At 70.2% G+C, this 111,454-nt stretch carries 109 protein-coding genes, 1 rRNA gene and 1 pseudogene (1 of these 111 running past the window's edge); 61 read left to right on the top strand and 50 right to left on the bottom strand.

The features are described from left to right. Positions 1-153 precede the first annotated feature (153 nt). A 5S ribosomal RNA gene (rrf, locus tag AB0M67_RS22170) occupies positions 154-270 on the top strand. Between the two features lie 140 nt (positions 271-410). Next, complete coding sequence (locus AB0M67_RS22165) at positions 411-974, top strand: GNAT family N-acetyltransferase (protein ID WP_365747862.1); 564 nt, start codon at positions 411-413, stop codon at positions 972-974. A 43-nt stretch (positions 975-1,017) separates the two neighbouring features. On the opposite strand, the gene AB0M67_RS22160 is transcribed toward AB0M67_RS22165, so the two are convergent. Then, positions 1,018-1,611 (bottom strand): NAD(P)H-dependent oxidoreductase, encoded by a 594-nt coding sequence (locus AB0M67_RS22160; protein WP_365747860.1) that lies wholly within the window; start codon positions 1,609-1,611, stop codon positions 1,018-1,020. Positions 1,612-1,720: 109 nt separating this feature from the next. Between AB0M67_RS22160 and AB0M67_RS22155 the strand changes: the two genes are divergently transcribed. Continuing rightward, positions 1,721-2,404, top strand: a complete 684-nt coding sequence (locus AB0M67_RS22155; protein ID WP_365747858.1) for a TetR/AcrR family transcriptional regulator — start codon at positions 1,721-1,723, stop codon at positions 2,402-2,404. A gap of 77 nt (positions 2,405-2,481) precedes the next feature. On the opposite strand, the gene AB0M67_RS22150 is transcribed toward AB0M67_RS22155, so the two are convergent. The 6 genes from AB0M67_RS22150 to AB0M67_RS22125 all read right to left on the bottom strand — a co-directional run bounded on the left by AB0M67_RS22150 (position 2,482) and on the right by AB0M67_RS22125 (position 10,021). Continuing rightward, complete coding sequence (locus AB0M67_RS22150; RefSeq protein ID WP_365747857.1) at positions 2,482-4,086, bottom strand: type VI secretion protein; 1,605 nt, start codon at positions 4,084-4,086, stop codon at positions 2,482-2,484. 2 nt (positions 4,087-4,088) lie between these two features. Further along, positions 4,089-5,537, bottom strand: coding sequence for an ATP-binding protein (locus tag AB0M67_RS22145; RefSeq protein WP_365747855.1), 1,449 nt, complete (start codon positions 5,535-5,537; stop codon positions 4,089-4,091). A gap of 82 nt (positions 5,538-5,619) precedes the next feature. Next, positions 5,620-7,173 (bottom strand): SCO6880 family protein, encoded by a 1,554-nt coding sequence (locus AB0M67_RS22140; protein ID WP_365747853.1) that lies wholly within the window; start codon positions 7,171-7,173, stop codon positions 5,620-5,622. Continuing rightward, entirely contained in the window at positions 7,170-8,435 is a 1,266-nt protein-coding gene (locus tag AB0M67_RS22135) for a hypothetical protein (protein WP_365747890.1), read from the bottom strand. Before AB0M67_RS22135 ends, AB0M67_RS22140 begins: the two co-directional genes overlap by 4 nt. A 100-nt stretch (positions 8,436-8,535) precedes the next feature. Next, positions 8,536-9,390, bottom strand: a complete 855-nt coding sequence (locus tag AB0M67_RS22130; RefSeq protein ID WP_365747851.1) for a hypothetical protein — start codon at positions 9,388-9,390, stop codon at positions 8,536-8,538. Between the two features lie 322 nt (positions 9,391-9,712). Continuing rightward, a complete protein-coding gene (locus AB0M67_RS22125; RefSeq protein WP_030353484.1) occupies positions 9,713-10,021 on the bottom strand; it encodes a hypothetical protein in 309 nt (102 codons plus the stop codon). A gap of 714 nt (positions 10,022-10,735) precedes the next feature. Here AB0M67_RS22125 and AB0M67_RS22120 point away from each other — a divergent pair. From AB0M67_RS22120 to AB0M67_RS22100, 5 genes are all read left to right on the top strand, one after another. Beyond that, positions 10,736-10,978 carry a hypothetical protein gene (locus tag AB0M67_RS22120; protein ID WP_365747850.1) on the top strand — a complete coding sequence of 81 codons (243 nt, stop codon included), beginning with the start codon at positions 10,736-10,738 and terminating at the stop codon, positions 10,976-10,978. Beyond that, positions 10,975-12,888: an alpha/beta hydrolase gene (locus tag AB0M67_RS22115; RefSeq protein ID WP_365747848.1), complete on the top strand. Its 1,914-nt coding sequence runs from the start codon at positions 10,975-10,977 to the stop codon at positions 12,886-12,888. The genes AB0M67_RS22120 and AB0M67_RS22115 overlap by 4 nt, the downstream gene beginning before the upstream one ends. After that, complete coding sequence (locus AB0M67_RS22110) at positions 12,885-13,499, top strand: hypothetical protein (RefSeq protein ID WP_365747846.1); 615 nt, start codon at positions 12,885-12,887, stop codon at positions 13,497-13,499. The genes AB0M67_RS22115 and AB0M67_RS22110 overlap by 4 nt, the downstream gene beginning before the upstream one ends. Before the next feature lie 62 nt (positions 13,500-13,561). Continuing rightward, positions 13,562-14,590, top strand: coding sequence for a bifunctional lytic transglycosylase/C40 family peptidase (locus AB0M67_RS22105; protein WP_365747888.1), 1,029 nt, complete (start codon positions 13,562-13,564; stop codon positions 14,588-14,590). 265 nt (positions 14,591-14,855) lie between these two features. After that, the gene (locus AB0M67_RS22100; RefSeq protein ID WP_365747844.1) at positions 14,856-15,596 is read left to right on the top strand and encodes a phosphatase PAP2 family protein; all 741 of its coding nucleotides are present in this window, start codon (positions 14,856-14,858) and stop codon (positions 15,594-15,596) included. Positions 15,597-15,668: 72 nt separating this feature from the next. Here AB0M67_RS22100 and AB0M67_RS22095 read toward each other — a convergent pair whose 3' ends face one another. The 4 genes from AB0M67_RS22095 to AB0M67_RS22080 all read right to left on the bottom strand — a co-directional run bounded on the left by AB0M67_RS22095 (position 15,669) and on the right by AB0M67_RS22080 (position 19,648). Then, on the bottom strand, positions 15,669-16,268 hold the full coding sequence (locus AB0M67_RS22095) for a sortase (RefSeq protein ID WP_365747842.1): 600 nt from the start codon (positions 16,266-16,268) through the stop codon (positions 15,669-15,671). A 110-nt stretch (positions 16,269-16,378) separates the two neighbouring features. Then, on the bottom strand, positions 16,379-17,473 hold the full coding sequence (locus AB0M67_RS22090; protein WP_365747841.1) for a hypothetical protein: 1,095 nt from the start codon (positions 17,471-17,473) through the stop codon (positions 16,379-16,381). 234 nt (positions 17,474-17,707) lie between these two features. Next, a complete protein-coding gene (locus AB0M67_RS22085; RefSeq protein ID WP_365747839.1) occupies positions 17,708-19,315 on the bottom strand; it encodes an FAD-binding oxidoreductase in 1,608 nt (535 codons plus the stop codon). A 78-nt stretch (positions 19,316-19,393) separates the two neighbouring features. Then, entirely contained in the window at positions 19,394-19,648 is a 255-nt protein-coding gene (locus tag AB0M67_RS22080) for a hypothetical protein (RefSeq protein ID WP_365747837.1), read from the bottom strand. 127 nt (positions 19,649-19,775) lie between these two features. Here AB0M67_RS22080 and AB0M67_RS22075 point away from each other — a divergent pair, with 127 nt between their 5' ends. Further along, positions 19,776-20,603 (top strand): hypothetical protein, encoded by an 828-nt coding sequence (locus AB0M67_RS22075; RefSeq protein ID WP_365747835.1) that lies wholly within the window; start codon positions 19,776-19,778, stop codon positions 20,601-20,603. A gap of 256 nt (positions 20,604-20,859) precedes the next feature. Next, positions 20,860-21,084 (top strand): hypothetical protein, encoded by a 225-nt coding sequence (locus AB0M67_RS22070; RefSeq protein WP_365747833.1) that lies wholly within the window; start codon positions 20,860-20,862, stop codon positions 21,082-21,084. A gap of 201 nt (positions 21,085-21,285) precedes the next feature. Here AB0M67_RS22070 and AB0M67_RS22065 read toward each other — a convergent pair whose 3' ends face one another. Continuing rightward, positions 21,286-21,666, bottom strand: a complete 381-nt coding sequence (locus AB0M67_RS22065; protein ID WP_365747831.1) for a metal-sensitive transcriptional regulator — start codon at positions 21,664-21,666, stop codon at positions 21,286-21,288. Between the two features lie 223 nt (positions 21,667-21,889). Here AB0M67_RS22065 and AB0M67_RS22060 point away from each other — a divergent pair, with 223 nt between their 5' ends. Next, entirely contained in the window at positions 21,890-22,510 is a 621-nt protein-coding gene (locus AB0M67_RS22060; RefSeq protein ID WP_129767944.1) for a DUF47 family protein, read from the top strand. A gap of 5 nt (positions 22,511-22,515) precedes the next feature. Continuing rightward, positions 22,516-23,514: an inorganic phosphate transporter gene (locus AB0M67_RS22055; RefSeq protein WP_365747829.1), complete on the top strand. Its 999-nt coding sequence runs from the start codon at positions 22,516-22,518 to the stop codon at positions 23,512-23,514. 201 nt (positions 23,515-23,715) lie between these two features. On the opposite strand, the gene pstB is transcribed toward AB0M67_RS22055, so the two are convergent. The 4 genes from pstB to pstS form a co-directional block, all read right to left on the bottom strand. Further along, entirely contained in the window at positions 23,716-24,492 is a 777-nt protein-coding gene (pstB, locus tag AB0M67_RS22050) for a phosphate ABC transporter ATP-binding protein PstB (RefSeq protein ID WP_249954241.1), read from the bottom strand. Positions 24,493-24,544: 52 nt separating this feature from the next. Continuing rightward, positions 24,545-25,624 carry a phosphate ABC transporter permease PstA gene (pstA, locus tag AB0M67_RS22045; protein WP_365747827.1) on the bottom strand — a complete coding sequence of 360 codons (1,080 nt, stop codon included), beginning with the start codon at positions 25,622-25,624 and terminating at the stop codon, positions 24,545-24,547. Further along, the gene (gene pstC, locus AB0M67_RS22040; protein WP_365747825.1) at positions 25,621-26,616 is read right to left on the bottom strand and encodes a phosphate ABC transporter permease subunit PstC; all 996 of its coding nucleotides are present in this window, start codon (positions 26,614-26,616) and stop codon (positions 25,621-25,623) included. Before pstC ends, pstA begins: the two co-directional genes overlap by 4 nt. Before the next feature lie 216 nt (positions 26,617-26,832). Beyond that, positions 26,833-27,960, bottom strand: coding sequence for a phosphate ABC transporter substrate-binding protein PstS (gene pstS, locus AB0M67_RS22035; RefSeq protein WP_365747823.1), 1,128 nt, complete (start codon positions 27,958-27,960; stop codon positions 26,833-26,835). 550 nt (positions 27,961-28,510) lie between these two features. On the opposite strand from pstS, the gene AB0M67_RS22030 reads away from it, so the two are divergent. The 6 genes from AB0M67_RS22030 to AB0M67_RS22005 all read left to right on the top strand — a co-directional run bounded on the left by AB0M67_RS22030 (position 28,511) and on the right by AB0M67_RS22005 (position 31,959). Beyond that, positions 28,511-28,735, top strand: a complete 225-nt coding sequence (locus tag AB0M67_RS22030) for a hypothetical protein (RefSeq protein ID WP_365747822.1) — start codon at positions 28,511-28,513, stop codon at positions 28,733-28,735. Positions 28,736-28,778: 43 nt separating this feature from the next. Then, positions 28,779-29,240, top strand: coding sequence for a DUF6879 family protein (locus tag AB0M67_RS22025; protein ID WP_365747886.1), 462 nt, complete (start codon positions 28,779-28,781; stop codon positions 29,238-29,240). A 29-nt stretch (positions 29,241-29,269) separates the two neighbouring features. Further along, positions 29,270-30,124 (top strand): helix-turn-helix transcriptional regulator, encoded by an 855-nt coding sequence (locus tag AB0M67_RS22020; RefSeq protein ID WP_365747820.1) that lies wholly within the window; start codon positions 29,270-29,272, stop codon positions 30,122-30,124. A 98-nt stretch (positions 30,125-30,222) separates the two neighbouring features. Then, positions 30,223-30,492, top strand: a complete 270-nt coding sequence (locus tag AB0M67_RS22015) for a DUF397 domain-containing protein (protein ID WP_365747818.1) — start codon at positions 30,223-30,225, stop codon at positions 30,490-30,492. A 229-nt stretch (positions 30,493-30,721) separates the two neighbouring features. Continuing rightward, entirely contained in the window at positions 30,722-31,030 is a 309-nt protein-coding gene (locus tag AB0M67_RS22010) for a hypothetical protein (RefSeq protein WP_365747816.1), read from the top strand. Between the two features lie 26 nt (positions 31,031-31,056). Next, positions 31,057-31,959, top strand: a complete 903-nt coding sequence (locus AB0M67_RS22005) for a cupin domain-containing protein (RefSeq protein ID WP_365747814.1) — start codon at positions 31,057-31,059, stop codon at positions 31,957-31,959. A 57-nt stretch (positions 31,960-32,016) separates the two neighbouring features. Here AB0M67_RS22005 and AB0M67_RS22000 read toward each other — a convergent pair whose 3' ends face one another. The 7 genes from AB0M67_RS22000 to mshD form a co-directional block, all read right to left on the bottom strand. Next, positions 32,017-32,472: an NUDIX hydrolase gene (locus AB0M67_RS22000; RefSeq protein ID WP_365747812.1), complete on the bottom strand. Its 456-nt coding sequence runs from the start codon at positions 32,470-32,472 to the stop codon at positions 32,017-32,019. After that, entirely contained in the window at positions 32,469-33,521 is a 1,053-nt protein-coding gene (locus tag AB0M67_RS21995) for a CHAD domain-containing protein (RefSeq protein WP_365747884.1), read from the bottom strand. The genes AB0M67_RS22000 and AB0M67_RS21995 overlap by 4 nt, the downstream gene beginning before the upstream one ends. A gap of 1 nt (position 33,522) precedes the next feature. Continuing rightward, entirely contained in the window at positions 33,523-35,751 is a 2,229-nt protein-coding gene (locus AB0M67_RS21990) for an RNA degradosome polyphosphate kinase (protein WP_365747810.1), read from the bottom strand. 286 nt (positions 35,752-36,037) lie between these two features. Next, positions 36,038-37,000: an ABC transporter permease gene (locus tag AB0M67_RS21985; protein WP_365747808.1), complete on the bottom strand. Its 963-nt coding sequence runs from the start codon at positions 36,998-37,000 to the stop codon at positions 36,038-36,040. Further along, positions 36,997-37,956, bottom strand: a complete 960-nt coding sequence (locus AB0M67_RS21980; RefSeq protein ID WP_365747806.1) for an ABC transporter ATP-binding protein — start codon at positions 37,954-37,956, stop codon at positions 36,997-36,999. The genes AB0M67_RS21985 and AB0M67_RS21980 overlap by 4 nt, the downstream gene beginning before the upstream one ends. Beyond that, a complete protein-coding gene (locus AB0M67_RS21975; protein WP_365747804.1) occupies positions 37,953-38,417 on the bottom strand; it encodes a GntR family transcriptional regulator in 465 nt (154 codons plus the stop codon). Before AB0M67_RS21975 ends, AB0M67_RS21980 begins: the two co-directional genes overlap by 4 nt. 156 nt (positions 38,418-38,573) lie before the next feature. Then, complete coding sequence (gene mshD, locus AB0M67_RS21970) at positions 38,574-39,494, bottom strand: mycothiol synthase (protein WP_365747802.1); 921 nt, start codon at positions 39,492-39,494, stop codon at positions 38,574-38,576. A 269-nt stretch (positions 39,495-39,763) separates the two neighbouring features. Here mshD and AB0M67_RS21965 point away from each other — a divergent pair, with 269 nt between their 5' ends. Then, positions 39,764-41,596, top strand: coding sequence for a bifunctional metallophosphatase/5'-nucleotidase (locus AB0M67_RS21965; protein WP_365747800.1), 1,833 nt, complete (start codon positions 39,764-39,766; stop codon positions 41,594-41,596). Positions 41,597-42,482: 886 nt separating this feature from the next. On the opposite strand, the gene AB0M67_RS21960 is transcribed toward AB0M67_RS21965, so the two are convergent. Next, on the bottom strand, positions 42,483-43,250 hold the full coding sequence (locus tag AB0M67_RS21960) for a hypothetical protein (RefSeq protein ID WP_365747798.1): 768 nt from the start codon (positions 43,248-43,250) through the stop codon (positions 42,483-42,485). Between the two features lie 144 nt (positions 43,251-43,394). On the opposite strand from AB0M67_RS21960, the gene AB0M67_RS21955 reads away from it, so the two are divergent. Then, entirely contained in the window at positions 43,395-44,318 is a 924-nt protein-coding gene (locus AB0M67_RS21955) for a phosphatidylinositol-specific phospholipase C (protein ID WP_365747882.1), read from the top strand. Positions 44,319-44,421: 103 nt separating this feature from the next. Here the strand turns inward: AB0M67_RS21955 and AB0M67_RS21950 are convergent, their stop codons facing one another. From AB0M67_RS21950 to AB0M67_RS21935, 4 genes are all read right to left on the bottom strand, one after another. Beyond that, complete coding sequence (locus AB0M67_RS21950) at positions 44,422-45,867, bottom strand: HAMP domain-containing sensor histidine kinase (protein ID WP_365747796.1); 1,446 nt, start codon at positions 45,865-45,867, stop codon at positions 44,422-44,424. Further along, positions 45,864-46,631 (bottom strand): response regulator transcription factor, encoded by a 768-nt coding sequence (locus AB0M67_RS21945; protein ID WP_365747794.1) that lies wholly within the window; start codon positions 46,629-46,631, stop codon positions 45,864-45,866. Before AB0M67_RS21945 ends, AB0M67_RS21950 begins: the two co-directional genes overlap by 4 nt. 167 nt (positions 46,632-46,798) lie before the next feature. After that, entirely contained in the window at positions 46,799-47,836 is a 1,038-nt protein-coding gene (locus AB0M67_RS21940; RefSeq protein WP_365747793.1) for a trypsin-like peptidase domain-containing protein, read from the bottom strand. A 144-nt stretch (positions 47,837-47,980) separates the two neighbouring features. Continuing rightward, positions 47,981-48,403, bottom strand: a complete 423-nt coding sequence (locus AB0M67_RS21935; protein ID WP_365747792.1) for an ATP-binding protein — start codon at positions 48,401-48,403, stop codon at positions 47,981-47,983. Between the two features lie 301 nt (positions 48,404-48,704). On the opposite strand from AB0M67_RS21935, the gene AB0M67_RS21930 reads away from it, so the two are divergent. Together AB0M67_RS21930 and AB0M67_RS21925 are read left to right on the top strand one after the other, a co-directional pair. Next, the gene (locus tag AB0M67_RS21930; RefSeq protein WP_365747790.1) at positions 48,705-49,247 is read left to right on the top strand and encodes a UTRA domain-containing protein; all 543 of its coding nucleotides are present in this window, start codon (positions 48,705-48,707) and stop codon (positions 49,245-49,247) included. Then, positions 49,244-50,038 (top strand): GntR family transcriptional regulator, encoded by a 795-nt coding sequence (locus AB0M67_RS21925; RefSeq protein WP_365747788.1) that lies wholly within the window; start codon positions 49,244-49,246, stop codon positions 50,036-50,038. Before AB0M67_RS21930 ends, AB0M67_RS21925 begins: the two co-directional genes overlap by 4 nt. 68 nt (positions 50,039-50,106) lie before the next feature. Here the strand turns inward: AB0M67_RS21925 and AB0M67_RS21920 are convergent, their stop codons facing one another. Next, the gene (locus AB0M67_RS21920; RefSeq protein ID WP_365747786.1) at positions 50,107-51,129 is read right to left on the bottom strand and encodes a LacI family DNA-binding transcriptional regulator; all 1,023 of its coding nucleotides are present in this window, start codon (positions 51,127-51,129) and stop codon (positions 50,107-50,109) included. 23 nt (positions 51,130-51,152) lie between these two features. Further along, the gene (locus AB0M67_RS21915) at positions 51,153-52,037 is read right to left on the bottom strand and encodes a response regulator transcription factor (RefSeq protein WP_365747784.1); all 885 of its coding nucleotides are present in this window, start codon (positions 52,035-52,037) and stop codon (positions 51,153-51,155) included. Positions 52,038-52,295: 258 nt separating this feature from the next. Between AB0M67_RS21915 and AB0M67_RS21910 the strand changes: the two are divergent. The 7 genes and pseudogenes from AB0M67_RS21910 to AB0M67_RS21880 all read left to right on the top strand — a co-directional run. Next, positions 52,296-53,123, top strand: a pseudogene (locus tag AB0M67_RS21910) (alpha/beta fold hydrolase); the annotation flags it as partial. Between the two features lie 24 nt (positions 53,124-53,147). Continuing rightward, entirely contained in the window at positions 53,148-53,429 is a 282-nt protein-coding gene (locus AB0M67_RS21905) for a MoaD/ThiS family protein (RefSeq protein ID WP_308404906.1), read from the top strand. A gap of 10 nt (positions 53,430-53,439) precedes the next feature. After that, positions 53,440-54,849, top strand: a complete 1,410-nt coding sequence (locus AB0M67_RS21900) for a hypothetical protein (RefSeq protein WP_365747782.1) — start codon at positions 53,440-53,442, stop codon at positions 54,847-54,849. A 166-nt stretch (positions 54,850-55,015) separates the two neighbouring features. Continuing rightward, a complete protein-coding gene (locus AB0M67_RS21895) occupies positions 55,016-55,765 on the top strand; it encodes a DUF2993 domain-containing protein (protein ID WP_365747780.1) in 750 nt (249 codons plus the stop codon). Between the two features lie 499 nt (positions 55,766-56,264). Further along, positions 56,265-57,104 (top strand): sulfurtransferase, encoded by an 840-nt coding sequence (locus tag AB0M67_RS21890; protein WP_356514804.1) that lies wholly within the window; start codon positions 56,265-56,267, stop codon positions 57,102-57,104. Between the two features lie 29 nt (positions 57,105-57,133). Beyond that, the gene (locus tag AB0M67_RS21885; protein WP_030353448.1) at positions 57,134-57,421 is read left to right on the top strand and encodes a DUF1416 domain-containing protein; all 288 of its coding nucleotides are present in this window, start codon (positions 57,134-57,136) and stop codon (positions 57,419-57,421) included. A 176-nt stretch (positions 57,422-57,597) separates the two neighbouring features. After that, the gene (locus AB0M67_RS21880; RefSeq protein ID WP_365747777.1) at positions 57,598-57,936 is read left to right on the top strand and encodes a DUF3099 domain-containing protein; all 339 of its coding nucleotides are present in this window, start codon (positions 57,598-57,600) and stop codon (positions 57,934-57,936) included. Here AB0M67_RS21880 and AB0M67_RS21875 read toward each other — a convergent pair. Next, on the bottom strand, positions 57,930-58,298 hold the full coding sequence (locus AB0M67_RS21875; protein WP_365747776.1) for a DsrE family protein: 369 nt from the start codon (positions 58,296-58,298) through the stop codon (positions 57,930-57,932). The genes AB0M67_RS21880 and AB0M67_RS21875 overlap by 7 nt on opposite strands. Positions 58,299-58,667: 369 nt before the next feature. Between AB0M67_RS21875 and AB0M67_RS21870 the strand changes: the two genes are divergently transcribed. The 3 genes from AB0M67_RS21870 to AB0M67_RS21860 all read left to right on the top strand — a co-directional run bounded on the left by AB0M67_RS21870 (position 58,668) and on the right by AB0M67_RS21860 (position 60,800). After that, entirely contained in the window at positions 58,668-59,240 is a 573-nt protein-coding gene (locus AB0M67_RS21870) for an FABP family protein (protein ID WP_249952245.1), read from the top strand. 146 nt (positions 59,241-59,386) lie between these two features. Further along, the gene (locus AB0M67_RS21865) at positions 59,387-59,824 is read left to right on the top strand and encodes a transcriptional repressor (protein WP_365747774.1); all 438 of its coding nucleotides are present in this window, start codon (positions 59,387-59,389) and stop codon (positions 59,822-59,824) included. A 10-nt stretch (positions 59,825-59,834) separates the two neighbouring features. Next, complete coding sequence (locus AB0M67_RS21860) at positions 59,835-60,800, top strand: folate-binding protein (protein WP_365747772.1); 966 nt, start codon at positions 59,835-59,837, stop codon at positions 60,798-60,800. 101 nt (positions 60,801-60,901) lie between these two features. Here AB0M67_RS21860 and dtd read toward each other — a convergent pair whose 3' ends face one another. Then, positions 60,902-61,339, bottom strand: a complete 438-nt coding sequence (dtd, locus tag AB0M67_RS21855) for a D-aminoacyl-tRNA deacylase (RefSeq protein ID WP_365747770.1) — start codon at positions 61,337-61,339, stop codon at positions 60,902-60,904. A gap of 166 nt (positions 61,340-61,505) precedes the next feature. Between dtd and AB0M67_RS21850 the strand changes: the two genes are divergently transcribed. The 3 genes from AB0M67_RS21850 (at position 61,506) to AB0M67_RS21840 (ending at position 64,773) form a co-directional block, all read left to right on the top strand. Continuing rightward, positions 61,506-62,201, top strand: a complete 696-nt coding sequence (locus tag AB0M67_RS21850) for an ABC transporter substrate-binding protein (RefSeq protein ID WP_365747768.1) — start codon at positions 61,506-61,508, stop codon at positions 62,199-62,201. Between the two features lie 147 nt (positions 62,202-62,348). After that, positions 62,349-63,323, top strand: coding sequence for an asparaginase (locus AB0M67_RS21845; protein ID WP_365747766.1), 975 nt, complete (start codon positions 62,349-62,351; stop codon positions 63,321-63,323). 205 nt (positions 63,324-63,528) lie between these two features. Next, positions 63,529-64,773 carry a GNAT family N-acetyltransferase gene (locus tag AB0M67_RS21840; RefSeq protein WP_365747764.1) on the top strand — a complete coding sequence of 415 codons (1,245 nt, stop codon included), beginning with the start codon at positions 63,529-63,531 and terminating at the stop codon, positions 64,771-64,773. A 108-nt stretch (positions 64,774-64,881) separates the two neighbouring features. On the opposite strand, the gene AB0M67_RS21835 is transcribed toward AB0M67_RS21840, so the two are convergent. Next, positions 64,882-65,649 (bottom strand): ABC transporter permease, encoded by a 768-nt coding sequence (locus tag AB0M67_RS21835; RefSeq protein ID WP_365747762.1) that lies wholly within the window; start codon positions 65,647-65,649, stop codon positions 64,882-64,884. Beyond that, positions 65,642-66,700, bottom strand: a complete 1,059-nt coding sequence (locus tag AB0M67_RS21830; RefSeq protein WP_365747760.1) for an ATP-binding cassette domain-containing protein — start codon at positions 66,698-66,700, stop codon at positions 65,642-65,644. The genes AB0M67_RS21835 and AB0M67_RS21830 overlap by 8 nt, the downstream gene beginning before the upstream one ends. A 126-nt stretch (positions 66,701-66,826) precedes the next feature. Between AB0M67_RS21830 and AB0M67_RS21825 the strand changes: the two genes are divergently transcribed. Further along, positions 66,827-67,693 carry a TetR/AcrR family transcriptional regulator gene (locus tag AB0M67_RS21825; RefSeq protein ID WP_365747758.1) on the top strand — a complete coding sequence of 289 codons (867 nt, stop codon included), beginning with the start codon at positions 66,827-66,829 and terminating at the stop codon, positions 67,691-67,693. 53 nt (positions 67,694-67,746) lie between these two features. On the opposite strand, the gene AB0M67_RS21820 is transcribed toward AB0M67_RS21825, so the two are convergent. Further along, complete coding sequence (locus tag AB0M67_RS21820; RefSeq protein WP_365747756.1) at positions 67,747-68,718, bottom strand: zinc-binding dehydrogenase; 972 nt, start codon at positions 68,716-68,718, stop codon at positions 67,747-67,749. 143 nt (positions 68,719-68,861) lie between these two features. On the opposite strand from AB0M67_RS21820, the gene AB0M67_RS21815 reads away from it, so the two are divergent. The 3 genes from AB0M67_RS21815 to AB0M67_RS21805 all read left to right on the top strand — a co-directional run bounded on the left by AB0M67_RS21815 (position 68,862) and on the right by AB0M67_RS21805 (position 72,351). Then, entirely contained in the window at positions 68,862-69,479 is a 618-nt protein-coding gene (locus AB0M67_RS21815; protein ID WP_365747754.1) for a TetR family transcriptional regulator, read from the top strand. Positions 69,480-69,551: 72 nt separating this feature from the next. Continuing rightward, a complete protein-coding gene (locus tag AB0M67_RS21810; RefSeq protein ID WP_365747752.1) occupies positions 69,552-71,708 on the top strand; it encodes an ATP-binding domain-containing protein in 2,157 nt (718 codons plus the stop codon). Between the two features lie 328 nt (positions 71,709-72,036). After that, positions 72,037-72,351, top strand: a complete 315-nt coding sequence (locus AB0M67_RS21805; protein ID WP_365747750.1) for a hypothetical protein — start codon at positions 72,037-72,039, stop codon at positions 72,349-72,351. A 38-nt stretch (positions 72,352-72,389) separates the two neighbouring features. On the opposite strand, the gene AB0M67_RS21800 is transcribed toward AB0M67_RS21805, so the two are convergent. After that, a complete protein-coding gene (locus AB0M67_RS21800) occupies positions 72,390-73,088 on the bottom strand; it encodes a TetR/AcrR family transcriptional regulator (RefSeq protein WP_365747749.1) in 699 nt (232 codons plus the stop codon). Between the two features lie 284 nt (positions 73,089-73,372). On the opposite strand from AB0M67_RS21800, the gene helR reads away from it, so the two are divergent. Continuing rightward, entirely contained in the window at positions 73,373-75,526 is a 2,154-nt protein-coding gene (gene helR, locus AB0M67_RS21795; RefSeq protein WP_365747747.1) for an RNA polymerase recycling motor ATPase HelR, read from the top strand. A gap of 101 nt (positions 75,527-75,627) precedes the next feature. On the opposite strand, the gene AB0M67_RS21790 is transcribed toward helR, so the two are convergent. The 3 genes from AB0M67_RS21790 to AB0M67_RS21780 all read right to left on the bottom strand — a co-directional run bounded on the left by AB0M67_RS21790 (position 75,628) and on the right by AB0M67_RS21780 (position 77,887). Continuing rightward, positions 75,628-76,488 carry a GNAT family N-acetyltransferase gene (locus AB0M67_RS21790; RefSeq protein ID WP_365747746.1) on the bottom strand — a complete coding sequence of 287 codons (861 nt, stop codon included), beginning with the start codon at positions 76,486-76,488 and terminating at the stop codon, positions 75,628-75,630. Positions 76,489-76,666: 178 nt separating this feature from the next. Continuing rightward, a complete protein-coding gene (locus AB0M67_RS21785) occupies positions 76,667-76,831 on the bottom strand; it encodes a hypothetical protein (RefSeq protein ID WP_365747744.1) in 165 nt (54 codons plus the stop codon). Between the two features lie 75 nt (positions 76,832-76,906). After that, complete coding sequence (locus tag AB0M67_RS21780; RefSeq protein ID WP_365747742.1) at positions 76,907-77,887, bottom strand: winged helix-turn-helix domain-containing protein; 981 nt, start codon at positions 77,885-77,887, stop codon at positions 76,907-76,909. Positions 77,888-77,976: 89 nt separating this feature from the next. Between AB0M67_RS21780 and AB0M67_RS21775 the strand changes: the two genes are divergently transcribed. Together AB0M67_RS21775 and AB0M67_RS21770 are read left to right on the top strand one after the other, a co-directional pair. Beyond that, a complete protein-coding gene (locus tag AB0M67_RS21775; RefSeq protein WP_365747740.1) occupies positions 77,977-79,272 on the top strand; it encodes an MFS transporter in 1,296 nt (431 codons plus the stop codon). A 119-nt stretch (positions 79,273-79,391) separates the two neighbouring features. Then, complete coding sequence (locus AB0M67_RS21770) at positions 79,392-80,006, top strand: DinB family protein (protein WP_365747739.1); 615 nt, start codon at positions 79,392-79,394, stop codon at positions 80,004-80,006. An 87-nt stretch (positions 80,007-80,093) separates the two neighbouring features. Here AB0M67_RS21770 and AB0M67_RS21765 read toward each other — a convergent pair whose 3' ends face one another. Further along, on the bottom strand, positions 80,094-80,786 hold the full coding sequence (locus tag AB0M67_RS21765; RefSeq protein WP_365747737.1) for a TetR/AcrR family transcriptional regulator C-terminal domain-containing protein: 693 nt from the start codon (positions 80,784-80,786) through the stop codon (positions 80,094-80,096). A 53-nt stretch (positions 80,787-80,839) separates the two neighbouring features. Here AB0M67_RS21765 and AB0M67_RS21760 point away from each other — a divergent pair, with 53 nt between their 5' ends. After that, entirely contained in the window at positions 80,840-81,958 is a 1,119-nt protein-coding gene (locus AB0M67_RS21760; RefSeq protein WP_365747735.1) for an NAD(P)/FAD-dependent oxidoreductase, read from the top strand. A 134-nt stretch (positions 81,959-82,092) separates the two neighbouring features. Here the strand turns inward: AB0M67_RS21760 and AB0M67_RS21755 are convergent, their stop codons facing one another. Next, positions 82,093-82,446 (bottom strand): transcriptional regulator, encoded by a 354-nt coding sequence (locus AB0M67_RS21755; protein WP_365747733.1) that lies wholly within the window; start codon positions 82,444-82,446, stop codon positions 82,093-82,095. A gap of 86 nt (positions 82,447-82,532) precedes the next feature. Here AB0M67_RS21755 and AB0M67_RS21750 point away from each other — a divergent pair, with 86 nt between their 5' ends. From AB0M67_RS21750 to AB0M67_RS21735, 4 genes are all read left to right on the top strand, one after another. Beyond that, positions 82,533-83,396: an SDR family NAD(P)-dependent oxidoreductase gene (locus AB0M67_RS21750; protein ID WP_365747732.1), complete on the top strand. Its 864-nt coding sequence runs from the start codon at positions 82,533-82,535 to the stop codon at positions 83,394-83,396. Between the two features lie 309 nt (positions 83,397-83,705). Beyond that, a complete protein-coding gene (locus tag AB0M67_RS21745) occupies positions 83,706-84,251 on the top strand; it encodes a helix-turn-helix transcriptional regulator (protein ID WP_365747730.1) in 546 nt (181 codons plus the stop codon). An 18-nt stretch (positions 84,252-84,269) separates the two neighbouring features. Then, a complete protein-coding gene (locus AB0M67_RS21740) occupies positions 84,270-84,926 on the top strand; it encodes a hypothetical protein (protein WP_365747728.1) in 657 nt (218 codons plus the stop codon). Positions 84,927-85,050: 124 nt separating this feature from the next. After that, a complete protein-coding gene (locus AB0M67_RS21735) occupies positions 85,051-85,392 on the top strand; it encodes a DUF2516 family protein (RefSeq protein WP_365747726.1) in 342 nt (113 codons plus the stop codon). Between the two features lie 123 nt (positions 85,393-85,515). Here AB0M67_RS21735 and AB0M67_RS21730 read toward each other — a convergent pair whose 3' ends face one another. From AB0M67_RS21730 to AB0M67_RS21720, 3 genes are all read right to left on the bottom strand, one after another. Next, positions 85,516-86,769, bottom strand: coding sequence for a SpoIIE family protein phosphatase (locus tag AB0M67_RS21730; RefSeq protein ID WP_365747725.1), 1,254 nt, complete (start codon positions 86,767-86,769; stop codon positions 85,516-85,518). 263 nt (positions 86,770-87,032) lie between these two features. Next, entirely contained in the window at positions 87,033-88,145 is a 1,113-nt protein-coding gene (locus tag AB0M67_RS21725) for an NlpC/P60 family protein (RefSeq protein ID WP_365747723.1), read from the bottom strand. 216 nt (positions 88,146-88,361) lie between these two features. Further along, a complete protein-coding gene (locus AB0M67_RS21720; protein ID WP_365747721.1) occupies positions 88,362-89,180 on the bottom strand; it encodes a class I SAM-dependent methyltransferase in 819 nt (272 codons plus the stop codon). A 191-nt stretch (positions 89,181-89,371) separates the two neighbouring features. Between AB0M67_RS21720 and mshA the strand changes: the two genes are divergently transcribed. From mshA to AB0M67_RS21700, 4 genes are all read left to right on the top strand, one after another. Beyond that, complete coding sequence (gene mshA, locus AB0M67_RS21715) at positions 89,372-90,715, top strand: D-inositol-3-phosphate glycosyltransferase (protein WP_365747719.1); 1,344 nt, start codon at positions 89,372-89,374, stop codon at positions 90,713-90,715. A 128-nt stretch (positions 90,716-90,843) separates the two neighbouring features. Further along, complete coding sequence (locus AB0M67_RS21710) at positions 90,844-91,392, top strand: YbjN domain-containing protein (protein WP_365747717.1); 549 nt, start codon at positions 90,844-90,846, stop codon at positions 91,390-91,392. 136 nt (positions 91,393-91,528) lie between these two features. Then, a complete protein-coding gene (locus AB0M67_RS21705) occupies positions 91,529-93,223 on the top strand; it encodes a glycosyl hydrolase family 28-related protein (RefSeq protein WP_365747716.1) in 1,695 nt (564 codons plus the stop codon). An 87-nt stretch (positions 93,224-93,310) separates the two neighbouring features. Continuing rightward, positions 93,311-94,945 carry a N,N-dimethylformamidase beta subunit family domain-containing protein gene (locus AB0M67_RS21700; protein ID WP_365747714.1) on the top strand — a complete coding sequence of 545 codons (1,635 nt, stop codon included), beginning with the start codon at positions 93,311-93,313 and terminating at the stop codon, positions 94,943-94,945. Between the two features lie 28 nt (positions 94,946-94,973). On the opposite strand, the gene AB0M67_RS21695 is transcribed toward AB0M67_RS21700, so the two are convergent. Beyond that, entirely contained in the window at positions 94,974-96,392 is a 1,419-nt protein-coding gene (locus AB0M67_RS21695) for an MFS transporter (RefSeq protein WP_365747712.1), read from the bottom strand. A gap of 165 nt (positions 96,393-96,557) precedes the next feature. Between AB0M67_RS21695 and AB0M67_RS21690 the strand changes: the two genes are divergently transcribed. Next, the gene (locus AB0M67_RS21690) at positions 96,558-97,319 is read left to right on the top strand and encodes a phosphoglyceromutase (RefSeq protein ID WP_365747710.1); all 762 of its coding nucleotides are present in this window, start codon (positions 96,558-96,560) and stop codon (positions 97,317-97,319) included. A 457-nt stretch (positions 97,320-97,776) separates the two neighbouring features. Here the strand turns inward: AB0M67_RS21690 and phoU are convergent, their stop codons facing one another. After that, positions 97,777-98,457 carry a phosphate signaling complex protein PhoU gene (gene phoU / locus AB0M67_RS21685; RefSeq protein ID WP_030353390.1) on the bottom strand — a complete coding sequence of 227 codons (681 nt, stop codon included), beginning with the start codon at positions 98,455-98,457 and terminating at the stop codon, positions 97,777-97,779. A gap of 215 nt (positions 98,458-98,672) precedes the next feature. On the opposite strand from phoU, the gene AB0M67_RS21680 reads away from it, so the two are divergent. Both AB0M67_RS21680 and AB0M67_RS21675 read left to right on the top strand, forming a co-directional pair. Further along, positions 98,673-99,935, top strand: coding sequence for an ATP-binding protein (locus tag AB0M67_RS21680; protein ID WP_365747708.1), 1,263 nt, complete (start codon positions 98,673-98,675; stop codon positions 99,933-99,935). Then, on the top strand, positions 99,932-100,612 hold the full coding sequence (locus AB0M67_RS21675; RefSeq protein WP_189110519.1) for a response regulator transcription factor: 681 nt from the start codon (positions 99,932-99,934) through the stop codon (positions 100,610-100,612). The genes AB0M67_RS21680 and AB0M67_RS21675 overlap by 4 nt, the downstream gene beginning before the upstream one ends. Positions 100,613-100,749: 137 nt before the next feature. On the opposite strand, the gene AB0M67_RS21670 is transcribed toward AB0M67_RS21675, so the two are convergent. Continuing rightward, positions 100,750-101,439 carry a DUF461 domain-containing protein gene (locus tag AB0M67_RS21670; protein WP_365747706.1) on the bottom strand — a complete coding sequence of 230 codons (690 nt, stop codon included), beginning with the start codon at positions 101,437-101,439 and terminating at the stop codon, positions 100,750-100,752. 667 nt (positions 101,440-102,106) lie between these two features. On the opposite strand from AB0M67_RS21670, the gene AB0M67_RS21665 reads away from it, so the two are divergent. From AB0M67_RS21665 to AB0M67_RS21635, 7 genes are all read left to right on the top strand, one after another. Continuing rightward, the gene (locus AB0M67_RS21665) at positions 102,107-102,589 is read left to right on the top strand and encodes a CarD family transcriptional regulator (RefSeq protein WP_003953493.1); all 483 of its coding nucleotides are present in this window, start codon (positions 102,107-102,109) and stop codon (positions 102,587-102,589) included. A 320-nt stretch (positions 102,590-102,909) separates the two neighbouring features. Then, the gene (gene ispD, locus AB0M67_RS21660; RefSeq protein ID WP_365747704.1) at positions 102,910-103,656 is read left to right on the top strand and encodes a 2-C-methyl-D-erythritol 4-phosphate cytidylyltransferase; all 747 of its coding nucleotides are present in this window, start codon (positions 102,910-102,912) and stop codon (positions 103,654-103,656) included. Beyond that, the gene (ispF, locus tag AB0M67_RS21655) at positions 103,646-104,155 is read left to right on the top strand and encodes a 2-C-methyl-D-erythritol 2,4-cyclodiphosphate synthase (protein WP_365747702.1); all 510 of its coding nucleotides are present in this window, start codon (positions 103,646-103,648) and stop codon (positions 104,153-104,155) included. The genes ispD and ispF overlap by 11 nt, the downstream gene beginning before the upstream one ends. 227 nt (positions 104,156-104,382) lie before the next feature. Beyond that, positions 104,383-104,787, top strand: a complete 405-nt coding sequence (locus tag AB0M67_RS21650; protein WP_365747700.1) for a PPOX class F420-dependent oxidoreductase — start codon at positions 104,383-104,385, stop codon at positions 104,785-104,787. A gap of 93 nt (positions 104,788-104,880) precedes the next feature. Next, entirely contained in the window at positions 104,881-106,281 is a 1,401-nt protein-coding gene (gene cysS, locus AB0M67_RS21645) for a cysteine--tRNA ligase (RefSeq protein WP_365747698.1), read from the top strand. A 117-nt stretch (positions 106,282-106,398) separates the two neighbouring features. Beyond that, positions 106,399-107,349 (top strand): 23S rRNA (guanosine(2251)-2'-O)-methyltransferase RlmB, encoded by a 951-nt coding sequence (rlmB, locus tag AB0M67_RS21640; RefSeq protein WP_365747696.1) that lies wholly within the window; start codon positions 106,399-106,401, stop codon positions 107,347-107,349. A gap of 104 nt (positions 107,350-107,453) precedes the next feature. Then, on the top strand, positions 107,454-109,268 hold the full coding sequence (locus AB0M67_RS21635) for a DoxX family protein (protein WP_365747694.1): 1,815 nt from the start codon (positions 107,454-107,456) through the stop codon (positions 109,266-109,268). Positions 109,269-109,408: 140 nt separating this feature from the next. Here the strand turns inward: AB0M67_RS21635 and AB0M67_RS21630 are convergent, their stop codons facing one another. The 3 genes from AB0M67_RS21630 to ugpC all read right to left on the bottom strand — a co-directional run. Next, entirely contained in the window at positions 109,409-110,203 is a 795-nt protein-coding gene (locus AB0M67_RS21630; RefSeq protein ID WP_365747692.1) for a nucleotidyltransferase family protein, read from the bottom strand. 51 nt (positions 110,204-110,254) lie between these two features. Further along, positions 110,255-110,677: a hypothetical protein gene (locus tag AB0M67_RS21625; RefSeq protein ID WP_365747690.1), complete on the bottom strand. Its 423-nt coding sequence runs from the start codon at positions 110,675-110,677 to the stop codon at positions 110,255-110,257. Positions 110,678-110,954: 277 nt separating this feature from the next. After that, on the bottom strand, positions 110,955-111,454 hold the 3' end of the coding sequence (gene ugpC, locus AB0M67_RS21620) for a sn-glycerol-3-phosphate ABC transporter ATP-binding protein UgpC (RefSeq protein ID WP_249952196.1). Its footprint extends 625 nt past the window's final position; only the last 500 of its 1,125 coding nucleotides appear in the window; its start codon lies off the right edge, out of view — the gene reads right to left on this strand; its stop codon occupies positions 110,955-110,957.

The raw sequence follows: 111,454 nt of genomic DNA, 5'->3' as shown, positions 1-111,454 counted from the left end.
GGTTGATAGGCCGGATATGGAAGCCAGGTGACTGGTGGAGTTGACCGGTACTAATAGGCCGAGGGCTTGTCCTCAGTTGCTCGCGTCCACTGTGTTAGTTCTGAAGTAACGAACAGTCGTGTTGGTTTCCGCTGGTCGATATCTTCATAGTGTTTCGGTGGTCATTGCGTGAGGGAAACGCCCGGTTACATTCCGAACCCGGAAGCTAAGCCTCACAGCGCCGATGGTACTGCAGGGGGGACCCTGTGGGAGAGTAGGACGCCGCCGAACAATTATTGTGGGAATGCCTCGTGCCTTTTGGTACGGGGCATTCCTGCGTTCAGGGCCCATTTACGCGGTTTCCGGTTCTACGACGCCCTACGGGTGATATCTCGTTGCGAGTGAGGGCTCCGGGCGCGGAGTATCGGTGCATGAACCATGTGATTCGCGCCGTACGGCCCGACGAATGGGCCAAGGCCAAGGAGATCCGCCTCTCGTCACTCCAGGATCCGGCCGCGCCGGTGGCCTTTCTGGAGACATACGAAGAGGCCCTGGAGCGGCCCGACTCCTTCTGGCAGGAGCGGACGGCCAGGGCCCTGGCCCGGCATGGGGCCCGAGCGGGGCAGTTCATCGCCGAGGCGCCGGACGGGACATGGTCGGGGACCGTGACGCTGCTGATCGAGGAAGCCGGCACGGACTTTCTGGGGGCCACGTCCGTGATGCCGCAAGGACATCTCGTCGGGGTGTTCGTACGCCCCGAACAGCGCGGTACCGGGCTGCTCGGGGCACTGGTCGACGCCGCGCTCGACTGGGCGTGGTCGCTGGAGGAGCCACGGCTCGCCCGGGTGCGGCTCCATGTCCACGAGGGGAATCCGCGGGCACAGGCCGCCTACCGCAAGTTGGGATTCGTATCGACCGGCAAGTCCCTGCCGTTGGACGACAATTCCTCGGTGGCCCCCGGCAGGGAGCTGGAGCTGGCGATCGATCGCCCCTGAGGCGCCCGGCGACGCCCGACACGCACGCCCTGGGACTCCACCGTCAGGCGCTGTACGGATGCTCCGCTCGCGCCGTTCGCAGTGCGCGTGCCCACCAGTCGAGCTGGTCGAGCATCGCCTTGGCGGCTCCGGCGGCGCCCTCCGGGTCGTGGGCCGTGCCGTCAGGCGCGAAGACATCGCTCGTGACCTTGTGGAAGCTGACGGTCTCGCGCACCGTCGTGCTGTGCAACTCGGCGAAGACCAGCCGTAGTTGTTCGACGCTGCGCAGCCCGCCGCCCACGCCCCCGTACGAGACGAAGCCGACCGGCTTGGCCTGCCATTCCTCGCGGTGGAGATCGATGAAGTGCTTCAGGATCGCCGGGAAGCTGTGGTTGTACTCGGGTGTCACGACGACGAACGCGTCGGCCGCGCCGAGACGGGCCGACAGCTCGGCCAGGGCCGGGGTCGGTGCCGTACCCCAGTCGGGGTGGACGGCGGGGAGTTCGGTGTCGGCGAGGTCGATGAGGTCGACCTCGGTGCTGCCGTGGCCGGCGGCCAGGGCGGCGAACCAGTGGCCGACGGTGGGTCCGAGACGGCCTTCGCGGGTGCTGCCGATGATGACGACGAGTCTTAACGGGGCGGTCTGCTGGGTGGACATGGCGTTGCTCCTCAGAAGTCCTCGTCCTGCGCACGGGATATGAAGGTAAAGTACAACGTGTATGGCAATCGGTGCAACGAGCGTTGTACCTTCTGAGGAGGGCGGCACCATGGCGAGCCGGGAGCGGGAGGCAGGGGCGGCACGGGAGTCAGGTGCCGGAAAGCCTCCGCGCAAGGGGCTGCTGGAGAAGCGGCGGGCCATCGAGCGGGGCGCGCGTATGGTCTTCGGGCGCGAGGGATATACGCGGGCGAGCATCGACGCGATCGCCGCCGAAGCGGGTGTCTCCACGCGCACCATCTACAACCACTTCGCCGACAAGGAAGAGCTGTTCCGTTCGGTCTTCCTGGCGAGCGCCGCCTCCGTGACGGAGGACTCCACGGACCTCTTCGAGCGGCACTTCCGGCACTTCGGGAAGTCGGCCGACGTCGAGACCGACCTGCTGGCCCTCGCTCGCGACTGGGTCGGCCAGAGCTCCAAGCACCCCGAACACTTCGCGCTCGTACGCCAGATCATCACCGAGGGGCCGCGCATGCCGGCCGATGTGATCGAGGAGTGGCAGCGCGTCGGGCCACGGGCGGTGCGCGCCGAACTCGCCGAGCGGCTGCGCGGGCTCGCGGATCAGGGGCTGTTCGACATCGACGACGCCGACGCGGCGGCACGGCATCTGAGCCTGCTCATCGGCGGCAGCACGCTGGAGTCGTTCTTCGGCGCGGTACGGGTGCGCGCGGACGAGGTGGAGAGGTCCGTGGCGAGCGGGGTGTGGGCCTTCCTGAAGCTGTACGGGCCTTCCTGAGGCCGTACGGGCGGGGCTTGGGGCCTCCCTCGCTTCCCAACCACCCGGTGGACGGCGTCGCGTCGGCGCCGTACGCCTCAGACGCTGTCGGGGACCGGTAGTTCGTAGTGCGGCCAGCGGTCCAGGCCCTGCTGTCGCGACCGCAGCAGGGCCAGCGTCGGCAGCCCGCGGTCGTGGCCGGTGGAGAGCAGCTCAGGAAGCAGGGGCAGTGGAGCGACGGCGGCGACATCGTCCAGGACGCAGGTCATTGGTGGGTCGAGCCGACCGTCAGATGACCGTGCGGCCATGCGGCGGCCGTGCTCGACCACGTTCGAGGCGAGTGCGGTGAGCAGAGGCATCGCACCCGGGCGGGAGCGCGGATCCTCGATCGGCTCGCCCACCACATACAGAGTGCCCCCCTCGTTCACAAAAGAATCCAGCGCGAGCGAATCGGCTCGGTTGGGTGTGCAGGCGTCGCGGATATGGATCGAGGAGAGGGCGGACAGCGCGCGGGCCGTCAACTGCTGTGAGACCTCGCGCCGTTCGGGATGCGCGGTGAGCGCGGACTCCAGCAGACCCGCGAGACCGGAGGCGGCCTTGGGGTGGGTACGGAGGATCCGGACGGCCTCGTGGGCGTTTCCGCCCTGCGCCCAGCGGTGCACCTGCTTGAACGGTCGTGACTCCACCGCCGCGGCGTGCAGCCAGCAGCGCAGCAGGGTCTCCGCCGTGTCGGCCATGGCGGCGTCGAGCAGGGCGTGCGGGCGTACGGGGGAGAGCAGCGCGGTGGCACGGGCGGCGGCGGTGGTGGCGTCCTCGCAGCCGGTGGTGGGGGACCAGTGGAGCCGGGCAGGGGTGTCGCAGAGGTGGCCGGGGTCGTAGACGAGAACGGGGCCGAGCTTGGCCCGCGCGTCCTTGGTTCCGGACCACACCGTCGGGTCGGAGGTGACGACGAGGGCGGGGCCCTCGGCGTCCAGGACGGCCTGGACGGCCGCGGGGCGGCGGGCGAGAGGGTTGCCGTATCGCACGCGAGGGGCGGCGCCGGGGGCGGCGCTGGCAGGTGCGGGAGCAGGGGTGGGGGCGGGTGTGGGGGTGGGAGCCGCGGTCTCGACGGGGGCAGGCGCTGGGACGCGCGTCGGCTCTGGTGCCGGTGCCGGTGCCGGTGACGGCTGGGGGGCGGGTACGGCCGTCGTCGCGGCGCCCGGTGGGTACTGCTCCATGCCGAGCGGCGGAGCCGGTTCCGGAGCGGGAGCGGGAGCGGGTGACTGGGCCTGGTTCGGTACGCCGAGTACGCCCGTCCGTCGTCGTGCGCGTACCACCCGATAGCGGGCCGTCACGCCCATGACGAACACCGTGAGTACGACCAGGACCATCATCTGACTGATCAGCAGGCCCCAGAACAGGCCGTACCCGGACAGTTCGCCGGGCGGGGTGTCCGGCCAGGCGCCCGTGATGTCGTGCGGTGCCTGGACGAGCTGACGTATCGCCAGCGGCGTCCGCGGAAAGGTCACCCCCTGCGGCCAGGCGCCATGGGTGAACAGCCCCGCCAGTCCGGTGGCCGTCCATACCAGCACCGCCAGCCCCAGCAGGAAGCCGAGCAGGCCCACCAGCAGTCCGTCGGGGATACCGCCACCACCGCTGCCCCGGGCGCCCCCTTGGCCGCCCCGACCCCCCTGGTAGTGCTGACCGTCGTGGTGGCGCGACATGGTCACGCCACCGTCGACTCGGAGGACTCGTTCAACCGCCGTTGCCTCTCCAGGAGCGCCGCCCGCTGCTCCGCCTCCCACTCCGCGGCCCGCATATCGTCCGGCAGTCTGCCTTCCAGTTCCAGGGCGTCCGCGGCGTCCGATTCCTGGGAGTTCTCGGTCATCGCCCGGTCGGTGAAGACCAGGGGCCGTTCCGCTTCCGTCACCAGATGCTTGACGACCTGGACGTTGCCGTTGACGTCCCAGACCGCGATACCGGGTGTGAGGGTCGGAATGATCTCCACCGCCCACCGGGGCAGGCCGAGCACCCGGCCCGTCGCTCTCGCCTCGTCCGCCTTCTGGGCGTAGATCGTCCGGGTCGACGCCATCTTGAGGATGGCCGCGGCCTCCCGGGCCGCCGCCCCGTCGACCACGTCGGAGAGATGGTGGACCACCGCCACGAACGACAGACCGAGCCGCCGGCCGAACTTCAGCAGCCGCTGGAAGAGCTGGGCGACGAACGGGGAGTTGATGATGTGCCAGGCCTCCTCGACCAGGAAGATGCGCTTCCTGCGGTCGGGACGGATCCAGGTGTGCTCCAGCCAGACGCCCACGATCGCCATGAGGATCGGCATCGCGATCGAGTTGCGGTCGATGTGCGAGAGGTCGAAGACGATCAGAGGGGCGTCGAGATCGATCCCGACGGTCGTCGGTCCGTCGAACATGCCCCGCAGGTCACCGTCGACCAGCCGGTCGAGGACCAGCGCGACGTCCAGGCCCCAGGCCCGTACATCGTCCAGATCGACATTCATGGCCTCGGCCGACTCGGGCTCGGGGTGGCGCAGTTGCTCGACGATGTCCATCAGCACGGGCTGGCGGTCGGTGATCGTCTCGTTCACATAGGCGTGCGCGACCTTGAGCGCGAAGCCGGAGCGTTCGTCCAGGCCATGTCCCATGGCGACTTCGATGATCGTACGGAGCAGGGCGAGCTGCCCGGTCGTGGTGATCGCCGGGTCGAGGGGGTTGAGCCGGATGCCGTCGTCCAGGGCCGCCATCGCGTCGAGCCGGATGGGGGTTATACCCAGCTCCTGGGCGATCAGGTTCCACTCGCCCGCGCCGTCCTCGCCCTGGGCGTCCAGGACGACGACCTGGCGGTCGCGGAAACGCAGTTGGCGCAGGACGTAGGTCTTCTCCAGCGCCGACTTCCCGTTGCCGGACTCGCCGAGGACGAGCCAGTGCGGGGCGGGGAGCTGCTGCCCGTACAGCTGGAACGGGTCGTAGATGTACCCCTTGCCGCTGTAGACCTCGCGGCCGATGATCACACCGGAGTCACCGAGGCCGGGGGCCGCGGTCGGCAGATAGACGGCCTGGGCCTGGCCCGTTGACGTACGGACGGGCAGCCGGGTCGTCTCCACCTTCCCGAAGAGGAAGCTGGTGAAGGCATCCGTGAGGACGGACAGCGGATCTCGCACCACAGGCCCCTTTCGGCTCGTCGGCTATCGGCGGTGTCGGTAACGGTGTTGGGTATGGGTCGGTCGGAGGCGATGGGCCGCGCTAACGGCGGATGCCGGTCGCGAAGGGCAGCGTGTTCACAAAGGCGCGGTGGTGCTCGCGGTCGCACCACTCCAGTTTCAGATACGACTTGCCGGCCGACGCCCTGATCGTCCGCTTGTCCCTGGCCAGGGCCTCGGGAGACCTGGACGACACTGTGATGTACCCGACGAGGTTGACCCCGGCCGCCCCGCTGGCGAGATCTTCACCCCGCTGGTCCAGCCGGCCGTGCGCGGCGATGTCGCGCGGGTCGACGGTCCGGTTCATCTTCGCGGCGCGGCTGGCGTCCGCGTCGTCGTTCGTCTTCTCCGTCAGCATCCGCTCGATGGCGATCTCCGTCGGTTCGAGGTCCATGGTGACCGAGACCGTACGGATCACATCGGGGGTGTGGACGAGCAGCGGGGCCAGGAAGTTCACGCCGACCGGGGTCATCGGCCACTCCTTGACCCAGGCGGTGGAGTGGCACCAGGGCGCGCGGGTGGACGACTCGCGCGTCTTGGCCTGGAGGTAGGTCGGCTCCATCGCGTCCAGCTCGGCGGGCCAGGCGTTTCGTTTCGTCATGGCCTGGATGTGGTCGATGGGGTGGTCGGGGTCGTACATCGAGTGCACGAGAGAGGATAGCCGGCCCTGCCCGAGCGGCTGCCGTACCCGGATGTCCGCCTCGGCGAGCCGCGCGCAGATGTCGGTCAGCTCACGGGCCATCACGACGGCGAGGCCCGCGTCCCGGTCGAGTTTCTTCGTACCGCCTGCCTGGCGTGCGGCACGGGCCATGGCCTGGCCCTCGGCGGCCAGTTCGCGGGTGTAGTGCATGCAGGCGACGAGATACGCGCGGTGCTGCTCGCTGGAGGTGGAGACCATCGACTGGAGCTGGTCGTACGAGTCCCGGAGCCAGCCGGGGGAGGAGGAGTCGCCGCGCTGGGCCACGTCCTTCTCGTGCGCGTCGGGGTCGGCGGGCAGCGTACGGGCGAGCATCTGGAGCCGGGTGACGAAGCCGTCGCCGTTGGCGACATGCTTGAGGAGCGTGCCGAAGCGGTCGACGAGGGCCTCCTGGTCCTCGCTGTCGCGCAGCCCGACGCCGGGGCCCTCGATCTCGATGGCGGCGGTGACGGTACGGCGGTCGGCGTGCAGCAGCACGGCGATCTCGTCAGGACCGAAGGGCGCGGCCAGCCAGTTGATACGGCCGATGCCGGGGGGCGGGCCGACCTCGACCTCGCGGCCGTCGAGGCTCGTACCGGCTTCCATGGCGGCGGAGCGGTAGGCCGTACCGCTGCGCAGGCTGCGCTTGTAGCTGCGGTTGATCTCGAACCACTTGTAGAACGTGCGGTGCTTGTACGGCACGTACACGGCGCCGAGCGCGAGGAGCGGGAACCCCGTCAGCGTCACGATCCGCACGGACAGGACGGGGACCAGCAGACCGCACATCATGCCGACGAAGGCGCCGGCGATGATCAGGGCGATCTCGCCGGTCTCGCGGTTCTTGCCGACGATCGCGTTCGGCCTGGCCCGGCCGATGAGATACGTACGACGGGGCGCGAGAGGTGGTGACTGGGTCGTCAACGCCCTCTACCTCCTGTGCTGTTGTTGCCGTTACCGGTACCGCGTGCGCTGTGGGGGGTGCCGCTGGTCGGGCCGCCACCGCGGGGCGGGGGCGCGGGGGACGGCAGGGGCGCGCCGCCTCCGCCGCCGCCTCCGCCTCCGGACGAGGGGCCGCGCGAGCTGTGCGCGGCGATGCCGCCGGAGACGGTGTTGGACCGGCCGCCGCCTCCGCCGGATCCGTCGCCCTGCTGGTGGCTGCGGCTGCTGTGGGTCTTGATGCCCTGGGAGACGAGAGCGGCGGGGGAGCTGATGACGGGGGTGGCCTTGGAGCCGTCCGTGGCCTGCTTCCGGTTGGAGCGGGAGGAGGCGATCTCGTCGCCGAATCCGGGCACGAAGCGGTAGATCATCGCGGAGGCGAAGATCGCGAGCAGGATGATGGCGAGACCGGAGACGACGGCGGAGACCGCGTCGGGGCCGCTGTCGGCGGAGAGCGCGCCGGCGAGTCCGAGGACGATCACGATGACGGGCTTGACCATGATGACGGCGATCATGATCCCGGCCCAGCGGCGGACATGCCCCCACATGTTCTTGTCGACGAGCCCGGCGTAGACGACGGTGCCGAGGAGCGCCCCGACGTACAGGAGCGCGGCCCTGATCACCAGCTCCAGCCAGAGCACGCCGGCGGCGAGGATCGACACGAGCGAGACGACGATCAGCATGATCGGTCCGCCGCCGATGTCGTCGCCCTTCTTGAGAGCCTCGGCGAAGCCGCCGAAGAAGACATCGGTCTGGCCGCCGGTGGAGCTGGAGACGACCTGGGCGACGCCGTCGGTCGCGGAGACGACGGTGAAGAGGATGAGGGGGGTGAAGGCGGAGGCGAGGACCGTCAGCCAGAGGAACCCGATGGCCTCGGAGATCGCGGTGGAGAGGGGCACGCCGCGGATGGCGCGCTTGGCGACGGCGAGGAGCCAGAGGACGAGGGTGAGGACGGTGGAGGCGGCGAAGACGACGGCGTACTGGCGGAGGAAGGAGGCGTTGGTGAAGTCGACGGCGGCGGTCTCCTTCACCGCGTCGCTGAGCTTCCCGATGATCCAGGCGGCGGCGTCGGCGCAGCCGCGGGCGAGGGAGGTGAGGGGGTCGAGGGCGTCGGGGGCGCTGGGTACGAGGGAACTGGAGTCGCCGGTCTCGCCGTTCTCGCAGAGCTCCTGCACCTGGCCCGACAGCAGACTGCAGTCCCCGCTCGCGGAGGGACTCGGGGTGGGCGACGGAGTCGGTGCGGCCACCGCGCGCGACGCGAACAGGAAGAGCGTGGCTTGGAGGCCCGCCAGTACGGTGACGAGCGACCGCGCGCGGCGCCGGGAGCCACCGGGCGTACGCCGAGAGCTACCTCGCATAGGTGAAGCCTCCGAACTGCTCGACAGCCTTGCTGATCTCGTCCGCTGTGGAGGCCGCGACATCGCCGGGGACCGGGGCCGGGCCGTCCTTCTGCGAGTCGCCGGTGACCTTCCACTCGTCGCTCAGCCACCGCAGGTCGAAGGTCCAGGTCTTCCAGGTCGTTCGCACCGGGTTCGTCGAGTCGGGACCGGACATCCCGATCAGGCCCGTGTACCAGACCGATACCTTGGCCGTGTCTCCCGAGAGGCTCTCCACCTTGGTGCCGACCGGGATCGTGCGGGTGACGAACGTGTTGCCCTGAGGAGGATTGCCGTCGGCGTCCAGCCCGAGGTTCTGAAGGAACGCCGGTGAGTACGCGGCGTCTTGCGGGCCCTTGAGCTTGCCCGCCGCCTCGGGGGTGTAGACGGTGTCGACGATGCTGTGCCGGCTGTCCTGTTTGAACATGCCGTCCGAACCGAGCGCCACCGCGTAGTTCGCCGCCGCGCTCGCCGCGCCCTGCTCGTTCCGCGCGAACCCCGAGGGGATCTCCCCGTTCTTCCCCGTCACCGGTTTCACGCCCGACGCCGTCGTCGGGTCCGCGCCCGGTCCCGACGGCGCGTCCTTGCCGCCGGAGGTATCGCTTCCGCCGCCGCGGTTCGCGAACGCGATAGCCGCGATGAGCAGGACCACGACGCCCACGACCGTGATGAGCGAGCGCGAGCTGCGCGCCGGGCGGCGGGGGCCGCCGTACATGTCGCCGTTTCTGCCGTCGGGCAGGCGGGTCCGGGTCTGGCCCGTCCCGCCGAACCCGTCGTCCGTACGGCCCGAGTCGCCGCCGTAGCCGTGCTCGTCGCCGTAGCTCATGCCGCGTACGCCCCCTCAGCCGATTGCGGTTCCGCGGTGCTGGCGGTGTCCGCGTAGTACGACGGTAGCCGTGCTGGTTCCCGCGCGGGCGCGGTGTGGTGACTCGACATCAGGGAGACGCAACCTCAGCCGGTGGGTGCGACGGACGGGTGGTGTTGAGGGTGAACCCGGGCACGCCCGGTGCGGACCGGCGGGACGGGAGGGATGGATCGCAGGGGACTGAAGGAACTGAAAGAGACGAAGGAGATGGAGGAGGCGAAGGAGACGGGAGAGACAGGGGAGTCGGGAGAGGAGGAGGCAGGGAGGGCAGGGTGGCCGTGGGTCAGACGGCCATCCCGTACACGATCGTGAAGAGTGTGCCCAGCGAGCCGATGATGAAGACGCCGGTGAGTCCGGCGACGATCAGCCCCTTGCCCTGCTCAGCGCTGAACGTGTCCCGTAGCGCTGTCGCTCCGATCCGCTGCTTGGCCGCGCCCCAGATCGCGATGCCGAGGCAGAGCAGGATGGCCACCGCCATCACGACCTCGATCATGATCCGGGCCTCGTTCCCAAGTGTCCCGAAAGGGCCCCAGTTCGGGGCGATGCCACCGATGATGGTGGTGATGTCGCCCTTTTCGGCCGCCAGGTACATGTAACTCACCGCCCCTGTTGGGTCGTTCACGCCCGAGCCCCCATGGCACGGGTCACGCTCTATCTTCGCTGATGGAACCGCCCTCGTAAGCCGCTTGGCGGCTCTCTTTACCCGATCCCCGCACATATGACCGACGACGGTGCCCCGATCAGTCACGGATCGGGTATGCGAGTACGCGTATGGTTACTCTGTGTATCACGGAGCGTGACTCCGGGCAATGACTGTCGTTGTTACACCTTTGTGGTTCCGGGCACGTTCGAGGTGCCTCGAAACGCCGGAGCCCGGAGGCGGTCGAGCCGGCCGCCACTCGGTCCGGCTGCCGCTCCCTGCCCACCGTACGAGTGAACTTGGCGGCGCTGCCCAGTTGTCCGGCCAACCCCCGGATGCCCCTTGGCCGTGGGCGTTCGCGCCGTACGTACCCCCGCTGGAGCCGAGCTCGCGAGCGGGAATCCGTCGTATCCGACTTTGGGAAAGTGCCGTCGAGATCCCGGGCGGGCTGACGAAGCCGAGGAACGGACAGGGGCGAGCGGCATGACGTCGACGTATTCGGACAACTGGCAGCGGCTGATCGATATGACCGGGGGCGTCCCGGCTCCGCGCCGCGGTGCTGGTGGCGCTGGTGGGGCTGGTGGCGCTGGTGGCGGTACGGGGTTGAGGCACAGCGGAGGTCCCTGGGTTCGGGCGGCGGGGGCCGCCGAGGGGCTGGGTGCGCATATGGGGCAGGTGAGAGCCGAGTTCGCCGCCGCACATGAGGGGCTGGCCGCCGGTACGGAGGGGCTGGGCGTCGCGGCGGTGCTGCGGACGGTGCGTACGTCATGGGAGCGGCGCGTCGAGGCGGCGATGGAGGAGTGCGGGAGTCTGGCGGGGCAGCTGCGCGCGGTCGCGAAGGACTTGGGCGAGACCGACGAGGTGATCGCCGCGTCCTTCGCGAGAGCGGCCGGTGGTGAGGGACGGTGAGCGGGGAGGTGGCCGGCGCCGCCCTGGGCGGGTTGCTGACATGGGGTCAGTTGCGCGAGGTGGGGTGTGCGGCGCTGGAGGGGGCGGCCGACGGCTGGGGCGCGGTGAGCAACCGGGCGGACGCGGCACGGGACCGGATCGACAAGCAGCTCGTCGCGAGCCTCGCCGCCACGCAGAAGGGCGAGGCGGCGGACGCGGCGGTGGCGCGGCTGCGCGTTCTGAGCCATGACTTGCAGTACGTCTACACCGAGTGCGGATTGGTCCGTACGACCCTGAACAGCCTCGCCGCCGAGCTGAGGGGCCCTCAGCGGAGGCTGCGAGAGGCGCTGGAGGACGCGCGCGGTCTGAAGTTCGCGGTCCATGAGGACGGTTCGGTGAGCTATCCGGCGGCGGGCGAGCACATGCTGACGCGGGAAGAACTCCCGGGAGGCACGGCCGCCGGCAGCCCGGTATCGCCGCTGCTGGCCCCGCCACAGGCGCTGACGAACCCGAACCCCCACGCGGCGAGGGCCCAGGAGATCGCCGACGCCATCGCGCGAGCGGTCGATGAGGCGAGGGAGATCGACGCGCGGTACGCACGCGCGCTGCGGAAGCTGACGGCGCGCGACGGTCTGCATGTCACCGACGCCATGTGGGCGGACGTGAGCGGTGACGCGACGGCGGTGCGCGGGCTGGCGGACGGGTACCTGAAGGACGCCATTCCGGTGGACGGGTCGCCTGCGGAGCGGATGGCGTGGTGGGACGGACTGTCGCAGGAGCGGCGCGAGGAGTACTTGGCGGTCTTTCCGGCGGAGATCGGGAACTTGGACGGGATCCCGGCGGCGGCGAGGGACGCGGCCAACAGGGACAACTTGCGGTTGCTGATCGGAACGTTGGAGGGATTGGAGGGATCGGATGGAGTCGAGGGGTTGGACGGGCGGGAGGAGGAGCGGGTGCGGACGCGGCTGGCGGGGCTGAGAGCGATCGACGAGCAGTTGCGGGCCGGGGGAAGTCCGCCGATGTATCTGCTGGGGATCGGGGACGAGGGGAATGGGCGGGCGATTGTCTCGTACGGGAATCCGGATACGGCGAGGAATGTCTCGGCGTATGTGCCGGGGCTGGGGACGGCGCTGGACGAGGATTTCGTGAGGAATGATCTGAAGAGGGCGCGGGATACGGCGATCGGGGCGCAGGAGTACGACCGTTCGAGCGCGTCGATCGTATGGCTCGGGTACGACGCGCCCCAGTTGTCCGCCGCCGACATCACGGGGAACACGGATGTGATGTCCGCCGATCAGGCGCGGGTCGGGGCGGTCGCGTACAACGAATTCATGTTGGGTATCTCGGCGACGAATCAGCACGACGATCCGCATGTGACGGCGGTCGGGCACTCCTATGGCTCGCTCACGGTCGGCCAGGCGGCGCAGCGGCCGGGCGGTGTGCCGGGGGCGGACGACATCATTCTGCTGGGCAGCCCGGGGACGGGTGCGAGGTCTGCGGACGAGTTGGGTGTGGGGAGGGCGCATGTGTTCGTCGGTGCGGCCGAGAACGATCCGGTGACCGCGATGCCCGCCAGGATCGAGGCGCGTGGCATGGCGACGGGCGCCGTCGGCGGGGCGATGGCGGGTGCCGCGTTGGGCGGTCCGGTCGGCGCGGTGGCCGGTGCCGTTGGCGGCGGCGCGGCGGCGTACTTCGCGCAGGACGCGCAGGCCGATGACAGGGAGATCTGGTACGGGACGGATCCGGCACACGAGGCCTTCGGAGCCCAGCGGTTCAGGGTGGAGGACGGGCCACGTCCCGTCAGGGACGGCGGAGGGTTTGCCGCGCACTCCAACTACTTCGATCCGGTCGAGGACGAGGAATCCGCCGACAACATTGCCTTGATCGTTGCCGGCCGTGGAAACGAGATCAGTGCTCAGGAGCGTCGATGACCAATCTGCGAATCGCCTTCGTTGCGATCTTGCTGTCGCTCGCAACTGGATGCGGAGCTAATTCCGTTACTGGGCATCCGGAGGGGAAAACTTCTGACATGGATATGCGCCAGGCCGCCGAAAAAGCGGACATGATCATGCAGCGCACCCTCTCGGGTGTGAAGCCCGAACTGCGTTGGAACCACGGCCCTTCGAACGACAAAGTCTGCACCGACGTCAAGAATGATTCGTCCGGTACTGGTTCGGTGAAGCGTCGGATTGCCGTCATGACCGTTGTTTCCAGAGAGCGACGTGGGAATCTGCTGGGTGTGGTGGAACGCGATTGGACTGCTCGTGGCTATCGGATTACCGGTGTGCGGGCGAGTGGTGAAGTGCCCGCCATTTACGCTGCGACACCTGACGATTTCCGAATGAGGGTGGCCGTGGGAGGCGAAGGCCAGTTCTTCTTCTCCATCACCACCCCCTGTTTCACGGAATCGGCGGTGCCCGATCCGGCGACCGAGCCGAACACCCCGCAACGCGCGGGCGACTACCCGCAGCCAGCCGACGTCCACGACGACTTTTGGTCATCCGAGGCTCCTCTTCCGACGTCCTCGTCGTCGGCCTCCTGATCCGTCCCCTCCGCGCCTACACTGGCCCACGACGGTGGCCCTGACGCGGAGGGTGTGTGACGGTGCGTAAGACATGGCTCCTCGTGGCCGCTGTCGGGGGGCTGGGGTTGAGTTTTGTCGCTCTGCTCGTCGTCGGGACGTACTCCGCCGCCGCCGGGCTCGTCGGGGGTGTGGGCGGGGGTGGGCGGGCTGTTGGGTTGGCCAAGGGGGCCGTGCCTGCCGCTTATCAGCCGCTTGTGCAGCAGTGGGGGAATCTCTGTCCCGCCATCAACCCCGCCCTTCTCGCCGCGCAGTTGTACCAGGAGAGCGGCTGGAATCCCAGCGCCCAGAGCCCCGCCAACGCCAAGGGCATCGGGCAGTTCATCCCCGGTACCTGGGAAGCCCATGGGATCGACGGGAACAAGGACGGCACGCGGGACATCTGGGATCCGCGTGACGCGATTCCGTCGGCCGCCTCGTACGACTGTGAATTGGCCGGATACGTCAAGGACGTGCCCGGTGATCCGACCAGCAACATGCTGGCGGCGTACAACGCGGGGGCGTACGCCGTCATCAAGTACGGCGGTGTGCCGCCTTATCGGGAGACGCAGAACTACGTCAAGATCATTCGGACTCTGGAGAAGAGCTTCGCCAGGCCCGTCGGGCGGGTCGAGCCCTCCAGGCAGGCCGCCGCGGCCATCTACTTCGCTCAGCAGAAGCTGGGCACCCCGTATCTCTGGGGCGGGAACGGGACCGCCGAGCAGGGCGGGCGGTTCGACTGTTCCGGGCTGACGCAGGCCGCGTACCGGACCGTGGGAATCGAGCTGCCGCGGGTGGCCAATGATCAGTACAACGCGGGCGAGCACCCCTCGCGGGACGAGCTGCTCCCCGGCGACCTGGTCTTCTTCTCGGACGATCTCACCAATTCGCGGGCGATCCGGCATGTGGGGTTGTACGTGGGCGGCGGGTACATGATCAACGCGCCGTACACCGGGGCCGTCATCCGCTTCGACAAGATCGACACCCCGGACTACTTCGGGGCCACCCGCGTCACCGAGGACGGCGCGAAATCGCTGCCGACCGACCTGCCCCCGAACCGGCCCGACGCGTGATTCCGGAGGGGGCCGGCGGTCGGGCGTGGCCGGAAGTCTCCGTCCGGACGCGGTCCTGAGCTGCGACTATGTGTCACTCTTCGATAACGTCATGGTGATCGTTCGGTAGAGAGCGGAACGTACCCGGCGCGTAGGCCGTTCCCTGGACGACAGCTGCGGTACTGATCACGCAGCATGTTCCGTACTGACCGCGGGGGTTGGTAGAGGCGTCGCCCACGAAGGTGTGGCACGGCAGGCGACAAGAAGAGGCAAGGGGCCGCAGCAGATGGCTGGACTCGTACTGGATGGGTCGAACCCCGACGTCAGCCTGCTCTACGACATCAATGGACTGGCCAAGGACGCCCCGACGTGGTTCGACCGCGTGATGGGGTTCGTCGGTGAGTACGGGATCATGCTCGGGCTCGTGCTCATCGGGCTCTGGGGCTGGTGGAGCGTGCGCAGGCGCGGGTCCGAGGAGGACTCGGTCACGGCCGTCGCCGGGCTGGTCTGGGCGCCGCTCGCCGCCGGGATCGCGCTGCTGATCAATATCCCGATCCGGGGCTTCGTCGAACGGCCGAGGCCGTTCCTCGACCACAAGGGCCTGGAGGTCCTGGTGGCGGGCAAGACGGACTACTCGTTCGTCAGCGATCACGCCACGATGGCGATGGCCCTCGCCGTCGGCGTCTTCGTCGCCCACCGGAAGCTCGGCCTCGCCGCGATCGGTCTGGCCCTTCTCGAAGGCTTCTGCCGCGTTTACATGGGGGTCCACTACCCGACCGATGTCATCGGCGGCTTCGCCCTCGGTACGGCGGTCGCTCTCCTGTTGACCCCACTCGCTCTCGCCCTGCTCACCCCGCTGGTGTCGGCGATCTCACGGTCGCCGCACGTCGGGTGGTTCGTACGGTCGCGGGCCGCCCGCGCGGCGGACCTGGCCGCCGGTAGCGGCGCGGAGGCCGGCGCCGTCGGCGGGACGCGGTCGCTCGGTATCCCCGAGCCGCGCCCCGACGACAACAATCTCGCGGCCTGAGCCCAGTAGCCTGAGCCCAGTAGCCTGAGGCCAGTAGCCTGAGGCCGGCGGCCTGAGGCCGGCGGCCTGAGCCTAGAAGTCCGCGACCGCGCTGACCACCACATTCGAGTCCCAGTGGCCGTTGGCGTCGATGACTCCCCCGCAGGTGATCAGCCGTAGCTGCGGGGTCGGCACCGGGCCGTAGACCCGTTCCGTGGGGAATCGTTTCGTACGGTACGTATCGACGGCCGTCACCCGGAACGTCAGCCGCCGCCCGTCGCCCAGCTCCGTCTCGATCGCGTCGCCGGGGCGCAGTCGGCCCAGCTTGGCGAAGACGGCGTTCTTGATGTCGTCGCGTCCGTTGCGGACCGGGGCGGTGCCCGGGTTCGCCGGGGCGTCGCGGTGGCCGATCAGGACCGCCGGGCCGCGTTCGCCGGGGCGTGGTCCCAGGGCGAACCAGCCGACCTTCATCGCGTTCCGGAACCCCGGCGCGTCCAGCGTCCCCTGGTCGTCGAGTGCCAGCGGCAGGACCTCCGCCCTCACACCGAGCGCCGGGATGCGCAGCCGTACGGGGGCGGACGGCGGGTCCGTGACCTGGACGGTTCGTGGTTCGGCGTAGCCCGGTGTCCGTGGCGCGGGCCTGAGCGGGAACATATGCAGCAGTACGGCGGCCGTCGCGCACAGGACCGCCATGACGAAGAGGGCCTTGATCGCCCTGCCCGACCTGACCGGCCCGGCCGATGTGGCCGACCCGCCGGTCCTGCCGTCGCCGCTGGATATGTCCGCCCGACCCGCCTTTCCGGTCAGTGCTGACCGCCCGTCGAACGGCGCTGGAACCGGCGCACCACGAGGACCGTGCCGGCCGAGGCCGCGGCGGTGGCACCGATGGCGAGGGAGAGTTCGGCCGCGCTGGTGCGTTCCGACGAGTCGGCGGCGGTCATGTGGTCCGCGCCTCCGCGTGCCGCGCCCGACGGGGTGACCGTCAGGGCCCCGACCGAGGAGGTGGAGGTGGAGGTGGAGGTGGAGGTGGAAGTGGTCGTACGGGGGACCGCCGGGGTGGCCCTACGAGTCGGTGTCACGCGGGGGGCGGAGGTGGGGGCCCGCGTCGCCGACTTCTTCGTCGGCTTGGCCGCCGACTTGGGCGGTGCCTTGGTCGCGGGCTTCGGCAGTGCCGGTAGTGGCGCCCTTGTCGGTACCTTCGGCGGGGTTCTCGGAGCTGCCCTTGTGGGCGCCTTCGTGGGTTGCTTCGTGGGTGGCTTCGGTACCTTCTTGGGCGTCGTCGTGGGCGCCTTCGTCGCGACCTTCCTGGGCGCCTTCGGGAGTGCCTTCGTGGGGGCACGTGTCTGAGTGGGGGTCGCTCTGGTCGGCCGCGGCGTCGCCGCGGGCTTCGCCCTGGACGTGGACGACGTCGTCCCCGACACCGTCGGATCCGGGTCGGGGCCCGAACTCAGCGGCAGCGCCATCGCGGTGCCGTTCGGGGCGACCAGAGTGAAGCCGTCCACGTGCTGGCCGCGCGGCAGGTGCGCCCGGTCCTCCGAGTAGTAGTACAGCGGGTGCGTGTTGTAGATGACCTGTGGCTGATCGCTGTTCTCCGCGTTCAGTACGGTCTGCGAGGTGTCGTTGGCGACGCCCCGCGCCTTTGTCGGATAGCCGACGGCGGCGGGCCAGGTATCGGCGCACTCGCCCGTGCAGTCCGGATTGTCCGGCTCGTCGGCCGTCCGCATATAGAGCGGATAGCCGAACTTGTCCGCGAGCACCCGGCCGACAGCGGTGTTGATGAGGGTCAGCTGACGCGGTTCGGTGGGCCTGTCCACAGCTGTGGCGGCGCTGCCGCCGAGTGCGAGAAGGAGAACGGTGGCCGCGGCGAGCGCGGCTATCCGGGGTCCGTGTCCGTGCATGGCTACGCCCTTGCGAGTCGGGATGTGCCCCCCGCTTGCCGGCCCCCCGCCTGCTAGGTACAGGCCATCGTCAACTGGCCCTCGCGGCCACCTCGGTGAGCCGTACGGGGTACGAAAAACCCCTGAGGCTCACGCGGGAGGGCTCATGCGCGGGACTCACGCGCAGAGCTCATGTACAGGACTCACGCGTAGAGCTCATGTGCAGGACTCACGTGCGGGACTCACGCGCAGGGCTCACAGCGCCTGCGGGAAGTCGAAGAGGCGGTCAGGGTCGTACCGCCTCTTCAGCCGGGCCAGCCGGTCCGCGGCGGCGCCGTAGTACGACCCGCGCCAGTCGGGCAGCGTCGGGTCGGAGTAGTTCTGGTACGCCGCCCCCGAGGCGTACCGGCGCATCGCTCCATGGGTGGTTTTCAGCCAGGCGCGCTGGGTCGATCCTGCGGTGCCCGGCTCCCAGCCGGCGATGTACTGCGCCAGCACCCGCGAACCCCGGTGGACGAAGGCCGTCGCGAGCGGGTCCACCCGGTTGACCGCGCCGCCGAGCGCGGTGAGGGTGAGGGAGCCGCTGCCGCCCCCGGACGCCGGGAGCCGGGTGAATGTCTCGGACGCGGAGATGAGGGCACCCCGGCCGGCGGGCGAGAGCGGGCGGACGTAGAAGTCGGAGGCGGCGGCGTAGGTCTCGCGCCGGAGCGCGCCCTGTTCACCGCGCCCCGGGGTCGTACCGGGCAGCCGGCACTGCTCCTCGGTGAGGCCGGAGCAGCCCGCGTAGATCAGCATCGCCTCCTCGTAATCGCGCTGCCGCACCGAGACGGAGCTCGCCGGGCCGGGTCCGCCCGGTCCGTCGGCGAGCCGGTCGAGCGCGTTCTTCAGTTCGTCCTCGCCGCCCAGGGAGAGCGCGGAGAGTGACAGCGTCGGGGCGACACCGCCCGGACCGGCGTTGAGATGGAGCGAGGACCAGATCTCGTCCGGCTGGTCGGGGCCCCACCGCTCCCAGGCGCCGAGCAGGGCGTCGGCCTTCGACCACGGCCAGCTCGCGGCGGCGACGACGGCCGGGGGCGCCGGATGCGTACGGAAGCGCAGTTCGGTGACGACCCCGAAATTGCCGTTGCCCGCGCCGCGCAGCGCCCAGAAGAGGTCCGTGTGCTGCTCGGAGTCGGCGGTCAGCCGGCTGCCGTCGGCCGTGATGAGCGTGGCGGAGGTGAGACTGTCGCAGGTGAGGCCGTAGGCGCGGGCCGCGACTCCGTGTCCGCCGCCGAGGGTGAGCCCGGCGATGGCGACGGTGGGACAGGACCCGGCGGGGATCGTACGGCCCGCGTCCGCGAGGGTCCGGTAGACATCGGCGAGCCGGGCTCCCGCTCCGACCGTGCCGTCCGTGGCCGCGTGCCGCAGTGAGTCGAGCCGTGTCACGTCGATGACGAGCCGGCCGTCGCCGCTGGACCATCCCGCGTAGGAGTGGCCGCCGCCGCGGATGGAGACGGGCGTGCCGTGCGTCCTGGCGAAGGCGAGGCACTCCTTGATGTCGTCCTCGCCCGCGGCATAGGCGACGGCCGCGGGCCTCAGGCTGTCGAAGCGGGTGTTGTAGAGCTGCCGGGCCGTCTCGTACGCGGCGTCGTCCGGCCGTACGAGTTCCCCGTCGAGCCCCTGCGCCAGCGCGTCCCAACTCGGGGCGCGGCTCGGGCCAGTTGCCGTGGGGCCGGTAGTGGTCGTGGGGGGTGGGGCGTTCTTGCCGTCCGTACCGCCGCCGGAGCACGCGGTTGCCGTGGCGGCGCCGATCAGGAGGCCGGCCGCGGCGCGGAGGAGCGTACGCCGGTCGCCATGACGCCGCTCCATGGGACGCCGCTCCATATGACGACCTCCTTGCGACCGGTGCGGGGCGCGCGGACGGGGTGGCGTGGTGGGACGTTCAGTCGCACGGTCTCCGCCTCAGTTCTTCGTCGACTGCGCGGCGTCATGGGTCGTTGCGTCGTGGGTCGTGGCGTGGGCCGCGGCGTCGGTACGGGCGAGGTCACGCGATCTGCGGGCATGGCCGAACCAGCCGCAGGTGCAGCGCGCCGTGCAGAACGAGCCGCGCTCGACGGTCGTGGTCTCGTGAGGTGGCGGGACGGAGGGGGAAGAGGCCTTGGGGGAGGCCGGAGATGAGGCGGCGGTGGGGGGATCGGAGACGTCTTGCTCGCACACATCTCCACGGTACCGGGGCGTCCGCGTCCCGTAACCGGCACCGGCGTGACGAGGAACGCCGGGCGTCGTTATCCGGAACGGGTGGGCTTCGGACAAGCGGCGGTCAGGCGTTGGGGGTTGGCAGGCGATGGTGGTGCAGCAGCACAGACGCAGGGGCGTGGCGTTCGCCGTCGTGACCATGGCGGGGGTCGTGGCCACGACCGCCGGCTGTTCCGGGAGCGGTGGAGCCGTGGCCGACGAGCGGCCGGGCAGCGACCCCGCGGCCGTGCGGAGGGCGGCCGACGCGCTGCTCGCGTCGGGCAGTTCGAAGGCCAGTACGTCCATGGAGATGGCGGCCGGCGGGACGCGCGTGACCATCCGCGGCGAGGGCGGCTATGACTTCGGCAAGCGGATGGGGCGCCTCCGGGTCGTACTGCCCAAGGAGCCCGTGGGCGCGAGCGATCACCGGCCGATCACCGAACTGCTCTCGCCCGGCGCGCTGTACATGAAGAACCGCGGGGCCGGGGTGCCCCCGGACAAGTGGGTCAGGGTCGACTCGACCACGCTGGAGGACGGGAATCTGGTCACGGGCGGGGCGACGGACCCGCTGACCGCCGCCGAACTGCTGCGTGCCGCCGGGAATGTGACCTTTGTCGACGAGCAGGATCTCGCCGGCGTCCGTGTATGGCACTACAAGGGTGTCACCCACATCGGGCGGGCCGCGAAGGCGGCGTCGTCGTACGCGCGCGGGGCGCTGGGCGCGGCGGCGAAGGGGTTCGGCGAGGACGCGGTGCCGTTCGACGCGTATCTGGACGAGGCGGGGCGGCTGCGCAAGGTCAGACACCGGTTCAGCTATGTCAACCAGGGGCGTACGGTCGCGGTCGCCTCGACGACCCTGCTGTACGCGTTCGGGGAGCGGGTCGCCGTCACGCTGCCCCCGCCCGGCGACATCTTCGCCGGCGAGATCAAGTCCTGAGCCGAGCCTGAGCCGAGCCTGAGCCGGGCCCGGGTTGAGCCCGGAGTCGGGCCCGGGATCGAACCCGGGATCGGGCCCGGGGCGAGTGGCTGCCCGGGGCCGCGGATTGCGGAACGCAAAGGCTTCATGGCCCGCGCGGCAAGATCAAATCAAGCCGTAACCACAGAGGACCAAGGCGGAAATGGTCCAGACGTGCCATGCGCGGTGTGTATCACGCTCCCTACGCTAGGAAGTCGACACCGGCAGGAAGAGGTGAATGCACGTGGCTCTGTTGCGCACGCCGAACGTCCAGGACCACGTGGCCCTCGCCGAGATCGAGTGGTGCGGGGAGTTGATGATCGCGGCGTCGGCCGCGGACGGGGAACGGCTCAGCCCGGACCGTATCGACGAGGTGCTGAACGTGAGGGCCGAACGGCCCGCCGCCCCACGCCATCCAGGACCGTCCCGGGGGCCGCGGCGGAGAGACTCCTGCGGCGAGTGACAGCCGGGGCCGCCGCCCCCCGGCGGTGGGGTCCCCCGGCGGCGGGGCGGTCCCGGTGCCGGGGGTGCTCGGCGTCAGGCATGTCACGTACGTCACGTACATACGGTGTGTCGGATACGTCACAGGTGCGGCCGGCGCATCAGGTACGCGAGGTACGCGCGGTAGGTCAGGTGCGCGAGGTACGTCAGGTCGCGAGGTGCGTCAGGTACGGAGCAGCCGCGCGATGGCCTTGGTCGCTTCCTCCACCTTCGCGTCGATCTCCTCCCCGCCCTTGACCGCGGCGTCGGCCACGCAGTGGCGCAGATGCTCTTCGAGGAGTTGGAGCGCGAAGGACTGGAGCGCCTTCGTCGAGGCGGAGACCTGGGTGAGTATGTCGATGCAGTAGACGTCCTCGTCCACCAGCCGCTGGAGGCCGCGGATCTGGCCCTCGATCCTGCGCAGCCGCTTGAGGTGCTCGTCCTTCTGTTTGTGGTAGCCGTGCACCCCGCGGTCGTGGTCGGTGGTGACGGTGTCCGTGGTGCCCGTCGCGCCGGTGGAGGGCGCGTCGCTCATCGCCGCGCCGGCCGCCTCAGTGGTCGTCATCGCGTCCTCCCGTTGTGCTGTCAGCTGATACCGATGGTGCTGTCCGAAAAGGGGTGTATACCCTACCTGGGTATATGTTACCCGTCTCCGGGTTCTGGGGCAGGGGGCTGTGCTCTCGGCCCTGCCACCATGAGTGACACTGGAACTTGCCGGGGTTAGCCGTGGCCGGATGTTGCGCCTACCATCACCCCTGACCGAATCCCATGTAACCCGAGGACCCCAGGTGCGATTTCGTCTGACCCCCAGGGAGACGAGCTTCTATGACATGTTCGCCGCGTCCGCGGACAACATCGTCACGGGCTCCAAGCTCCTGATGGAACTCCTCGGGGCGGATTCCTCCGCCAGGGCCGAGATCGCGGAGCGGATGAGGGCGGCGGAGCACGCGGGCGACGACGCCACTCACGCGATCTTCCATCAGCTCAACTCCTCCTTCATCACGCCGTTCGACCGTGAGGACATCTACAGCCTCGCGTCCCAGCTCGACGACATCATGGACTTCATGGAGGAGGCCGTCGACCTGGTCGTCCTCTACAACATCGAAGAGCTCCCCAAGGGTGTCGAGCAGCAGATCGAGGTGCTGGCCCGGGCCGCCGAGCTGACGGCCGAGGCCATGCCGCATTTGCGGACGATGAACAACCTCACCGAGTACTGGATCGAGGTCAACCGGCTGGAGAACCAGGCGGACCAGATCCACCGCAAGCTGCTGGCCCATCTCTTCAACGGCAAGTACGACGCGATGGAGGTGCTCAAGCTCAAGCAGATCGTCGACGTGCTCGAAGAGGCCGCCGACGCGTTCGAGCACGTCGCGAACACGGTGGAGACCATCGCGGTCAAGGAGTCCTGAACCACGTGGACACCTTTGCGCTGATCGTGACCGTCGGTGTCGCGCTCGGTTTCACCTACACCAACGGCTTTCACGACTCGGCCAACGCCATCGCCACCTCGGTCTCCACCCGGGCACTGACCCCGCGTGCGGCGCTGGCGATGGCCGCGGTGATGAACCTCGCGGGCGCGTTCCTCGGCCAGGGGGTCGCCAAGACCGTCAGCGAGGGCCTGATCGCCACCCCGCACGGATCGCGGGGGATGGGCATCCTCTTCGCCGCGCTGGTCGGCGCGATCGTCTGGAACCTGGTCACCTGGTACTTCGGGCTTCCCTCCTCGTCCTCCCACGCGCTGTTCGGCGGCATGGTGGGCGCGGCGCTGGCCGGCGGGACCGATGTCATCTGGTCCGGGGTGCTGGAGAAGATCGTCATCCCGATGTTCGTCTCCCCGGTCGTCGGTCTGGTCGCCGGATATCTGGTGATGGTCGCGATCATGTGGATGTTCCGCAGGTCCAACCCGCACAAGGCCAAGCGCGGCTTCCGTATAGCCCAGACCGTCTCGGCGGCGGGTATGGCGCTCGGGCACGGTCTGCAGGACGCGCAGAAGACGATGGGGATCGTGGTGATGGCCCTGGTCATCGCCGATGTCGAGGAATCCGGTGACACGATCCCGGTCTGGGTGAAGATCGTCTGCGCGCTGATGCTGTCCCTCGGTACGTACGCGGGCGGCTGGCGCATCATGCGGACGCTCGGCCGGAAGATCATCGAGCTGGACCCGCCGCAGGGGTTCGCGGCGGAGACGACGGGTGCGTCGATCATGTTCGGCTCGGCGTTCCTGTTCCACGCGCCGATCTCCACGACGCATGTCATCACCTCGGCGATCATGGGCGCGGGGGCGACGAAGCGGGTCAACGCGGTCCGCTGGGGGGTCGCCAAGAACATCGTTCTCGGCTGGTTCATCACGATGCCGGCGGCGGCTCTCGTCGCCGCCGTGAGCTTCTGGATCGTGAACCTGGCTTTCGGCTGACGGGCGCGATGCGCTTCCCGGCCGGGGGTCCGGGGGTTGTCCCCGGGGGATGCCGTTGGATCGTGCACCTGGCCTTCGGCTGAGCCGCGCCGTACAAGCGTCTCGCACCGAACGAAAAAGCGGGCCCGCCCCCCTGGGAGAGGGGGCGGGCCCTTCGCCGTGCGGTGGCACCGCCATGCAGCACCGCAGGACGGCTGGCGCCTATCCGAAGCGGCCGGAGATGTAGTCCTCCGTCGCCTGCACGGACGGATTGGCGAAGATCCGCTCGGTCTCGTCTATCTCGATGAGCTTGCCGGGCTGGCCGACGGCGGCCAGGTTGAAGAACGCCGTACGGTCCGAGACACGCGCGGCCTGCTGCATGTTGTGCGTCACGATGACGATCGTGAAGCGCTCCTTCAGCTCCCCGATCAGGTCCTCGATGGCGAGGGTGGAGATCGGGTCGAGGGCGGAGCACGGCTCGTCCATCAGCAGGACGTCCGGCTCGACCGCGATCGCGCGGGCGATGCACAGACGCTGCTGCTGGCCGCCGGAGAGGCCGGAACCGGGCTTGTTCAGGCGGTCCTTGACCTCGTTCCAGAGGTTGGCGCCCTTGAGGGACCTCTCCACGACCTCGGCCAGCTCGCTCTTGCGGACCTTGCCGTTCAGCCGCAGGCCCGCCGCGACGTTGTCGAAGATCGACATCGTCGGGAACGGGTTCGGGCGCTGGAAGACCATGCCGACGGTACGGCGCACCGCGACCGGGTCGACATTCGGTCCGTACAGGTTCTCGTCGTCCAACAGCACCTTGCCCTCGACCCGGCCGCCGGGGGTGACCTCGTGCATCCGGTTGAGGGTGCGCAGGAAGGTGGACTTGCCGCAGCCGGACGGGCCGATGAAGGCCGTCACGGAGCGGGGCTCGACGGTCATCGAGATGTCGTCGATGGCCCGGTGGGAGCCGTAGTAGGCGGTCAGACCGCTGACGTCGATTCGCTTGGCCATGTCAATCACTGCTTCTTTCGTGGCCCCGCGCGGCGGAGCCGGATATCGGGCCTCAGCGGCCGGTCTTCGGGGCCTTCCAGCGTGCGATACCGCGCGCCACCAGGTTGAGGATCATGACGAACGCGATCAGCACCAGGGCCGCGGCCCAGGCACGGTCGATCGAAGCCACCTCACCGTCCTTGTACTGCTGGAAGATGTAGAGCGGCAGCGACGACTGCGGATCCGAGAAGGGGTTCGTGTTGATCAGGTTGCTGCCGAAGACCAGGAGCAGGATCGGCGCCGTCTCACCGGCGATACGCGCGATCGCGAGCATCACACCGGTGGTGATACCGCCGATCGCGGTCGGCAGGACCACCTTGAGGATCGTGCGCCACTTCGGTACGCCGAGCGCGAGTGACGCCTCGCGCAGCTCGTTCGGTACGAGCTTGAGCATCTCCTCGGTGGAGCGCACCACGACCGGGATCATCAGGATCGACAGGGCGAGCGAGCCCATCAGACCGGACGGCCCGAGGTTGAACATCAGCATGAGCGACAGGATGAACAGACCCGCGACGATGGACGGGATGCCGGTCATGACGTCCACGAAGAACGTCACGGCCCTGGCCAGCGCGCCCTTGCCGTACTCGACCAGATAGACGGCGGTCAGCAGGCCGATCGGCGTGGAGATCAGCGTGGCGATCCCGACCTGCTGCAGGGTGCCGACGAGCGCGTGGTAGAGGCCGCCGCCCACCTGCGAGCTGGGGATACCGGCCATGGAGTGGGTCAGGAAGTACGGGTCGAGGACCTCGACCCCGCGGCTGATGGTGGTCCACAGCAGCGAGAACAGCGGGATGACGGCGAGGACGAAGCACACCCAGACGACGCTGGTGGCCAGGCGGTCCCTGGCCTGGCGCTGGTTCTCGACCGCCGTGGTGACGACGTACGAGATGACGACGAAGGCGATGACGGCGATCAGGCCCCACTGGACCTTGCTGTCGAGACCGGCGGCGGCGCCGATGCCCACGCCGATGAGAATGCCGAGAAGGGCGAAGCCGGCCGGTGCCCACCGGGGCAGGCTGCGCTGGCTGAGGCTCTGCTGCCCGCCCGACGGCGGAACGGGGGTCTGCGTGTCCTGTACAGCTGCGTGGCTCATGCGTTGGCCCCCGAGTATTCCTTGCGGCGCGCGATGATCAGCCGGGCCCCGCCGTTCACCAGCAGGGTCAGGACGAAGAGCACAAGACCGGAGGCGATCAGGGCGTCCCGCCCGAACGCGTTGGCCTCACCGAACTTCGCCGCGATGTTCTGGGCGAACGTGCCGCCGCCCGGGTCGAGCAGATGGAGCGAGATCAGATAGTTCGGCGAGAGGACCGTGGCGACGGCCATCGTCTCGCCGAGCGCACGGCCGAGTCCCAGCATCGCCGCGGAGATGACACCGGAGCGTCCGAAGGGCAGGACCGAGAGCCGGATGACTTCCCAGCGGGTGGCGCCCAGGGCGAGCGCCGCCTCCTCGTTCATCCGCGGGACCTGGAGGAAGACCTCCCGGCTGACGCTGGTCACGATCGGCAGGATCATGATCGCCAGCAGGATGCCGACGGTGAGCATATTGCGGGCCACACCGGGCTGGGTCTGGTCGAAGATGTACGTCCAGGCGAAGTACTGGTCGAGCCAGGAGTTGAGGCCGCCGAGGTACGGCACGAGGACGATGGCGCCCCAGATGCCGTAGATGATCGACGGAACCGCGGCCAGCAGGTCCACCACGTACGCGATGGGCGCGGCCAGGCGGCGCGGCGCGTAGTGCGAGATGAAGAGCGCGATACCGACGGCGACCGGGACCGCGATGATCATCGCGACGGTGGAGCTGACGATCGTGCCGACGAGGAGGACCGCGATACCGAAGACCGGCGGGTCCGCGGAGGCGTTCCAGTCGAAGGTGGTGAGGAAGTTGCCCTCGTCCTTCGAGATCGCGATGGCGGCGCGGTAGCTCAGGAAGACCGCGATCGACGCCATGATGACGAGCAGCAGAATGCCCGAGCCCTTGGAGAGGCCCGAGAAGATCTTGTCGCCCGCGCGTCCGGTGGAGGTGCTCGCCGACGGCGGCGCGGACTGCGGGGGTGGTGGGGTGTCTATTGATGTGGTGGAAGCCATGATCTTTCCGGTCTGTGTGGGGGAGTGATGGCTCCCCTGGCGGCGGTGCACCGGATGGGGTGGACGGAAGCCGGCCCGGAGGGTTGGTCCGGGCCGGCTGCCGTCATCCGCTGAGCGGCTCACCCGCCGGGCCTGCGGCGGGTGGGACAGCGGTCGGGCCCAGGGCCTGTACCGGCGATGTCCGCCCCGTCGGGCAGAACATCGCCGGTGGCGGCATTACGACAGGGAGTCGACCGTCTCGCGGACCTTGGCGTTGATCTCGGCCGGGATCGGCGCGTAGCCGGCCTCGGTGAGCAGCTTCTGACCGTCGGCGCTGGCCGTGTAGGACAGGAAGGACTTGACCGTGGCCAGGGTGTCGGGCTTGTTGCCCTTGTCGCAGGCGATCTCGTACGTCACGAGGACGATCGGGTAGGCGCCGTCGGCCTTGGTGGCGTAGTCGAGGTCGAGCGCCAGGTCCTTGCCGGTGCCCTTGATCTTGGCGGCGGCGATGGCCTTGGAGGCGTTCTCGGAGGTGGCCTCGACCGGGGCGCTGGCGCCCGTGTCGACCGTGACCGTCGAGATCTTCTGCGAGGTGGCGTAGGAGAGCTCGAAGTAACCGATGGCGCCCTCGACCGTGGCTACCTGGCTGGCGATACCGGAGGAGCCGGACGCCGACTGGCCGCCGGGGGCGGGCCACTTCTTCTCGGCCTCGTACTTCCAGTCCGACGGGGCCGCGGCGGCCAGGTACTTGCCCAGGTTCTGCGTGGTGCCGGAGTCCTCGGAGCGGTGGAAGGCCTGGATCGGCTCGCTCGGAAGCTTGGCGTCGGGGTTGAGGGCCTTGATGGCCTCGTCGTCCCAGTTCTTGATCTTGCTGTCGAAGATCTTGGCGAGCGTGGGGGCGTCGAGGACGAGGTTGTCCACACCCTTCAGCTTGTAACCGATCGCGATCGGTCCGCCGACCATCGGCAGGTTGATGCCCTGGCCACCGGTGCAGATCTTCTTCGAGTCGGCGACCTCCTCGGGCTTCAGCGCCGAGTCGGAGCCGGCGAAGCCGACCGTGCCCTGGTTGAACGCGACGATGCCCTCGCCGGAGGAGGAGGACTGGTAGTTGACCTCTACGCCGGTGCAGGTGGCCATGTAGTTCTTGACCCAGAGGTCCATGGCGTTCTTCTGAGCGCTGGAGCCGGACGCGAGCAGCTTGCCCTTGGCGTCCTTGCACACCGCGCTCGTGGCGGCGGAGGACTTGGTGCTGGTGCCCTCGGGAGCGTTGTCGTCCGAACCGCACGCCGTGAGAACCAGGGCGCCGGAGACGGCGAGGGCACCGAGCGCGGTGGCGCGCAGCCCGTTCTTGCGCTGAAGCTTCACTTCGGGTGTTTCCTTCCAGGAGCCGCCGGTCTGAGCCTTTGTACGGCGGCGTGCGTCGGGGTGGCCGGTGCGGCGCTTTGACCGTCACCGTGTAAGGCCGAAATTAGGCAGATCAGGTGAAGCCGCCAACGGGGGCGAGTGAACGGAAGGTGAACCTCACGGGGCGGTGTGGTTCTGACGTGCGTGAGTGTCACCCTGCCGGGTCTAGCGGCGGTGCGCACGCGGTACGAGCGCGCTCCGTGGCGCGAGGGGCGCGCTGTTCTGCCCGCCGACCGTCATCAGGGTCGGATCGGGCCGCCGGGGCGCGCCCGTGTGATTCACGCGTACAGGACGGTCGGCGCCGGTCCGAGTATGACGCCTGTTGCTTGCGGTCCTTGCCGGGCCCCGGTCGCCGTCCGTCGGAGGCCAGTGTCTTGTCCCCGGTCTGACCCGGCGGGCAACTATGTCAAGTCGGTGAATCTGCGCAAGTTCATGCAAGTTCCTGTCTTCTCAGGCGAGTTCGCCGCAAGCTGAGACACAGAGATCATTAGCCGCGAAGCTGGAGGTCGTCATGGCTCTGCACACGCTCGGCAAGGACCCGAACTCTCCCGAGGGCAAGTCCGCGACCGTGTACTACGACGACGTGGCGGACAAGTACCTGGTTCAGGGCTTGAAGGTACTTGACGAGGGGCGATTGTCCCAGATGGATCTGCCCGACCACGAGACGGTTGTCGAGATCCCCACGTACATGGTCACGTTTTTCCCGGAGGTCAGCGGTGGCGGATCCCACGTTTGACGAGCTGTTCCGGCTGGCCGAGCGGTCGGCGGTACACCTGGAGATGCGGGACGGCTACATGCGGTCGGATCCGCGCTTCGTCGCCTGGCAGCGGGACAGGCACAGTGTCTCCGCCGACAGCGATCCGGATCAGCGTCCGTGGATGGAGCTGATGCGTGAGATCACCGGCCGCGGAGTAGCGGTTCGCCGGGCACGGATCATCTCCGAGCCGATCAGCGACTACATCCGGTTCGAACACCATCTGACGGCCGGCAACGCCGCCGGTGGCGAGCAGGTCCGTTGGCTTCCCCGCCGCCGGGCTTCAGATCTGGCCCTTCCCGGCAACGATTTCTGGCTATTCGACGACAGCCTGGTCGTGTTTCTTCATTTCACCGGAGAAGGAGAGTTGTCCCCGGAAGGGGACGAGGAGCGCACGGCTGATCCTGCCGTCGCTCGGCTCTGTTCGGCGGCCTTCGAGGCGGTGTGGGAACGGGCAGTGCCGCACGAGGAGTACAGGCCGTCCTGAGCCACGAGTGAAACAGGCACACTTCTCCTGTGGCCCCGTCGTCGCCGTCATCGAGCGTCCAGCACGCCAGGGAAGCCCTCGGATCGCGCCTGCGGGAGATCCGGAAGGACTCCGGCATGACGGCCCGCGCTTTGGCGGCGGCTGCCGGGTGGCACGAGTCCAAAACCTCGCGCATCGAAAACGGCAGGACACCGCCCTCCGATGCCGACATCCGCAAATGGACCAGGCTGTGCGACGCGGAGGACCAGACCGCTGACCTCATTGCCACGGTCCGTGGCATCGAAGGCATGTACGTCGAGTGGAGGCGCCTGGAGAGGGGCGGCCTGAGGCAGGTGCAGCAGTCCGTGCTGCCCCTCTTCGAGAGAACCCGGCGCTTCCGTTTCTACCAGTCATGGGTAGTTCCCGGTCTCCTGCAAACCCCCGAATACACCCGTGCCGTACTCAATACGGTGGTTGCCCTGCGGGACGCTCCGGATGACGTCGACGCCGCTGTCGCGGTGCGTATGGAACGCCAACGCATCCTGCGCTCAGGCCATCAGCGATTCGCCATGCTCGTGGAGGAATGGGTTCTCCGCACGGTGATCGGCGATGCCCGCATCATGAGCGGCCAACTTGCCCATCTCATCGCGGTGGCATCTCAACCGTCCGTGAGTCTCGGTGTCATCCCCATGGGGACCGAGCGGGGGGATGCGTGGCCGACCGAGTCCTTTTCCCTCTTCGATGACGTACAAGCATCGGTGGAACTGGTGTCGGCGAACCTGACGGTGACGCAGCCGCGTGAAGTCGCCGAGTATGTACGTACGTTCAAAGAGCTGTCCAGTATCGCGGTTTACGGGGCGAACGCCCGCAAGCTGATCACTGCCGCAAGCGACGCGCTCGGGTGAATCCGCGCAAGTCCGTAGAAGTTTATTGAGGCACACAGCGCCGTCAGCCGATGCTCTACCCAACGTCAGTATGCGTTATGTAGCGCGAGGTGATCACTGTGGCATCTGTGGAAAAAGCCGAGACCGAGCCCCTCAACACCATCTACAGCCTCCCTGCCGAAGGCGCGGAGTTCGAGAACTTCTGCGGAGGCAATCTGGGTGGCGAGCATGAGTCGTGCGTCGAAATCGGTGCGATTCCGGGTGCGACGCCTTCGTACGTTCTTCACGACAGCAAGCCCGAGGGCGTCGGCCGGGAGCTCCGCTTCACCGAGAAGGAACTCAACGACTTCGCCGTTGGGTGGGTCAGGAAGCAGGGACTCGTGCTCTGAACCGGCTTCTTCCTCAGCTCGCACACCGCATGAGGCGGGCTGCGCCCGGTCTGCCGGGTACGGCCCGCAGCACCCAGGAAAGGCACGGATGAGCTGGTCAGGACACTGGCATGGATACGGCCCTTGGACCGGCAGCAGGGACACCTACGGGCAGGAGGGACTGCGCCGCCCGGGGGCACACCCCAACGACGAGCGGACCCGAGCGTTCCTCGCCTCTACGATGCCGCCGATGCAGACCGGTCACTGGCTGATGCGCCGAAGCCAGACTTCGGCGGACCGCACATGGACGGATCTCGCCGACGCCGTGAGCTGGTTGAAGAAGACCTACAGAGCCAACCTGCCCGTCGAGCGTGAGGACACCAAGCGGGCGTACATCGACTTGGATACGAAGGCCGGCTACGCGGAGGACGCGCTCAGACGGGGCAGTGATGCCGTCTGGGTCCACTACACCAAGTCCTCGAATCTGGTGTCGTTCTCAGTCGTGTGCTGCCCTCATCGCTTTTTCCCTCGGATTCTCTGCCCGCTGCCGCTTCTCTGACCGCTCAGCGGGCGGGAAAGGACGCCATGTCGCTCAGCATTCTGCTCCCGGAGACCGGTGTAGCCGACCTCTTGAACTCTTGGCCGGGCGAGCCACGCGTGTACCAGCGCGACACCACGGAACTCGACCGCACTGTCACCTCGGCGTTCCTCAACGACTACATCGCCACCGGATGTATGCCGGCGGCCGAAATCGCGGTGGTGAAGGCCCCGGGCCCGTCCCTCAACCGCGACGCTTTCATGACCAATGGCCGCACCGATCCGGACAGGCTTCGAAGGCTCTATCGCAACGGATATACCGTCCGGCTCGGCAACCTCCAGAGGGTCATTCCCTTCATGGCGAGGGTCTCGCGGGCCATCCAGGAGGAGACGGGATATTCGAACTACGTCCATGCGTTTCTGACGCCGCCGGGAAATCAGGGGCTTCGCCACCACTGGGATCAGCAGATGGCGGTGATCGTGCAGACGGCGGGCGTCAAGCGGTGGCAACTGTGGCGCCCGGAAGTGGAAGCGCCGATGAGGGAGTTCAACGAATCCTGGCGGGTGTGGCGCGAGAACTACATCCCGGACTGGGAGGCCGCCGGCCCGGACGCCGAGTTCGATCTCCACGCAGGGCAATCGCTTCTGTTGCCGAGGGGCTGGGTTCACAACCCGTATGTGGCGGACATCGACGCGGACAGCGTCCACCTGACGTTCGCCATCTGGGAGCGCACCCCGGTGTGGCTGGCCGAGAAGCTGATCGCGGGTGCGATAGAGGAGCCTGCGTTCCGTCGGATCATTCTGCCCCGCGACATCAAGGGTGCGGCGCTGGCCGAGCGCGTGCACGAGACGCGCGACGCGCTCGTGAAGTACCTCGCGGCCCTGGACGCGGACGAACTCGCCCTGGTCGTAAGGCAGGCCGCTGTGACCGAGGCGGAGTACTCGACGTGATCCGCAGGACCCCAACCGCCTGGGCCGGTGGCCCCGCCCGCTGCCGGCCGACAGGCGTTACGTCGCGTGCAGTGCGTTCAGGAGCGCGTCCACCAGCAGCCGGTCGCGGGGTTGCGTCAGGCGGTCGCGGGCCGCCGGCGGGGTCAGCCATGCCACGCGGTCGACCTCGTCGTTGGGGACGAACGTCCCGTCCGTCGCCTCGGCCGCCCAGTAGGTGACCTCTTTGGGGCGCCCCTGTGCCAGATAGCGCACCGTACCGAGCCGGGTTCCCGGTACGCAGTGGTGGCCGGTTTCCTCCAGGACCTCGCGCAGGGCCCCGGCCAAGGTGTCCTCCGCCCGCTTGAGCTTGCCCTTGGGGTGGGACCAGTCGTCGTACTTCGGCCGGTGCACCAGGCAGATCTCGGTGCCGCCGTCCCCGTGCGGCGAGCGGCGCCAGAGCACGCAGCCGCCCGCGCGGACGATTCCCCGCCCGCGCGCCTCCGGCCCCGGTCCCGGGCCCGGCGGCGCCGTCACCGGGCCACCGCCGCCTTCTGCCACACCTGCTGGAACGCGAAGCGCGCCGCCTCCACCTCATGGCGCTGGTCCGCGTGCAGCACGCCCAGGGCGTACGCCGTCGTCGGCGCGATCCGCGGGGTGCGCGCCGCGTTCGCCGCCGCCGCTGCCGCCTCGGCGGCGTCGCGGTGCCGGTCCAGTGCCTGGCCCGCGCCCAGCAGTACCGGGTCGGGGGCGCCGCCGGGGCACCACACCTCCTGGGCGTACCGGTGCAGGCGCAGCAACTGCCGTACCTGGTGCCAGGGGGCGTCCTGCGCCTCGCCGTCCGACGCGGTCGCGAGGCCGTGGACCAGCGCCTCCGCGTTGTACGGATGGGCCGCCCGCGCCAGCGGGAGGGCCGCGACGGCGTCCAGCAGCTGTCGCTCGGTGGTGTCGCCCGGACCGGCGAGCACCTCGATGGCCGGGGCGCCGGCGAGCGATGACAGCGGTACCTCGGACGCCAGTACGGCCACCGCGTCCGCCACCGCGTGGAAGCGGGACGAGCCGAGCGCCTGGAGCGCCGCCGAGTGCGCGCGGGTCCTGGCCAGGGTCAGCTGCCGCTCCAGCAGCGCGCCCGCGCGGGACGCGCCGACGGTGAGCGTCCCGGGCGGCGGCCCGGCGGCCTCCGCACGCGCGCCGGGTACGGAACCGAGCGACGGGGCCTGCGCGCCCACGGACACGGGTGCCGCGCCCGAGAGCCTGGCCAGCGCCCCCACCAGCCGGTGCAGCCGGGCCGTACAGGCGTACTCCTGGGCCAGGGTGCCGGACAGCCAGCCCAGTTCCGTACGGAGCTGGTCGGCCCAGCCGGGGTCGAGCAGTGGCCGGAACGTATGCAGACCGCCCCCGATCCGGCGCGCCGCGCCCCGCAGTGCCAGGGCGGCCGACTCGGCCGCCGCCGTGTCCGCGCCGCTCTCCCCGTACAGCCGCAGGCCGCGCAGGAAGTCGCCGGCGTGGGAATGCAGATATCCGGCCAGGACCTCGCCCGCGGTCAGCCCGCCGGGGCCGGACGCGGTAAGCCGGTCGGTGTCCACTTCATGGTGCTGCACGCCGGCGCCTCCGGGCGTCTATGAGCATTTCCTGAACGTTCCGCAGCGGCTGGCCCTCCGCATCCGTGGAATGCCGGGTCCAGTTGCCGTCCGCGCCGAGATGCCAGGAGGACGTGGTGTCGGACATCCCGGTCTCCATCAGCCGGGTTATCGCCGCGCGGTGGGCCGGATCGGTGATCCGGACGAGAGCTTCGATACGACGGTCGAGATTGCGGTGCATCATGTCGGCGCTGCCGATCCAGACCTCGGGCTCCCCGCCGTTGCCGAAGGCGAAGATCCGGGAGTGTTCCAGGAAGCGGCCGAGGATCGAGCGGACCCGGATGTTCTCGGAGAGACCGGCGACCCCGGGGCGTACGGCACAGATCCCGCGGACCCAGATGTCCACCGGCACCCCGGCCTGGGAGGCCCGGTAACAGGCGTCGATGACCGCTTCGTCGACCATCGAGTTGACCTTGATACGGACCGAGGCGGGACGGCCGTCGCGGTGGTGCGCTATTTCCTTGTTGATCCGGGAGATGAGCCCGTCACGCAGGGACTTCGGGGCGACCAGCAGCCGCCGGTAGGTCTCCCGGCGCGAGTAGCCGGACAGCCGGTTGAACAGGTCGGACAGATCCGCGCCGACGCGCGGGTCCGCGGTGAGCAGCCCGAGGTCCTCGTACAGCCGCGCCGTCTTCGGGTGGTAGTTGCCGGTGCCGACATGGCTGTAGCGGCGCAGGGACTCGCCCTCCTGCCGTACCACCAGCGAGAGCTTGCAGTGCGTCTTCAGCCCGACCAGGCCGTAGACCACATGGCAGCCGGCCTCCTCCAGCTTGCGCGCCCACTTGATGTTGGCCTGCTCGTCGAAGCGGGCCTTGATCTCGACGAGGACGAGGACCTGCTTGCCGGACTCGGCGGCGTCTATCAGCGCGTCCACGATCGGGGAGTCGCCGGACGTCCGGTACAGCGTCTGCTTGATGGCCAGGACGTCCGGGTCGGCCGCCGCCTGCTCCAGGAAGGCCTGGACGGAGGTCGAGAACGAGTCGTACGGGTGGTGCAGCAGCACATCGCGGTTGCGCAGGGCCGCGAAGATGTCGGGCGCGGAGGCGGACTCCACCTCGGCGAGCTGGCGGTTCGTACCCGCTATGAACTTCGGGTACTTCAGCTCCGGCCGGTCCAGCGACGAGATCCCGAAGAGCGCGGTGAGATCCAGCGGCCCCGGCAGCGGATAGACCTCCGCGTCGGTCACCTTCAGCTCGCGCACCAGCCGGTCGAGGACCTCGGGCGCGATGTCCTCCTCGACCTCCAGCCGGACCGGCGGGCCGAAGCGGCGCCGCATGAGCTCCTTCTCCAGCGCCTTGAGGAGGTTCTCGGCGTCGTCCTCCTCCACCTCCAGGTCCTCGTTGCGCGTGACCCGGAACATGTGGTGCGCCAGCACCTCCATCCCCGGGAACAGCTCCTCCAGCTGGGCGGCGATCACATCCTCCAGCGGTACGTACCGCGAGGGGGACGCCTCCAGGAAGCGGGAGAGCAGCGGGGGCACCTTGACCCGCGCGAAGTGACGGTGGCCGCTCACCGGGTTGCGTACGGTGACGGCCAGGTTGAGGGAGAGGCCGGAGATGTACGGGAAGGGGTGCGCCGGGTCCACGGCGAGGGGCGTGAGGACCGGGAAGATCTGCTGGCGGAAGAGCGTGACGAGCCGCGCCTGCTCCTTCTCGGTCAGCTCGGGCCAGCGGATGATGTGTATGCCCTCGTCGGCCAGGGCCGGGGCGACATCCTGCTGGTAGCAGGCGGCGTGCCGGGCCATGAGTTCGCGCGAGCGGGTCCAGATCAGATCGAGTACCTCGCGCGGCTGGAGGCCGGAGGCGGAGCGGGTGGCGACACCGGTCGCGATACGCCGCTTCAGGCCGGCCACCCTGACCATGAAGAACTCGTCCAGGTTGGACGCGAAGATGGCGAGGAAATTAGCCCGTTCGAGGAGTGGCGTGGTGGGGTCCTCCGCGAGCTCCAGGACCCGTTCGTTGAACGCGAGCCAGCTGCGCTCGCGGTCGAGGAACCTGCCCTGGGGCAGATCCGTGCCTTCGGGGCCGCTCTCCTCCTCGTAGTCGTCCAGATCGGCGTCGAGATCGGGTTCGAGGTCGGAGCTGGTCGCGGCCACGGTGTGGGGCCGGTGGGCGGCTATGAAGCCGACGGACGGCTGGGGGTGCTGGACCGGTACCTCGGCGGGCTGCTGGCTCATGTCCCTATTGTTCCGCGCCGAGGGCACGACGGGCGCGTCGGAGAGGGCAGGGGCGAGGTGGATCCTGCCGTTGGTCCTGCCGTTCGGCGTGGGGGGCACAGCGGGCTGCATTCAGTGAGGGTCGCAAGAGCGTCTGAATGGCTGGTAACGGCGACATGACGTGAAGGGAAGCGGGACGGGGCTCCCCGGGGCCGCGCACTGCCTCTGGGGAGCCCCACCGTAGCCGTGTGTGAGACGGCGGGCTCCGGGTGGGGGCCGAAACCGCCGCCCGGTCCCGGTCCCGGTGTCAGGCGTGGCTGCGGCGCAGCACCCGGAAGGCCGCGAAGACGACCGCCGCGGCCAGGACCAGGACGATCCCGGTCTCCATGAACTGGAGGGGCCAGAGGTGGGAGGCGGGGTGGTGATCGACGAAGTAGGCGGCCCCCTCGGGGAGCTTTTCGCACGGGGACGCCGTCCGGTCCACACAGTCCACACGGTCGAGCCGTTCGCCGGAGGCGAGCAGGACGCCATGCCGGAGGGTCCAGCCCAGGTCGGGGAGGTGCCAGCTGCCCGCCGTGACGGTCTCCGCGGGCCACAGATACGGGCGCACCCACGTGATCATGGCGAGCATGGCCCCTCCCACGGCGAGCACGGTGACGGACATCGCGAGGAGCGTACGGCGCACCAGCAGCCCGGCGAGGGCGCCGAGCGCGATGCCGAGCAGGCCGTACGCGACGGGCAGCGGGCCGATCCCGGCGAAGCCGAGCCTGTCGTACCACTCGACGGTGTACACGCCTTCGGGCCCCTGGAACCTGGACCAGCGGTAGAGGATCACCAGCGCCGCGGCGCCGACGACCGTCCACACCACCGGAACCGCGAGCTTCGTCATGAGCCAGCGGGCCGGGGAGACGGACTGGGTCCAGGCCAGCTTGTACGTCCCGGATTCCAGCTCCCTGCCGATCAACGGCCCCGCCACGAAGGCGCCGACGACGCCGGGGAGTGCGAACAGCACGACGCCCGTGTTGCTGAGCCACTGGTGGAACGCGTACTGGGCGTCGAGGAAGCCTCGGACGGTGCTGTCGCAGTTCGCCGTGGGGGCCGCCACGGAGCAGCCCGTGCCGGCGAAGTCGCTCACCGAACTTGTCGCGGAGTACCGCTGGTAGAGCAGGATCAGGGCGGTCAGTACGAGGAGTGCGCTCCCCGCCCAGAGAACCCGGCGGTGCTGGTGTACGGCGACCCAGACCGGGCCGCGCAGGGTCGGTGCGCTCATGCCGCCACCGCCGTACGGTCGCGTCCGCCGTTTCCGTCGCCGTCGCCCTGCGGCGGCTCTGCGCTCGGCGTGAGCAGGACGGGCGCGTCCGGAGAGCGCAGATGTGCCAACAACAGCTCCTCCAGGGCGGGTTCGGCCGTCTGCCAGTTACTGTCCAGCGGTCCTTCCGGCCGGATCAGCGCCGTACCTCCGCGCCCCGCCGTACGGGACTCGACGACCGTGTGCGGCGCGAGGTCGGACAGATCGCGTGCCGCTCCGCTGACCAGCAGGTGCGCGTTGACGATGTCCTCCACCTCGCCCCCGAGCCGCACCCGGCCGCCGTCCACGAGCAGCAGATAGTCACAGGCGTCGGCCAGTTCGGTGAGGATGTGCGAGGAGATCACGACGGTGGTGCCGTGTTCCTCCGCGTCGGCCATCAGAGCGCCCATCAGCTGATGGCGCGCCAGCGGGTCGAGATCCGCCATCGGCTCGTCCAGCAGCAGCAGTTCGGGGCGCTTGCCGAGCGCGAGGGCGAGCGCGACGCGGGTGCGCTGTCCGCCGGAGAGCGACCGGACCCGCTCGCCGTGGTCGAGCGCGCTCCCGGGGCCGCCGCCCTCGATGATCCGCTCGGCGGTCGCCGCGTCCCAGCGCTCGGGGTTCAGCTCGCGGCCCATGCGCAGCGTCTCCCCCACCGTCAACTGCGGGTACAGCGGCTTGTCCTGGGCGACGTACGCGAGACGCGCGCGGGCGTCGGCCGGTGCCGTGCCCAGGACGCGTACGGTCCCCTCGGTGGGCGCGAGCAGCCCGGCCGCGTGGGCGAGCAGGGTCGATTTGCCGGCGCCGTTGGGGCCGACGAGGGCGCAGACGCGCCCGGCGGGTATCCGGAAGGAGCAGTCGCGCAGCGCCCAGCGCTCGCGCCGCCCCACTCCCGCGAAGCGTTTGCCGAGGCCGGTCGCCTCGATCGCCGCCACAGTCATGCGTCATCCCCCTTGATGCGCTCGGTGCGCGTGGTGCGTGTGGTGCGTGTGCCGTGTGTGTCGTGTGTGGAGCGTTCTTCGAAGCGCTCTTCGAACCGGTCCTCGACCACGGACGTGAAGAGCGCGGTCACGTCGTCCTTGTCGAGCCCCGAGGCGCGGGCGCGGTCCGTCCAGGCGGCCAGCTCCGTCCGCAGCGCGCTGTCGGCGGAGCCCCGGCCGAGGGTGCCCCGTACGAACGTGCCCAGCCCGCGCCGCCCTTCGGCCAGCCCCTCGCGCTCCAGCTCGCGGTAGGCCTTGAGCACGGTGTTGGGGTTGATGGCGGTGGCCGCCACCACCTCACGTGCGGTGGGCAGCTTGTCCCCGGGCTCCAGCAGGCCCAGGCGCAGGGCCTGTTTGGTCTGCTGGACGATCTGGAGGTAGGTGGCCACCCCGCTGCGCCGGTCGATGCGGTATTCGATCACCCGCAACCACCCTTTCACTAGGGAAGTAGTGAAAGGGTGCCGTAAGAGAGGGGCGGCGTCAAGGACACCGCCCCTCAATCCCCTTGTCCGCGGGTTCGGGGCCCGCGGGTTCGGGGCCCGTGGATTCGAGGTCCGTGGATTTCGAGGTCCCCGGGTTCAGGACTCCGTGCGGTACATCAGATCCACCTCGTGCGTGCTGAAGCCGAGTCGCTCGTACACCGTCAGCGCCGCCGTGTTGTCGGCGTCCACGTAGAGCATCGCCGTGGGCAGCCCCTGCGCCGCCAGATGCCGCAGCCCGATCGCGGTGAGCGCCTTGCCGAGGCCGCCGCCCTGGGTGTCCGGCCTGATGCCGAGGACGTACACCTCGCCGAGCTGCTCCTCGGCGTGCACCTTGGTCCAGTGGAAACCGATCAGCTCGCCGTCGCGCTCGGCCAGGAAGAAGCCCTTCGGGTCGAACCACGGCTCGGCGATACGGTCGTCCAGATCCCGCTGGACCAGCGCGCCCTGCTCGGGGTGGTGGGCGAAGGCGGCGGCGTTGACCGCGAGCCACGCCGCGTCGTCCTGGCCGGGCACGAACGTACGGACCGTGACCCCGGCGGGCAGCGCGGGCTCGGGGATCGCGGGCGGGACCAGTGGCCGCCGCAGCTGCCGCAGTTCACGGAAGAGGGTCAGCCCGAGCACCTGGGCCAGATGCCGGGCCGCCGACCTGCCGCCGTGTGCCCACACCCGCAGCCGCTTGCCGGACGCGCCCAGCAGCGCCGCACCCAGCGCCCGGCCGTGGCCGCGGCCACGGAGCCCGGGGCGTACGACCAGCTCGGCGGCCGGGGCCTCGATGGGGTCGGTATCCTCCAGCTGTCCGTAGCCGACGAGTTCACCGTCGACGGTGAGCAGGAAGTGCCGTACCCCCTCGCGGTGTCCGCCGCGCAACTGGAGCCGGCCCTGCTCGGAGACGGCCTGCACTCCGTCCGAGTCGGCGGCCTCCGCCAGCAGGGCGAGTACGTCCTCGGCCTGCTCGGGGGTGAGCGCGTCGAGGGTCTGGATCTGCCGGCCGGGCTCGCGGGCTACTGCGTCAGTCATGGGTCGAGGGTACGGCCGGGGCGCGGCGGGACGTGGTATGGCCCCCGACCCGGAGGTGGTACGGCCCCCCGACCTGGAGGTGGTACGGCCCCCGACCGGGACGTGGTATAGACCCGGCCGCGACAGCTGCCGCACCCGTAAAGGCAACCAGCTCGTAACCCGGCACCCCCTGTCGTGCTACGCGCGTTGACTCTAGGCTGCCGCTCGCAGTCTTCGTGAAACTTCCGACTTTCTTCACCACCCTCACGCTGAATTCACCAAGGGGATCCATGTCAGCGACACCTCACAAGAACCGCGCGGCACGGCGGGTGCTCGCCGCTGCCGCAGGTCTGGCCACCGTCGGCGCTCTGTTCGCCGCGATGCCGGCCACCGCGACCGAGCCCGGTCGTGGCTCGGATCACGGCAACAGCCATGGTCACGGCAACCACAAGCCGAAGACCGTTGACGTACAGCTGCTGTCCTTCAACGACCTGCACGGCAACCTGGAGGCGCCCGCGGGCTCCGCCGGGACCGTCACCGAGAAGCAGGCCGACGGTACGACCAAGGCGATCCCCGCCGGTGGTGTCGAGTACCTCGCGACCTCGCTGCGCAACGCCCGCAAGGGCAACGCGTACTCCATAACCGCGGCCGGCGGCGACATGGTGGGCGCCAGCCCGCTGCTGTCGGGCCTCTTCCACGACGAGCCCACCATCGAGGCGCTCAACAAGATCGACCTCGATGTGACGACCGTCGGCAACCACGAGTTCGACGAGGGCGCCGTCGAGCTGGCCCGTCTCCAGAACGGTGGCTGCCACCCGACGGAGGGCTGCTACGAGAAGGGGAAGAAGTTCAAGGGCGCCGACTTCCCGTATCTCGCGGCCAATGTGACGTCGGAGAAGACCGGCAAGCCGGTCCTCAAGCCGTACACGGTCTGGAAGAAGAACGGCGTCAAGGTCGGCTTCATCGGAGTGACCCTGGAGGGCACGCCGAACATCGTGACCGCCGAGGGCGTCAAGGGACTCAAGTTCCACGACGAGATCGAGACGGTCAACAAGTACGCCAAGGAACTGGAGCGGCAGGGCGTCAAGTCGATCGTCGCGCTGATCCACGAGGGCGGGGCGCCCGCGTCCACCGCGTACAACTACGACTGCGACAGCCCCGGCGCCGGTGACGGCATCTCCGGGCCGATCGTCGACATCGCCAAGGGCATCTCGCCGAGCGTCGACGCGCTGGTGACGGGCCACACGCACCAGGCGTACGCGTGCACGATCCCGGACCCGTCCGGCAACCCGCGGCTGGTCACGTCCGCCTCCTCGTTCGGCAAGCTCTACACGGACACCACGCTCACCTACGACCTCCGTACGAACGACATCGTGCGGACGAGCGTGAAGTCGGCCAACCACATCGTCAGCCGTGACCAGGCCAAGGCCAAGGACATGACCGACCTGATCACGCGCTGGAACAAGCTGGCCGCGCCGATCGCCAACGCCCCGCAGGGCTTTATCTCCGCGGACATCAACGGCCGCGGTGCGACGACCCCGGAGTCGCCGCTCGGTGACGTGATCGCGGACGCGCAGCTCGCGGGCATGGCGCCGGCGGACAAGGGCGGCGCGCAGATCGCCTTCATGAACCCGGGCGGGATCAGGGCGGACCTGGTCCACAAGGCGTCGGGCAGTGAGGGCGACGGCGTCGTGACGTACGGCGAGGCCTTCACGGTGCAGCCGTTCACCAACATGATGAACGCGGTGGACCTGACCGGCGCCCAGCTGATCACGGCGCTCCAGCAGCAGGTCAGCGGCTCGAACGAGGCGTCTCCGAAGATCCTTCAGGTCTCGAAGGGCTTCACCTACACCCTGGACATGACGAAGACGGGCGCGGCCCGGGTCATCACGGACTCGGTGAAGCTGAACGGCGAGGCGATCGACCCGGCGAAGACGTACCGCGTCGCGATGAACGAGTTCCTCGGCGGCGGCGGCGACGGCTTCGCGGTGCTGGGCCAGGGCAAGAACAAGCTGGTCGGCCCGTCGGACCTGGACCTCTTCAACGCCTACCTGGCGGCGAACTCCACGGCGCAGGCGCCGCTGGCACCGCCGGCGGCGGACAGGATCACGATCCTGAAGTAGCGGTAGCGGACGTCGCGCAACACCGAGGGGCGGTGGGCCATGGTGCTCACCGCCCTTCGGCGTGCCGGGCGAGCGCGGGGGTGACCGGACGCGCTCGCTCCCCAGCGCGGTGTTATAGGTGGCGTATGCCGCTTTTAGATGCTGCTTTGTGTGTGTGGGGGGCGGCCCGGGGGAGGGGCCCCGGGGAAGCACCCATGTGCGGAGGGTCCATTCCCGGCCTCGGGTCGTGGGTGGGGGCGCGGGAGTGGAGTGGGGCGGCCCGGCACCGGCTCAGCGAGCTGATGCGAGTGGGTAGCTGGGGCTCATGCCCCGCTGGTGACGGTCCATTGACGGGTGCACCTGTCGACTGGGGCGGACGGACCTGCAACAACCCCCTATGTCCCAGTTTGGCGGGCCATTCCGAGGTCCTCAGGCAGGTGATGCGTCCTGAGTTCGGTTAAGTCGTCCCCACGACACATCACCTCCTCCGACCGGCCCAATCAGCGCCTTATGAGTCACAGCCACCCCACCACCCACACACCCCCACCAGCGGGGCATGAATCCCGACCGTCCACGGGGGTCAGTCGCTTTGCCGGGGCCGGGCCGCCCCACTCCACTGCTGCGCAGCCCCGCAGGGCCCACCGGGCTGGAAGCCGGGACCCGACCCCCGGAACAGAGGTGCTTTCCCGGGGACCCCTCCCCCCGGGCCGCCCCCCTTCAAAGCTGCACTTGCGGTGGAGGGTTGGGTGTCAAGGGTGGGCGTAGCCCATCGGCTTGCCGACGCGACGAAGGAGCGCCCTTGACGCCCGACCCGGAACCGCGAAACTGAAACCTAGGGGCGGCCCCCACCTGCCATCGAACTCTCCGGGTGAGCCCGACTACCCCTCGGTCGTGTCCCCCGCCCCCCTCAACTCCAGTCGAACGTCAGCAGCGCCAGCCGCTCAACAGGCTCGAAGAACAGCAGAATCCAGTCGGCGCCGCCGCGCCGGTAGTGCCAGCCCGGCACCGCCGCCACGAAGCGGAACGGGTTCCCGGTCGGGCTCACCGGCCATCCGCCGTCCTCGTCGAACTCAAGACGGAACAGGTCGGGGTCGGCCCAGTTGCCCTGGTCCGCGTGGCCGCCGAGCTGGTCGAGCAGCGCCACCTCGTCGGTCGCTCCGTACACCGGAGCGCCGTCGTCGTCGCGCATGAACAGCCGACCGTCGCGCCGGAACGCGTCCCGGTGCGTCCGGTAGCTGCGCTCCTGGCTCTCGCAGTGTTCGTCCAGCGCGGCGCGGAACCCCGGCCAGGGCTCCGGTACCTCCTCGGGGGTGGTCGCCCGCGCGAAGTACCGTACGTCGCCGAGCAACCGGTACCGGTCGCCCTCCAGCGCGAAACCGAGCCAGTTGGGCGTCTGGAGCGCGGAGTGGAAGTCCCGGGTGTGGTCGCCGAGATAGCCCTCCGCCGGTTCCAGCGGGCTGACCAGATGGATCCACCCGTGCCAGGCCGGGTCGACGTGCGCCAGATCGATCGAGATCAAGGGGTGCAGATGCCGGGCCAGATCGATCTGTTCGGCGACGAACACGTCGGCCGGCTCGGGGTAGACCCGCAGGCCCGTCCCGGCAGTGGTGACATCCTCCCGCATCCGGCGGGCTCCTCCTTCGCCCGCCCCGGTGAGTGCCTCTTCCTCGGACATTGACGCCCCTCCTGCGACCACCGATCAAATGATGATCAACCTTAGCCGTCCACCCATGCACTGTTCCTTGCGTGTCGTGTACCGGTCATAATCCGAGGGCTGACCCCCCACTTTTGACGGAGGCACCCTCGTATGAGCCCGCGTATGAACCCCCATATCGGTACAGGTATCGGTACGCATGTCGGTACGCGAATCGGCACGCGCCGGGGCTTCTTGGCCGGCGCGTTCGCTGTTTCCGCCGCCGCCCTGATCGGCGCGGCCCCGGCCGTGGCCGCGCCGCGGCGCGCGCTCGCCACATACGACTGGATGGGCGGCTTCGCCGACTCCACCCCCGTACAGCGGCTGACCATCCCCGGCACCCACAACTCAGGCGCGCGCTCCGGCGGCCTCTGGGTGGCCTGCCAGGACACCACCATCGCCCAGCAGTTGACCAGCGGCGTCCGGTTCCTCGACGTCCGCTGCCGGGCGTTCGAGAACGCGTTCACGATCCACCACGCCGCGTTCTACCAGAACCTGAACTTCGACGATGTCCTGAACGCCTGCCGGGACTTCCTCCGGGCCAACCCCTCCGAGACCGTCCTGATGCGCGTCAAGCAGGAGTACTCGGGGGAGAGCGACGCGGAGTTCCGGCGGATCTTCGACACCTACCTCGACGGCAAGGGCTGGCGCTCCCTCTTCCGGCTCGACGGCAACCTCCCGACGCTTGGCGAGGCGCGCGGACGGGTCGTCCTGCTCGCGGACAACGGTGGACTGCCCGGGGTGCGGTACGGGGACGCCGGCCTCTTCGACATCCAGGACGACTACCAGGCGGAGCCCGGCGCCAAGTACCCCAAGATCGAGGCGCACTTCCGCAAGGCGGCTCAGCAGCCCGGGAAGATGTTCATCAACTACGTCAGCACGGCGGCCCTGCTGCCGCCCCGCTGGAACTCCGACCGGCTGAACCCGCAGGTCCACACCTTCCTCGACGGAGCCGAGGCGAGCGGCTGGCGCGGGCTCGGGATCGTACCGCTGGACTTCCCCGCCACCCGGCCCGGACTGGTCGAGTCGCTCATCCGCCACAACGGCTGACGGAGAACAGCGCAGGGAGCAAGCAAGCGCAGACAGCCAGCGCAGGCAGCAAGCGCAGAGCAGCGCAGGACCACGCGAGGCCCCCGGAACCGGAACCGGCCGCTCAGAGATCCGAGCCGATTCCGGGGGCCCCCGGCGGAGGTGTCGGCGGCGGTGTCGGCGCTCCCGGAATCAGGATCGACGCCACCGTCCCGCCCCCCGCCGCCTGCCGCAGCGCGATCTCGCCGCCCGTCTGCTGGACCGTACGCGCCACGATCGACAGCCCCAGACCGGAGCCCGGCAGCGCGCGGGCCGACGGCGAGCGCCAGAACCGTTCGAAGACATGCGGCAGTTCGTCTGCCGGGATTCCCGGGCCGTGGTCCCGTACGGTCAGCTCGCCGTTCGCGCTCAGCGACACCTCCACCGAACCGCCGGACGGGCTGAACTTCACCGCGTTGTCGAGGACGTTGATCAGCGCCCGTTCGAGGGCGGCCGGTTCGGCCCGTACGTACCAGGGGCTGAGCTCGGCGCTGATGATCAGATCGGGCCCGCGCAGCCGTGCCCGCTCCAGCGCGCTCTCCACGATGTCGTGCAACGCGACGACCTGGAGCGGACCGGGGTCCGCGGCGTCCGGGCGCGACAGCTCCTGGAGATCACCGATGAGCGCGGCCAGCTCGGTCATCTGCGCCTTGACGGACGCCATGAGCGCCTTGCGGTCGTCGGGCGGGATAGCCCGGCCCGTCTCCTCGCTGCGGGCGAGCAGCTCGATATTCGTACGGAGCGAGGTGAGCGGCGTCCGCAGCTCGTGCCCGGCGTCCGCGATCAGCTGCGACTGCCGGTCCCGGGAGGACGCGAGGGCGGCGGTCATGGAGTTGAAGGAGCGGGACAGCCGGGCGATCTCGTCCTCGCCCTCGACGGGGATACGGATGGCGAGATCCTCGGTCCGCGCCACATGCTCGACGGCCCGGGTCAGCCCGTCGACGGGCCGCAGCCCGGACCTGGCGACCCAGAGCCCGGCCGCGCCCGCGCCGATCACGCCGACGCCGGCGACGGCGGTGAGCAGCAGGGCCAGCCGGTTCAGCGAGGCGTCGATCTCGGCGAGGGGACGCGACACGGTCACGGCGACCTGGGTGCCGGGCCGGTAGAGGGTGGCCCTCGTGAAGACGCGGACTTTGGCCCCGCTGTCGGTGACGCTGTTGTGGAGCGAGTCACGCAGGGTGCCGGTGGCGACCGCCACATCCTGCGGCTGGACCTTCACAGGCTCCGAGTACGAGGCCACACAGCGAGTGCCGTCGCTCAGGACCACCTGGACATAGGCGAAGCCGGTCCCGTTCCCGGGGCTGGTCGGGGCGCCGCAGTTGTTGAGCGCGTCCTGCACCGCGGGCTGTTCGGCTCTGGTGTTCCTGAGCGAGTTGTCCAGCTCGCTCTCCAGCTGCGTGCGCGTCAGCAGCCAGCAGGCCACCGCCGCGATCGCGACCGCCACCGCGACCGCCGTGGCGACCAGAAGCGCGAGGCGGGAGCGGAGCGGCAGCGTACGGAGCCGGTGGAGCGGGCCCGTCGGACCGGTCACGCGGGTCCGCCCGTCCCGGCGCCCGCGCCCGTCCCGCCGCTCCCCGCGTCGGCGCGCAGCGCGTACCCCACGCCCCGCACCGTGTGGACCAGCCGGGGTTCACCGCCGCTCTCCGTCTTCCGGCGCAGATACATCACGTACACATCGAGGGAGTTGGAGCTCGGCTCGAAGTCGAAGCCCCATACCGCCTTGAGGATCTGCTCCCGGGTCAGCACCTGCCTCGGGTGCGAGAGGAACATCTCCAGCAGGGTGAACTCGGTACGGGTCAGCTCCACCCGCCGGGTTCCGCGCGTCACTTCGCGCGTCGTCAGATCCATCCGCAGATCGGCGAAGGCCAGCACATCGTCATCGGGCTGATCGCCGGCCGAGGTCGCGGCGTACGAGCTGCGTCGCAGCAGGGCGCGGATCCGGGCGAACAGTTCGTCCAGCTCGAAGGGTTTGACCAGGTAGTCGTCGGCGCCCGCGTCCAGGCCCGTGACCCGGTCACCGACCGTGTCGCGGGCCGTCAGCATCAGGATCGGCACCTTCGAGCCGCTGCCCCGGAGCCTGCGGGCCGCCGTCAGGCCGTCCATCCGCGGCATCTGGATATCGAGGACGATCAGATCCGGACCGTAGGCCGCGGCCTTGCCGAGCGCGTCGACGCCGTCGACGGCGACCTCGGTCCCGTATCCGTCGAAGGCGAGGCTCCGCTGGAGGGCCTCGCGTACGGCGGGCTCGTCGTCGACGATCAGGATCCGCTGGGGATCGCCTTCGGCGGGACTCATGTCGCTACTACCTCGTCAGTCGGCTCGGTGGTGGAACGGTGGAACGGTGGAACGGTCGGACAGAGGTCAACGGTCGCACGACCCGGCGCGGCCCGTGCTAACAGCGTCGCACGCCCGCCCGCCCCACGGCGGCTCGCGCCCGGTGGTTTGTACCGCGCCCCCGGGGATCAGCTGGTGCCGCCGGAGCGCAGCGCCGAGAGGTCCGACTTGACGGTGTTGACCGGGATGGCGAAGCCCAGACCCACGCTGCCGGCGCCGGAGCTGCCGGACGCGGACGACGAACTCGGCGCGTACATCGCGGAGTTGATGCCGATGATCTCGCCGTTCATATTGATCAGCGCGCCACCCGAGTTGCCCGGGTTGAGCGAGGCGTCCGTCTGGAGCGCCTTGTACGTGGTCTTCGAGGAGCCGGTGTCGCCGTTGAACTGCTGCCCGCCGAACTCGAACGGCCAGTTGCCCCCGCCCCGCTGCGGCAGCTGCTGACCCTGGTCCTCGTCCTTGGCCACGGTGACATCGCGGTTGAGCGCCGAGATGATGCCGCTGGTGACGGTGCCGGTCAGACCCTCGGGGGAGCCGATCGCCACGACCTGGTCGCCGACCTTCACCTGGTCGGAGTTGCCGAGCGTGGCCGTCTTGAGACCGCTCGCGCCCTCCAGCTTGATCAGCGCGAGATCCTTGTCCGCGTCGGTGCCCACGACCTGGGCGGTATAGGTCTTCCCCGTGCTGAGCTGCACCTTTATCGAGGAGGCACCGGAGATCACATGGTTGTTCGTGACGATCTCGCCGTCGGACGTGATGATCACGCCTGAGCCGGTGGACTCACCGCTCGTGGAGGTCGCGTTGATCTCGACGATGGCGGGGGCCACGGCCTGGGCGACCCCGGCCACCGTGCCCGCGCTGCTCTGCGACACGGTGGTCCCGCTGACCGACGTACCGGCACTGTCGGTGCCGCCGCCGGTGTAATTCCCGACCAGGGCCGCCGTACCACCCCCGACGACCGCGGCGGCGATCGCCACGGCGGCGAGCAGCGCCACCGGACGCCTGGCGCGCCGGTGCGGGGTGGCGGTGCCGCCGACGGGAACGGCGGGCCCGTACGAGGGCGGCGGCGGGTACGCCGAGCCCTGGAACCCCTGCCCCTGGAACCCCTGGGTGGGGTGCTGCTGTTCGCTGCCTTCGTCGCCGCTGCCGCGGTAGTAGTCCGTCATGGCTACGACTGTCGGGCGCGTACATGAGAACGGACTGAGGAGGCCCTGAGAAGGGCAACAAAACCGCGTATGCCCCATATAAAGAAGGCGCGCCACCCGAGCCGAGGCGGCTACTTCCCGTGTTCCACGGCGCCGGCCACCGATTCAGCCGGAACTGATCCGGGCCCACACCATCTTGCCGACACCGACGCGATCGGCCACGCCCCACTCATCAGCCAGCGCGTCCACGATCACGAGCCCGCGCCCGTCACATGCGTCCACGTTTCCCGTCCGTCGGGCCGGATGGACGGGGCACGCGTCATGGACCTCGATACGCAGACCGTGGGGAGCCGGGAGATGAACCGGGAGATATCGCGTCTCGATCTCGCGCCCTGGCGATACGCGCGCGTGACGCACCGCGTTCGTCAAAAGCTCTGACAGCACCAGAAGTGCCGCATCCTCCAACGCCGACAGTCCCCACGTCGTCAGCGCCTTACGCAACTCCATTCGCGCCGGCCCGACACAGCTCGGATGGCGATTCCGCCGCAGCACCACCGCGTCGTTGTTCTGATCCTGGAGGTGCCTCATCCGGAGACCTCTGTCAATGGGGTCTGCCCCGCTCCAACGAAGCGGGGGCTCGTCGAGGGCGATAAGCCCGGCAAGAGAAGGTCGAATGGATGAACGGAAAACGCACTCATTGTCCACGTTCCTTCAAAGCGCGCGGACGAAGACGCAGTGCGTCGCCGTCTCGTGCTGAGCTGTACGATCCCCAGGAACATACTGCTATTCGCGAAAGGCGGCAAGGTTGGCGGGGGCTGTGAGTGGCGAGTGCTCACTTACCGTGTAGAGCAGCAAGGTCGAAGTCGTGTCAGCAGCACAGGAGGACGTCATGAGCGCCGGCGAATGGGTCCGCACCTCGATGCCGTATCTGACACCACCCGGTAAGGGGCAACCCGACGCGTGGGGCGCGGAGTTGGCGGCGCGGGGGCGGCCGGGTGGTCAGCGGATCGTCGGTGCGGGCGAGGTGGAGGCGTTGGACGAGGTGGCCGGATTGCTCGGCGTCGCCGTAGGGGAGTTGGTCGTCGTGCGGAGGCGGGTGATGTTCCTGGAGGACCTGCCCTGCGAGCTGACTGACACGTACTACCCCGCTTCCGTCGCACGCGGCACGCGTCTCGCCGGGACAGCGAAGATCCCCGGCGGAGCCGTCGCTCTCCTCGCCGAGCTGGGGTACGTCGGCGTACGCGTCCAGGAGGACGTGACCGCCCGGATGCCCACGGAGGAAGAGCGCGAAGTACTACGCATCGAGCCGGGCGAGCCGGTGCTGTGCCTGGCCCGGGTCACTCTCGACAGGGAGGACCGGCCCATCCAGCTAGACAAGATGACCCTGCCCGCACACCGGCAGCGCCTGCGTTACGAGATGAGGATCGGATGACGACCACGCCCCGGCCCGGAGAGGACGCGGAAGAGGGTGCGTACGACCGCCGGCCGCTCCATGAGCGGATCGCCGCCGATCTGCGCGACGAGATCATGACCGGGGATCTCGCCCCCGGCACCAGCCTGCCGTCCACCGTGCGGCTCAAGGAGCGGTTCGGCGCCTCGAACGCCACGGTGCAGAAGGCGCTGGGACTCCTCAAGGACGAGCGACTGGTCGTTGGCCGGGCGGGCGCCGCCGTGACCGTAAGGGAACACCGGCAGCTGACCGTGCGCCCCGCCTCGTCCATGGCCCCGGCCGATGCCGGTGAACCGTATCGCTGGCTCGCCGAGACCGCGAAGCGAGGTGGAAAGGCCCGGAGCAAGCTCCTCGCCGTCGCCGAGATCACTCCGCCCGCGGATGTCTCGGCAGCCCTGCGCCTGCCCGACGGCGGTACGGCGCTCCTCCGCCACCAGGTGCTCACACTCGACGACGAACCGGTGGAACTGGTCCACGCCTACTACCCCTTGGAAATCGCCCGAGGCACCGCGCTGATGGAGCACCGTCGGATCAAGGGCGGAACGCCCACCCTCCTGGCCGGTCTGGGCTACGTGCCCCGGCTCAGCGTCGACCACGTCTCCGCCCGCATACCTACGCGTGAGCAGTACGAAGCACTCCGGTTGCCCGGCGATCTGCCCGTGCTGCGGACCCTGCGCGTGGTGTACGCCGACAACGAGCAGCCCATCGAGGCCACGGTGATGGCCAAGGCGGGGCACCTGTACGAGCTGCGGTACGAGTTCACGCCCGAGTGACCGTCCGCCCGGCGACCGGCCGGGCCCGCGAAGATCGGCCGGGCCCGCGAAGATCGGCCGGACAGGACCTACGCGCAGCCGCAGGAGCGGCGCACGATCAGGGCCGACGGGAACTGCTTCACCCGTTCCCGTCGCGACCCCGCCACCCGCAGACCGTCGTCCAGTACGAGATCCACCGCCGCCCGCGCCATCGCCGGCCGGTCGGAGGAGATCGTCGTCAGCGGCGGGTCCGTGAGTCCGGCTTCCTTGACGTCGTCGAAGCCCGCCACGGCCAGTTCGCCGGGGACGTCGATCCGCAGTTCGCGGGCGGCCCGCAGTACACCGATCGCCTGGTCGTCGGTGGAGCAGAAGATCGCCGGCGGCCGGTCCGGGCCCGAGAGCAGTTCCAGCGCGACCTTGTACGCGTCGTACCGGTTGTAGAGCGCCCGGAAGAGGCGCCCCTCCACCGGCCGCCCGGCCTCCAGCATCGCCCGGCGCCAGCCCTCGACGTGGTCGGTCACCGGGTCGCCGATGACCGGGGTGGACTCGACCCCGCCGAGGCAGGCCACGTACGGATGGCCGTGCTCCAGCAGATGACGGGTGGCGAGCTGGGCGCCGCCGATGTCGTCCGTGACGACGGCCACGTCGTCGATGCCCTCGGGCCGCTCGTGCAGCAGCACGACCCGGGCGTCCCAGGCCTCTATCTCGGCCGCCGCGCGCTCGCTCGGGCCCTGGCTGACCAGGATCAGCCCCGACACCCGCATGCCCAGGAAGGCCCGCAGATAGTGGACTTCGCGCTCATTGCGGTAGTCGGAGTTGCCGACGAGCACCATCTTCCCGCGCTCGGCCGCGGCCTGTTCGACCGCGTGCGCCATCTCCGCGAAGAAGGGCTGTCTCGCGTCCGGCACGACGACCCCTATGAGGTCGGTCCGCCGCGAGGCCATCGCCTGGGCGACCCGGTCGGGCCGGTAGCCCAGCTCCTTGATCGCGGCGACCACCCGCTCGCGCGTGGCCGGAGCGACCGGCCTCGGTCCGTTGTTGATGACATAGCTGACGACAGCGGTGGACGTACCCGCCAGTCGTGCCACATCGTCCCGCGTCACCTTGGCCACGCGCGGAGTCTACGCGTGGTGACCTACCGCTTGGCAGGTCGCACGGCACTTTCTTGTGTCGCGTCCAGTCCGGCGGCCACGTCGTCGTCCCCGGGGTCCTCGGCCTTCTCGTGCCGGGGCTCGGGGTGAGACCCGTTGGAGGAGGCGTTGTGCGAGCCGTTGTGGGACGGTCGCGCGGTGGCGTTCGCCCGCGTTCCCTCGGTCGTCCGCTCGGTCTTCTCCGAGCCGCGGTCGCCCTTGTCCGGGGTGACGAAGCGGTAGCCGACGTTTCGGACGGTCCCGATGAGCGACTCGTGCTCGGGGCCGAGCTTCGCGCGCAGCCGCCGTACGTGGACGTCGACCGTCCGCGTACCGCCGAAGTAGTCGTAGCCCCAGACCTCTTGGAGCAACTGGGCCCGGGTGAAGACCCGGCCGGGGTGCTGCGCGAGGTACTTGAGCAGCTCGAACTCCTTGAACGTCAGGTCAAGGACCCGACCCTTGAGCTTCGCGCTGTAGGTCGCCTCGTCGACCGACAGATCACCGTTGCGGATCTCCATCGGGGAGTCGTCGGTCGAGATCTGCTGCCGGCCCATCGCGAGCCGCAGCCGGGCCTCGACCTCGGCCGGACCCGCCGTGTCGAGCAGTACGTCGTCGATGCCCCAGTCCGCGGTGACGGCGGCGAGACCGCCTTCCGTCACGACGAGGATCAGCGGGCAGCCCGGTCCGGTGGACCGGAGCAGCTGGCAGAGCGACCGCACCTGCGGAAGGTCGCGTCGGCCGTCGATCAGAATGACGTCGGCACCGGGGGTGTCGACAAGAGCGGGCCCCTCGGCGGGGGCCACCCGCACATTGTGGAGCAGCAGTCCAAGAGCCGGCAGCACCTCCGTCGAGGGCTGGAGCGCGTTGGTCAGAAGCAGCAGAGAACTCATCGCCGCCCACCTGCCTCGGCCGGACTGTTGTCATACACGGTTCGCTTGCCCATTACGTCGGTTCCTCCTCGGTCCCTGCGAGGACGTATGCGGCACTGCTTGTCCTGCGTGGTGCCGGTCGCGGCTCCCTCGCCCTGAGGCCCGCGGCCGTATGTCCGTGTCTTCCGTCTGTGTCATCTGTCTGTAACAACGGACGGGAAACACAAAAGGACCCGGGGGCTACATTGCCCGGATCCTCTTCGCAGCAGAATAACCCACATGTGCTCGGTGCCAGAGGGTCAATCCCGCAGATCACCAGATTCCCCGTGTGCCCGGAGCACCCGGCGCACGGTTCTCAGGACCGTGGACGGGGTCCCCATCGAGGCGGTGTACGAGCCGTGTACGGCGGGTTTCGGGCCGGATTTCCGGGCGGGCGGCGGGACCGCGATCGTGCTCGCACACGGGTTCACCGGGTCAGTGGACAGGCCGGCCGTACGACGGGCGGCTCGGGTGTTCGCGCAGCGTGCGGCCGTGGTCACCTTCTCCTTCCGCGGACACGGCCGCTCGGGCGGGCGCTCCACGGTCGGCGACCGCGAGATCCTCGATCTGGCGGCGGCCGTGGAATGGGCCCGCGCGCTGGGCCATTCGCGTGTCGTGACCGTCGGCTTCTCCATGGGCGGGTCCGTGGTGCTGCGCCATGCCGCGTCGCACAGGGGGCGCACAGGTGCGCGGACCGACGCCGTGGCCGCCGTGAGCGCCCCCGCGCGCTGGTACTACCGGGGGACGGCCCCGATGCGGCGCCTGCACTGGGTGGTGACGCGACCCCTGGGCCGGCTCGTCGGCCGCTACGGACTGCGTACCCGTATCCATCACCGGGACTGGGACCCGGTGCCGCTCTCCCCGGTCGAGTCCGTCCCGCTGATCGCGCCGGTCCCGCTGCTCGTCGTACACGGCGACCGCGACCCGTACTTCCCGCTCGACCACCCCCGCGCGCTGGCCGGGGCGGCTGCTCCGGGCGCCGCCGAGCTGTGGCTCGAACCGGGCATGGGCCACGCCGAGAACGCGGCCGACGACGCGCTGCTCGACCGTCTCGGGGAGTGGCTGACGGACGCGCGAGGGCCGTCGGCCATCATGGGAGCCGACGAAAGGAGCGCCGCCATGGCATCGGGCACGATCCGCTACTGGGCCGCGGCCAAGGCCGCCGCGGGCACGGCGGAGGAGCCGTACGCGGCGGACACCCTGGCCGACGCGCTGGCCGCCGCGCGGGTGAGACACCCGGGCGAGCTGGTCCGCGTACTCCAGAGGTGTTCCTTCGTCGTCGACGGTGACCCTGTGGGGACCCGTGGACATGAGACCGTACGGCTTGCCGAGGGCGGCACGGTCGAGGTGCTCCCGCCGTTCGCAGGAGGGTGAATCCCAGCACATGAGCGACGACGATCAGCAGTATCGATACGGCCAGGGTCAGGGCCAGGGGTATGGCCAGGGTCAGGGGTACGGGCAGGGCCAGTACGGAGACCAGGGACAGGGCCAGGGCCAGGGCCAGGTGCAGTACGACCAGTACGGCCGCCCGCAGCAGCCGTCCTACGGTGCGTACGACGCGAACGGCGCGTACCAGGCCCAGGCCCAGGACCCGGGTGCCTCCCAGGGCTGGGCCGAGCCCCAGTACCCGCCGCAGGCCCACCAGGAGCCCGCGACGCAGACGTGGCAGGGCCAGACCTGGGACACCCAGTACCAGCCGCACGTCCAGCCCCAGGGCCAGCAGCCGCAGGGCCGGCAGTCGCAGGGCCAGGCTCACGCGTACCGGCCTCAGCCTCAGCAGGCCGCCGCCGACACCGCGTATCTGCCGCCGCAGGGCGCACAGGCCGCCTACCCGCTGCCTCCGGAGGTCCCCTCGGGGATGCCGTCGGAGGTGCCGTCGCCTGCCTCGGCGCCGTACGCGCCCCAGGCCCAGGCCCAGGCTCAGGCCCCGGCCGTCGCGGCTCCCTTCGCCGCCGCACCCGGCGCCACACCTCCCGGCGCCACACCTCCCGGTTCCGCCGACGGCTACAGCGCGCCCACCACCATGGGCAACGCCCGGATCACCGACGCCCAGCGCGCCCGCGCCGAGGGCCGCTCGCCGATCATCCCGCCGGGCATCCAGCCCGCCGGGCTGACCGCCCTGCTCGGCCTGCTGCTGGCGGGCGGCGCGGCCATCGGGACGTACGCGCTGCTCGTCCCGCTCGTCCTGCTCCAGGCCGTCACGGCGGCCGGCTGGTTCCGGCTGAACGGCATGTGGCCGGCCAGGCAGGGCATCGCGCTCGCCTTCCTGGGCGGGATCACCGCGGACATCGCCCTGCTCGCGGCGGGCCGGGAGAACGCTCCCGCCGCGATCATCGGCACCCTCGGGGTGTGGGTGCTGCTCGTCGTCGTCCTGCAACTGCGCAGCCGCGCGGGTGCCGACGAGCGGATGACGGGCCTGATGGCCACCGTCGCCTCGGCGGCGCTCACCATCCTCGCCACCGGCCAGCTCGCGGCCGTGCCGGACGCGGTGGTCGTCGGCGGGCTGGCGGTCGCGGCGGCGGCCGTGGCCCGCGCCCTCCCGCTGCCGGGCTTCGTCTCCGTCGTCGTGGCCCTGCTGGCCGGCGCGGGCGGCGGGATCGTGGCGGGTGGGATGACGGACCTGGGCGGCCAGGGCGCGCTGCTGGGGCTCGGCGCGGCGGTCTGCGCGCTGGTCGGGCTGCGCGCGGCGAGCTACGACTACCCGTCCCGCTTCGTGCATATGACCGCCGGGGTGGCGCTGCCGCTCACGGCCGCCGCCCCCGCCGTCTATCTGCTCGGCCGCATGCTGGTCTGACCCGGACCTGACAGGGGCTGACCCGTACGTGACGCAGGGCGCACGGCCGGCGGGGAACCGTACGCCCGCGCCGGACGTCGATCACTCCGACATCCGGCCAACCCGACTGGCGTTACGCTCACGGTCGTCAGGGGGCAGAAACGATCAAGGTGGGGGACACCGAACCATGCGCGCACTGCGGATACTGCTGATATTCGTCGTGATCTTCGGCGGGCTGTTCGTCGCCGCGGACCGGGCGGCGGTGTACTTCGCCGAGAGCGAGGTCGCCGACCGGGTCAGATCGAGCGCGGGACTGAGCTCCCAGCCCGATGTGTCCATCAAGGGCTTCCCCTTCCTGACCCAGGTCCTCGGCACCTCGCTGGACGAGGTGGAGATCAGCCTCGACGGCGTCAACGCCACGGCCGCCGGCCACGCGGTCCGGGTGACCCAGGTCAAGGGTGAGCTGAAGGACGTCAAGATCGACAGCAGCTTCTCGTCCGCCGTGGCCGGGCAGGCCAACGGCTCGGCGCGCATCTCGTACACGGACCTCGCCAAGTCGGCGCCGAAGGGCGCGACCGTCGGCTACGCCGGTGCCGAGCGGGCGGCGCAGGGGCAGGTCAAGGTCTCGGGGCCGCTGACGGAGGTGCTGGAAGGCGCGGGCATCACGATCCCGGACTCGGTCAAGGCCCTGCTGGGCAACCGGAGCGTCACGGCGTACAGCACGGTGACGCTGGACGGCGGTGACACGGTCCGGCTGAAGGCCGCGACCCTTCCCGAACTGCCGGTGCCCGGCATGGACGAGCAGGTGCGGGACGTGCTCGATTACGACCTGAAGATCGACGGACTGCCGTCGACCGTCAAGCTCGACAAGGTCACCGCGGCCGAGGACGGTCTGCACTTCTCCGGCGCCGGGTCGAACGTCTCCCTCACCGGCTGATCGCGCCCTCTCCCGCACCGGCCGACCGCGCCGGGTTCGCGCGGTCCGGAGGGCGGGTAACCGGATGCTGAGACGTCGGCGTCCGCTCCTCAGATGGCAGCGGGACACCGGCGGCGGGCCGGTGGACGGGCGCCGGACCGACCATACGATCGTCTCGCATTCCGGACGATCGAGTCTCAGGATGCGATCCCCCGGTGACATGTTCGCCGGGACGTCCCTACGATCGGACGTATGAAGCAACAGGCGGACTTCACAAAGCGGCGGGCAGTTGACCTGTGCCGCGTCGCCGCCATGCTCTGTCGCACCGTCTGAGCGGGACATTCGCGTCCCGTTTCCCCCGGGCCCTTCGAGATTCTCAGGGCCACCCCGCGTGCCGTACGCCGGCCGGGCCCGTGCCCGGAAGACGCGGCGGCAGCCGCGTCCCGCACCTCGCAGTACCCCGCCGCACTTCCCCAAGCTCTTGACGAGCAGGGGAGACCCCATCCCCGGAGGAGACAGCATGAGCCGCAGCGACGTCCTGGTAGACGCCGACTGGGTCGAGGCCCACATCGACGACCCGAAGGTGGTCATTGTCGAGGTCGACGAGGACACCTCGGCCTACGACAAGAACCACATCAAGAACGCTGTCAGGATCGACTGGAAGAAGGACCTCCAGGACCCGGTCCGCCGTGACTTCGTCGACCAGGAGGGCTTCGAGAAGCTTCTGTCGGCCAAGGGCATCGCCAACGACGACACCGTCATCCTCTACGGCGGCAACAACAACTGGTTCGCGTCCTACGCCTACTGGTACTTCAAGCTGTACGGGCACGACTCCGTCAAGCTCCTCGACGGCGGTCGCAAGAAGTGGGAGCTGGACTCCCGCGACCTGGTCGACGCCGTCCCGACGCGTGCCGCCACCACGTACAAGGCCAAGGCCCAGAACACCGCGATCCGCGCCTTCCGTGACGACGCGGTCGCCGCGATCGGCACGCAGAACCTGGTCGACGTGCGCTCGCCCGACGAGTTCAGCGGCAAGCTGCTCGCTCCGGCGCACCTCCCGCAGGAGCAGTCGCAGCGTCCGGGGCACATCCCGACCGCGCGCAACATCCCGTGGTCGAAGAACGCCAACGACGACGGCACCTTCAAGTCGGACGACGAGCTCAAGGAGCTCTACGCCGAGGAGCAGGTCGACCTGACGAAGGACACCGTCGCCTACTGCCGTATCGGCGAGCGCTCCGCGCTCACCTGGTTCGTGCTGCACGAGCTGCTCGGTGTCGAGAACGTCAAGAACTACGACGGCTCGTGGACCGAGTACGGCTCGCTCGTCGGTGTGCCGATCGAGCTCGGCGCCAACAAGTAATCACGCCCCGACCCGGAGGACTGAACAGTATGTGTGGAGCACAGGCCGGCGGCCCCGACGCTTCGACGATCAAGCCCGGTGAGACCACCATCCAGGGTTCCGTGACCCGCGACGGCGAGCCCGTCACCGGTTACGTACGCCTGCTGGACTCGACCGGAGAGTTCACCGCGGAGGTCCCGACCTCGGCGACCGGCCAGTTCCGCTTCTACGCGGCGGAGGGTACGTGGACGCTGCGCGCCCTCGTCCCGGGCGCCACGGCGGACCGTACGGTCGTCGCGCAGACCGGGGGCCTCTCCGAGGTCGCGATCGCGGTCTGAAGCTCTTCGCGATCGCGGTCTGACAGCTCTTCGCGATCCGAGCGCTTCTTCTCACGGCCGGAGGGCCGCACCCCTGAGGTGCGGCCCTCCGGCCTGTTCGGGCAGGGGCAGGCCGGGGCGGGCAGGGGCAGGCCGGGGCGGGCCGGGCCGGGAAATTCCGGACGTACACTGAAAATATGTACGCGCGACGCCGTCGTCGGTACTTTCTGCTCATGGGCGTCTGTCTGGTGCTCTTCGTCAGCGCCTGGACATTCGTGCGGGATATCTCGGTCCCCGCCGCCGTCGCCCTCACCCTTGTCGCGATGTTCATACCGCCCGCCGCCGCCATCGTGGGCAACACCAAGGACAAGACCGACCGCTGGTGGGACGATCCGCCGGACGGCGCTCCGTCCGAGTCCGAGAAGTGGCTGGACGAACTGGACCACAGGAAGGACCACGAGCGGCGGGAGCGGTACGGCGCGAGCCATGGCGACGAGCCCGGCGCGAGGCCGACCAGGAGACCGGACGGTCAGTAGACGAGCGCCTGCACGCCGTCCGCCATGATCTCGCTGACGAAGACCTGAGCCCCGGCGATCCGTACGCCGTCCAGCACATCCTTCTCCGTGATGTCCCGCCGTGCCGCGCACTGCGTGCACAGCGTGATCAGACCGGCGGCCTGGATCGACTCGATGAGCTCGGGCAGCGGCGCGGAGTGCGGCAGCTCGAACTGCGCCGCCCGCCCCGGCAGCGCGAACCACGCGGACTCACCCGTCAGCCACAGCGAGACCTCCACCCCACTGGCCACGGCGACGGCCGCCACGGTGAAGGCCTGGGAGCAGCGCTCGGGGGCGTCGGCCCCGGCGGTCACTTTGATCACGAGCTTCTTCGTGGAGTGCATACGCCGAACTGTAATCTCAGCCGCGAAAAGCCCGGATCCGCGGAGCCCGGCCCGGGCCCGGCCCGGGGGCTCCCGTACCGCCGCCGCTCTCCCCAGGGTCCCGGTGAAGGGTCGGAGTACCTCGCCGAGAGGGCCGGGCCCCCACCCATTAGGCTGGGGCCCGGCCCTTACCGCCCATACCGCTCATCCGAGGAGCACGCCGTGCTTGAGGCTTTCTTCACTTCCCTGCTGGTCCTCGTCTGCGTCGGCGTGCTCGCTTTCGCCGTTCTGGCCGTGAAGAAGCTGTACCAGGGTCAGCGCTGACATCCCGCGCCTGTCGCCGCACGCTGGTCACCCCGTCCTCACCCCTACAGATCGCCTGAGCTGCTCATGATCGAGATCCCGTCCGACCTGCATCCGGACCTTGTTCCCCTCGCCTTCCTCCTCGGCAACTGGGAGGGCGTCGGTGTCTTCGACTTCCCGGGAGACGAGAAGGCCAACTTCGGCCAGGAGGTCACCTTCAGCCACGACGGCCGGGACTTCGTCGAGTACGTCTCGCACACCTGGGCGCTCGACGACGAGGGCAAGAAGGTCAGGCCGATCGAGTCGGAGGCCGGGTACTGGCGGATCGACAAGGACCGCAAGGTCGAGGTCGTGATGGTCAGGGACCAGGGCGTCGTGGAGGTCTGGTACGGCGAGCTGGCCGACCAGAAGCCGCAGATCGACCTGGTGACCGACGCGGTGGCCCGTACGGCGGCCTCCGGGCCCTACAGCGGTGGGAAGCGGCTGTACGGCTATGTGAAGGGCGACCTGATGTGGGTGGGCGAGAAGTCCACCCCCGAGGTCCCGTTGCGCCCGTACATGTCGGCGCATCTGAAGAAGGTCGTGTCCCCGGACCAGGTCGAGGCATGGGCCAAGGACCTCGGCGACCTCCCGGACGACGGCATCGCCTTCTTCAAGTAAGACCCACGTCACCTCCGGGCAAGCCCCGAGCAAGCCCCGCGCAAGGACCCGCGCGAGACCCGCGCTCGACCTGTGCGCGTCCGGGAGGCTCTAGATCCTCTTCCTGGAAAGCCGCCCGCGCCGCCGCGCCTGCCTACACTGGGGGCGTGGTGAGCACCGACTGGAAGAGCGACCTGCGTGAGCGTGGGTACCGGCTGACCCCTCAGCGCCAGCTTGTCCTCGAAGCTGTCGACTCCCTGGAGCACGCGACACCCGACGACATCCTCTGCGAGGTGCGCAGGACCGCCTCCGGGGTGAACATCTCCACCGTCTACCGGACCCTGGAGCTGCTGGAGGAGCTGGGCCTCGTCTCGCACGCCCACCTCGGGCACGGCGCTCCCACGTACCACCTCGCCGACCGGCACCACCACATCCACCTGGTCTGCCGGGACTGCACCCATGTCATCGAGGCGGATATCGAGGTGGCCGCGGAGTTCACCGCCAAGCTGCGCGAGGACTTCGGGTTCACGACCGACATGAAGCACTTCGCGATCTTCGGCCGGTGCCAGAACTGCGCGGCCCGCGCCGCCAACGGCGAGTCGTAGGCTGAACACCATGAAGAGCCCTCTGCTGTCCCTGCCCGGAGCCGTCGCCGCCGAAGGACAGGACGAAGGTGTCGCCGCCCACTACGGTGATCTGTTCCGCGAACAACGCGCACTCGCCGATGGCACCGGCCTGGTGGATCTCTCGCACCGCGGAGTCATCACCGTCACCGGGGACGACCGGCTGAGCTGGCTGCATCTGCTGCTCACCCAGCACGTCAGCGAGCTGCCCGTCGGCCGGGCCACGGAAGCGCTGATCCTCTCCCCGCACGGCCATATCGAGCACGCGCTGTATCTGGTGGACGACGGCGCCACGGTCTGGGCGCATGTCGAGCCCGGCACGCGGGAAGCGCTGATCGGCTATCTGGAGTCGATGAAGTTCTTCTACCGGGTCGAGGTCGCGGACCGTACGGACGACATCGCGGTCGTCCACCTGCCGGCGGGCTCCATCGCCGAGGCGCCCGAGGGCGTCGCCGTACGGGAGACCTCATACGGCCGGGATCTCTTCCTGCCCCGTGCCGACCTGGAGTCGTACGCCGCCGCGCACGGCCCGGTCGCCGGGATCCTCGCGTACGAGGCGCTGCGGATCGAGGGGCACCGGCCGCGCCTCGGCTTCGAGACCGACCACCGGACCATCCCGCACGAGGTGGGACTGATCGGCACCGCGGTCCATCTCGACAAGGGCTGCTACCGGGGCCAGGAGACCGTGGCCCGCGTCCAGAACCTGGGGAAGCCGCCGCGTCGGCTGGTCTTCCTGCACCTGGACGGCAGCGATGTCCATCTGCCGGGTCACGGCACTCCGGTCCGGCTCGCCGCCGACGGCGCCGAGGGGCGTCAGCTGGGCTTCATCACCACCTCGGCCCGCCATCACGAGCTGGGGCCGATCGCGCTGGCCCTGATCAAGCGCAATGTGCCGCTGGACGCGCCACTGCTGGCGGGGGACACGGCGGCGGCGCAGGAGACGGTGGTCGAGGCGTAGGGCCCGTCGTTCGGATCTTGCCGGGCTCCCGTAGGCGTGTACGGGCCATGGGCCGTCTCCCGTAGGCGTGTACGGCCGCGGGCCGTCTCCCGTACCGCGCCTCACATGTCGAGCAGCACCGTGAACGGGCCGTGATTCGTGAGCGAGACGCGCATGTCCGCTCCGAACCGGCCCGTCTCCACCTTCGCGCCCAGCGCCCGCAGCTGTGCCACCACCTCGTCGACCAGCGGTTCGGCCACCGAGCCGGGGGCCGCCGCGTTCCAGGTGGGGCGGCGGCCCTTCCGGGCGTCCCCGTAGAGAGTGAACTGCGAGATCACGAGAAGCGGGGCGTTCACCTCTGAACAGGACTTCTCGCCCTCCAGCATCCGTATCGACCAGAGCTTGCGGGCCAGCCGTTCCGCCTGCTCCACCGTGTCCTCGTGGGTGACTCCCACCAGCACACACAAGCCCTCACCGATGATCTCGCCGACTGTTTCCGGCCCGGACTCCGTCTCGGCCACGACGCTCGCGCCGTCGACTCTCTGCACCACTGCTCGCATACGGATCAACCTATCGGGGGCCGAACGGGTGCAGAGTGCCCGCATACGCGGTCGTGGGAGTGGCACGATGCACGGAGGCGGTGCGTTCTGCGTACCTGTCGAGGGATGGGGGTTCCCAGCGGATAGGGGCAGGGGTCTCTCAGCGGAGCGAGGGGAAGTACGCGCGATGAGCACATCTGGCGCCGGGCAGGCGCCCGGTCCCGTACCGACGACCCGTACGACCACCGGGACAGGCAGCGGACCGGCCGTCGGTCCCGGCATGGACCACGGGCCGGGAGCGGCGGGCCCGGGAGCCGCGGGGCCGGGAGCGGCGGCCCAGGGGAGCGGGGGGCCCCGGCCGCCCGTGCAGCGGACCGGCGGTGAGGGCACGTTGCCCGCGCCCCGGCCGTACGACTTCGGCGTGCTGCGGCTGCCGGAACTGCGCGCGCTGCGCCGTGACTCGCAGCGGGACGAGGCCGATCTGAGCTATCTGCGGCGGCTGCTCCAGGGCAGGATCGACATCCTGCGGGCCGAGCTGGCCCGTCGTACCGCCCCCGAGATCCGGGTGGTCGACCGGCTGTCGGAGATCCTGACCGACTCTCCTTCCCGGCACCGCTCGTCCGCCCGCCATGTCACGCTCTCCACCCCCCGCAGCGAGGAGTACCGCCTGCTGGCCGCCGAGACGCTCGCCGAGGTGGAGCTGTCCGACCTGGCGGCCCGTACGGACGAGGAGCTGCATACGGCGATGGGGCGGCTGGTCCGCAACGAGCAGCAGCTCTCGCGCCGCCGCCATCAGTTGCAGCGGACGGCGGACGACTGCAGCGCGGAGATCGCCCGGAGGTACCGTGAGGGTGAAGCGCAGGTGGACGATCTGCTGACGTAGTGATTCCGTCTGACTCCGTGTTGATTCCGTGTTGATCCGTACCGTCCCAACTGCCCGCTGATCAGAGTGGATCCGTGCGGATCCGGGTGGGTCCGTGCGGATCCGCGCCGTACCGCGCGAGCGGGTGCCCCCAGTACCGGAAGGCCGATGATGTCCTCCAGCTCCCACGTCATATCGTCGGCCGTACCGCCGGTACTCGCCGAAGTCGTACGCTCCGGCTTCGTCGAGGGCAGTCACCGGGGAACGCTGGTGCTGCTGGCGGCGGACGGCACGGTCGAGCTGGAGCTCGGAGACCCCGAGGCCCCGGTCTTCCCCCGCTCCAGCAACAAGCCCATGCAGGCCGCGGCCGTGCTCCGGGCCGGGGTGGAGCTGTCCGGGGAGCGGCTGGCGCTGGCGGCGGCGAGCCACGCGGGCGAGGGGTTCCATCTCGCTCTCGTCCGTACGATGCTCGCCGAACACGGGCTGACGGCCGAGGATCTGCGGACGCCGCCCGATCTGCCGCTCGACCGGGTCGAGGCGGAGGCGTATCTCGCCGCCGGCGGGGTGCGGGAGCGGATCGTCATGAACTGTTCGGGCAAGCACACCGCGATGCTGGCGGCCTGCGCACACAACGGCTGGCCGACGGAGAGTTATCTGGACCCGGCGCATCCGGTGCAGAAGCTCGTCCGGATGGTGATCGAGGAGACGGCGGCCGAGCGGGTCCCCACGATCGGAACGGACGGCTGCGGCGCCCCGCTGATGGCGATCAGCCTCACCGGTCTCGCGCGTGCCTTCCGTCACTTCGTCCTCGCGGCGCCGGGGTCGGCCGAGCGGCGGGTGGCGGACGCGATGCGCGCCCACCCCGAGTACGTCGGGGGGACCCGCAGGTCCGACACCTGGCTGATGAGGGAGGTGCCGGGCACGCTCGCCAAGATGGGCGCGGAGGCGGTTCAGGCGGTGGCGCTGCCGGACGGCCGTGCGCTGGCCTTCAAGATCGACGACGGCGGGGGCCGGGCGCGGGGGCCTGTGCTGAAGCGGGCGCTCCAACTGCTGGGCGTGGAGGCCGAGGTGCTTGGCCGGATCGGGCGGGCGCCGCTGCTGGGCGGCGGTGTGGAGGTCGGGGCGGTGCGGGCGGCGTTCTGAGGGCGCGGGACTGTCGGGGGCTCTGGGATCGCCGGGGGCTCCGGGTTCGCCGGGGGGCTCTGGGACCTCTGGGACCGCCGGGGGCTCCGGGTTCGCCGGGACCTCTGGGGCTCTGAGACCTCCGGGAGCTCTGGGACCTCCGGGGCTGGTGAGCCGGCGGAAATCCGGATGCGGCGGGCCGCCGGGACCGCCTAGCGTGACGAGCATGAGCCCTGTCGACGTCCGTACGGTCACCGAAACCGAGTATCCCGACTGGCTGCGCGCCCTGGACACCGGGTTTCTGCGGGCGCCGGGCGCCTCGGACGAACAGGCGCCCGCGCGGACGGCGCACTTCCAACCGGACCGTACGCGCGGCGCGTTCGACGAGGGGCGCTGCGTCGCCACCTTCCGGTCCTTCGCACAGCAACTGACGGTCGTCGGCGGCGCCGTGCTCCCCGCGGACGCCGTCAGCAATGTGACCGTGTCGCCCACGCACCGTCGGCGCGGGCTGCTCAGCCGGATGATGGCCGCCGATCTGGCGGCGGCGAAGGAGCGCGGGGACGCCGTCGCCACGCTGGTCGCCGCCGAGTATCCGATCTACGGGCGGTACGGGTTCGGCCCCGCCGCCGGGATCACCGAGTGGGCGATCGATGTGGCACGTACGGGACTTGATCCGCGGTGGTCGGGGCCCGACGACGGCGGCAGGATCGATTTGATCGACCTCGCGGACGTACGGAAACTCGGCCCCGAACTGCATGAGCGCTTCCGGGCGCGCCAGCACGGCGCGATCGACCGTAACGAGCGCTGGTGGGGGGTCGACACCGGTCAGGCGCCGTCCGGCCTGCCCTGGACGGAGCCCTTCAACGCGGTGTACCGCTCGCCGGCCGGTGAGATCGAGGGCCTGATCACCTACGCCTCCGACGACAACTGGGGCGACGCCAAGCAGCCGCTGAACACCGCGTCGGTACGGAAACTGATCGCGCTGACCCCGGCGGCGGAGCGCGCGCTGTGGTACTTCGTCTGCTCGATCGACTGGATCACCACGGTCAGGACGGGGTACCGCGCCCAGGACGATCTGCTGCCCCGGTTCCTTCCCGACCCCCGCGCGGCACGGGTCGTGACACAGGCGGACTTCCTGTGGGTGCGGATCCTCGACACCGTTCGGGCCCTGGAGGCGCGTACGTACGCCGTGCCGGCCACGCTGACGCTGGAGATCCACGACAAGGCCGGTCTGGCGGGCGGGCGGTTCCGGCTGGAGGGGACGCCGGAGGGCGGGGTCTGCGCGCCGACCACGAAGTCACCGGACATCGCGCTGGACGTACGGGAGCTGGGCGCTCTGTATCTGGGGGACGAGTCGGCGGTGCGGCTCGCGACGCTCGGTCTGCTGACCGAGGAGCGGCCGGGGGCGGCGGCGGTCGCGGAGACGCTGTTCCGTACGGCACGGCGGCCTTGGTGCCCGGACATCTTCTGACGGCGGGAGCCGCGTCCGGGGCGTCCGGGGCGGCCCGGGCGCCGTCGTATCGGCAGGTGGTGGCCGCGTACCGGAACTGGTTCCGTACGGCCCCGCCGCCCGAGGTGCTCACGCCGTCCGGGCCCTGAACAGCACCCCCGACAGTCCGAGCGCGAGCGCCAGGAGCCCGCCGCACCACGCCAGCGCCACCCACGGCGCCGAACCGACCGGCAGCCCGAGCAGCAGTCCGCGCAGGGACTCGATGACCGAGGTGACCGGCTGGTGGTCGGCGAAGCCGTGGAGCCAGTCCGGCATGGTGTCGATCGGGACGAAGGCACTGCTCGGGTAGGGCAGGAACATCATGAAGAACGTGAACCCGCCCGCCGCCTCGGGGGACTTGGCGAGCAGACCGATCGCCGCCGAGAGCCAGGAGATGGCCACGATGAAGGCGAACAGGATGCCGGCGGCGGCGAGCGCGGCGGCGGGGGTGGCCGACGGGCGGAAGCCGATCAGGAGGGCGACGCCGAGGACGAGAGCCGTCGAGACGACGTTACGGACGACGCTCGCCGTCACATGCCCGGCGAGGATCGGCGCGCCGCCGATGTCGAGGGAGCGGAAGCGGTCGATGATCCCGCCCTTCATGTCCTCGCTGACGCTCACGGCGGTGCTGGACGAGCCGAAGCCCGCGCAGAGGAGCAGGACGCCGGGGACGACGTAGGTCACATACTCCGTACCCGTGTCGATGGCCCCGCCGAAGAAGTAGACGAAGATCAGCATGAGCAGGATCGGCAGCGCCATCGCGGTGATGACGGCGTCGATATTGCGCCTGCTGAGACGGATGCCGCGACCGGCCATGGTGAGGGCGTGGGTACGGGAGGACGCCAGCGCGTCAGACATGGGTGGGCTCCTGGTCCTGGTCCTGGCTGTGGTCCTGGCTGTCGTTCTGGTGCTGGCTGTCGTTCTGGTTCGGGTTCTGGTCCGGGTTCTGGCTCGGGTTCCGGTGGCGGCCGGTCGCCGGGGGCGCGCCCGTCAGCGCGAGGAAGACATCGTCGAGCGTGGTGCTGTGCAGCGCGAAGCGCGCCACGTCCGTACCGTCCGGGTCGATCTCGTCCAGCAGGGCACGCACCCGCGCGGCGGTGCCGTCGGTCGGCAGCCCGAGCGTGAGGCTCTCGGGCGCGTGGTGGACGGCCCGGGACGCGAGGCGGAGATAGGCCTCCTGGCTGGTCAGTACGAGATCGAGGCGGTGGCCCGCGACCCGGCTCTTCAGCTCCTCCGCCGTACCCTCGGCGACCACCAGGCCGTGGTCGACCACCGCGATGCGGTCCGCCAACTGGTCGGCCTCCTCCAGGTACTGGGTGGTCAGGAAGACGGTGGCGCCGCGCGCGGAGAGAGCCCGTACGACCTGCCACAGCTCCTGGCGGCTGCGCGGGTCGAGGCCGGTGGTCGGCTCGTCCAGGAAGACCACCTCGGGGTCGCCGACCAGACCGGCGGCCAGATCGAGCCGGCGCCGCATGCCGCCGGAGTAGGTGACGGCGAGCCGGCCGCCCGCGTCGGCGAGGCCGAACCGGTCGAGGAGCCCGGCGGCGCGGCGGCGCGCGTCGGCCCTGGAGAGTCCGCTGAGACGGGCCATCATGCGGAGGTTCTCCTCGCCGGTCTGTTTCTCGTCCACGGCGGCGAACTGCCCGGTCAGGCTGATGGCGCCGCGCACCCGGCGCCGGTCGGCGACGACGTCGTACCCGGCGACCCGGGCGGTGCCGCTGTCGGCGGTGGTGAGGGTGGTGAGAATCCGTACGGCCGTTGTCTTGCCCGCGCCGTTGGGGCCGAGGAGCGCGAAGACCGTGCCACGTTCGACACGAAGATCAATCCCGCGCAGGACTCTCACCCGCGCGCTTCCGTTTCCGTACGACTTTTCGAGACCGGTGGCCTCGATGGCCGGGTGCGAGGTCATGGACATCCCCCTTGTTCCGCTGCTCTGCCGGAGATCTACTGCGCATGTCATACGCGCTACTGTGTAAGGGTTACGCATTACTAGGATGGGCGTCAAGCGGGGAGTGGGCGGAGAAGGGCGGAGACGATGACGGATAGCGGTGGCGGTACGGAGTCGCCCGTCGGCGGTACGGGGCTGCCCGCGAGCATCGAGGCCGCCTGGGGGCTGCGGGAACGCCCGGCCAAGGGGCCCAAGCCCGGCATCGGCCTGGCGCGGATCGTCGACGCGGCGGTCGGTATCGCGCGGGCGGAAGGGCTGGGCGCGGTCTCCATGGGGCGGGTCGCCAAAGAACTGGGCGTCTCCACGATGTCGCTGTACCGCTATGTCGCCGCCAAGGACGAGCTGTACGTCCTGATGCATGAGGCGGCCATCGGCGCGCCCCCCGCCCCGCTGGAGCCCGGCACCGGCTGGCGGGAGGCGCTGGCCCAATGGGCCTGGACACAGCGCGAGGCGTACCACCGTGACCTGTGGGCGCTGCGCATCCCGATCTCGGGGCCGCCCGCGACCCCCAACTCGGTGGCGTGGTGGGAGCGCGGCCTCAACGCCCTGGCCGGCACAGGGCTGGACGACGGCACGAAAATATCGGTGATCCTGCTGGTCAGCGGCTTCGTACGGAACGAGGCGACGCTGATGTCCGACCTGGACACGGCCATCAAGGCAAGCGGCTCCTCGGCCCAGCAGGTCATGGCCGACTACGAACGGACCCTCCGCAGACTGGCCGATCCGGCCCGCTACCCGGCGGTCGCCGAACTGCTGGCGGACGGTGGCCTGGACGGCGTGGACGGCCCGGACACGGAGTTCACCTTCGGCCTCGACTGTGTGCTGGACGGGGTCGAGGCGCTGGTACGGAGACGGGGTCGGGAGAAGGGGGAGACGGGGGAGACGGAGGAGGCCGAGGGGGCCGGAGAGCCGAGGGGGCCGGAGGGGCCGCAGGCGATTGTGCCCGCCCGTTGAGAGCCCTTAGCCCGCCAGCCCGCCGCCCGCCAGGCGGTCACGCCGTCAGACCGTCAGATCGTCAGCAGGACCTTCCCCAGCAGGCCGCGGCCCTCGATCGCCCGATGCGCGTCCGCCGCCCTGTCCAGGGGGAACGTGCCGCCGATCACTGGTCGCAGCCGGCCCGCCGCCGTTTCTGTCAGGGCTTGTGCCATCAGCCGTACGCTCTCCCGCTGCGGGATCTGCACGTCCGCGATGCCCAGCAGCCTGATCCTCCGGTCCGCCGCGTGGCGCGCGTCCACCGGGGCGAAGCCGCCCGTCGGTGCGCCATGCGCCGAGAAGCGTCCGCCGTCCGCCGTCAACGGGAAGGCCGCCAGGCCCGTTTCACCTCCCACGCCGTCCAGGACGACATCCGCGCCCCGCGCGCCCAGCGCCTCGCGGGCGCGCGTCGGCCAGTCGTCGCGGGCGCCGTCGATCACGGCATCGGCGCCCAACTCCCGTACGAGAGCGGTCTTCCGCTCACCCCGCGCGACGCCCACGACGTACGCGCCCCGGGCCTTGGCGAGTTGGACCATCAGCGTGCCCATGCCGCCGGACGCGCCCGTGATCAGTACGCGTTCGTCCGCGCTCACCCCGGTGAAGTCCATGAGGGCCAGGGAGGTGACGCTGTCCTGGAACACCGCGGCGGCCGTCTCGAACGGGAGGCCCTCCGGTACGGGTACCAGCGACTCGACCGTGGTCGCGGCCAGCTCCGCCGAGCCGCCGGTGATGCCCATCGAGGCCACGACGCGGCGGCCGGTCCAGTCGGCGTCCACCCCCTCGCCGACCGAGCGCACCGTACCGGCGACCCCACCGCCCAGGATGTACGGGGGCCGTACGGGGAAGTACTCCAGCCCCCAGCCCGCCCGTACCTGCGTCTGTACGAAGACCGTGTCCACCACCGCGACGGCGATCACCACCTCGCCCGGGCCCGCCACCGGGTCGGGCACCTCGGCCGTCACCAGAACCTCGGGACCCCCGAAAGCCGTCACCCGAGCTGCACGCATATCCCCACTCCTTCTCCGCCGCGCCTACGCGCCGTCGCGTTGTCCTCTGCGTTGTTTTCCGCGTTGTTTCCCGTGTTGCTCCTCACGACGAGTCTTGAACTTCAAGTTCGGTTGAGGTCAAGCGCTGCGTACGCTTCGTGCTCATGAACGATCAGGACCTCGGTCTGCGTGAGCGCAAGAAGCGGCAGCGGTACCGGGAGATCTCCGACGCCGCGATCCGGCTCTTCCTCGCGAAGGGCTTCGACCGGGTGTCGGTCGCGGAGGTCGCCGCCGCGGCCGAGATCTCCAGGCCCACCCTCTTCCGGTACTTCCCGACCAAGGAGGATCTGGTACTGCACCGCTTCGCCGACCACGAGGACGAGGCGGCCCGGGTGGTCGCGGGCAGGCCCGACGGCGTACGTCCGCTCGACGCCCTGCGGCTGCACTTCCTGGCGGGACTCGACCGGCGCGACCCGGTGACCGGGCTCAATGACGCCGACGAGGTGCTGGCGTACCACCGGCTGCTGTACGGGACGCCGAGTCTGGTGGCCAGGCTGTACGGGTTTCAGCGGCGCTCCGAGGCGGCGCTGGCCGGGGCTCTCGGCGACGGGATCGAGGGCGCGCTCGGCTCGGGGCAGATCATCGCCGTACAGCGCGTCCTCGCGGAGGAGAACTGGCGGAGGATCGCGGCGGGGGAGAGCGTCGAGGAGGTGTATCCGGACGCCGTCGAGGAAGCGGAGCTGGCCTTCGGGCAGCTGCGTTCCGGGCTGAACATCTGGTGAGCCGGAGCCGGAGCCGGGTAAATTTATGAGACCGGGTAATGTTTTTAACTCGGTTACGTTATTCTCGGTGGGATGAACGGCGACCGCAACCGTCAACGCAACCGTGGACTCGATCGCGAACTCGATCGTGAACGGACCTACCACGAGACCTGCCGCGCCGCGCTGACCGGCATGGTGGACGACGCACACGAACAGGTCGTCACCGGCGAGAACGCCTTCGCATCCGGCGCGGACGCCGAGGTCCTCGGCCGCCATCTGCGCAGTCGCGCCAAGGAATTGCGGCTGGAGCCCGACAGCCCCCTCTTCTTCGGCCGTCTCGACTTCGCGGTGGCGCCGGGCGGCGATCACAGCGGCCAGAGCTACCACATCGGCCGGCGCCGGATCAGCGAACACCCCTCGGCGCCGCCCCTGGTCGTCGACTGGCGCGCGCCCGTCTCGCGCGCCTTCTACCGGGCGAGCGCGCGCGATCCGCAGGGCGTCGCCGTACGCCGCCGGTTCGGCTGGGCGCCCTGGAGCAAGGGGGCGCCGGAGGATCTGACCAGCCTGGAGGACGAGCGGTTGGCGGGCGAGCGGTTGACGTACGAGGGGTCGACGGGCGAGCGGTTGGCAGGCGAGGGGTCCGGTCCGGGGAACGGGGCGCCCCCGGCCGGCAGCGCGATTCTCACCGGCGAGATCGAACGCCCCCGCGTCGGTCCGATGCGCGACATCGCCGCCACCATCCAGCCGGAACAGGACGATCTCGTACGGTCCGACCTCACCCGCTCCGTCTGCGTCCAGGGCGCCCCGGGCACCGGCAAGACCGCCGTAGGGCTGCACCGCGCCGCCTACCTCCTCTACACGTATCCACGCCGGATCCAGCGCGGCGGCCTGCTGATCCTCGGCCCCAACCGCACCTTCCTCTCCTATATCTCCGAAGTGCTGCCCGCCCTCGGGGAGATCGGCATCCGGCAGTCGACGGTCGGGGACGAGATCGCCCGCCATCCGGTGCGCGCGGAGGACCCGGAGGCGGCGGCGGTGGTCAAACATGACGCGCGGATGGCCGAGGTGCTGCGCCGGGCGCTGTACGGGCGGATCGCGGCGCCCGCCGAGCCGCTCACCGTCCCTGACGGTTCGTACCGCTGGCGCCTCGGGCTCGACGAACTGGCCCGGATCGTCGCGGAGGTACGGGCCGAGGCGCCTCCGTACGCCCTGGGCAGGGAACGGGTCCGCAGCCGCGCGGTACGGGAGATCCAGCTCCGGGCGGAACGGCGGGCGGGCCCGAAGTCCGCGGCGTGGGTGCGGCGGGTGGCCGGATCGCGGGCGGTCACCGCGTACCTCGACACGGTCTGGCCCAAGGCGGGGCCCGAGGAGGTGCTCGCGGCCCTGCTCACCGATCCGGAGCCGGCGGCGGAGGGCATCCTCACCCCCGAGGAACGGCGGGCGATCCGATGGGCGAGGCGTTCCGCCCGTACGCCGTCCGCTTCCACGCAACGGGCGGCCGGGCGACTGCCGTGGTCGGCGGCCGATCTGGTGCTGCTCGATGAGCTCGCGTGCCTCATCGAACACCCCGAGGGGTACGGCCATATCGTCATCGACGAGGCGCAGGACCTGTCCCCGATGGAGTGCCGGGCGATCGCCCGCCGGGCGGAGTTCGGTTCGCTGACGGTGCTGGGCGATCTCGCCCAGGGCACCACGCCCTGGGCCGCCCGCTCCTGGCCCGAACTCCTCGCCCATCTGGGCCGACCGGACGCCGCGGTCACTCCGCTGACCACCGGCTTCCGGGTCCCGGGGGCCGTCGTGGAACTCGCCAACCGGCTGCTCGCGTCACTGGATGTCGACGTACCCCCGGCCCGTTCCCTGCGCGGGGACGGAGAATTGACGGTACGTCAGACAGCCGATCCGGCGGGCGCGGTGACCGAAGCGGTACGGAAGGCGCTCGACCGCGAGGGCTCCATCGGCGTCATCGCGGCGGACGCGGAGGCCGAGCGGCTCCGTACCGTACTCACGGCCGCCGGTATCGCCACGACGGCGCCGGACGAACTCGGCGCGTCGGCGGCCCGGGTGGCGGTGCTGCCCGCGACGGCGGCGAAGGGGCTGGAGTACGACCATGTCGTACTCGTCGAGCCGGTGGCCATCGCGGAGGCGGAGGCGCGGGGCCGGCACCGGCTGTATGTGGCCCTCACCCGCGCGGTGTCCCGCCTGGACATCGTGCACAGCCGCCCGCTGCCGGCGGTGCTCGGCATCTCATGACCCGGTGTGCGAGACGGCTCGGGGCCCAACCCGCAGCCCTGACCTGCGCCAATCTCACATCTCACATCTCACATTGACAACCTACTGGCCGGTAGCTGAGTCTGAGAGGGAAACGCACGTTGTGGAAAGAAGGATGCGGTGGACGAGTCCCTGGTGAAGGCAGTGCAGTGGGTCACCCGTGGTGTGGGAGTCGCCCTCGATTACCTCAACCAGCGTGTGGGCATCGTGGGGTTCGGTTCCCGGCGCGACGCCCCTCGCAAGCGCCGCTAGTTCCTGTCCGGTCCGGTCAGACGCACCGGAACGAGGAGTCGGCCGAGCCCCGGCCCCGGTGGCGACGGAGGTCCGCGGGTCGCGCGTCGTGGCGGAGGAGACGATGGTCATCGGCCGCAGGGCCCGGTTCGCGGAAGTGGCGCTCGTGAACGGAACCGTGGGGGTCGTCGTGGCGCCGCGCGGCCGGTTGTTCCTCGCGATCACTTTCACGATCGACGGCGAGAGGATCACCGGCTACGAGGTGATCGCCGACCCGGCCCGCCTTCAGCGGCTCGAATTGGCCGTACTCGACCTACGTGACGCACGTGACGCACGTGACGTACGCGACGCCCCGGGCGGGCCCCTCGATCATCGCGTGCACCGCCGGCTGTGACGTGACATGCGGTGCGGGGCGATTACGGCGCGGGGCGATTACGGCGCGGGGCGTGGAGTGGTGACGGTGCCGTTGATCACCATGTGGAAGATCCAGGCGAGACGCTGCTCGGGGGTGCCGGAGATGAGATCGCCGCCGAGCGCGGCGATACGCGGATAGGAGTCGGCGGACGCCTCGCGCAACGCGGCGACGAGGGCGTGGTGTTCGGCCTCCGCCCCGGCGGACCGGTCGCGGGTGGCCTGTTCGGCCGCGATGGCGGTGGCTACCTGGAGCAGTACGTCGACGCCCCAGGCGGCCTGCCCGTCGGGCACCCGGCCTTCGTGCAGGAGGGAGAGTACGCCCTCGACCAGGGCCAGATAGTTGGGGCCCGAGGGGCGGGCGACCAGCGCGGAGTGGGCGAGGCCGGGGTGCTCGAACAGCACACGCGTATACGAGCCGAGCAGCCGCGCCAGCCGATCGCGCCAGTCGCCGTCGCCCTCACCGGCGGCCGGGGACAGATCGACGGCGCCGAGGAGCTGCTCCAGGATCGCCGCGTGCAGCTCGGCGGCGTTGGCCACGTACACGTACAGCGAGGCGGGACCGGTATCGAGTTCCTGCGCGAGCTGGCGCATGGTGACACGCTGGAGCCCTTCGGCTTCCATCAGACGGACCGCGGTGGCGACGATGCCCTCATAGGTGAGGGCGGGCTTGGCGGGCCGCTCGCGGCGGCTGCGGGGCGCCGGGTTTCTCGGAGTCACGAACCCACCCTAACGAACATGTTCGCCACGGCCGGAACGGGTCGGCGGATCACAGCCGACGGAGGGGGAAAACGGAGAGGGAAAGGGGAGTACCCGCTCCTTTCCACTCTCAACGTATAGCGCACCGGGGGGCTTGCGGCAAGACCCCGGTCATGCCGCAGAATCGCTCGCCGAGGCCGGAACGCCGAGGCCGGAACGCAGTCGTGTGCCGTGCCGGTCCCCAGGCCGGCGATGGACGACGTCCCCGCGCGTCCCGCAAGCGGCCTCAGATCGGAGCCTGATCAGTGAAACCCCTGACCACCAGCGCGTTCGACCTGCCCGACCGTCTCGCCCCCAAGGCGGACCCGGTGCTGATCGGTGGCGACGAGCGGCACTTCGCGGCCATCGCGGAGTGCCTCGCGCAGTCCATCGCCGACCTGTCCGACCGCCTCGACGCCGAGCGCAAGGCGCCCGGCGGCATTGGCCGGCAGGCGATGGACCGGGACATGGAGATTCACCGGCTGACCGCCCGTCTGCGCGCACTGCGCCGGTTCGGTCTGGATCTGTGCCTCGGACGCATGGTCAGCGCGGACGACTCCGAACCCGTGTATGTGGGGCGACTTGGCCTTACGGACAGCGAGGGCCGTCGGCTGCTGCTCGACTGGCGGTCCCCCGCGGTCGAGCCGTTCTTCGGAGCCACCCACGCCAACCCGATGGGTCTGACGAGCCGCCGCAGATATCGCTGGACCCGCGGCCGGGTCGGTGACTACTGGGACGAGGTGTTCACCTCGGACGGGTTCGCCGGGCACGCCGCGCTCGACGACCAGTCCGCCTTCATCGCCGGCCTGGGCGGCAGCCGGTCGGCCCGGATGCGGGACGTGCTCGGCACCATCCAGGCCGACCAGGACGCCATCATCCGCGCGGGATCCCGCGGCGCTCTCGTCGTCGACGGCGGTCCGGGTACGGGGAAGACCGTCGTCGCCCTGCACCGCTCCGCCTACCTCCTCTACGCCGACCCCCGCCTCGGACACCGCCGGGGCGGCGTGCTGTTCGTGGGTCCGCACCAGCCCTACCTGGGGTACGTGGCCGACGTCCTCCCCAGCCTCGGAGAGGAGGGCGTGCAGATCTGCACCCTGCGGGACCTCGTCGCCGAGGGAGCCGCGGCGGCGGTCGAGGCCGACCCGAACGTGGCCCACCTGAAGTCGTCCGCGAACGTGACGAAGGCGATCGAGACAGCCGTCAGGTTCTATGAGGAGCCGCCCACCAAGGGGATGACGATCACGACCCACTGGTCCGACATCCGGCTGAGCGCCGACGACTGGGCCGCGGCGTTCGAGGCGGCGGAACCCGGTACTCCGCACAACGAGGCACGCGACCAGGTCTGGGAGGAGCTGCTCACGATCCTCGTGGACAAGCACGACGGCGATGTCCCCGACGACCAGCTCCGTAAGTCGCTGCTGCGGAACCGGGACCTGGTCACGACCTTCAACCGCGCGTGGCCACTGCTCGAAGCGGCCGACCTCGTCGGAGACCTGTGGTCCGTACCCGCCTATCTGCGGATGTGCGCTCCCTGGCTCGGCCCCGACGATATCCAGCGGCTGCGGCGCGCGGACCCCCAGGCCTGGACGGTGTCCGACCTGCCGTTCCTGGACGCGGCACGGCAGCGGCTCGGCGACCCGGAGACATCGCGGCGCAAGCGTCGGCACAAGGCCTCCCTCGCCGCCGAACGCGAGCAGATGGCCAAGGTCGTCGACGCGCTGCTGGAGGCCGAGGCCGAGGCCGACGGTGAAGGTGTGCTGACGATGCTGCACGGAGAGGACGCACGGCACAGCCTGGTCGACGAGACCGCGGCGCCCGGTATCGAACCGGACCTGCTCGCCGGTCCGTTCGCGCATATCGTCGTGGACGAGGCCCAGGAACTGACCGACGCGGAGTGGCAGATGCTGCTGCTCCGCTGCCCGTCCCGGAGCTTCACCATCGTCGGGGACCGTGCCCAGGCCAGACACGGGTTCACGGAGTCGTGGCGGGAACGGCTGGAGCGGGTCGGGCTCGACCGGATCAACCTGGCCTCCCTGAGCGTCAACTACCGGACGCCGAGAGAGATCATGGCCGAGGCGGAGCCGGTCATCCGGGCCGTACTCCCGGACGCCAACGTGCCGACCTCCATCCGCGGCGGCGACGTCCCCGTCGTCCACGGATCCGTAGCGGATCTGCGCTCGACCCTCGACACCTGGCTCGCCGCACATGCCGACGGGATCGCCTGCGTCATCGGCGACCCCACATTCCGGACGACGCCCCGCGTACGGTCGCTGACCCCGGAGCTGGCGAAGGGCCTCGAATTCGACCTGGTCGTGCTGGTCGACCCGGAGGCGTTCGGCGAGGGCGTCGAAGGAGCGGTCGACCGCTATGTCGCGATGACCCGGGCGACCCAGCGGCTCGTCATCCTCACGAGCTCCTGACGCCACGGCGTGCGGTTGATCGACGGGCTTGATCGACGGGCTTGATCGACGGGCGGCTCGTGGCCCGCCGCGTTCTCGCGGTGGGCCACCAGCGTGTGGGCCTATACGAAGTCGTACACGGCCCAGTCGGTGAGTGTGCGGTAGCCGAGGCGCTGGTAGAGGGCGTTGCTCGTGGGGTTGGACCGATCCGCGAACAGCACGACGTCCTTCGCGCCCGCGGCCAGCGCGGCCCGGCTCACCTCCGCCGTCACGGCGCCCGCGTAGCCGTGACCACGCAGGTGGGCCGGGGTGTAGACGATGTCCACCTGGATCTGGCCGCCGATCATCGGGTTCATGCCCGCGATGGAGACGGGGGTGCCGTCCGGGGTCTCCCAGAGCGTGTAGCGCTTGTCGGCGTAGCGTGTGCCGGCCCAGGAGTGCGCGTCCATGGTGACGACTTCCCCGACGGCCTTGGCGAACTCGCCGCACCAGTACATGACTTGCTCAAGGTCCTCCTCGCCCAGGAGGCGGCCCCGGCCCGCCGGCATCGGCTCCGGTGGGGTGAGTGTGCCGAGACGGTACAGACGGAGCCGCGTGTCACGGATCTTCGGCGTCGCGCCGGTGTGCCGCCGCCAGGCCTCGGCGAAAGCGGTGGCGCTGCCGTGGTCCGCGCTGACGGAGGGCAGGGAGTGTCCGAGGGCGACCAGCTGGGCGGCGAGGGTGTCGGCCTGCTCAGACGTGAGCGGGGTGAGACACAGAGCGCGGGGTGGGAGGCGGTGGAAGGCGGCGTGGACCTCGCCCGCCCGCTCCAGCACACCGAAGACGTGGCCTTCGGCGCCGAACGCCGCCGCCCCTCGCGTTCGCAGTCTCTCGGCCCACGTCAGCGTCATGACGTGCCGGCCGGGCCGCGAGCGCAGGAAGTCCCCGGCCCGGGCGAGGAATTCGTCGACGTCTTCGGTGAGCTGCCAGTTGTCGGAGAGCATGGCCAATGATCGCCCACGCGCTGGATGCCGCGCCGCTGTACTGACAAGCCCGTGTGGCCGCGTCGGCGAGATGACCGGGAGGCTTTCCCGGTGGCGCCGTTGTGCCGCCCGGCATCCGTGGACGGTCCTTCACTCATGAGCGCGCGTGTGTCTGTGGGAGTCACATCATCTGTGGGAGTCACATCAAGGGGGTCAGCCAGCCTTCGAGCACGGCTTCCCGGTCCCGTGAACGCAGGACCTCGGCCGGTCTGTTCTCCTCCCACCACTGGGTCAGCAGGGAAGGCGAGGCGCTGCCCCGCACGAAGTGGGAGAGCAGCCCGAGGTGGGAAATCCGCGTCGGCATCCACCAGGCCTTCCTCACCCTCGGCCGCGCAATCGTCTGCCGGCGGCGCCTCAAAAGCAGTGCTGATCCGATCCCTCAGCCCGTACCGCCTACCAGTGCCTCGCCGAGCGGGGTGCGCCGGTAGAGCACCGACCGTCCGGACCGGGCGCGGACGAGCAGTCCCGCGCCTCGCAGGATAGCGAGGTGGTCTCCTACCGCGCCGGGTGTCATGGCGAGGCTTCGGGCGAGGTGGCTGGTACTGGCCGGGGCGTCCAGCGCCAACAGCAGCCGGGCTCGGGACCGGCCGACCAGAGCGGTCAGGGCGTCCGGTCGGGGGACGCTCTCCTGTTCGCCCCACAGGGCGGCGGTGCCGCGGGCACGATAGATCAAGGTCCTGGGCCAGGGGTCTTCCAGGTGGGCGGCGATATTCGCGACGAAGACCGAAGGGATCAGCAGGAGCCCGTCGCCGGCGAGCCGGACTGTTCCGACGTGGGGGAAGTGGCCGATCTCGATACCGCCGGCTTGCCAGGCGATGCTCGGGTGGAGGCTCTCGATGGTCGTGACCCATCCGTGTTCGCCGATCACACCCACCCGGTGCACGATGTCGCGCTCACAGATCGCGCGCAGTTGCGGCCAGTCCGTGGCGAGCAGTTCGTGCCACGCCTGGTCCATCGCCTCGGCGATCCTGGAGACGGCGTCCGTCGAGTCCAGCACCGCGCGTACGCGGGGATCGCGGGCGGACGGCCCGGTCGTGTTGGTGGCGAATTCGTGGCGGGCCGCTTCCAGCGGTGTGGCCCGGATCGTGGCCAGGTCGTCTGCCCAGGTCTGGTTGAGGCCGCGCGGGGGCGGGGCGACGAAGTTCGGTCCGGATTGGGGGCTGTGCAGGGCGAGGACGGCGTTCAGTTCGGTCTCGTGGCGAAGCCGTTCGAAGGCCGGCAGGAGCCGGGTGGCCCAGGCCCGCGGCAGTGGCCGGTCCTGGCCGGCGAGCGAGCGCAGCAGGAAGCAGAGGTCCATCGCGGGGGAGAGTGCGAAGCGGCTGTGCAGCAGGGCCTCGACGGAGACTTCGAAGCGGAGCACCCTGCGACGTTACCGCAGGACGTCCGTTCCGATTCGTCGAGCGACGAATCATTGTTGGGCGGGGTGGGGGCACGGCGAGGCTGGGCGCCATGACCCCAACCGCCGAACCCGCGCAGGGCAACCACCGTGCCACCTACCGGGAGGTGCTGGCCGAGCCACGATTCCGGCTGCTCTTCTCGACCCGCACCGTCGCGATCACCGCGGACGCGCTGCGGATCACCACGTTCTCGGTGCTGGTCTTCTCGGCCACCGGCTCCGCGCCGCTGAGCGCACTGGCCTTCGGCATCGGCTTCATCCCGCAGCTGTTCGGCTCGCTGCTGCTGGGCTCACTGGCCGACCGACTGCCGCCCCGCGCGCTCATCACCGGCGGCTACGCCTTGACGTGCGCCGCCGCCCTGCTGCTCGCCCTGGTGCGGATGCCGATCGCGGCAAGCCTCGGTGTCGTGGCGCTGGTCGCCCTCGCCACACCGGTGTTTCACGGCGCGTCGAGTCGGCTGGTCGCGCAGTCGCTGGAGGGCGACGCCTATGTACTGGGCCGTTCACTGAACAACATCGCTTCCTCCGGTGCGCAATTGCTCGGACTGGCGCTGGGAGGCGCGGCCGTCGCGGTACTCGGCCCGCACCGGGCGCTCGCGGTGAGCGCCGCCCTCTACCTCGGCTGCGCGCTCGCTATCCGCATCCGGCTACCCCGGCTGCGGCCGGGAGAGTTCGGCGGCACACCCGGCAGTGCCGGGGGCGATGGCGGGGCCGTACGGGCAAGCCTGCACGGTGCCGGCCTGCTGCTGCGCGGACGCACGGTGCGACGACTGATGCTGGCCCAGTGGCTACCGACCGCTTTCGTAGCGGGCGCGGAAGGCCTGATCGTCGCCTACGCCGGAGGACGCCACTTCGCGCCCGGCTGGTACGCGGTGCTGATGGGCTGTCTGCCGGTCGGCATGCTTGTCGGTGACCTGCTGGTGGGCCGACTCCTACTACCACCCACCCGGGAGCGACTGGTAGTCCCGTTGATCGCGCTGATGGGACTGCCGCTGGTCGGCTTCGCCGCCGAGCCCGGAGTGGGCGTCTCGTCCTGTCTGCTGCTGCTCTGCGGATTGGGATTCGCCTACGGTCTCGGCCTGCAACGGCCCTTCCTGGACGCCCTGCCGCGGGATGGCCAGGGCCAGGCCTTCGGTCTGCTCGGCTCCGGCAACATGACGCTGCAGGGCGTCGGGCCGGCCTGCTTCGGCTCGGTGGCCGCAGGCATCGGAACAGGCGGCGCAATCGCCCTGGCAGGTGGCGCGGCGGCGCTTACCGCCGGCTGGATTCTCACCTGGCACCCGCCCACCTCCCCGGTCGAGTCGGCTGCGAGCCGTCACGCACCCCACGCCCACCCCACGTCTCTCTGACAGACAGTCATTCCCGGTAGTTCACTGTGTAAGGAGTCCTGAGCCTCGGCTCTGCCGGCCGTTGCGGACCACGTACGGGATCTTGAGACCACGGACAGCCCATGGAAGGTTCATGCCGCATGATCGATGAATTCGCGAAGGACAACCTGCACGGGAGACTGCGGCGGGACCGCGAGGCACTGCTCTGGAAACTCGACGGCTTGTCCGAATACGACGCCCGCCGACCTTTGACAGCGACCGGGACCAACCTCCTCGGCCTGGTCAAACATGTGGCCACCGTCGAGGCCAGGTACTTCGGCGAGGTCTTCGACCGCCCTTCCCCGGAAGCGCTGTCCCGGTGGCAGGACTCCAACGGCAGCGATCTGTGGGCGGCCGAGGACGAGACCCGCGATCAGGTCATCGAGTTCTACCGGCGCACGTGGGAACACTCGGACGCGACGATCAACGAGCTTCCTCTCGACGCCCCCGGCCATGTGCCGTGGTGGCCGGAGCCCTATGCCAACACGAACCTGTTCGCCGTCATGACCCATGTCCTCGGTGAGTCCAACCGGCATGCCGGGCACGCCGATATCCTGCGCGAGGGCCTCGACGGCCGGACCGGGGTGCGCCCCGAACACGAGAAGCGGATCGACGAGGAAGCCCGTGCGGCCTACTGCGCGAAGATCGAGCAGGCCGCCAGGCCGGCCGCACCCGCAGGGACTGGGCAGCTTGGACCAAACCTCTGGTCCGAGTGATCGCACAGTCCGCCGCGATCCCCCGTCGCCGGGCCGTGACTCTTGACTGCTGAGGCGATGCGAGGGGCCTTCGGCAAGAGCTGAGCGTCACACCGGCGGCCGGGTCAGTCTGGCGGCCACGGCGTCGAGGACCCAGTCCAGGCCGGTCGCGAAGGATGTCTCGGCGTCCACGTCCGTGCCGTCGTACACGGCCTTGGCCAGCGCCGGGAAGCGGCCCGTGGCCAGCATTCTCGTCACATGCGGGCCGTGGGCGCGCTGCCAGTCATGCTTGGACAGGCCCGTGGCGCGCTCGGCCCGCAGGTTCGCGATCTCGCGCCTGATCGCGCCGATGAAGTAGGCGCTGACCGTCTCCACGGCGCGCATGACGGTGTCGACATCGGTGACGCCGTCGAAGGCGGCCAGCGTGGTCTCGGTCACGGCGAGGCCGTTCGGACCCAGGGTCGGACGACCGCCGAGCAGGTCGGCCAGCCATTCGTGACGGAGGGCGGCCTGCCTGGTGCGCTGGGCGAGGCCGCGCAAGGCCTCCCGCCAGTCACCGGGCTCGCCCTCGGGGAGAGTCTCGGCCTGGACCTCGTCCACCATGAGGTCGAACAGCTCCTCCTTGGTGGAGATGTATCTGTACAGCCGCATCGGACCGGCGTCCAGGCGGGCCGCGACCTTGCGCAACGACACCGCCTCCAGCCCGCCCTCGTCGGCGAGCGCGATGGCGGCGGCCACGATCCGCTCCCGGTCGAGCGGCACGGGGCGAGTCGGCGGCTCCGGCCGGTCCCAGACAGTCATGCTCACACCGTACCGTTGCGATACGCCGTATAAGAGCAATACAGTGTATCGACATGAGGCATCGCATCGCAGTGGTCGGGAGCGGTCCAGCCGGCCTTACCTTCGCCCGTGTCCTGCACCGCCATGACCACCCCGTCACCGTCCTCGAACGCGATCCCGCCCCCGACGCCCGCCCCCCGGGCGGCACGCTGGACCTGCACGAAGGGATGGGCCGGCTCGCGCTGGACAAGGCGGGGCTGCTGGCGGAATTCCAGACGGTGTCCCGTCCCGAGGGGCAGGCCATGCGCATCCTGGACACGGACGGGACCGTCCTGCGCGACTGGCAACCCCACCCGGATGACCGGGCCAATCCCGAGATCGACCGCGGGCAACTCCGTGACCTGCTGCTCGGCCCTCTCGACGTCCAGTGGGGGCGGGACGTGACGCAGGTGGTGCCGGGGGCCCGGGATGGCGTACTGGTCCATTTCGCGGACGGGCGACAGGAGACGTTCGACCTCGTAGTCGGTGCGGACGGCGCCTGGTCCCGGATCCGCCCGGCGGTCTCGTCGGCGACACCGCACTACACCGGCGTCACCTATGTCGAGACCTCCCACGACGACGTCGACACCCGCCACCCTGATCTCGCCCGGCTGATCGGCGACGGTTCCGTGGCTGTGTACGGCGTGAACCGGGCTCTCGTCGCCCAGCGCAACAGCGGCGGCCACGTCAAGGTGTACGCCCAGTTCCGCGCGCCGCTGGACTGGCACATGAACCTGGACCTGGCCGACGCCGAGGCCGTGCGATCGAGCCTGCTGGCTCTGTTCGACGGCTGGGCCGCTCCCGTCCTCGACCTCCTCCGCCACGGCACCGCTTTCGTCCACCGCCCGCTTTACGTACTGCCCGTGTCCCACACCTGGACCCACGTTCCCGGGGTGACGCTCCTGGGCGACGCCGCCCACCTGATGCCCCCCTTGGGGGCGGGCGCGAACCTCGCGATGCTGGAAGGCGCCGAACTCGCCGAGTCCATCGCCACCGGCCCTGAAGATCTGGACGAGACCGTCCGCGCCTTCGAGGAACAGATGTGGGCACGGGCCGGCAGGTGGGCGAAGATCACGACGGCCGGTCTGGAACGCCTCGTGAGCCCGGACCCCGCCGAAGCCCTCGCACTCTTCGACCAAGTCCAGCCATCCTGACCGCCGAGCGCGAGTGTCCTGTCTCAACGAAGTTGGTCGCCCACGTGCTGCTGACCTGCATGGACTGGATTGGGTGAGACACGCGGACTGGGTTCGTCGAAACGATCTGGTCCGCGCCTGCCGTCGGCAATCTCTCAAACCTGGGGTGGTCGGGGCTGCGCACCTTCTGCGAGAACGAGTGTCAGCAGTCCAGGAAACCGCGCGTCGAACTCGGGCCGGCGAAGCCGGTTGAGCCTGCGTGATCCCTTGTCCACCTGCTCCAGGAGTCCGGCGGCACGTAGTACCGCGAAGTGGTGGCTTGCCGTTGCCTTTGAGACCGGCAGGTCGAATGTTCCGCATGCCCAAGTGAAGTCCGGTTCACCGGCGCATTTGCGCAGGATCGAGCGCCGCACGGGGTCAGAGAGAGCATCGAGTGCGGCCTGCAGGCTTACCTCTTCCGGGTCGGCGTGGACCAGGTTCCTGACGCGCCGCGCGACCGGCTCGGCCATGGCGGATCCTTCCTCGACTTGACATGTTCGATCCTCATCGTACAGTCATAAGTGTTCGATCCGCATCTAACTCAGTGGGGCGTGCCATGTCAGCGTCGATCAACAGCGGGCCGCAGGTGGCGGTGGTCACCGGAGCCAGCCGGGGAGCCGGCAAGGGAATTGCCCTCGCCCTCGGACAGTCGGGCGCGACCGTCTACGTGACCGGACGCAGCCGGCGATCCTCCGACTCGCCCTACGGCGGCACAGTCGCGGAGACCGCTGCGCTCATCGACGAAGCCGGCGGCAAAAGCGTCGCGGTGGCCGTCGACCACGCCGACGATGAAGCCGTGGCGGAACTGTTCGCCCGGGTAGAACGCGATCACGGCCGACTCGACATCCTGGTCAACAACGCGGCCCAGGTGCTCAACGCCCCGCCCCCCGGGAGGTTCTGGGAACAGCCGCTGGAAGCAGCCGATCTCATCACGGTCGGCCTGCGATCGCACTACGTCGCAAGCTTCCACGCCGCACCCCTGCTGATCGCCAATGGCCGAGGACTGATCGTCAACACAGGTCACTACGGTGCTGTGGCCTACCACCTGGGCCCCGCTTACGGCGCCCAGAAGGCAGGCGCCGACAAGATGGCGGCCGACATGGCCAAGGATCTGCGCCCCCACAACGTTGCCGCCGTCTCGATCTGGATGGGCGGCCTGGACACCGAGCGCGCACGCGCGCACTTCGCAACACTGCCCGCTGAAGCCCGGCCCACCAACAGGCGCGAATCCACGCAGTTCACCGGCCGGGTGATCTCGGCCCTCTACACGGCCGACGATCTCATGCAGCTCTCCGGCAGGGCGCTGATCGGCGCTGAACTGGGAGCACACCTCGGTATCACCGACATCGACGGCAGCACCCCACTCTCCCTGCGCTACGCCCTGGGCGGACCACCCGAACTCCACCCCAGCCTGAGCTGACACCGCTCGACGGCCTCCCGGCAGGGAGCATCCGGCAGACCGGAACTGACGGTGCGCGGCGGACGAAGCAGTCCGAGGCGTGGCGACGCTCCCAGTCGTCGCCGCCCAGTACCAGCCCGGGAAGTGACTCTCGCTGCGCGACTGGGTTCGCTGAGGCAGAAGCCCGAACGACTCGGTTCATTGAGAAGCGACTCGATTGGGTGAGACAGGACAGCGAGAGCACCGGCACCAACAGCTCGCCCCTGTTGTCTGGAACACTTTTGCAAGCATGCGCTTGCAATAGTTAGCGCGGCGACGCAGGATGGCCGTATGGCATCACTCAACGTCGGCAACCTCGGCGAGTATCTGCGCGAGCAGCGGCGTAACGCGCAGCTGTCGCTGCGGCAGCTCGCCGATGCCGCCGGGGTGTCCAATCCGTATCTGAGCCAGATCGAGCGCGGGCTGCGCAAGCCGAGCGCGGACATTCTGCAGCAGCTGGCCAAGGCGCTACGGATCTCGGCGGAGACGCTGTATGTGCAGGCCGGGATGTTGGACGAGCGGGAGCGGGAGGAGTTGGAGACGCGTGCCGTCATCCTCGCCGACCCTTCGATAAACGAGCGGCAGAAGCAGGTGCTCCTCCAGATCTACGAGTCGTTCCGCAAGGAGAACGCGCTCGACACGGAGAGCACGGAGAGCACAGAGCGTACGGAGAGCACAGAGCGTACGGAGGGCACGGAAGCCGCGGAGAGTGCCAGGACCGCCGAGCAGGCGGCCGGTGCGGATTCCGGCGGCGCCGGGGGTTCCGCCGGCTCCCGGGGCTCCTCCGGTGGTTCCGGTACGACAGACGGCAGTGCTGCCACCCCACCCTCAAACTGATCCGGGAGGACAACAGTCATGGCCATCACCGATGACCTGCGTAAGACCCTCACCGACCCGACGCCCCTCTACTTCGCGGCCGGTACCGCCGATATCGCCGTCGAGCAGGCCAAGAAGGTGCCCGGTCTGATCGAGCAGCTGCGGGCCGAGGCCCCCGGGCGCTTCGAGGCCGTGCGGAACTCCGACCCCAAGGCCGTCCAGGAGAGGGTCTCCCGCCAGGCCAAGGAGGCCCAGGCGACCGTTCAGGCCAAGGTCACCGAAGTCATCGGCTCGCTCGACACCGATCTGAAGAAGCTGGGCGAGACCGCTCAGGACCTGGCGCTGCGGAGCGTGGGCATGGCGGCGGAGTACGCGGTCAGGGCACGCGAGACATACGAGAAGGTCGCCGAGCGCGGCGAGCAGACCGTACGCGCCTGGCGTGGTGAGGCCGCGGACGAGATCACCGAGATCGCCGTCGCCGTCGAGCCCGAGGCGGCGTCCAAGGCCGCCCCGAAGCCCGCTCCGAAGACGGAGACGAAGGCGCAGACCAGGGGCGCCGTCAAGCCCGCGGTGAAGCCCGCCGTCAAGCCCGCCGTCAAGCCCGCGCCGAAGGCCGAGGCCAAGACCGCCGCCGCGAAGAAGATCGCCCCGCGCAGGACGACGGCGAAGAAGTCCACCCCGCCGGCCGGCAAGTAGCCGACCGCGAACAGCACACCCGCGACTGAGGCGGGCCGGGCACCTCGGGGGTGTCCGGCCCGTTATCCAGGTACCTTGGCGTACGGGCCGCGACGTCTCTTCCACCCCTTAGGCGGTGCTCCGCATGTTGCTCGAAGGATTCGGCACTCTTCTCTGGCTGCTCAATCTGGCCATGCTCGTCCTGGCCGTTATCGCACTGTTCCTCTCCGCCACGGCTCGTGAGGACGCCTATCGCGCGGCAGACAAGCAGACGAAGAAGTTCTGGCTGATCATTCTCGGTGTCACAGTCGCCGTGAACCTCTTCGTACCGATGCTGTTCCTCCAGATCGCCGGGCTCGTCGCCACGATCGTCTTCATGGTCGACGTACGGCCGGCCGTCCACGCGATCTCCGGTGGCGGCGGTGGCAGCCGGGGCGGCGGCTCCAGCAGTGACGGTCCTTACGGGCCCTACAACGGCGGCCGTTGAGCCGGCGCGGAATCAGGTACAGGTACGCGAAGGTACGCGCGTCAGATACGCGAAGGCACCCGGGTCGGGTACGCGAAGGTACGCGGGTCAGGTACGCGAAGGTACCCGGGTCGGATACCCGGGTCAGGTCCGCCCGTCGCCCCGCCCCAGCAGCAGGACCGCCACATCGTCGGTCAGCTCCCCGCCGTTCAGTTCGCGTGCCCGCGCGACCGCCGCCTCCAGCAGGTCGTCGCCGCTCAGCCCCTCGGCCAGCTGGCGGCTGACCATCTCGACCAGGCCCTCCTGACCGAGACGCTGCTTCGCGTCGGGGCCGATCCGGCCCTCGATCAGCCCGTCGGTGTACATCATCAGACTCCACGACCCGCCCAGCTCGACCTGCCGGCGCGGCCAGCGTGCGCGCGGCAGCAGCCCCAGGGCCGGGCCGCCCTCCTCGTGCGGCAGCAGCTGCGCCGCCCGCCCCCGGCGGGTGACCAGCGGTGACGGATGACCCGCCAGACAGAGGCCCGCCCGCCGGCCGTCCGGCGCGATGTCGACCGTGCAGAGCGTCGCGAAGATCTCCTCGCTCTCCCGCTCATGCTCCAGGACCTCCTGGAGCGTGGAGAGCAGCTCGTCGCCGCAGAGCCCCGCCAGCGTCAGCGCCCGCCACGCGATCCGCAGCTCCACGCCGAGCGCCGCCTCGTCGGGGCCATGGCCGCATACGTCGCCGATCATCGCGTGCACCGTGCCGTCCGGCGTGCGGACCGTGTCGTAGAAGTCCCCGCCCAGCAGGGCCCTGGAGCGGCCGGGCCGGTAGCGGGCGGCGAAGCTCAGTTCCGAGCCCTGGAGCAGCGGAGTGGGCAGCAGCCCGCGCTCAAGCCGGGCGTTCTCCTGCGCGCGCAGCCGGGACTCGGTCAGCTGGCGCTGCGCGACATCCGCCCGCTTGCGCTCGACGGCGTACCGGATGGCGCGGCTCAGCAGCCGTCCGTCCAGCTCGTCGCGGAACAGATAGTCCTGGGCGCCGACCCGTACCGCCGCCGCGGCGCGCTCGGAGTCGCCCTCCGCCGCCAGCGCGAGTACGGCGTGGTGCGGTGCGAGCCGCAGGACGTGCTTCAGCGGGGCCAGCTCGTCGCTGTCGTTCCGCCCCGGCAGGGCGAGGTCCACCAGGATGCAGTGGATGTCGTCGGTCAGCAGCCGCTCGGCCTCGGTGAGGTTGCGGGCGGTACGGATACGCAGGCGTGTGCCGGTCCCCTCCGGCGGCTCCGGAGCGGTGAAGATGCCGGCCGGGTCGTCCTCGATGACCAGGAGGACGAGGTCACCGCCCTTGGCGGTCTCCGCGGCGGGTTGTCTCTCCACTGTTGAACCTGTGCGCTGCCGCGGAACGGGTACGGGTACGGGCATCGGTCTGGGATTCCTTTCCCTCCCCCCGAGGGCGCGGGCGGGGCGACGATCGACGCCTCGCCAGACGGGGACCATAGCGTTAGCCGCCGCCCCAGCGGAATGGCGTACCGGCGAAGAGCCGGTGTCATATGCCGCTTCCCGTCACGCATCCGGCGCGATCGGGCGCTCCGCGGCCATGACAAACATCACGTACGGCTGCTCCGGCTCACGCTCCGGCTCACGCTCCGGCTCACACCCCGGGCGCACGAGTCGGCATGTCGCCCCTATTTGTCCGGACGTACGACCCCGAGGATCTGCATCGAGCCCGCCCCCGCCAACGTCACATTCCTGCCGGGACGCGGCGCGTGCACGATCGCGCCGTCCCCGATGTACATCCCGACATGGCTCGCGTCCTGGTGGTAGATGATCAGATCACCGGGGCGCATGTCCTTGATGTCGATCCTGGGCAGCAGCCGCCACTGCTCCTGCGAGGTGCGCGGGATGGGCCGCCCCGCCGCCGCCCACGCCTGGGAGGTGAGCCCCGAGCAGTCGTACGAGTCCGGTCCCTCCGCGCCCCAGACGTACGGCTTGCCTAGCTGCTCGGTCGCGAATGTGATCGCCTTCTTGCCCCGCTCGCTCGACGAGCGGTTGATGTCCTTCAGCGCGCCGGAACCGAGCCAGGCCGTCTGCGCCTTTCGCGCCGCGTCGCTCTCCAGCAGCGCCAGCCGCGCCCGCTCCTCCTTCTCCAGACTCGCTTCGAGCTTCTTGGCGGCGGCGATCCGCTCCGTGATCTCCTTCTTCGCCTTCTCCTTCTTGACCCGGCCGGCCTCCAGCCGCTGCCACTGCGTGGAGGCGTCGGCGGTGTACGTCTTGAGGTCTTCCTGTGCCCGGGAGAGCTCGTCGATGAGATCGTGGGTGGCCTTCTGGCCCTGCTGTATTCGTCCCACCGCGTCCAGGAAGAGCTGCGGATCGCTGGTGAGCACCAACTGCGCCTCTGGCGGCAGCCCGCCGCCCCTGTACTGCGCGCGGGCGGCGGCGCCCGCGCGCTTCTTCAGCTCGTCGATCCGCAGCTGGCCGGTGACGATGTCCTCCGCCAGCTCGATGACCTCGGCCGACTGCTTCTTACTCTCTTCCTCGGCGAGGTTGTACGCGTCGGTGGCGGACGCGGCCTTCTGGTAAAGGGCCTCGATCTCCTTGCGGATGTCTTCGAGGGACTTCTTCGACTCGGCGCCGGGGGGGAGTTCGACCGGTGGCGGCGCGACGGCCGACCCGGACGGCGCGGGGCCAGGGGGCGGGCCGGGGGCCGCGTACGCCCCGTTCACCAGTGCCGGGGACGCCAGTACGGCGAGCGCGCAGACCACGGTGATCGCGGCAGCGACACCGCGACGTCGGTTCACCAAGCTCCCCCTCCGAGCCGACCCCACCACGCGGTAGGGCAGTCGCGAATCTGACGTAGCGTCAACAAGTATCGTCTACAACCGGTTTCTGCCGCCGTGATCGTGTCATGCCCTCGGTCAAAGGGACAGAGGGAACCGGGCATCTCACAGGAATCACCCAGGAAGCACCCGCCCCGGTAAGGACGAACGGGCAACCGCGCGGGTTCCCGGGGGCAGTCAGCCTCCGCCGCCCGAACCGGGCGCGAGCGCCGACCAGTTGACCGTCACCTCGCCCTGCCGCCGTCTGCGCGGATCGTCCGCGAGCGGCCAGTCGGCCGCCAGATCCCGTACGGCCCTGATCCACCGCTGCCGCGCGCCCAGCGAGGCGTACGGAGCCGCCGCCGCCCACGCCCGGTCGAAATCGCGCAGGAACGCGTGGACCGGCTCGCCCGGCACATTGCGGTGGATCAGCGCCTTCGGCAGCCGCTCGGCCAGATCGGAGGGCCGGTCGAGCGAGCCGAGCCGGGTCGCGAACGTCACCGTCCGTGGCCCCTCGGGGCCGAGCGCGACCCACACATGCCGCCGGCCGATCTCGTCGCACGTCCCCTCGACCAGCAGTCCGCCGGGCGCGAGCCGGGCGCACAGCCGCGCCCAGACCGCGGCGACCTCGTCCTCGTCGTACTGCCGCAGCACATTGGCCGCGCGGATGAGCACCGGACGTACGCCCCCGGGGAGCGGGACCTCGAAGCCGCCGTGCCGGAACCGGAGCCCGTCGCGCTCGTACGGGCGCGCGGCGGCGACCCGGGCCGGATCGATCTCGACGCCGACGACCACGGTGCGCGGCTCCGCCGTACGCAGCCGCCGCAGCAGCTCGACCGCCGTCCAGGGGGCCGCGCCGTACCCCAGATCCACCACGACCGGGGCCGTCGAGCGGCGCAGCGCGGGACCGTGTGTGGCGGTGATCCAGCGGTCCATGCGGCGCAGCCGGTTCTGGTGGGTGGTGCCGCGGGTGACCGTGCCCACCGGGCGGGGAGAACGGGAGGTCGCGGACGCCATGGGAATGAGCGTAACCACCTGGACGGGGAAGTCCGAGGTGGGAAGTCCGAGGTCCAGGACGGTTGAGCGGTCGCCGGTAATGATTTGGCAAAACGGAAATGCCGGAGAGGATTCCGCTGTTGTCCGCCTCGGAGGGTCCACCAACCCTCTTTTCGCCGTGCTCCGAATCTCCGCGCGAGAGGACCGTAGACGTGAGCCAGTACGTGTCCCGTATCGCAGGCACGTTCGTGGGACCACCCCGTCTGAGGCTCCCCGGCCAGCATCGCCGGCCACGCCGGATCGCCATGCTCAGCGTCCACACCTCCCCGCTGCACCAGCCGGGTACGGGCGACGCGGGCGGCATGAACGTCTATATCGTCGAGCTGGCGAAGCGGCTGGCCGCCATCGACATCGAGGTGGAGATCTTCACCCGCGCCACGACCGGCGGCCTGGACCCGGCGGTCGAGCTGGCGCCCGGGGTGCTCGTACGGCATGTGGACGCCGGCCCGTACGAGGGCCTGGCCAAGGAGGAGCTGCCCGCCCAGCTCTGTGCCTTCACGCACGGGGTGATGCAGGCATGGGCCGGCCAGCGCCCCGGCTACTACGACCTCGTCCACTCCCACTACTGGCTGTCCGGCCATGTCGGCTGGCTCGCCTCCGAGCGGTGGGGCGTCCCGCTCGTCCACGCCATGCACACCATGGCGAAGGTCAAGAACGCCGCGCTCGCGGAGGGCGACCGGCCAGAGCCCGCGGCCCGGGTCATCGGCGAGACCCAGGTCGTCCGCGCCGCCGACCGGCTGATCGCCAATACGGACGAGGAGGCCGCGGAGCTGGTCCGCTTCTACGACGCGGATCCGGCCAAGGCCGCCGTCGTCCACCCCGGGGTGAACCTGGAGTGTTTCTGTCCGGCCGACGGCCGCGCCGCGGCCCGGGCCAGGCTGGGGCTTCCGCGGGACGCCTTCATTCCGCTCTTCGCGGGCCGTATCCAGCCGCTGAAGGCCCCTGACGTGCTGCTGCGCGCCGTGGCCGTGCTCCTGGAACAGAATCCCTCGCTGCGTCGAAATCTGGTCGTGCCGGTCGTCGGCGGCCCGAGCGGCAGCGGCCTGGCGAAGCCGGAAGGGCTCCAGAAGCTCGCCGCGCGGCTCGGGATCGCCGATGTCGTGCAGTTCCGGCCGCCGGTGGGCCAGACCCGGCTCGCGGACTGGTTCCGGGCCGCGTCCGTACTGGTCATGCCCTCGTACAGCGAGTCCTTCGGCCTGGTCGCCATAGAGGCACAGGCGGCGGGCACCCCGGTGGTGGCGGCGGCCGTGGGCGGGCTGCCGGTGGCGGTACGGGACGGGGCGACCGGTTTTCTGGTCCGGGAGCGTGAACCGGCGGCCTACGCGCGGGCGCTGCGCGAGTTCCTCGACCACCCGGAGCTGGTGGACCGGATGGGCGCGGCGGCCTCGCGCCATGCCCAGTCCTTCGGCTGGGACACGTCGGCGTCGGCGACGGCCGACGTCTACACGGCCGCGGTGCACGACCACCGGCGGAACGCACGCGCGCACCACGGCTGACGCACGCGCCCCACCACGGCTGACCTACGCGCGCACCACGGCGGAAGGTACGCGCGCACCACGGCTGAACGCACGCGCGCGCGATCGCGGAACGTACGCGCGCACCACGGCTGACGTACGCTCGCCCCATGGCCGACGGACAGCAGATCTCCCGGGACTCCTCGCCCTCGGCGCGGGCCGCGCGGGTCATCGAGCAGACGCTGAAGGACGCCGAGCTGGGGTGGGAGAGCCCGGAGTCCGGCTCGTACGTCGTCACCCTCCCCGGCACCCGCAAGCTCTCCACGACCTGCTCCCTGCGCGTCGGCCGGCACGCGCTGTCCCTCAACGCCTTCGTGATCCGGCACCCCGACGAGAACGCGGAGGGTGTTCACCGCTGGCTGCTCGAACGCAACCTCAAGCTGTACGGGGTGAGTTACGCGGTCGACGGGCTCGGGGACATCTATCTGACGGGCAAGCTCCCGCTGACCGCCGTCACCGAGGACGAGATCGACCGGCTGCTCGGCTCGGTGCTCGAAGCGGCGGACGGATCGTTCAACACCCTGCTGGAGCTGGGGTTCGCGAGTGCGATCCGCAAGGAGTACGCGTGGCGGGTGTCCCGGGGGGAGTCCACCCGGAACCTGGACGCGTTCGCCCATCTGACCCAGCGCCCGACCGGCACCACCGGTTCTTCCGCCTGACCCGCCAGGCTGTCCGTCCGGCCCGGAATCCCGCTGAACGACCGGGCGTTCGGCATCTTCCCGAGCGCCGAAGGTCATGGCATGCTCACCTCCAGACGCGCACCTGAACGCCGTTCACATACATGGAGGCGAGATCATGTCGATGGAGCCCCGACGCCAACGCGCCCTCGGCAGACGGACGGTGCTCAGCACCGCGATCGCCGTCGCCGCCACGGCCGGAGCGATGGCCACCGGACTCCCGGGAACCGCCGCCGCCGGTGAGCGCAGGCCACCGAGGACGTCCGCGCTCTGGCGCGAGTTCGCCGCCTCGCCGTACACCCACCCGCAGATTCCGTACGTAGGACGCGCCGGTCAGCGCGCCGGTGCGCGAAGCCTTCCCCGGTACCGGGTCGTGGCCGATGTCCGCGCGTACGGCGCCAAGGGCGACGGCTCCGTGGACGACGCCCCCGCCATCAACCGTGCCCTCGCCGCTGCCGCGGAGCGTGGCGGGGGCACGGTCTCCATCCCGCCGGGCACCTACCGGATCGACGATGTGATCCGGATCGCGCACAGCGGCGTCGTCCTGCGCGGCGCGGGCAGCGACCGTACGAAGCTGTACGCGACCCGGAATCTGACCGAGGTGATCGGCCCCTACGGCAGCCGTTTCGGCGGCAACAAATCCGGCTGGTCCTGGTCCGGCGGCCTCATCTGGCTCTGCCCGCAGGAGCGTTGGGACTCGCTCACCACCGCCATCAAGGCGAGCGACTGGCCTTGCGAGGGCTGGACGGGCAATGAGCGCGACGAGTGGAGCACCCTCACCGCCCTCGTCCGCGGCAACCGGGGCGACCGGTCCGTGACCGTGCGGGACGCCTCGAAGCTCAGGCGCGGACAGTTCGTCCTGCTCCAGCTCGCCGACGACGCGGACCACAGCCTCCTCAAGCACATGGCGGGCGACGGCCCCGGCACCGAGGCGTACGACTGGGCCGCCATGACCAAGCTGACGTCGTACGTACCGTACGAGTGGCCGGTGCGCATCACCGCCGTACGCGGTCGCGAGGTCACCCTGGAACGTCCGCTTCCGCTGGATGTACGCCCGGAGTGGGACCCGAAGTTCACCACCTCGGTCACCCCGCTGACCGGATCCGGTGTCGAGGGGCTGACCCTGGAGGCCGTCGAGACCCCCCAGTCCCCGCACCTCCTCGACAAGGGCTACAACGGGGTCGCGTTCCAGTGCGCGTACGACTGCTGGGCCGAGGACATCGTCGTACGCCATGTCGACAACGGCTTCGGCCTGATCGGCGCCTCCGCCTGCACCCTGCGCCATACCCGGGTCGCGGGCCGCGGCTCGCACCACCCGTACTACTGCCGCGAGGCCTCGCACGACAATCTGATCGAGGACTTCGTGATCGAGCGGCGTACGGTCCCGACGCCGGCGGGCACACAACTGCACGGCATCAATGTCGAGGGGCTGTCCAGCTACAACGTGTGGTCGCGCGGGCGGATGGAGATGGGCACGTTCGACACGCACCGGGGGATGCCCTTCGCCAACGTACGGACCGAGATCACGGTCAGCAACGACGGCCGGCACGGCGGCGACGCGATCGCGGGGCCGCTGTACGGGGCGCGGTTCGCACACTGGAACGTCACCGTCACCAATCAGCGCGCGGGGCTGATCAAGATCGACGAGATCGCTCCGTACAGCGTGACGGCCGGGATCAGTGAGGTGCGGGAGTTCGACCAGATCGATGTGCCGGACTTCCAGGGCGAGTTGCACACCCGGCTGGAGGCGTACGGCAGCCCCGGGGACATACGGCCGCGCAATCTCTACGAGGCACAGCGCGAGCTGCGCTGACGCGCTCGTCCCCGTTGCCGGACGGCCCTCGCCGACCCAGGATCGTATCGACGGCACAGTGGGCCTGACGTGCGTGGGACGGGTTCGATGGACGATGACGCAGAGCACCGCGATCGCCCCGGCGGCGTCGGAGGCGGCGGAGAGGAGGGCCGGGGAGGGCTGGACCGCAGGCGCTTCCTCGGGGGCGCCGCGGCCGGGGCCGCCGGTCTGGCGCTGGGCGCGGCTGCGGGCTGCGACTCCTCCGGCGGCGGGAACGAGCCACCCCGCCCCGACCGGAGCGCCGGCGGTACGGACCGGCCGGCCGCCGACGCGGCGGAGCGCGAGCGGCCGGGCAGCCCCGACTGGCGCATCCGCTCGGTGGGCCCGCCCGAGGCGGTCGAGGGCTATACCGACAGGGTGAGCGTCCTGCCGGGCGAGGAGTTCGGGCTGTACGTCTCGACCACCGCGCCCGGCTTCCGCGTCTCGGCGTACCGCGTCGGCTGGTACGGCGGGGCGCGGGCGCGGCTGGTCTGGCGCTCCGGCCGGATCGCGGGCCATGCCCAGCGCCGTCGCCCGCTGATGATCGCCGAGACCCGTACCGTACGGGCGGACTGGGACCGTACCGCCACTGTCCGCACCGACGGCTGGCCGGAGGGCGCCTATCTGCTCCGGCTGGACGCGGACAACGGACACCAGCGCTATGTCCCGCTGATCGTGCGCTCGACGAGCGCGGCGGGCAGGACGGTGCTGATCCACGCCCCCGCGACCTGGCAGGCGTACAACCTGTGGGGCGGCTCCAGCCTCTACCAGGGGGACGACGGCGCCTACGCGACGCGGTCGTTCGCCGTCTCCTTCGACCGGCCGTACGACAGGAGCGGCGCGGAGAAGTTCCTGGTCTACGAGCGTGCCCTCGTGGTCCTCGCGGACCGGCTCGGCATTCCGCTCGCGTACACCACGGGGGTGGACGTCCACCTCGCCCCGTCCGTACTGCGGGACGCCACGGCGGCGGTCTCCCTCGGCCACGACGAGTACTGGACCCCGGAGCAGCGCCTGCATCTCACCCGGGCGCGCGACACCGGGACCAATCTGGCCATCCTGGGCGCCAACACCTGCTTCCGCCGGATCAGGCTGGAGAAGGGTTCGACGGGCGCCGTCCGCACGGTGGTCTGCTACAAGACCGCCGACCGGGACGACCCCTACCTGGAGGCCCACCCCACGATGGCGACCACCGACTTCCGGGTACCGCCCGCCGCCGACCCGGAATCCTCCCTGACCGGCGTCCTGTACGAGGGCTATCCGGTCGACGCCCCCTATGTCGTCCACCGGGCCGACCACTGGCTGTTCGCGGGGACCGGGGTGAAGCGGGGTGAGTCCTTCGGCCACCTGGTCGGGGTGGAGTACGACCGGGTCACCCCGGGGCAGCCGACCCCGGCGCGGCTGGAGATCGTCGCCCACTCCCCGCTCGTCTGCAAGGGGCGCGGCAGCCACGCGGACTCCGCGTACTACACCGTGCCGAGCGGCGCCGGGGTCTTCGCGTCCGGGACGATGCGGTGGGTCGAGGGGCTGATGGCGGGGACCGGGGAGAACGGCCGCAACCACGGGCTGGACGCGCGGACCGGGGCCTTCGTCACCCGCACGACCGAGAATGTGCTCCGCGCCTTCGCGAAGGGCCCGGCGGGGCGGACGATGCCGGAGCCGAGGGACAACGTACGGAGTGTGTACGGGGATACGGCGACGGCATGACGCGCGGGCGCGCGGCCCGCGCCGCCGCCTACGCGCCTCCGGCCTCGGGAGCGGTCGCCTTCACGGGCGCCCCGGCGGGTGCGGATGCCGGTGCCGGTGCCGGTGCCTGTTCCGACGCCGGCACCGACGGCGGATCTCCCTCCGTCCCCTCCGTCTCCTCTACCTCATCCGTCTCGTCCGCCGGCTCGGACAAGCCCCGCATCAGCAGCCAGTACCCCGCGCCCGCCACCGTCCCCAGGACCGCGCACGTGCCCCAGAGCCACGCGGCGCCGAAGCGGTCGATCACAAGGCCCGACATCAGCGGGGCCACCAGGGCCGCCACCGACCAGGACATGGTGTACATGCCCTGATAGCGCCCCCGGCCATGGACCGGCGAGAGCCGTACCACCAGTCCCGTCTGGGTGGGGGCGTTGACTATCTCGGCCAGGGTCCATACGCAGACCGTCAGCGCGTAGACGGCGATCGACCCGGCGAACGCCGTGAGGCCGAAGCCGTACCCCGCGAGGACCGACGAGATGATCAGCAGCCGGCGCGGGTCGCGGTGCTGGATGAAGCGGGTGACGGGGATCTGCATGACCACGATCAGGACGCCGTTGACCGCGATGGCGAAGCCGTAGTCGGCGCTGGTGAAGCCGTCGGCGCCCATCGCCACCGGCAGCCCGACATATGCCTGCTGGAAGATCAGCGACACGACGAAGGAGAGCGTCACGACGCTCATGAAGCGGCCGTCCCGCAGGACCGTCCCCATCCCGACCTTCGCCCCGGGCGCCGCTCCCGCGCCGTCGCTCTTGCCGGGGGTGGCGCGCCCGGTGCGCGCCGGAGCCCCGCCCGGCCCCCGTTCCGGTCGGGACTCCGGCAGTTTCAGGAAGACCAGTACGGCGCAGGCGAGCGTCATAGCGGCCTCGCCCAGGAACCCGGCGAGATAGCTGTACTGCGCGATGAACCCCGCGCCCGCCGACGAGATCGCGAAGCCCAGGTTGATCGCCCAGTAGTTCAGCGAGAACGCCCGCACCCGGTCCTCGGGCTTCACGATGTCCGCCATCATCGCCTGCACGGCGGGGCGCGACGCGTTGGAGGCCATGCCGACCAGGAACGCCACGGCCGCGATCGCGGCCGGATCCCGCATGAAGCCGAGCAGCGCGACGGACACGGCCGTGGACGACTGCGCGACCAGCAGCGTGGGCCGCCGCCCGAGCCGGTCGGTCATCACTCCCGCGACCAGCGACGAGATGACCCCGCCGAGCCCGTGCAGCGAGGCCACCAGACCCGCGTACGAGGCGGAGTAGCCCCGGTCCAGGGTGAGATAGAGCGCCATGAAGGTGGCGACGAAGGCGCCGAGCCGGTTGACCAGCGTGCTGGTCCACAGCCACCAGAACTCCCGGGGCAACCCCGAGACGCTCTCCCTGACAGCGCGTCTCAGACCGGCGGCCGACGTGGCGACTGACATGCGGAATCCCCCCGGAAACAGCGGTGGCGGCCGGACGGCCTGGTAAGTGGCCGAGTGGCCAACGGCAACTTACGTACCGCGGCTCCAGGACCGCCACTCAATTGACGGCAGACGTCAATCGAAGCCCGTGCCGTGGGCTCAGGTGGGTCCATTAGGCTTTGGCCCATGGCCGACGCACCGTACAAGCTGATCCTCCTCCGCCACGGCGAGAGCGAGTGGAACGCCAAGAACCTGTTCACCGGCTGGGTGGACGTCAACCTCACCGACAAGGGCGAGAAGGAAGCGGTCCGCGGCGGTGAGCTGCTCAAGGACGCCGGCCTGCTGCCCGACGTACTGCACACCTCCCTCCAGAAGCGCGCCATCCGCACCGCGCAGCTCGCGCTTGAGGCCGCGGACCGCCACTGGATCCCCGTCCAGCGCTCCTGGCGGCTGAACGAGCGCCACTACGGTGCGCTCCAGGGCAAGGACAAGGCCCAGACGCTCGCCGAGTTCGGCGAGGAGCAGTTCATGCTGTGGCGCCGCTCGTACGACACCCCGCCGCCGGCGCTGGAGGACGGCACGGAGTTCTCGCAGAGCGACGACCCGCGCTACGCCACGATCCCGAGCGAGCTGCGTCCGCGCACCGAGTGCCTGAAGGACGTCGTCGAGCGGATGCTGCCGTACTGGTACGACGCGATCGTCCCCGACCTGCTGACCGGCCGTACGGTCCTGGTCGCCGCGCACGGCAACAGCCTGCGCGCGCTGGTCAAGCACCTGGACGGGATCTCGGACGCCGACATCGCGGGCCTGAACATCCCGACCGGCATCCCGCTCGTCTACGAACTGGACGCGGACTTCCACCCGGTCACGCCGGGCGGCACGTACCTGGACGCGGACGCGGCGGCTGCCGCGATCGAGGCCGTGAAGAACCAGGGCAAGAAGAAGTAGCGCACCCCGCGCCCGTCCCGCGCACCGCGCGAAGCACCTCGCGCACCGCGCGGACACGCGAACAGCGCGCGAAAGGGCCCCGTCCGCGATACACCGCCGGACGGGGCCCTTCGTCGAGCTAACCGCACCCGCCGCCGCACTGGCACGAGCCGCCCGACTGGCAGCCGCAGCCGCAGCCCGAGCCGCAGCCGCATGCGCCGAGCAGGGGCAGACGGGTCACTGGGGCAGGGGCCGCGGGGGCTTCCTGCTGGGGGACGTGGGTAGGGGAATCGGCCATGGGATCCTCCTCGAAGGCGTGCCTGGATGGCGCCTGAGCCCATTGCATGCCCAGGGGGGCGGGCGCATCAACGGCGCATGTGCGCAGGCACCGCCGCGCGCTCCTTCGCGCCGTTCCTCTGTCCCGCGCGCCGCTCACTGCTTCCCGGCGCCGGATCGGGCGTTGCCCCCGTACCCGCCGCTACGCCCCTTCGACCGGGGTGTCCACCGGCTGGATCTCGTCCGCGTGCTCGCCCGTCACCAGGAAGACGACCCGCTTGGCGACCGCCACCGCGTGGTCCGCGAACCGCTCGTAGTAGCGGCCGAGCAGCGTCACGTCCACCGCCGTCTCGATGCCGTGCTTCCAGCGGTCGTCCATCAGGTGCTGGAAGAGCGTCCGGTGCAGCAGGTCCATCTCGTCGTCGTCCTGCTCCAGCTGGAGCGCCAGCTCGACGTCCTTGGTGATGATCACCTCGGCGGCCTTCGCCATCAGGCGCTGCGCCAGCTGACCCATCTCCAGGATCGTCGCGTGCAGATCGTGCGGCACGGGCGAGACCGGGAAACGGAGCCTGGCCAGCTTGGCGACATGCTGCGCCAGGTCGCCGGAGCGCTCAAGGTCGGCGCTCATCCGCAGGGAGGTGACCACGATCCGCAGGTCGGTCGCGACCGGCTGCTGCCGTGCCAGCAGCGCGATGGCCCTGGCCTCCAGGTCGTGCTGCAGGTCGTCGACCCGCTGATCGGCGGCGATCACGCTCTCGGCGAGCTTGAGATCCGCGTCCAGCATGGCCGTGGTGGCCCGCCCGATGGCGGAACCGACCAGCCGGGCCATTTCGACCAGGTCCTCGCCTATCGAGTCCAGTTCCTCGTGGTACGCGTCCCGCATGGGGTTGTCCCTCTCTTCACGTTCTTCACGTTCCTGCCCGGGGCCGGGGGCCGGGGGCCGTGCCCCCACGTTCCCACGGTCTGTCCACTACGCGTCCGGCTCCTCCATCCCAAATGAACCAATACTTTCCCCTTGGTGAACTCTGGGCGACGAGTGTCGGAGGAGACACTCTGATGGCTGGGAGAGTGTCCATGCCCGCGCATAACCTGGGATACATGGACGTGAACGCGGCGGTCGCCGCATTGGCAGCGATCGCCGGGGTGTGCACCGGCGTGATCGCCATGCTGGCGTTTCGCTGGAGCGAACGCGACCAGGCACGGCCCACCCGTACCTCCCTGCACACGGACGCCGTACTGCCCCCGGGCGTCGACACCGTACTGTCCGTGCTCCGCTCCTCCGCGGTCGTTCTCGACGAGAGCGACTCCGTGGTCAAGGCCAGCTCAGCGGCGTATGCCCTGGGCCTGGTCAGGGGCGGCAAACTCGCTGTCGAACCGATGCTGCACATGGCGCGCGACACCCGGCGCGACGGCGAGATAAGACAGGTGGAGCTGGATCTCCCCCGGCGCGGTACGGGCCGGGGGGAGGCCCTGGCGGTCTCCGCCCGGGTGGCTCCGCTCGGCTCCCGCCTCGTCCTGCTTCTGGTCGAGGACCTCACAGAAGCCCGCCGCATCGAAGCGGTACGGCGCGACTTCGTGGCGAATGTCAGCCATGAACTCAAGACCCCCACCGGCGCGCTCTCCCTGCTCTCCGAGGCCGTGATGGACGCCTCCGACGACCCCGAAGCGGTCACCCGCTTCGCCGGCCGCATGCAGATCGAGGCGACCCGGCTCACCAATCTCGTACAGGAACTCATCGACCTCTCACGGGTGCAGAACGACGACCCGCTGGAGGACTCGGAGTCCGTACGGGTGGACGAACTGGTCGCCGAGGCCATCGACAGGTCCCGGCAGCCCGCGTCCACCAAGCAGATCACCATGGCCTCGGGCGGAACGGCCGATCTGCATGTCTGGGGCAACCGCGGCCAGCTCGCCGCCGCTCTCGGCAATCTCGTCGAGAACGCCGTCAACTACTCCCCGGCCCGCACGCGCGTCGGTATCGCCGCGCACCGCGTCTCCGCCACCGGCGGGGACCTGATCGAGATAGCCGTGACCGATCAGGGCATCGGTATCTCGGAGAAGGACCGCGAGCGGATCTTCGAACGCTTCTACCGCGTGGACCCGGCCCGCTCCCGAGCCACCGGCGGTACGGGGCTCGGCCTCGCCATCGTCAAGCACGTGGCCGCCTCGCACGGCGGGGAGGTCACCGTATGGAGCTCCGAAGGCCAGGGCTCCACCTTCACCCTGAGGCTGCCCGAGGCGGGCGCCGGACGGGACCGAACACCCACCGGTCCGGACGAAGACGACCGGCCCTACGACACAGACCCCAGCATCGAGCTGGATCCCCCGACCGTGATTCCTGCCCCGGAGGTCCTTCCGTGACCCGAGTGCTCGTCGTCGAGGATGAGGAATCCTTCAGCGACGCCCTTTCCTACATGCTCCGCAAGGAAGGCTTCGAGGTCGCGATCGCGACCACCGGGCCCGCGGGGCTCGACGAGTTCGAACGCAACGGCGCCGACCTCGTCCTGCTCGACCTCATGCTGCCCGGCCTGCCGGGTACCGAGGTCTGCCGCCAGCTGCGCGGAAAGTCCAATGTCCCGGTGATCATGGTGACCGCCAAGGACAGTGAAATCGACAAGGTCGTCGGCCTGGAGATAGGGGCGGACGACTATGTCACCAAGCCCTTCTCCTCGCGGGAACTGGTCGCCCGTATCCGCGCGGTCCTGCGCCGTCGCGGTGAGCCGGAAGAGGTGGCCCCGGCCGCCCTGGAAGCGGGTCCGGTCAGGATGGACGTGGACCGCCATGTCGTGACGGTCTCCGGCGGCAAGGTCGACCTGCCGCTGAAGGAGTTCGACCTGCTGGAGATGCTGCTCCGCAACGCGGGCCGGGTGCTGACCCGTATGCAGCTGATCGACCGGGTGTGGGGCGCGGACTACGTCGGCGACACCAAGACCCTGGACGTCCACGTCAAGCGGCTCCGCGCCAAGATCGAGCCCGACCCCGGTGCCCCGCGGTATCTGGTGACGGTCCGCGGTCTGGGCTACAAGTTCGAGCCGTAAACCGGCCCCGGCGAGATCCGTCCGGACGGAGTCCGGCGCGGATGCCGTGGGAGGCGAGCCGTGAACCGGCTCGGGTGGCCCTGACGTGTGACTGTGGCGCCCTGCCGGGATTCCGGGCTGGGCGCCACAGCCATGTCTCAGCCCGTCGTCTCGTGCGAGGCGGACGCGGAGTCGGACGGCGTGTCCGACGGTGCGTCCGGCTGGCCACCCGGCTGGCCGCTCTCGCCCTCGGCGCCCCCGGCGGGGGTCCCCGACGTGCTGCCGGACGGGCCGCCCGCCGGAGATCCCGACGGCGTCCCGGACGGGGTCGGCAGCGTGCTCGGGCCCACTTCCTTGAAGAAGCTGTTCGCCGGCCAGACGAAGGCACGCAGCCCCACGTCGCCGGTCTTGCTGAACGTGAAGACGACCCGCTGCGCGTCGCCGTTCTTCGCGGCCTCACGGCCGTTCTCGATCATGGCGGAGGCGTTGCCCGCGCCACCGAGCTGGACGGAGCCCTGAGCCGGCACGGTGATCGGGCCCGAGCCCTTGGCCGAGGAGAGCTTCACCGTCGCGCCGGTGCCGGGCAGCTGGACCGAGTCGAGGGTCTGCGCGCTCCCACCGTTGTTGAAGACCGTGCCGGTGACGACCGCCGGGCCCTCCGCGTCGGCCTCGGGCTGGGTGACCACCGTCGCGTTCTGGATGGTGATGACGTCGACGGAGGTGGCGGCGTTGTCCGGCCGGACACCGAGGGTCTGCGCGTTGTTGCCGGCACCGCACGCGGAGAGCGTGGCGAGCGAGAACACGAGGGCGGTAGCGGCGAGGGCGCCGCGTCGAAGGCTGCGGCTCACGGCGGCGGCAACTCCTAGGACGTACGGACGGAGGGGCTGAGGACGAGCTGACCAACCTGAGATCGGGCTAAAGGAGCGTCAGCGGCCCTCAGGTTACCGAGCCGTTGTCGCGGCCCCGCACCCGACCCGCCCCCGACGGGTTCCGGCCGGTCCCGACCGCGCCGGGCGCACCGGCTCGTCATGCTGATCACACCCCTGATCACACCCCCCATCGGCCATGTGATCGCGGTGTTTCGCACGCCGTTCACATAATGCGGGTGATCAATTTCTCCGGCCGCCACACATTCCTTACGAATACCGTGCGAGGGGCCATGGTGATCAAATTCAGAATCCCTCGTACTTCCGCGGTACTTCCGATGTACTTCCGTCGCACTTCCCCTCGTACGAGTGACCGACATCCGAACGGAGTACGGGAACTTCGCCCCCTAGAATCCGACAAATCGGGACGTTCGGCCACTTCAGGAGGCGTTCCGCGACGGGTGGCGCGCGCGTTTCCGGGTGCCCGCGCAGCCGCTCCGACCTGCGAATACCCCCTTCCGGAAGCTGCTCGCAGCACGTTCCTGGCGCTGTTGTCAAGCCCCGAGATGCGCCCTGACCTGCGAAAACGCCATTCAGAAGATGCCATTCTCGTGTTACCCTGGATAGCCACGGAAGGGGTACCTGTCACATGACGTTCAAGGTTGGCGACACCGTGGTCTATCCCCATCACGGGGCCGCGCTGATCGAGGCCATCGAAACGCGCCAGATCAAAGGCGTGGACAAGACCTACTTGGTGCTCAAGGTCGCCCAGGGCGACTTGACGGTGCGTGTACCGGCGGACAATGCGGAGTTCGTCGGCGTGCGCGATGTGGTCGGTCAGGACGGGCTGGACCGGGTCTTCGAGGTGCTCAGGGCACCGTACGCAGAGGAACCGACGAACTGGTCCCGTCGCTACAAGGCAAATCTCGAAAAGCTCGCCTCCGGCGATGTCATCAAGGTCGCCGAAGTCGTGCGCGACCTGTGGCGCCGGGAACGTGAGCGCGGACTCTCCGCAGGTGAGAAGCGCATGCTCGCCAAGGCGCGGCAGATTCTTGTCAGCGAGCTGGCTCTCGCGGAGAACACGAATGAAGACAAGGCCGAGGCTCTGCTCGACGAGGTCCTCGCGTCCTGAATATCTTGACGCAGTGAAGCACTAGCACTGAATGCCGTGGTGCCCGCTGACCAGCTATGAGGAAAAGGCTGCGTCGCCGGGCGCTGCGGCATGCCCGTATACCCGCATCCCGTCCGACATTCCGTATACATCCCCCGTACACATTCACTTGTCGTGATACTCGCGACACGCATGTGTCGTGTCGCGACGTGTCCGCCTCATGGCCGGCGCGGTACGTCTCGACCCGGGTGTCACGGAAGGGTCCGGTCAAGGCGTCGCGCCCGGCACGCTGTGGCCATACCCATGTCGGCCGAGGAAACAAACCTGCCGGAGTGCAACCGATGTCAGAGGAAGCCAGGCCCCACCGCACCGCCGCGGTGATCCCCGCCGCAGGCCGGGGCGTACGGCTCGGTCCCGGCGCCCCCAAGGCGCTCCGCACCCTGGGCGGCACACCGATGCTGATCCACGCCGTCCGCGCGATGGCCGCGTCCCGTGCCGTCTCGCTCGTCGTCGTGGTCGCGCCGCCCGAGGGCGCCCCCGAGGTCAAGAACCTCCTCAACGAACACGCGCTGCCCGAGCGCACGGACTATCTCGTCGTACCCGGCGGTGAGACCCGCCAGGAGTCGGTACGGCTCGGTATCGAGGCCCTCCCCGACGGCATCACCGCGGTCCTGGTCCATGACGCGGCCCGCCCGCTCGTGCCCGTCGACACCGTGGACGCCGTGATCGAGGCCGTACGCGACGGAGCGCCCGCCGTCGTGCCCGCGCTGCCGCTCGCGGACACCGTCAAGCAGGTCGAGCCCCGGGCGAAGGGCGAGCCCGAGCCGGTCGTCGCCACCCCCGAGCGAGCGCTGCTGCGCGCCGTACAGACCCCGCAGGGCTTCGACCGCGAGACGCTCCAGCGGGCCCATCGCAGCGAGACGGCGGTCGGTGAGGGCGCCACGGACTGCGCCGGTATGGTCGAACGGCTCGGCGCGCCCGTGGTGGTCGTACCGGGACACGAGGAGGCGTTCAAGGTGACCCGGCCGCTGGATCTGGTGCTGGCCGAGGCGGTACTCGCCCGGAGGAGGGCCAACGATGGCTTCTGACAGCCTGCCGCCAGTGGCCGTGGCGCTGCCGCGGGTCGGAATCGGCACCGATATCCACGCCTTCGAGGAGGGCCGCGAGCTGTGGTGCGCGGGCCTGCTCTGGGAGGGCGAGGGCCCCGGACTCGCCGGCCACTCCGACGCGGACGTCGTCGCGCACGCCGCCTGCAACGCGCTGTTCTCCGCGGCCGGCCTCGGCGATCTGGGGGCCCACTTCGGCACCGGCCGCCCCGAGTGGTCGGGCGCGTCCGGGATCACCCTCCTCACGGAGGCCGCCAGGATCGTCCGGGCCGGGGGCTTCACGATCGGCAATGTCGCCGTCCAGGTCGTGGGCGTGCGGCCGAAGATCGGCAAGCGGCGGGAAGAGGCGCAGAAGGTACTCTCCGCGGCGGTCGGCGCGCCGGTCTCGATCTCCGCCGCCACCTCCGACGGGCTCGGCTTCACCGGCCGGGGCGAGGGGCTGGCCGCGATCGCCACGGCGCTGGGGGTACGGAACGGCTGACCGGCCGACAACCGGCCGGCCGGCGACTGCCCGGCCCACGGCTGACGGCCGGCGACCGCCCCGCCCACGGCTGACGGCCGCGACCGACGGCCCGCGAACGACGCCCGCCGACCGACCGGCCTGAAATACCGGTCGGCGGGCGTGGGTTGGGGGAGCATCGGCGGATACGCGAACCAGCGTTCGCCCCTCCGGTTCACCCCCGTGTGCCAGGTATCAGGAAGGCAGTCATGTCAGCCGAACTCTCCGAGGACCTCAAGCAGCTCCTCGACGGGCCGATCTTCGTCAACATCGCCACCATCCAGCCCGACGGCAGCCCGCAGGTGTCGCCGGTCTGGGTGAAGCGCGACGGGAACGACGTGCTCATCTCGACGACCGTCGGCCGCCGCAAGGAGCAGAACCTGCGCCGTGACCCCCGGGTGACGGTCGTCGCGCAGCCCGCCGACGCCCCGTACACGTACGCGGAGATCCGCGGCACCGCGGATCTCACCACCGAGGGCGGCCAGGAACTGATCAACGAGCTGTCGCTCAAGTACACCGGCAAGCCGTACGCCGAGTTCAACCCGGCCTCCGCCGACGACGCCGAGCGTGTCGTCGTCCGTATCACCCCGCGCAAGGTCGTCGGCCGCGTCTGACCTCGGCCGGCCGGGGAAACAATTGTCACGCTTCGGTGTCCCCGCGGCCCAAAGGGTCGCGGGGCACTACCCCGGGCGCACTACCCTTGTCGCGTGACTATTCGGCTGTACGACACCGGTGCCCGGCAGATCCGTGACTTCACCCCGCTCACGCCGGGCTGTGTCTCGATCTACCTGTGTGGCGCCACCGTGCAGGCCGCGCCCCACATCGGGCACATCAGGTCGGGACTGAACTTCGACATCATGCGCCGCTGGTTCGAGTACCGCGGCTACGACGTGACGTTCATCCGCAACGTCACGGACATCGACGACAAGATCATCACCAAGTCGGCCGCCCAGGGCCGGCCGTGGTGGGCGATCGGCTACGAGAACGAGCGCGCCTTCAACGCGGGCTACGACGTCCTCGGCTGCCTGCCCCCCACCTACGAACCGCGCGCCACCGGCCACATCACCGAGATGATCGAGATGATGCGCGGCCTGATCGAGCGTGGTCACGCGTACGAGGCAGACGGCAACGTCTACTTCGACGTCCGCTCCTTCCCCGGCTATCTGGAGCTGTCCAACCAGGACCTGGACGATCTGCGCCAGCCCTCGGGGGAGGGCGAGACCGGCAAGCGCGACCAGCGGGATTTCGCCATGTGGAAGGCCGCCAAGCCCGGCGAGCCGTCCTGGGAGACCCCCTGGGGACGAGGCAGGCCCGGCTGGCACCTGGAGTGCTCGGCCATGGCCCACAAGTACCTGGGCACCGTCTTCGACATCCACGGCGGCGGCATCGACCTGATCTTCCCGCACCACGAGAACGAGATCGCGCAGGCCAAGGCGTACGGCGACGAGTTCGCCAAGTACTGGGTGCACAACGCCTGGGTCACCATGAGCGGCGAGAAGATGTCCAAGTCGCTCGGCAACTCGGTGCTGGTCTCCGAGATGGTCAAGCACTGGCGCCCGATCGTGCTGCGCTACTACCTCGGCACCCCGCACTACCGCTCGATGATCGAGTACAGCGAGGAGGCCCTGCGCGAGGCGGAGTCCGCCTTCGCGCGGATCGAGGGCTTCGTCCAGCGGGTCGTGGAGAAGGCCGGGGGCGTGGTGGAGCCGGCCGGGGAGGTGCCGCCCGCCTTCGCCGAGGCCATGGACGACGACCTCGGTGTCCCGCAGGCGCTGGCGGTCGTCCACACCACCGTCCGCCAGGGCAACTCCGCGCTCGCCGCCGACGACAAGGAAGCGGCCGTCGCCCGGCTCGCCGAGGTACGGGCCATGCTCGGAGTCCTCGGTCTGGACCCGCTCGACCCGCACTGGGCCGGCGAGACGGACCGCGGCGAAGATCTGCACGGCGTCGTGGACACGCTCGTACGGCTCGTACTGGAACAGCGCGAGGCGGCGCGCGGTCGCAAGGACTGGGCCTCCGCCGACGCCATCCGGGACCAGCTCCAGCAGACCGGACTCGTTATCGAGGACGGCCCGACGGGCCCGCGCTGGACGCTCGGACCGCGCTGACCTGGGCATATGTGCCGCCCGGCGCTCCGGGCGGCACACTTGCGTACGCTGACGCGTAAAACTTGACGTCGCGCACGCACGTCCGAAACACCTCTGAAGCAACGAAACAGGTAGGTCATGGCCGGGAACAGCCAGCGCAGGAACCGCCGCACGTCCAACAAGAAGGGCGCGCAGGTCGGCAGCGGTGGCAAGCGACGCCGCGGGCTTGAGGGCAAGGGCCCGACACCGCCCGCGTCCGCGCGCAAGGGCCATGTCCAGAACCGCGCCGCCAACGCCAAGGCCAAGCAGACCGCGCGCCGCCAGGTCGCCCGTCGCGGCGGCAAGGGCACCAGCGAGATGGTCGTCGGCCGCAACCCCGTCTTCGAGGCGCTGCGCGACGGCGTGCCCGCCTCGATGCTCTACGTACAGCAGTTCATCGACAACGACGAGCGTGTCCGTGAGGCGCTCCAGCTCGCGGCCGACCGCGGTGGCATCCATCTGATGGAGGCGCCCAAGCCCGAGCTGGACCGGATGACGAACGGCCTGAACCACCAGGGCCTCGTCCTCCAGGTCCCGCCGTACGAGTACGCCCACCCCGACGACCTCGCCGCCGCGGCCTTCGACGACGGTGAGGACCCGCTGATCGTCGCGCTCGACGGGGTCACCGACCCGCGCAACCTCGGCGCGGTCGTCCGCTCCGTCTCCGCCTTCGGCGGGCACGGTGTCGTCGTACCGGAGCGGCGCGCCGCCGGGATGACGGCCGGTGCGTGGAAGTCGTCGGCCGGTACGGCGGCCCGCACGCCGGTCGCCCGCTGCACCAACCTGACCCGCACGCTTGAGGCGTACAAGAAGGCGGGCCTGACCGTCGTCGGCCTCGCGGCGGACGGCGAGGCCGAGGTCGGTGACCTCGAAGCGCTCGGCGGTCCCGTCGTGATCGTCGTCGGCAGCGAGGGCAAGGGGCTGTCCCGGCTGGTCGGCGAGACCTGCGATGTCCGGCTCCGGATCCCGATGCCGGGCGGCGCCGAGTCGCTGAACGCCGGGGTCGCCGCGGGAGTGGTGCTGTACGAGGCGTCGCGCCGCCGGTCCTGAGGGCGGTCCGCGCGACCCTGAACGGGCCTCCGTAGTGATCTTGACGGGTCTCGGACATTTCCCGCGCGTCAAGGCAGTGTCCTAAACACAAGTCACTCGGTTAGATGAGTGTGGACACCAGAACGCCCCGGCCCGGGTTCGACGATCAGCCCCCGCTGAGCATGCTCAAAGTGGACTGCGACCCCGCGCAGGTCATCGTGAACCACGCCAGCTTCCGGGTGAAGCTCGCAACGCCCCAGCGCCCCGGCGCCGCGCGCGCCGCGGCCGCGGACACCGCGCGTATGCCCCGCATGAGCGGTGGGGGCGGCGGGGGCGGCGGTGGAGCGGCGCGCCGCAGAGCGCCCGTCGTCTGGAGCGGGAAGTCCGAGCCGGGGGACCCCGGAGCCAGCGGACTCCTCCAGGCCGTACGGAACTCCTCCGCCCTGCCGGCGCGCGGCGCGTACCGCGACACGCCCGGTCTGCCAGAAGCACCCGGAAGGGGGTACGACGCCGGGGCCACCCAGGTCATCCCGCGGATCGATGTGGAAGGCGACACGACGGTACCGACACCCGTCGTCGGCCCCCGCGTGGGCGAACCAGCCCCGGCCGGTGCCCCCCGCACCACCGCCACACCACTGCTGCCGCCCATGCGGCAGGCGGTCGGCGCGTACGACACGGCCCCCGACACCGACGCGCGCCACGACTCCACCCGCTACGACTCCACCCGCTACGACTCCGGCTACGACGCCGGATACGGCGCGCCCGACGAGGAGCCGTATGAGCTCGGCCCCGACTCCGACGAGCGGGACCGCTCCCTGCGGCACGGCGCGGAGGGCGCGCGCGCCGGCGACGCGGGCGTACGGCACGCGTACTACCCGGGCCGCCGGATGAACCTCGGCGTGGTGCTGCTCCCGCTCCGCGTCTTCCTCGGTTTCATCTCGATCTACGCCGGCATGGGCAAGCTCTGCGACCCCGTCTACTTCGACGGCGGCGAGCGCGGCTCGATGGTGAAGTGGCTCAACTCCCTGCACCCCTGGGCCCTCGCGGAACCGCTGCGGGACTTCGCGCTCTCCCACCCCGTCGGCGCGGGACTCAGCGTCGCCTTCCTCCAGATCGTGGTCGGCGTACTGACGGTCCTCGGCCTCTGGCAGCGGGTCGCCGCCTCCTTCGGGGCGCTGCTCTCGGCGGCGCTGCTGCTGACCGTCAGCTGGCGGACCGTCCCGGCGTACGACGCGCCCGACATCATCTACCTCGCCGCCTGGTCCCCGCTGATCATCGCGGGCGCCCCGGTCTACTCCGTGGACGGGCGGCTCGCGGGCGAGGCCTGGCGCAGGCTCGGGCCCCGCTCCGAGATCTGGGATCTGCGGCGCCGGGTGCTGCGCCGGGGCGCGGTCGTGGCGACCGTCGTCATCGGTCTCACGCTGCTGGTCGGCTCGGTCCTGGGCGGCGCCGTACGCTCCGCCGAGATGGTGACCGTGCCGGGACCCAATGTGGACCCGGTCAACCAGCTGCCGGGCGTCCCGCTGCCGCAGAAGCGCGGCGGAGGCACCAGCAGCGCGTCCGGTTCGCCCGACAGCGGTGCTGCCGAGGGCGGTTCGTCGTCCGAGCCGTCCGCGAGCCGCTCGGGCAGCCCCACCGCCCCGCAGACCGCGCCCGGCAGTGACGGGCAGGTCCGCGAGAGCGGGGGCGCCACGACGGGTACGGGACGGATTCAGCAGCCCCCCAGCCAGACACAGGGCACCGTCCAGCAGGCCCCGCGGACGGCGGAGCAGGCGCCGCCGCCGTCCAGCAGCCAGGGACCGGCCTCCACGGGCGGTACGGGCGGCGACGGAAGCGGCGGAGGCAGCGGCAGCGGCAGCAGCGGGGACGGGGGAGCCGGCACCGGAGGCTCGTCCTCGGGCGGCGGCAACCGCAACCCGATCGGCGGCCTGCTCGGCTGACGTCGTCACGTAAGCCGACCGAGGACAGGAACTGAGGGCAGGAACTCAGGGCGGGAACTCGGGGCGGGAACCGAGAGCAGGACCGAGGGGCGGCCACCCGAGCGGGGTGGCCGCCCCTCACTGGTCGCCCAGGAGGGCCGTCAGCGTCCTACGGGGCTTCCGGGGCTCCCGGGATGCCCGGGAAGGGGCGCGGCGCCCGTGACGGGGCCCGCAGGGCGCCCGGGGCCGCCGGCCGCCAGCTCCTTGGCCGCCTCCGTGAGGTCCTTCGCGGTGTCGATGGCCCGCCAGTACGCCCCGTTCGGCAGCGGATAGCCCGCCAGCCGGCGCTGCCGCGCCAGCCGGGGGAAGGTGGTCCGCTCGTGGTCGCCGCGATCGGGCAGCAACTCGACGAAGCCCGTGGAGAACACGTACACCCCCGCGTTGATCAGATACGGCGACGGGGGCGACTCGATGAAGTCGAGGACATGACCGAACTCGTCCGTCTCGACGGCCCCCCACGGGATCCGCGGCCGGGCGAGCGCGAGTGTCGCGGTCGCGTCACGCTCGGCGTGGAACGCGGCCATCTCGCGCAGCGAGAAACGCGTCCAGATGTCGCCATTGGTGGCGTACCAGGGCTGATCGGGGGCGGGCAGGCGCGCGGCGGCGTACTTGAGGCCGCCGCCGCGCCCCAGCGGCTCGGGCTCCACCACGGTGGTGACACGCAGCGGAAGATCCGCCGAGTCCAGCCATTCCTGGAGGACTTCGGCGAGATGGCCGCACGAGATGACGACATCGGTCACGCCCTCGGCGGCGAGCCAGGAAAGCTGATGGCCGATGATCGGGGTCCCCGTTCCGGGGATCTCGACCATCGGCTTGGGCCGGTCATCGGTGTACGGGCGCAGCCGCGACCCCTGGCCGCCCGCGAGAACCACGGCCTGCGTCGGATACGTATGCATGCCGTGAACGATAGGCGGGCCGGACAAGGAGCCGGCGGTCAGTCCCCGCGGTCAGCTCCCCGCGCTCTGCTGGGAGACGCCGTACGCGAACGAGGTGTCGCACACGGGACGCGAGAAGGACTGCGCGCGCGTCGGGCCGTAGGAGGCCACGGCGGCGCGGCCGAGGGCCCGCGCGATCGACATGCAGTGCTTGGCGAGCGACGGGCGCTCCTCGACCTGCCGCTGAAGGTGCGTCAGGGCGATGCCGGGATCCTTCTCCTGAAGCTCCACGAGGAGCTGGTCGCGCAGAATGTCCTGGGGTGTACGGGACTTGGCCCGGACCGATGCGGTGTCCGAAGAGGCGGTCAGGACCTGCGACTCGGAGTTGCTGGCCGCCCACGGGACGCGGGCGACCGCGAGGGTCCCGGAGAGCACCAGGACGACGGGCAGTACGAGAGCGAGAGTTCGGCCGATACGGCGGGCTGTGTGGGTCACGCAGGCGAGCGTAGCGGTCAGTAATGATTTGGCGACATTTAGTCACTCGTGTGAGGGATGGTTCGACCGGACTTTTCGAATCGGGTGTTGACGCGCCCTGTCCGAAATGGCCGGTCTGCCGGGGTATTTGTCGACAGACGCGGACGGCCCCGCACCGGAGTGCGGGGCCGTGCGGACGAATTCGGACCGGGGGCTCTGCGGGCGCGTCAGCCGTACGCGCCGTGCGCGCCCGTAAACCTGCCGTCCTGGCCGTTCTTCGGCCGTTCCGGCTGTACCCCTAGTCGGTCAGACGCTCACCGGTCGAGGTCGAGAAGACATGCGTCTCACCGGCGCGCGGGACGACATGCAGCTTGGCGCCCTTCTCCGGTACGGCGCGGCCGTTGACGCGGACCACGAGGTCCTTCTTCTCGCTGCCGAGGTCGGCGGTGCCGTAGACGTAACCGTCGGCACCCAGCTCCTCGACGACATTGACGGTCACGGCCAGACCGGCCGGAGCGTCCTTGGAGAGCGCGCCACCGGCGCCGCTCTCCTCCGCGAGATCGAAGTGCTCGGGGCGGACACCGACCGTGACGGTCTTGTCACCCTTGTCCGCGGCGGCGGCGAGCGCGTCACGGGAGACCGGCACGACGCTGTTGCCGAACTTCACACCACCGTCGGTGATCGGCACCTCGACCAGGTTCATGGCCGGGGAGCCGATGAAGCCGGCGACGAAGAGGTTGTTGGGGCGGTCGTACATGTTGCGCGGCGAGTCGACCTGCTGGAGCAGACCGTCCTTGA

Source organism: Streptomyces sp. NPDC051662 (assembly GCF_040681655.1).
Taxonomy (GTDB): Bacteria; Actinomycetota; Actinomycetes; order Streptomycetales; family Streptomycetaceae; genus Streptomyces.
The sequence above is the reverse complement of the archived record's forward strand: the minus strand, read 5'-3'. Positions and strand labels throughout refer to the sequence as shown.

Coding starts and splice junctions, on each gene's coding strand:
- AB0M67_RS21935 (WP_365747792.1), bottom strand. CDS start 48,403: ATGAGGCACCTCCAGGATCAGAACAACGACGCGGTGGTGCTGCGGCGG.
- AB0M67_RS21835 (WP_365747762.1), bottom strand. CDS start 65,649: ATGTCTGACGCGCTGGCGTCCTCCCGTACCCACGCCCTCACCATGGCC.
- pstC (WP_365747825.1), bottom strand. CDS start 26,616: ATGGCTTCCACCACATCAATAGACACCCCACCACCCCCGCAGTCCGCG.
- AB0M67_RS21785 (WP_365747744.1), bottom strand. CDS start 76,831: ATGCCGACGCGGATTTCCCACCTCGGGCTGCTCTCCCACTTCGTGCGG.
- ispF (WP_365747702.1), top strand. CDS start 103,646: ATGGCTTCTGACAGCCTGCCGCCAGTGGCCGTGGCGCTGCCGCGGGTC.
- pstA (WP_365747827.1), bottom strand. CDS start 25,624: ATGAGCCACGCAGCTGTACAGGACACGCAGACCCCCGTTCCGCCGTCG.
- AB0M67_RS21720 (WP_365747721.1), bottom strand. CDS start 89,180: ATGGCGTCCGCGACCTCCCGTTCTCCCCGCCCGGTGGGCACGGTCACC.
- AB0M67_RS22030 (WP_365747822.1), top strand. CDS start 28,511: ATGGCTCTGCACACGCTCGGCAAGGACCCGAACTCTCCCGAGGGCAAG.
- AB0M67_RS22130 (WP_365747851.1), bottom strand. CDS start 9,390: ATGAGCTACGGCGACGAGCACGGCTACGGCGGCGACTCGGGCCGTACG.
- AB0M67_RS21740 (WP_365747728.1), top strand. CDS start 84,270: ATGGCCATCACCGATGACCTGCGTAAGACCCTCACCGACCCGACGCCC.
- dtd (WP_365747770.1), bottom strand. CDS start 61,339: ATGCGAGCAGTGGTGCAGAGAGTCGACGGCGCGAGCGTCGTGGCCGAG.
- AB0M67_RS21765 (WP_365747737.1), bottom strand. CDS start 80,786: ATGACTGTCTGGGACCGGCCGGAGCCGCCGACTCGCCCCGTGCCGCTC.
- AB0M67_RS21930 (WP_365747790.1), top strand. CDS start 48,705: ATGAGCGCCGGCGAATGGGTCCGCACCTCGATGCCGTATCTGACACCA.
- AB0M67_RS21890 (WP_356514804.1), top strand. CDS start 56,265: ATGAGCCGCAGCGACGTCCTGGTAGACGCCGACTGGGTCGAGGCCCAC.
- AB0M67_RS21630 (WP_365747692.1), bottom strand. CDS start 110,203: ATGCATACGTATCCGACGCAGGCCGTGGTTCTCGCGGGCGGCCAGGGG.
- AB0M67_RS21735 (WP_365747726.1), top strand. CDS start 85,051: ATGTTGCTCGAAGGATTCGGCACTCTTCTCTGGCTGCTCAATCTGGCC.
- AB0M67_RS21945 (WP_365747794.1), bottom strand. CDS start 46,631: ATGAGTCCCGCCGAAGGCGATCCCCAGCGGATCCTGATCGTCGACGAC.
- AB0M67_RS21925 (WP_365747788.1), top strand. CDS start 49,244: ATGACGACCACGCCCCGGCCCGGAGAGGACGCGGAAGAGGGTGCGTAC.
- AB0M67_RS21905 (WP_308404906.1), top strand. CDS start 53,148: ATGGGAGCCGACGAAAGGAGCGCCGCCATGGCATCGGGCACGATCCGC.
- AB0M67_RS21860 (WP_365747772.1), top strand. CDS start 59,835: ATGAAGAGCCCTCTGCTGTCCCTGCCCGGAGCCGTCGCCGCCGAAGGA.
- AB0M67_RS22090 (WP_365747841.1), bottom strand. CDS start 17,473: ATGCACGGACACGGACCCCGGATAGCCGCGCTCGCCGCGGCCACCGTT.
- AB0M67_RS21815 (WP_365747754.1), top strand. CDS start 68,862: ATGAACGATCAGGACCTCGGTCTGCGTGAGCGCAAGAAGCGGCAGCGG.
- AB0M67_RS21705 (WP_365747716.1), top strand. CDS start 91,529: ATGTCGATGGAGCCCCGACGCCAACGCGCCCTCGGCAGACGGACGGTG.
- AB0M67_RS21775 (WP_365747740.1), top strand. CDS start 77,977: ATGACCCCAACCGCCGAACCCGCGCAGGGCAACCACCGTGCCACCTAC.
- AB0M67_RS22165 (WP_365747862.1), top strand. CDS start 411: ATGAACCATGTGATTCGCGCCGTACGGCCCGACGAATGGGCCAAGGCC.
- AB0M67_RS21830 (WP_365747760.1), bottom strand. CDS start 66,700: ATGACCTCGCACCCGGCCATCGAGGCCACCGGTCTCGAAAAGTCGTAC.
- AB0M67_RS21825 (WP_365747758.1), top strand. CDS start 66,827: ATGACGGATAGCGGTGGCGGTACGGAGTCGCCCGTCGGCGGTACGGGG.
- AB0M67_RS21980 (WP_365747806.1), bottom strand. CDS start 37,956: ATGACTGTGGCGGCGATCGAGGCGACCGGCCTCGGCAAACGCTTCGCG.
- AB0M67_RS21990 (WP_365747810.1), bottom strand. CDS start 35,751: ATGAGCCAGCAGCCCGCCGAGGTACCGGTCCAGCACCCCCAGCCGTCC.
- AB0M67_RS22010 (WP_365747816.1), top strand. CDS start 30,722: ATGCAGACCGGTCACTGGCTGATGCGCCGAAGCCAGACTTCGGCGGAC.
- AB0M67_RS21755 (WP_365747733.1), bottom strand. CDS start 82,446: ATGGCCGAGCCGGTCGCGCGGCGCGTCAGGAACCTGGTCCACGCCGAC.
- AB0M67_RS21700 (WP_365747714.1), top strand. CDS start 93,311: ATGGACGATGACGCAGAGCACCGCGATCGCCCCGGCGGCGTCGGAGGC.
- AB0M67_RS21960 (WP_365747798.1), bottom strand. CDS start 43,250: ATGTCCGAGGAAGAGGCACTCACCGGGGCGGGCGAAGGAGGAGCCCGC.
- AB0M67_RS21745 (WP_365747730.1), top strand. CDS start 83,706: ATGGCATCACTCAACGTCGGCAACCTCGGCGAGTATCTGCGCGAGCAG.
- AB0M67_RS21940 (WP_365747793.1), bottom strand. CDS start 47,836: ATGACGGACTACTACCGCGGCAGCGGCGACGAAGGCAGCGAACAGCAG.
- AB0M67_RS22125 (WP_030353484.1), bottom strand. CDS start 10,021: ATGTACCTGGCGGCCGAAAAGGGCGACATCACCACCATCATCGGTGGC.
- AB0M67_RS22155 (WP_365747858.1), top strand. CDS start 1,721: ATGGCGAGCCGGGAGCGGGAGGCAGGGGCGGCACGGGAGTCAGGTGCC.
- AB0M67_RS21845 (WP_365747766.1), top strand. CDS start 62,349: ATGATGTCCTCCAGCTCCCACGTCATATCGTCGGCCGTACCGCCGGTA.
- AB0M67_RS21650 (WP_365747700.1), top strand. CDS start 104,383: ATGTCAGCCGAACTCTCCGAGGACCTCAAGCAGCTCCTCGACGGGCCG.
- pstB (WP_249954241.1), bottom strand. CDS start 24,492: ATGGCCAAGCGAATCGACGTCAGCGGTCTGACCGCCTACTACGGCTCC.
- AB0M67_RS21665 (WP_003953493.1), top strand. CDS start 102,107: ATGACGTTCAAGGTTGGCGACACCGTGGTCTATCCCCATCACGGGGCC.
- AB0M67_RS21635 (WP_365747694.1), top strand. CDS start 107,454: ATGAGTGTGGACACCAGAACGCCCCGGCCCGGGTTCGACGATCAGCCC.
- ispD (WP_365747704.1), top strand. CDS start 102,910: ATGTCAGAGGAAGCCAGGCCCCACCGCACCGCCGCGGTGATCCCCGCC.
- AB0M67_RS22070 (WP_365747833.1), top strand. CDS start 20,860: ATGCACGTGGCTCTGTTGCGCACGCCGAACGTCCAGGACCACGTGGCC.
- AB0M67_RS21985 (WP_365747808.1), bottom strand. CDS start 37,000: ATGAGCGCACCGACCCTGCGCGGCCCGGTCTGGGTCGCCGTACACCAG.
- AB0M67_RS21870 (WP_249952245.1), top strand. CDS start 58,668: ATGATCGAGATCCCGTCCGACCTGCATCCGGACCTTGTTCCCCTCGCC.
- AB0M67_RS21880 (WP_365747777.1), top strand. CDS start 57,598: ATGTACGCGCGACGCCGTCGTCGGTACTTTCTGCTCATGGGCGTCTGT.
- AB0M67_RS21730 (WP_365747725.1), bottom strand. CDS start 86,769: ATGCCCGTACCCGTACCCGTTCCGCGGCAGCGCACAGGTTCAACAGTG.
- AB0M67_RS22075 (WP_365747835.1), top strand. CDS start 19,776: ATGGTGGTGCAGCAGCACAGACGCAGGGGCGTGGCGTTCGCCGTCGTG.
- AB0M67_RS21850 (WP_365747768.1), top strand. CDS start 61,506: ATGAGCACATCTGGCGCCGGGCAGGCGCCCGGTCCCGTACCGACGACC.
- AB0M67_RS21760 (WP_365747735.1), top strand. CDS start 80,840: ATGAGGCATCGCATCGCAGTGGTCGGGAGCGGTCCAGCCGGCCTTACC.
- AB0M67_RS21680 (WP_365747708.1), top strand. CDS start 98,673: ATGGACGTGAACGCGGCGGTCGCCGCATTGGCAGCGATCGCCGGGGTG.
- AB0M67_RS21895 (WP_365747780.1), top strand. CDS start 55,016: ATGCGCGCACTGCGGATACTGCTGATATTCGTCGTGATCTTCGGCGGG.
- AB0M67_RS21965 (WP_365747800.1), top strand. CDS start 39,764: ATGTCAGCGACACCTCACAAGAACCGCGCGGCACGGCGGGTGCTCGCC.
- AB0M67_RS21900 (WP_365747782.1), top strand. CDS start 53,440: ATGAGCGACGACGATCAGCAGTATCGATACGGCCAGGGTCAGGGCCAG.
- AB0M67_RS21840 (WP_365747764.1), top strand. CDS start 63,529: ATGAGCCCTGTCGACGTCCGTACGGTCACCGAAACCGAGTATCCCGAC.
- AB0M67_RS22120 (WP_365747850.1), top strand. CDS start 10,736: ATGGGGCAGGTGAGAGCCGAGTTCGCCGCCGCACATGAGGGGCTGGCC.
- phoU (WP_030353390.1), bottom strand. CDS start 98,457: ATGCGGGACGCGTACCACGAGGAACTGGACTCGATAGGCGAGGACCTG.
- AB0M67_RS22005 (WP_365747814.1), top strand. CDS start 31,057: ATGTCGCTCAGCATTCTGCTCCCGGAGACCGGTGTAGCCGACCTCTTG.
- AB0M67_RS21875 (WP_365747776.1), bottom strand. CDS start 58,298: ATGCACTCCACGAAGAAGCTCGTGATCAAAGTGACCGCCGGGGCCGAC.
- rlmB (WP_365747696.1), top strand. CDS start 106,399: ATGGCCGGGAACAGCCAGCGCAGGAACCGCCGCACGTCCAACAAGAAG.
- AB0M67_RS21820 (WP_365747756.1), bottom strand. CDS start 68,718: ATGCGTGCAGCTCGGGTGACGGCTTTCGGGGGTCCCGAGGTTCTGGTG.
- AB0M67_RS22110 (WP_365747846.1), top strand. CDS start 12,885: ATGACCAATCTGCGAATCGCCTTCGTTGCGATCTTGCTGTCGCTCGCA.
- AB0M67_RS21885 (WP_030353448.1), top strand. CDS start 57,134: ATGTGTGGAGCACAGGCCGGCGGCCCCGACGCTTCGACGATCAAGCCC.
- AB0M67_RS22100 (WP_365747844.1), top strand. CDS start 14,856: ATGGCTGGACTCGTACTGGATGGGTCGAACCCCGACGTCAGCCTGCTC.
- AB0M67_RS21810 (WP_365747752.1), top strand. CDS start 69,552: ATGAACGGCGACCGCAACCGTCAACGCAACCGTGGACTCGATCGCGAA.
- AB0M67_RS21790 (WP_365747746.1), bottom strand. CDS start 76,488: ATGCTCTCCGACAACTGGCAGCTCACCGAAGACGTCGACGAATTCCTC.
- AB0M67_RS21770 (WP_365747739.1), top strand. CDS start 79,392: ATGATCGATGAATTCGCGAAGGACAACCTGCACGGGAGACTGCGGCGG.
- AB0M67_RS21710 (WP_365747717.1), top strand. CDS start 90,844: ATGGCCGACGGACAGCAGATCTCCCGGGACTCCTCGCCCTCGGCGCGG.
- AB0M67_RS21695 (WP_365747712.1), bottom strand. CDS start 96,392: ATGTCAGTCGCCACGTCGGCCGCCGGTCTGAGACGCGCTGTCAGGGAG.
- AB0M67_RS21750 (WP_365747732.1), top strand. CDS start 82,533: ATGTCAGCGTCGATCAACAGCGGGCCGCAGGTGGCGGTGGTCACCGGA.
- AB0M67_RS22025 (WP_365747886.1), top strand. CDS start 28,779: ATGCGGGACGGCTACATGCGGTCGGATCCGCGCTTCGTCGCCTGGCAG.
- AB0M67_RS22160 (WP_365747860.1), bottom strand. CDS start 1,611: ATGTCCACCCAGCAGACCGCCCCGTTAAGACTCGTCGTCATCATCGGC.
- AB0M67_RS22065 (WP_365747831.1), bottom strand. CDS start 21,666: ATGACGACCACTGAGGCGGCCGGCGCGGCGATGAGCGACGCGCCCTCC.
- mshD (WP_365747802.1), bottom strand. CDS start 39,494: ATGACTGACGCAGTAGCCCGCGAGCCCGGCCGGCAGATCCAGACCCTC.
- AB0M67_RS22095 (WP_365747842.1), bottom strand. CDS start 16,268: ATGGCGGTCCTGTGCGCGACGGCCGCCGTACTGCTGCATATGTTCCCG.
- AB0M67_RS21915 (WP_365747784.1), bottom strand. CDS start 52,037: ATGAGTTCTCTGCTGCTTCTGACCAACGCGCTCCAGCCCTCGACGGAG.
- AB0M67_RS21955 (WP_365747882.1), top strand. CDS start 43,395: ATGAACCCCCATATCGGTACAGGTATCGGTACGCATGTCGGTACGCGA.
- AB0M67_RS22150 (WP_365747857.1), bottom strand. CDS start 4,086: ATGTCGCGCCACCACGACGGTCAGCACTACCAGGGGGGTCGGGGCGGC.
- AB0M67_RS22085 (WP_365747839.1), bottom strand. CDS start 19,315: ATGGAGCGGCGTCCCATGGAGCGGCGTCATGGCGACCGGCGTACGCTC.
- AB0M67_RS21690 (WP_365747710.1), top strand. CDS start 96,558: ATGGCCGACGCACCGTACAAGCTGATCCTCCTCCGCCACGGCGAGAGC.